115 protein-coding genes and 1 pseudogene are annotated in these 112,984 nt (G+C 45.3%); 55 read left to right on the top strand and 61 right to left on the bottom strand.

Annotated elements, in window-relative coordinates; all coding sequences use genetic code 11:
- Positions 1-344: 344 nt before the first annotated feature.
- Together H528_RS0103490 and H528_RS0103485 are read left to right on the top strand one after the other, a co-directional pair.
- Positions 345-2,984 carry a valine--tRNA ligase gene (locus tag H528_RS0103490; RefSeq protein WP_022852961.1) on the top strand — a complete coding sequence of 880 codons (2,640 nt, stop codon included), beginning with the start codon at positions 345-347 and terminating at the stop codon, positions 2,982-2,984.
- Positions 2,985-4,175: a methionine adenosyltransferase gene (locus H528_RS0103485; protein WP_022852960.1), complete on the top strand. Its 1,191-nt coding sequence runs from the start codon at positions 2,985-2,987 to the stop codon at positions 4,173-4,175. It abuts the gene before it with no gap.
- A gap of 32 nt (positions 4,176-4,207) precedes the next feature.
- Here the strand turns inward: H528_RS0103485 and H528_RS0103480 are convergent, their stop codons facing one another.
- From H528_RS0103480 to H528_RS0103465, 4 genes are all read right to left on the bottom strand, one after another.
- Positions 4,208-4,672 (bottom strand): FKBP-type peptidyl-prolyl cis-trans isomerase, encoded by a 465-nt coding sequence (locus H528_RS0103480; RefSeq protein ID WP_022852959.1) that lies wholly within the window; start codon positions 4,670-4,672, stop codon positions 4,208-4,210.
- A 112-nt stretch (positions 4,673-4,784) separates the two neighbouring features.
- Complete coding sequence (locus H528_RS12525) at positions 4,785-6,002, bottom strand: ATP-binding protein (RefSeq protein ID WP_022852958.1); 1,218 nt, start codon at positions 6,000-6,002, stop codon at positions 4,785-4,787.
- Between the two features lie 162 nt (positions 6,003-6,164).
- Positions 6,165-8,174 (bottom strand): excinuclease ABC subunit UvrB, encoded by a 2,010-nt coding sequence (gene uvrB / locus H528_RS0103470; protein ID WP_022852957.1) that lies wholly within the window; start codon positions 8,172-8,174, stop codon positions 6,165-6,167.
- Positions 8,175-8,407: 233 nt separating this feature from the next.
- Positions 8,408-9,916, bottom strand: a complete 1,509-nt coding sequence (locus tag H528_RS0103465) for an MBL fold metallo-hydrolase (RefSeq protein WP_022852956.1) — start codon at positions 9,914-9,916, stop codon at positions 8,408-8,410.
- 34 nt (positions 9,917-9,950) lie between these two features.
- On the opposite strand from H528_RS0103465, the gene H528_RS0103460 reads away from it, so the two are divergent.
- On the top strand, positions 9,951-10,580 hold the full coding sequence (locus H528_RS0103460; protein WP_022852955.1) for an L-threonylcarbamoyladenylate synthase: 630 nt from the start codon (positions 9,951-9,953) through the stop codon (positions 10,578-10,580).
- On the opposite strand, the gene H528_RS0103455 is transcribed toward H528_RS0103460, so the two are convergent.
- From H528_RS0103455 to H528_RS0103445, 3 genes are read right to left on the bottom strand one after another with little or no spacing between them, the layout of a single operon-like run.
- Positions 10,546-11,868: a TolC family protein gene (locus tag H528_RS0103455; protein ID WP_022852954.1), complete on the bottom strand. Its 1,323-nt coding sequence runs from the start codon at positions 11,866-11,868 to the stop codon at positions 10,546-10,548. The two genes, H528_RS0103460 and H528_RS0103455, sit on opposite strands and share 35 nt — an antisense overlap.
- Before the next feature lies 1 nt (position 11,869).
- Complete coding sequence (locus H528_RS0103450) at positions 11,870-13,414, bottom strand: DHA2 family efflux MFS transporter permease subunit (protein WP_022852953.1); 1,545 nt, start codon at positions 13,412-13,414, stop codon at positions 11,870-11,872.
- Positions 13,411-14,556, bottom strand: coding sequence for an HlyD family secretion protein (locus tag H528_RS0103445; protein WP_022852952.1), 1,146 nt, complete (start codon positions 14,554-14,556; stop codon positions 13,411-13,413). The genes H528_RS0103450 and H528_RS0103445 overlap by 4 nt, the downstream gene beginning before the upstream one ends.
- 36 nt (positions 14,557-14,592) lie before the next feature.
- Between H528_RS0103445 and ahbA the strand changes: the two genes are divergently transcribed.
- Both ahbA and H528_RS0103435 read left to right on the top strand, forming a co-directional pair.
- Positions 14,593-15,615 carry a siroheme decarboxylase subunit alpha gene (ahbA, locus tag H528_RS12520; protein ID WP_022852951.1) on the top strand — a complete coding sequence of 341 codons (1,023 nt, stop codon included), beginning with the start codon at positions 14,593-14,595 and terminating at the stop codon, positions 15,613-15,615.
- 138 nt (positions 15,616-15,753) lie between these two features.
- Complete coding sequence (locus H528_RS0103435) at positions 15,754-16,521, top strand: PEP-CTERM sorting domain-containing protein (protein WP_022852950.1); 768 nt, start codon at positions 15,754-15,756, stop codon at positions 16,519-16,521.
- A 24-nt stretch (positions 16,522-16,545) separates the two neighbouring features.
- On the opposite strand, the gene H528_RS0103430 is transcribed toward H528_RS0103435, so the two are convergent.
- Positions 16,546-17,076, bottom strand: coding sequence for a CDP-alcohol phosphatidyltransferase family protein (locus H528_RS0103430; RefSeq protein WP_022852949.1), 531 nt, complete (start codon positions 17,074-17,076; stop codon positions 16,546-16,548).
- Positions 17,077-17,155: 79 nt separating this feature from the next.
- On the opposite strand from H528_RS0103430, the gene trpE reads away from it, so the two are divergent.
- Genes trpE through H528_RS0103415 form a run of 3 tightly spaced genes read left to right on the top strand, consistent with a single transcriptional unit; the run spans position 17,156 to position 20,166 of the window.
- Positions 17,156-18,640, top strand: coding sequence for an anthranilate synthase component I (gene trpE, locus H528_RS0103425; protein ID WP_022852948.1), 1,485 nt, complete (start codon positions 17,156-17,158; stop codon positions 18,638-18,640).
- The gene (locus H528_RS0103420) at positions 18,641-19,309 is read left to right on the top strand and encodes an anthranilate synthase component II (RefSeq protein ID WP_022852947.1); all 669 of its coding nucleotides are present in this window, start codon (positions 18,641-18,643) and stop codon (positions 19,307-19,309) included. It abuts the gene before it with no gap.
- Positions 19,310-19,335: 26 nt separating this feature from the next.
- The gene (locus tag H528_RS0103415) at positions 19,336-20,166 is read left to right on the top strand and encodes a Wzz/FepE/Etk N-terminal domain-containing protein (protein ID WP_022852946.1); all 831 of its coding nucleotides are present in this window, start codon (positions 19,336-19,338) and stop codon (positions 20,164-20,166) included.
- 46 nt (positions 20,167-20,212) lie between these two features.
- Here H528_RS0103415 and H528_RS0103410 read toward each other — a convergent pair whose 3' ends face one another.
- The 9 genes from H528_RS0103410 to pstC all read right to left on the bottom strand — a co-directional run bounded on the left by H528_RS0103410 (position 20,213) and on the right by pstC (position 27,493).
- Positions 20,213-20,860: a 4Fe-4S binding protein gene (locus H528_RS0103410; protein ID WP_169352766.1), complete on the bottom strand. Its 648-nt coding sequence runs from the start codon at positions 20,858-20,860 to the stop codon at positions 20,213-20,215.
- Positions 20,861-20,873: 13 nt separating this feature from the next.
- The gene (locus H528_RS0103405; RefSeq protein WP_022852944.1) at positions 20,874-21,128 is read right to left on the bottom strand and encodes a metal-sensitive transcriptional regulator; all 255 of its coding nucleotides are present in this window, start codon (positions 21,126-21,128) and stop codon (positions 20,874-20,876) included.
- A 283-nt stretch (positions 21,129-21,411) separates the two neighbouring features.
- The gene (locus H528_RS0103400) at positions 21,412-22,113 is read right to left on the bottom strand and encodes a MotA/TolQ/ExbB proton channel family protein (protein ID WP_022852943.1); all 702 of its coding nucleotides are present in this window, start codon (positions 22,111-22,113) and stop codon (positions 21,412-21,414) included.
- Positions 22,113-22,961 (bottom strand): 1,4-dihydroxy-6-naphtoate synthase, encoded by an 849-nt coding sequence (locus tag H528_RS12515; protein WP_022852942.1) that lies wholly within the window; start codon positions 22,959-22,961, stop codon positions 22,113-22,115. Before H528_RS12515 ends, H528_RS0103400 begins: the two co-directional genes overlap by 1 nt.
- Positions 22,940-23,557 carry a futalosine hydrolase gene (gene mqnB, locus H528_RS12510; protein ID WP_022852941.1) on the bottom strand — a complete coding sequence of 206 codons (618 nt, stop codon included), beginning with the start codon at positions 23,555-23,557 and terminating at the stop codon, positions 22,940-22,942. The genes H528_RS12515 and mqnB overlap by 22 nt, the downstream gene beginning before the upstream one ends.
- Complete coding sequence (phoU, locus tag H528_RS13955) at positions 23,558-24,922, bottom strand: phosphate signaling complex protein PhoU (RefSeq protein WP_051132475.1); 1,365 nt, start codon at positions 24,920-24,922, stop codon at positions 23,558-23,560.
- 47 nt (positions 24,923-24,969) lie between these two features.
- The gene (gene pstB, locus H528_RS0103375) at positions 24,970-25,734 is read right to left on the bottom strand and encodes a phosphate ABC transporter ATP-binding protein PstB (protein ID WP_022852940.1); all 765 of its coding nucleotides are present in this window, start codon (positions 25,732-25,734) and stop codon (positions 24,970-24,972) included.
- A gap of 10 nt (positions 25,735-25,744) precedes the next feature.
- Positions 25,745-26,602, bottom strand: coding sequence for a phosphate ABC transporter permease PstA (gene pstA, locus H528_RS12495; RefSeq protein ID WP_022852939.1), 858 nt, complete (start codon positions 26,600-26,602; stop codon positions 25,745-25,747).
- A gap of 3 nt (positions 26,603-26,605) precedes the next feature.
- Complete coding sequence (pstC, locus tag H528_RS0103365) at positions 26,606-27,493, bottom strand: phosphate ABC transporter permease subunit PstC (RefSeq protein ID WP_022852938.1); 888 nt, start codon at positions 27,491-27,493, stop codon at positions 26,606-26,608.
- 65 nt (positions 27,494-27,558) lie between these two features.
- On the opposite strand from pstC, the gene H528_RS0103360 reads away from it, so the two are divergent.
- From H528_RS0103360 to H528_RS0103350, 3 genes are read left to right on the top strand one after another with little or no spacing between them, the layout of a single operon-like run.
- Entirely contained in the window at positions 27,559-28,671 is a 1,113-nt protein-coding gene (locus tag H528_RS0103360; protein WP_022852937.1) for a DUF362 domain-containing protein, read from the top strand.
- Complete coding sequence (locus H528_RS12490) at positions 28,668-29,147, top strand: Mut7-C RNAse domain-containing protein (protein ID WP_022852936.1); 480 nt, start codon at positions 28,668-28,670, stop codon at positions 29,145-29,147. The genes H528_RS0103360 and H528_RS12490 overlap by 4 nt, the downstream gene beginning before the upstream one ends.
- 5 nt (positions 29,148-29,152) lie before the next feature.
- Entirely contained in the window at positions 29,153-30,556 is a 1,404-nt protein-coding gene (locus H528_RS0103350; protein WP_157608090.1) for a flagellar assembly protein A, read from the top strand.
- Positions 30,557-30,766: 210 nt separating this feature from the next.
- Here H528_RS0103350 and H528_RS0103345 read toward each other — a convergent pair whose 3' ends face one another.
- Both H528_RS0103345 and H528_RS0103340 read right to left on the bottom strand, forming a co-directional pair.
- On the bottom strand, positions 30,767-32,134 hold the full coding sequence (locus H528_RS0103345; RefSeq protein WP_022852934.1) for an FAD-dependent oxidoreductase: 1,368 nt from the start codon (positions 32,132-32,134) through the stop codon (positions 30,767-30,769).
- Positions 32,135-32,212: 78 nt separating this feature from the next.
- Positions 32,213-33,253 carry a fibronectin type III domain-containing protein gene (locus H528_RS0103340; RefSeq protein WP_157608088.1) on the bottom strand — a complete coding sequence of 347 codons (1,041 nt, stop codon included), beginning with the start codon at positions 33,251-33,253 and terminating at the stop codon, positions 32,213-32,215.
- A 316-nt stretch (positions 33,254-33,569) separates the two neighbouring features.
- Between H528_RS0103340 and lysA the strand changes: the two genes are divergently transcribed.
- The 6 genes from lysA to H528_RS0103300 all read left to right on the top strand — a co-directional run bounded on the left by lysA (position 33,570) and on the right by H528_RS0103300 (position 38,908).
- Entirely contained in the window at positions 33,570-34,838 is a 1,269-nt protein-coding gene (gene lysA / locus H528_RS0103330) for a diaminopimelate decarboxylase (protein WP_022852931.1), read from the top strand.
- A gap of 33 nt (positions 34,839-34,871) precedes the next feature.
- Positions 34,872-35,723, top strand: coding sequence for a diaminopimelate epimerase (gene dapF, locus H528_RS0103325; RefSeq protein ID WP_084677634.1), 852 nt, complete (start codon positions 34,872-34,874; stop codon positions 35,721-35,723).
- An 18-nt stretch (positions 35,724-35,741) separates the two neighbouring features.
- Entirely contained in the window at positions 35,742-36,677 is a 936-nt protein-coding gene (gene dapA / locus H528_RS0103320; protein WP_022852929.1) for a 4-hydroxy-tetrahydrodipicolinate synthase, read from the top strand.
- A gap of 12 nt (positions 36,678-36,689) precedes the next feature.
- Positions 36,690-37,463, top strand: a complete 774-nt coding sequence (locus H528_RS0103315) for a DUF4412 domain-containing protein (protein ID WP_022852928.1) — start codon at positions 36,690-36,692, stop codon at positions 37,461-37,463.
- Positions 37,457-38,260 (top strand): 4-hydroxy-tetrahydrodipicolinate reductase, encoded by an 804-nt coding sequence (gene dapB / locus H528_RS0103310; protein ID WP_022852927.1) that lies wholly within the window; start codon positions 37,457-37,459, stop codon positions 38,258-38,260. The genes H528_RS0103315 and dapB overlap by 7 nt, the downstream gene beginning before the upstream one ends.
- A gap of 150 nt (positions 38,261-38,410) precedes the next feature.
- Complete coding sequence (locus H528_RS0103300; protein WP_022852925.1) at positions 38,411-38,908, top strand: hypothetical protein; 498 nt, start codon at positions 38,411-38,413, stop codon at positions 38,906-38,908.
- 28 nt (positions 38,909-38,936) lie between these two features.
- On the opposite strand, the gene thiC is transcribed toward H528_RS0103300, so the two are convergent.
- The 4 genes from thiC to cobO form a co-directional block, all read right to left on the bottom strand.
- The gene (thiC, locus tag H528_RS0103295) at positions 38,937-40,262 is read right to left on the bottom strand and encodes a phosphomethylpyrimidine synthase ThiC (RefSeq protein WP_245540423.1); all 1,326 of its coding nucleotides are present in this window, start codon (positions 40,260-40,262) and stop codon (positions 38,937-38,939) included.
- A gap of 47 nt (positions 40,263-40,309) precedes the next feature.
- The gene (locus H528_RS12485; protein ID WP_022852923.1) at positions 40,310-41,131 is read right to left on the bottom strand and encodes a biotin--[acetyl-CoA-carboxylase] ligase; all 822 of its coding nucleotides are present in this window, start codon (positions 41,129-41,131) and stop codon (positions 40,310-40,312) included.
- Complete coding sequence (pyrR, locus tag H528_RS0103285; protein ID WP_022852922.1) at positions 41,118-41,651, bottom strand: bifunctional pyr operon transcriptional regulator/uracil phosphoribosyltransferase PyrR; 534 nt, start codon at positions 41,649-41,651, stop codon at positions 41,118-41,120. The genes H528_RS12485 and pyrR overlap by 14 nt, the downstream gene beginning before the upstream one ends.
- A gap of 313 nt (positions 41,652-41,964) precedes the next feature.
- Positions 41,965-42,498, bottom strand: a complete 534-nt coding sequence (gene cobO, locus H528_RS0103280; RefSeq protein WP_022852921.1) for a cob(I)yrinic acid a,c-diamide adenosyltransferase — start codon at positions 42,496-42,498, stop codon at positions 41,965-41,967.
- 25 nt (positions 42,499-42,523) lie between these two features.
- Between cobO and H528_RS0103275 the strand changes: the two genes are divergently transcribed.
- Positions 42,524-43,171, top strand: a complete 648-nt coding sequence (locus H528_RS0103275) for a CAAX prenyl protease-related protein (RefSeq protein ID WP_022852920.1) — start codon at positions 42,524-42,526, stop codon at positions 43,169-43,171.
- On the opposite strand, the gene H528_RS0103270 is transcribed toward H528_RS0103275, so the two are convergent.
- From H528_RS0103270 to H528_RS0103210, 12 genes are all read right to left on the bottom strand, one after another.
- Positions 43,172-44,809: an NAD+ synthase gene (locus tag H528_RS0103270; RefSeq protein ID WP_022852919.1), complete on the bottom strand. Its 1,638-nt coding sequence runs from the start codon at positions 44,807-44,809 to the stop codon at positions 43,172-43,174. It abuts the gene before it with no gap.
- 70 nt (positions 44,810-44,879) lie between these two features.
- A complete protein-coding gene (locus tag H528_RS0103265) occupies positions 44,880-47,018 on the bottom strand; it encodes an LPS-assembly protein LptD (protein WP_169352765.1) in 2,139 nt (712 codons plus the stop codon).
- 114 nt (positions 47,019-47,132) lie between these two features.
- Positions 47,133-47,963: a heterodisulfide reductase-related iron-sulfur binding cluster gene (locus H528_RS0103260; protein WP_022852917.1), complete on the bottom strand. Its 831-nt coding sequence runs from the start codon at positions 47,961-47,963 to the stop codon at positions 47,133-47,135.
- Positions 47,951-48,451, bottom strand: coding sequence for a 4Fe-4S dicluster domain-containing protein (locus tag H528_RS12480; RefSeq protein WP_022852916.1), 501 nt, complete (start codon positions 48,449-48,451; stop codon positions 47,951-47,953). Before H528_RS12480 ends, H528_RS0103260 begins: the two co-directional genes overlap by 13 nt.
- A 45-nt stretch (positions 48,452-48,496) precedes the next feature.
- Entirely contained in the window at positions 48,497-49,678 is a 1,182-nt protein-coding gene (gene amrB, locus H528_RS0103250) for an AmmeMemoRadiSam system protein B (protein WP_169352764.1), read from the bottom strand.
- Positions 49,668-50,453: a ParB/RepB/Spo0J family partition protein gene (locus H528_RS0103245; protein ID WP_022852914.1), complete on the bottom strand. Its 786-nt coding sequence runs from the start codon at positions 50,451-50,453 to the stop codon at positions 49,668-49,670. Before H528_RS0103245 ends, amrB begins: the two co-directional genes overlap by 11 nt.
- A 61-nt stretch (positions 50,454-50,514) precedes the next feature.
- A complete protein-coding gene (locus H528_RS0103240; RefSeq protein ID WP_022852913.1) occupies positions 50,515-51,237 on the bottom strand; it encodes a hypothetical protein in 723 nt (240 codons plus the stop codon).
- On the bottom strand, positions 51,238-53,175 hold the full coding sequence (locus tag H528_RS0103235) for a DUF505 domain-containing protein (protein ID WP_022852912.1): 1,938 nt from the start codon (positions 53,173-53,175) through the stop codon (positions 51,238-51,240). It abuts the gene before it with no gap.
- A gap of 70 nt (positions 53,176-53,245) precedes the next feature.
- The gene (gene thiL / locus H528_RS0103230; RefSeq protein ID WP_022852911.1) at positions 53,246-54,193 is read right to left on the bottom strand and encodes a thiamine-phosphate kinase; all 948 of its coding nucleotides are present in this window, start codon (positions 54,191-54,193) and stop codon (positions 53,246-53,248) included.
- Positions 54,193-54,618, bottom strand: a complete 426-nt coding sequence (gene ndk, locus H528_RS0103225; RefSeq protein WP_022852910.1) for a nucleoside-diphosphate kinase — start codon at positions 54,616-54,618, stop codon at positions 54,193-54,195. The genes thiL and ndk overlap by 1 nt, the downstream gene beginning before the upstream one ends.
- A 56-nt stretch (positions 54,619-54,674) precedes the next feature.
- Positions 54,675-55,082 carry a CBS domain-containing protein gene (locus tag H528_RS0103220; protein WP_022852909.1) on the bottom strand — a complete coding sequence of 136 codons (408 nt, stop codon included), beginning with the start codon at positions 55,080-55,082 and terminating at the stop codon, positions 54,675-54,677.
- A 203-nt stretch (positions 55,083-55,285) separates the two neighbouring features.
- Positions 55,286-56,602: a TldD/PmbA family protein gene (locus H528_RS0103210; RefSeq protein WP_022852907.1), complete on the bottom strand. Its 1,317-nt coding sequence runs from the start codon at positions 56,600-56,602 to the stop codon at positions 55,286-55,288.
- A gap of 125 nt (positions 56,603-56,727) precedes the next feature.
- Between H528_RS0103210 and H528_RS0103205 the strand changes: the two genes are divergently transcribed.
- The 7 genes from H528_RS0103205 to H528_RS13950 all read left to right on the top strand — a co-directional run bounded on the left by H528_RS0103205 (position 56,728) and on the right by H528_RS13950 (position 62,028).
- Positions 56,728-58,023 carry an AICARFT/IMPCHase bienzyme formylation region gene (locus H528_RS0103205; protein WP_022852906.1) on the top strand — a complete coding sequence of 432 codons (1,296 nt, stop codon included), beginning with the start codon at positions 56,728-56,730 and terminating at the stop codon, positions 58,021-58,023.
- 72 nt (positions 58,024-58,095) lie between these two features.
- Positions 58,096-58,911, top strand: coding sequence for a hypothetical protein (locus tag H528_RS0103200; RefSeq protein ID WP_022852905.1), 816 nt, complete (start codon positions 58,096-58,098; stop codon positions 58,909-58,911).
- A 10-nt stretch (positions 58,912-58,921) separates the two neighbouring features.
- Positions 58,922-59,407, top strand: coding sequence for a hypothetical protein (locus H528_RS0103195; RefSeq protein WP_022852904.1), 486 nt, complete (start codon positions 58,922-58,924; stop codon positions 59,405-59,407).
- The gene (locus H528_RS0103190) at positions 59,386-60,153 is read left to right on the top strand and encodes an alpha/beta hydrolase (RefSeq protein ID WP_022852903.1); all 768 of its coding nucleotides are present in this window, start codon (positions 59,386-59,388) and stop codon (positions 60,151-60,153) included. The genes H528_RS0103195 and H528_RS0103190 overlap by 22 nt, the downstream gene beginning before the upstream one ends.
- Before the next feature lie 13 nt (positions 60,154-60,166).
- Positions 60,167-60,673, top strand: coding sequence for a BCAM0308 family protein (locus H528_RS0103185; protein ID WP_022852902.1), 507 nt, complete (start codon positions 60,167-60,169; stop codon positions 60,671-60,673).
- A gap of 9 nt (positions 60,674-60,682) precedes the next feature.
- Positions 60,683-61,078: a TraR/DksA family transcriptional regulator gene (locus H528_RS0103180; protein ID WP_022852901.1), complete on the top strand. Its 396-nt coding sequence runs from the start codon at positions 60,683-60,685 to the stop codon at positions 61,076-61,078.
- Positions 61,075-62,028 carry a CDP-alcohol phosphatidyltransferase family protein gene (locus tag H528_RS13950; RefSeq protein ID WP_022852900.1) on the top strand — a complete coding sequence of 318 codons (954 nt, stop codon included), beginning with the start codon at positions 61,075-61,077 and terminating at the stop codon, positions 62,026-62,028. The genes H528_RS0103180 and H528_RS13950 overlap by 4 nt, the downstream gene beginning before the upstream one ends.
- On the opposite strand, the gene H528_RS0103170 is transcribed toward H528_RS13950, so the two are convergent.
- From H528_RS0103170 to H528_RS12445, 11 genes are all read right to left on the bottom strand, one after another.
- Positions 62,025-62,492, bottom strand: coding sequence for an N-acetyltransferase (locus tag H528_RS0103170; protein ID WP_022852899.1), 468 nt, complete (start codon positions 62,490-62,492; stop codon positions 62,025-62,027). The genes H528_RS13950 and H528_RS0103170 overlap by 4 nt on opposite strands.
- Complete coding sequence (locus tag H528_RS0103165; protein WP_022852898.1) at positions 62,489-63,169, bottom strand: SPOR domain-containing protein; 681 nt, start codon at positions 63,167-63,169, stop codon at positions 62,489-62,491. The genes H528_RS0103170 and H528_RS0103165 overlap by 4 nt, the downstream gene beginning before the upstream one ends.
- Entirely contained in the window at positions 63,169-64,836 is a 1,668-nt protein-coding gene (gene argS / locus H528_RS0103160; RefSeq protein WP_022852897.1) for an arginine--tRNA ligase, read from the bottom strand. Before argS ends, H528_RS0103165 begins: the two co-directional genes overlap by 1 nt.
- Positions 64,833-65,171 (bottom strand): hypothetical protein, encoded by a 339-nt coding sequence (locus H528_RS12470; protein WP_157608086.1) that lies wholly within the window; start codon positions 65,169-65,171, stop codon positions 64,833-64,835. Before H528_RS12470 ends, argS begins: the two co-directional genes overlap by 4 nt.
- Positions 65,122-65,370 carry a CooT family nickel-binding protein gene (locus H528_RS0103150; RefSeq protein ID WP_022852895.1) on the bottom strand — a complete coding sequence of 83 codons (249 nt, stop codon included), beginning with the start codon at positions 65,368-65,370 and terminating at the stop codon, positions 65,122-65,124. Before H528_RS0103150 ends, H528_RS12470 begins: the two co-directional genes overlap by 50 nt.
- A 178-nt stretch (positions 65,371-65,548) precedes the next feature.
- On the bottom strand, positions 65,549-67,087 hold the full coding sequence (locus H528_RS0103140) for a methyl-accepting chemotaxis protein (RefSeq protein ID WP_022852894.1): 1,539 nt from the start codon (positions 67,085-67,087) through the stop codon (positions 65,549-65,551).
- Position 67,088: 1 nt separating this feature from the next.
- Positions 67,089-68,024, bottom strand: coding sequence for a hydrogenase small subunit (locus H528_RS12465; protein ID WP_022852893.1), 936 nt, complete (start codon positions 68,022-68,024; stop codon positions 67,089-67,091).
- A gap of 10 nt (positions 68,025-68,034) precedes the next feature.
- On the bottom strand, positions 68,035-69,417 hold the full coding sequence (locus tag H528_RS13945; protein ID WP_022852892.1) for a nickel-dependent hydrogenase large subunit: 1,383 nt from the start codon (positions 69,415-69,417) through the stop codon (positions 68,035-68,037).
- Positions 69,418-69,516: 99 nt separating this feature from the next.
- Positions 69,517-70,401 (bottom strand): SPASM domain-containing protein, encoded by an 885-nt coding sequence (locus H528_RS13785; RefSeq protein ID WP_051132474.1) that lies wholly within the window; start codon positions 70,399-70,401, stop codon positions 69,517-69,519.
- A 180-nt stretch (positions 70,402-70,581) separates the two neighbouring features.
- A complete protein-coding gene (locus H528_RS14430; protein ID WP_022852891.1) occupies positions 70,582-70,965 on the bottom strand; it encodes a DUF5320 domain-containing protein in 384 nt (127 codons plus the stop codon).
- A gap of 468 nt (positions 70,966-71,433) precedes the next feature.
- Positions 71,434-72,123, bottom strand: a complete 690-nt coding sequence (locus tag H528_RS12445; RefSeq protein ID WP_022852890.1) for an RluA family pseudouridine synthase — start codon at positions 72,121-72,123, stop codon at positions 71,434-71,436.
- 63 nt (positions 72,124-72,186) lie between these two features.
- Between H528_RS12445 and H528_RS12440 the strand changes: the two genes are divergently transcribed.
- From H528_RS12440 to H528_RS12430, 11 genes are read left to right on the top strand one after another with little or no spacing between them, the layout of a single operon-like run.
- Positions 72,187-72,489 (top strand): LapA family protein, encoded by a 303-nt coding sequence (locus H528_RS12440; RefSeq protein ID WP_022852889.1) that lies wholly within the window; start codon positions 72,187-72,189, stop codon positions 72,487-72,489.
- Positions 72,486-73,277 (top strand): YkgJ family cysteine cluster protein, encoded by a 792-nt coding sequence (locus H528_RS0103105; protein WP_022852888.1) that lies wholly within the window; start codon positions 72,486-72,488, stop codon positions 73,275-73,277. The genes H528_RS12440 and H528_RS0103105 overlap by 4 nt, the downstream gene beginning before the upstream one ends.
- A complete protein-coding gene (locus H528_RS0103100; protein ID WP_022852887.1) occupies positions 73,274-73,909 on the top strand; it encodes a histidine phosphatase family protein in 636 nt (211 codons plus the stop codon). The genes H528_RS0103105 and H528_RS0103100 overlap by 4 nt, the downstream gene beginning before the upstream one ends.
- A gap of 4 nt (positions 73,910-73,913) precedes the next feature.
- Entirely contained in the window at positions 73,914-74,396 is a 483-nt protein-coding gene (locus H528_RS13940) for a phosphate-starvation-inducible PsiE family protein (RefSeq protein ID WP_022852886.1), read from the top strand.
- Positions 74,397-74,413: 17 nt separating this feature from the next.
- Positions 74,414-75,448, top strand: a complete 1,035-nt coding sequence (gene hrcA, locus H528_RS0103090; RefSeq protein ID WP_022852885.1) for a heat-inducible transcriptional repressor HrcA — start codon at positions 74,414-74,416, stop codon at positions 75,446-75,448.
- Positions 75,449-75,487: 39 nt separating this feature from the next.
- Complete coding sequence (gene grpE, locus H528_RS0103085) at positions 75,488-76,126, top strand: nucleotide exchange factor GrpE (protein WP_022852884.1); 639 nt, start codon at positions 75,488-75,490, stop codon at positions 76,124-76,126.
- A gap of 25 nt (positions 76,127-76,151) precedes the next feature.
- On the top strand, positions 76,152-78,095 hold the full coding sequence (gene dnaK, locus H528_RS0103080; RefSeq protein WP_022852883.1) for a molecular chaperone DnaK: 1,944 nt from the start codon (positions 76,152-76,154) through the stop codon (positions 78,093-78,095).
- 57 nt (positions 78,096-78,152) lie between these two features.
- On the top strand, positions 78,153-78,689 hold the full coding sequence (gene rsmD, locus H528_RS0103075; protein ID WP_022852882.1) for a 16S rRNA (guanine(966)-N(2))-methyltransferase RsmD: 537 nt from the start codon (positions 78,153-78,155) through the stop codon (positions 78,687-78,689).
- A gap of 3 nt (positions 78,690-78,692) precedes the next feature.
- Positions 78,693-79,196 carry a pantetheine-phosphate adenylyltransferase gene (coaD, locus tag H528_RS0103070; RefSeq protein ID WP_022852881.1) on the top strand — a complete coding sequence of 168 codons (504 nt, stop codon included), beginning with the start codon at positions 78,693-78,695 and terminating at the stop codon, positions 79,194-79,196.
- Complete coding sequence (locus tag H528_RS0103065; RefSeq protein ID WP_022852880.1) at positions 79,171-79,896, top strand: DUF3108 domain-containing protein; 726 nt, start codon at positions 79,171-79,173, stop codon at positions 79,894-79,896. Before coaD ends, H528_RS0103065 begins: the two co-directional genes overlap by 26 nt.
- The gene (locus H528_RS12430) at positions 79,893-80,480 is read left to right on the top strand and encodes a class II aldolase/adducin family protein (protein WP_022852879.1); all 588 of its coding nucleotides are present in this window, start codon (positions 79,893-79,895) and stop codon (positions 80,478-80,480) included. The genes H528_RS0103065 and H528_RS12430 overlap by 4 nt, the downstream gene beginning before the upstream one ends.
- On the opposite strand, the gene H528_RS0103055 is transcribed toward H528_RS12430, so the two are convergent.
- Complete coding sequence (locus H528_RS0103055; RefSeq protein ID WP_157608084.1) at positions 80,458-80,916, bottom strand: hypothetical protein; 459 nt, start codon at positions 80,914-80,916, stop codon at positions 80,458-80,460. The two genes, H528_RS12430 and H528_RS0103055, sit on opposite strands and share 23 nt — an antisense overlap.
- 48 nt (positions 80,917-80,964) lie before the next feature.
- Complete coding sequence (locus H528_RS0103050; RefSeq protein WP_022852877.1) at positions 80,965-82,251, bottom strand: DUF1015 domain-containing protein; 1,287 nt, start codon at positions 82,249-82,251, stop codon at positions 80,965-80,967.
- Between the two features lie 120 nt (positions 82,252-82,371).
- Here H528_RS0103050 and H528_RS0103045 point away from each other — a divergent pair, with 120 nt between their 5' ends.
- Together H528_RS0103045 and H528_RS0103040 are read left to right on the top strand one after the other, a co-directional pair.
- Positions 82,372-83,022, top strand: a complete 651-nt coding sequence (locus H528_RS0103045; protein ID WP_022852876.1) for a DUF948 domain-containing protein — start codon at positions 82,372-82,374, stop codon at positions 83,020-83,022.
- On the top strand, positions 83,019-83,456 hold the full coding sequence (locus H528_RS0103040) for a YtxH domain-containing protein (RefSeq protein WP_022852875.1): 438 nt from the start codon (positions 83,019-83,021) through the stop codon (positions 83,454-83,456). The genes H528_RS0103045 and H528_RS0103040 overlap by 4 nt, the downstream gene beginning before the upstream one ends.
- Here H528_RS0103040 and H528_RS0103035 read toward each other — a convergent pair.
- Complete coding sequence (locus tag H528_RS0103035; RefSeq protein WP_022852874.1) at positions 83,453-84,253, bottom strand: NAD(+)/NADH kinase; 801 nt, start codon at positions 84,251-84,253, stop codon at positions 83,453-83,455. The two genes, H528_RS0103040 and H528_RS0103035, sit on opposite strands and share 4 nt — an antisense overlap.
- 103 nt (positions 84,254-84,356) lie before the next feature.
- Here H528_RS0103035 and H528_RS0103030 point away from each other — a divergent pair, with 103 nt between their 5' ends.
- From H528_RS0103030 to H528_RS12415, 8 genes are all read left to right on the top strand, one after another.
- Positions 84,357-85,478: a cysteine desulfurase family protein gene (locus tag H528_RS0103030; RefSeq protein WP_022852873.1), complete on the top strand. Its 1,122-nt coding sequence runs from the start codon at positions 84,357-84,359 to the stop codon at positions 85,476-85,478.
- Between the two features lie 9 nt (positions 85,479-85,487).
- A complete protein-coding gene (locus tag H528_RS12425; RefSeq protein ID WP_022852872.1) occupies positions 85,488-86,708 on the top strand; it encodes an MFS transporter in 1,221 nt (406 codons plus the stop codon).
- Between the two features lie 138 nt (positions 86,709-86,846).
- The gene (locus tag H528_RS13935) at positions 86,847-87,440 is read left to right on the top strand and encodes a phosphatase PAP2 family protein (RefSeq protein WP_022852871.1); all 594 of its coding nucleotides are present in this window, start codon (positions 86,847-86,849) and stop codon (positions 87,438-87,440) included.
- Positions 87,437-88,918 carry a glycosyltransferase family 39 protein gene (locus tag H528_RS0103015; RefSeq protein WP_022852870.1) on the top strand — a complete coding sequence of 494 codons (1,482 nt, stop codon included), beginning with the start codon at positions 87,437-87,439 and terminating at the stop codon, positions 88,916-88,918. The genes H528_RS13935 and H528_RS0103015 overlap by 4 nt, the downstream gene beginning before the upstream one ends.
- Positions 88,919-89,001: 83 nt before the next feature.
- Complete coding sequence (gene radA, locus H528_RS0103010; RefSeq protein WP_022852869.1) at positions 89,002-90,336, top strand: DNA repair protein RadA; 1,335 nt, start codon at positions 89,002-89,004, stop codon at positions 90,334-90,336.
- A 68-nt stretch (positions 90,337-90,404) separates the two neighbouring features.
- Positions 90,405-90,728, top strand: a complete 324-nt coding sequence (trxA, locus tag H528_RS0103005) for a thioredoxin (RefSeq protein ID WP_022852868.1) — start codon at positions 90,405-90,407, stop codon at positions 90,726-90,728.
- 12 nt (positions 90,729-90,740) lie between these two features.
- A complete protein-coding gene (gene trxB, locus H528_RS0103000) occupies positions 90,741-91,664 on the top strand; it encodes a thioredoxin-disulfide reductase (protein ID WP_022852867.1) in 924 nt (307 codons plus the stop codon).
- Positions 91,661-92,401, top strand: coding sequence for an outer membrane protein assembly factor BamD (locus tag H528_RS12415; protein WP_022852866.1), 741 nt, complete (start codon positions 91,661-91,663; stop codon positions 92,399-92,401). Before trxB ends, H528_RS12415 begins: the two co-directional genes overlap by 4 nt.
- On the opposite strand, the gene H528_RS0102990 is transcribed toward H528_RS12415, so the two are convergent.
- The gene (locus H528_RS0102990) at positions 92,398-92,976 is read right to left on the bottom strand and encodes a zinc ribbon domain-containing protein (protein ID WP_022852865.1); all 579 of its coding nucleotides are present in this window, start codon (positions 92,974-92,976) and stop codon (positions 92,398-92,400) included. The genes H528_RS12415 and H528_RS0102990 overlap by 4 nt on opposite strands.
- 55 nt (positions 92,977-93,031) lie before the next feature.
- On the opposite strand from H528_RS0102990, the gene H528_RS0102985 reads away from it, so the two are divergent.
- Genes H528_RS0102985 through H528_RS0102975 form a run of 3 tightly spaced genes read left to right on the top strand, consistent with a single transcriptional unit; the run spans position 93,032 to position 94,488 of the window.
- The gene (locus H528_RS0102985; RefSeq protein ID WP_022852864.1) at positions 93,032-93,370 is read left to right on the top strand and encodes an outer membrane protein assembly factor BamE; all 339 of its coding nucleotides are present in this window, start codon (positions 93,032-93,034) and stop codon (positions 93,368-93,370) included.
- 1 nt (position 93,371) lies between these two features.
- Entirely contained in the window at positions 93,372-94,025 is a 654-nt protein-coding gene (locus H528_RS0102980; protein WP_022852863.1) for a protein-L-isoaspartate(D-aspartate) O-methyltransferase, read from the top strand.
- Positions 94,009-94,488 (top strand): TIGR00725 family protein, encoded by a 480-nt coding sequence (locus H528_RS0102975; protein WP_022852862.1) that lies wholly within the window; start codon positions 94,009-94,011, stop codon positions 94,486-94,488. The genes H528_RS0102980 and H528_RS0102975 overlap by 17 nt, the downstream gene beginning before the upstream one ends.
- Here the strand turns inward: H528_RS0102975 and H528_RS0102970 are convergent.
- The gene (locus H528_RS0102970) at positions 94,485-95,795 is read right to left on the bottom strand and encodes an amidohydrolase (protein ID WP_022852861.1); all 1,311 of its coding nucleotides are present in this window, start codon (positions 95,793-95,795) and stop codon (positions 94,485-94,487) included. The genes H528_RS0102975 and H528_RS0102970 overlap by 4 nt on opposite strands.
- 48 nt (positions 95,796-95,843) lie before the next feature.
- Here H528_RS0102970 and H528_RS0102965 point away from each other — a divergent pair, with 48 nt between their 5' ends.
- Both H528_RS0102965 and H528_RS0102960 read left to right on the top strand, forming a co-directional pair.
- Positions 95,844-96,713 (top strand): DMT family transporter, encoded by an 870-nt coding sequence (locus H528_RS0102965; protein ID WP_022852860.1) that lies wholly within the window; start codon positions 95,844-95,846, stop codon positions 96,711-96,713.
- Entirely contained in the window at positions 96,710-97,357 is a 648-nt protein-coding gene (locus H528_RS0102960) for an endonuclease III domain-containing protein (RefSeq protein WP_022852859.1), read from the top strand. Before H528_RS0102965 ends, H528_RS0102960 begins: the two co-directional genes overlap by 4 nt.
- Here H528_RS0102960 and nhaA read toward each other — a convergent pair.
- Positions 97,351-98,742: a Na+/H+ antiporter NhaA gene (gene nhaA / locus H528_RS12410; protein WP_022852858.1), complete on the bottom strand. Its 1,392-nt coding sequence runs from the start codon at positions 98,740-98,742 to the stop codon at positions 97,351-97,353. The genes H528_RS0102960 and nhaA overlap by 7 nt on opposite strands.
- Positions 98,732-100,018 (bottom strand): mechanosensitive ion channel family protein, encoded by a 1,287-nt coding sequence (locus H528_RS12405; RefSeq protein ID WP_051132473.1) that lies wholly within the window; start codon positions 100,016-100,018, stop codon positions 98,732-98,734. Before H528_RS12405 ends, nhaA begins: the two co-directional genes overlap by 11 nt.
- Between H528_RS12405 and H528_RS0102945 the strand changes: the two genes are divergently transcribed.
- Genes H528_RS0102945 through H528_RS0102935 form a run of 3 tightly spaced genes read left to right on the top strand, consistent with a single transcriptional unit; the run spans position 100,012 to position 104,269 of the window.
- Positions 100,012-101,004, top strand: a complete 993-nt coding sequence (locus H528_RS0102945; RefSeq protein WP_022852856.1) for a two-component system sensor histidine kinase NtrB — start codon at positions 100,012-100,014, stop codon at positions 101,002-101,004. The two genes, H528_RS12405 and H528_RS0102945, sit on opposite strands and share 7 nt — an antisense overlap.
- A complete protein-coding gene (locus H528_RS0102940) occupies positions 100,997-102,340 on the top strand; it encodes a sigma-54-dependent transcriptional regulator (RefSeq protein WP_022852855.1) in 1,344 nt (447 codons plus the stop codon). Before H528_RS0102945 ends, H528_RS0102940 begins: the two co-directional genes overlap by 8 nt.
- Before the next feature lie 36 nt (positions 102,341-102,376).
- Entirely contained in the window at positions 102,377-104,269 is a 1,893-nt protein-coding gene (locus H528_RS0102935) for a sensor domain-containing diguanylate cyclase (protein WP_022852854.1), read from the top strand.
- Here H528_RS0102935 and H528_RS0102930 read toward each other — a convergent pair.
- The 8 genes from H528_RS0102930 to H528_RS14515 form a co-directional block, all read right to left on the bottom strand.
- Positions 104,258-105,667, bottom strand: coding sequence for a hypothetical protein (locus tag H528_RS0102930; protein ID WP_022852853.1), 1,410 nt, complete (start codon positions 105,665-105,667; stop codon positions 104,258-104,260). The two genes, H528_RS0102935 and H528_RS0102930, sit on opposite strands and share 12 nt — an antisense overlap.
- Positions 105,668-105,675: 8 nt before the next feature.
- Entirely contained in the window at positions 105,676-106,731 is a 1,056-nt protein-coding gene (locus tag H528_RS0102925) for an MlaD family protein (protein ID WP_022852852.1), read from the bottom strand.
- Positions 106,715-107,476 (bottom strand): ABC transporter ATP-binding protein, encoded by a 762-nt coding sequence (locus H528_RS12400; RefSeq protein WP_022852851.1) that lies wholly within the window; start codon positions 107,474-107,476, stop codon positions 106,715-106,717. Before H528_RS12400 ends, H528_RS0102925 begins: the two co-directional genes overlap by 17 nt.
- Positions 107,477-107,484: 8 nt before the next feature.
- On the bottom strand, positions 107,485-108,258 hold the full coding sequence (locus tag H528_RS0102915) for an MlaE family ABC transporter permease (protein ID WP_022852850.1): 774 nt from the start codon (positions 108,256-108,258) through the stop codon (positions 107,485-107,487).
- Between the two features lie 364 nt (positions 108,259-108,622).
- A complete protein-coding gene (gene mtaB / locus H528_RS0102910) occupies positions 108,623-109,930 on the bottom strand; it encodes a tRNA (N(6)-L-threonylcarbamoyladenosine(37)-C(2))-methylthiotransferase MtaB (RefSeq protein ID WP_022852849.1) in 1,308 nt (435 codons plus the stop codon).
- 7 nt (positions 109,931-109,937) lie between these two features.
- The gene (locus H528_RS0102905; RefSeq protein ID WP_022852848.1) at positions 109,938-110,972 is read right to left on the bottom strand and encodes a DUF933 domain-containing protein; all 1,035 of its coding nucleotides are present in this window, start codon (positions 110,970-110,972) and stop codon (positions 109,938-109,940) included.
- A 4-nt stretch (positions 110,973-110,976) separates the two neighbouring features.
- Positions 110,977-112,017, bottom strand: coding sequence for an anthranilate phosphoribosyltransferase (gene trpD, locus H528_RS0102900; protein WP_022852847.1), 1,041 nt, complete (start codon positions 112,015-112,017; stop codon positions 110,977-110,979).
- Positions 112,018-112,103: 86 nt separating this feature from the next.
- A complete protein-coding gene (locus H528_RS14515; RefSeq protein ID WP_022852846.1) occupies positions 112,104-112,577 on the bottom strand; it encodes a DUF2934 domain-containing protein in 474 nt (157 codons plus the stop codon).
- Positions 112,578-112,763: 186 nt separating this feature from the next.
- On the opposite strand from H528_RS14515, the pseudogene H528_RS12395 reads away from it, so the two are divergent.
- Positions 112,764-112,984: pseudogene (locus H528_RS12395) on the top strand (FAD-dependent oxidoreductase); the annotation flags it as partial.

Genomic DNA, 112,984 nt, shown 5'->3' with positions numbered 1-112,984 from the left:
ACGAAGAATACTTTTGAGAGCCAGCGGAAGAGGTGAAGTAAGTGGTCTTTTTCGGCAGGGCCTAAGACGTTATGGCCTGGAAGGGCAGTGCGAGAAATGATGTGATAAGCGGCCTCTGGGTTTTTGATGAACTTTCTAGGTATACGCGCCATGATTAGCCTCCTTTTAAAATTTGCCTGTCCCTTTTCTTTTAAATCGGTTGGACAGAAAGAAGGCTTAAAAAATTTTGCCTGTCCCCAGGCTACCCGGGTTAGATTCCCACCAAACTAGATTTTTAGATACTGGTCGGAAGTAAAATTTGGCGTTATAAAATCTTTTTACTTCATGTAAAGGGGAGGTTTTTTGTGAAAGAGCTGCCAAAGGCGTATGACTTCCGCGGGGTAGAAGAGAAGTGGTACAAGTTCTGGGAAGAAAAAGGTTATTTTAAGCCCAAACTTGATCCCAACCGTCCTCGTTTTTCTATGGTGATCCCTCCTCCCAACGTCACCGGAAGGCTACACGTAGGCCACGCCTTAAACACCACTCTTCAGGACGTCATGGCACGTTATAAACGCATGGATGGCTACGATACGCTGTGGGTGCCAGGCACTGACCATGCAGGTATTGCCACCCAAAACGTGGTTGAAAAGGCCTTGGCTAAAGAGGGGCTTACCCGCCATGATATCGGCCGTGAGGAATTTCTCAAACGAGTTTGGCAATGGAAGGAAGAATACGGCGGCGCCATTATTGAACAACTCAAGCGCCTAGGTTGCTCATGCGATTGGTCACGCTTGCGTTTCACCATGGACGAAGGTCTATCACGTGCGGTGCGCGAGGTCTTTGTTCGCCTCTATGAAGAAGGCCTTATCTATCGCGGTGACTACATTATCAACTGGTGCCCACGCTGCCACACCGCTCTTGCAGACATAGAAGTTGAACACGAACCAACCAAGGGCCATCTGTGGTATATCCGCTATCCCCTAGTTGATGGATCTGGTTACATCGTAGTGGCCACCACGCGCCCGGAAACGATGCTGGGAGATACTGCCGTAGCGGTTAACCCCGAAGATGAACGCTATCAAAGCCTAATCGGTAAAAAGATAAAGCTTCCCCTAATCGGGCGTGAAATTCCCATCATCGCCGACAAAGAAGTTGACCCCGAATTCGGAACAGGTGCTGTTAAGGTAACTCCGGCCCACGACTTTGCCGATTTCGAAATAGCCAGGCGGCATAACCTTCCTTTTGTAAAAGTCATGGACGAAGACGGCAAAATGACCTCTGAAGCAGGCCCTTATGCCGGGCTTGACCGTTTTGAAGCTCGCAAGAAAGTAGTAAACGACCTAAAAGAACAGGGACTCCTAGAAAAAATAGAAGACTACGAAGTAGTCCTTGGAAAATGCTACCGCTGTGATGACGTGGTAGAACCCCTTCTTTCCAAACAATGGTTTGTGAAGATGAAACCCCTTGCCACTCCGGCTATCGCTGCGGTAGAACGCGGATTCACCAAGCTCATCCCGGAGAACTGGAAAAACTTGTATTACGACTGGATGTACAATATCCGCGATTGGTGCATCTCTCGTCAAATATGGTGGGGGCACAGGCTCCCTGCCTGGACTTGTAAAGACTGTGGCAACCTAATAGTCTCGCGCAAAGACCCTGATGCCTGCGCTAACTGCGGCTCTACGGCTCTTTCCCAAGAAGAAGACGTGCTTGATACCTGGTTCTCCTCGGCACTTTGGCCCTTCTCCACCCTTGGCTGGCCTGAGGACACCCAGGAACTTAGGCTCTACTATCCAACCTCTCTTCTGGTGACAAGTTTCGATATTCTCTTTTTCTGGGTTGCGCGCATGCTTATGATGGGGCTTCATTTCATGGGGGCTATTCCCTTTCACCATGTTTACATCCACGCCCTTGTGCGCGATGAAAAGGGCCAGAAAATGAGCAAAAGCAAGGGCAATGTGATTGACCCCCTTGTCATGATTGAAAAATACGGCACGGATGCCTTTCGTTTCACCTTGGTAGCCCTGGCTGCCCAAGGCCGCGATATAAAACTTGCAGAATCCCGCATCGAAGGCTTTCGACATTTTGTAAACAAAATCTGGAACGCTGCCCGTTTCGTATTAATGAATCTTGAAGGCTATGAGAAAATTGACCTTGCCAAAGAAGACCTTCCCAAAGAGAGCCGCTGGATACTTTCGCGCCTTTCACGCACCGTAGCTAAAGTGCGCGCGGCCCTTGATGCTTATGAATTCGACCAGGCAGCACTCTCTGCTTATCACTTCTTCTGGCATGAATTCTGCGACTGGTACGTGGAAATGTCCAAGCGTTTCCTTGCTGAAGAAGGAAAAAGTCGCCTTCAGGCCCAAAACGTGCTTCTTGAGGTACTTGAAACAAGCTTAAGGCTCTTGCATCCCTTTATGCCCTTTGTCACCGAAGAAATATGGCAGGCAATCCCCCATGAGGGCGAATCCATTATGATTGCCCCCTATCCCACCCAAAACAAAGCCTTTGAAGACGAAACCCTGGAAAAAGAAATAGACAAAATAAAAGAAGCCATCGTGGCTATCAGGGCCATACGCGCCGATTATAATCTCCACCCTACTGCCGAGCTAAAAGTCATCGTGCGCACGGAAAAAGAAAACACACTGAAACTTTTTGAAGAATTCGCTTCCGTTATCAAACAACTTGCCAGGGTATCTGAATTAGAATTAACCAAAGAGGGTGAGCGTCCTAAAGGGGCTGCTTCGGCAGTGCTTACCGATGCCGAGATATTCGTTCCCCTTGAAGGCCTTGTTGACGTTTCTGCTGAAATCAAAAAACTTCGCAAAGAAGAAGAAAAAACCCTAAAAGAACTCTCCCGCGTGAAAGCAAGGCTTGAAAACGAGGGTTTTCTCAAAAAAGCGCCTAAAGACGTAGTAGAAAAAGAACGCAAAAGAGCAGAAGAACTTGAGGCCAAGCTTTCGAGAATCCGAGAAAATATTGCCCGGCTTGAGGAGCTTGGCTAAATGTTAGTAGTAGAGCCTTTATCAGACAAATCTGTTACGGAAGCCGGTTTAGAAGTCGTAGAACGCAAAGGCCTTGGGCACCCTGATACCATATGTGACGCTCTGGCAGAAGAGTTCTCGCGTGCGCTTTGTCGCTTTTATCTCGAAAAATTCGGCTTCATCCTTCATCACAACGTGGACAAAGGCCTTCTTTTTGCGGGAAGTGCCGAACCGGAATTTGGCGGTGGAAAAATCCTTGAACCTTTTGAACTTTATTTCGTGGGGCGTGCAACTTTAGCATATAAAGATGTTTCGGTTCCAGTAAAAGACCTGGCCCATGAAATAATAGATTCCTGGTTCAACCAACATTTTCACGTACTCCATCCACAACAGCACGTAAAAACCAAGGTTTTAGTAAGACCTGGTTCCCTTGAACTGGTAGAACTTTTTCGTAAGTTCCAAAAAACAGGCGTTCCGCTGGCCAATGATACCTCTGTTGGGGTAGGCTACGCCCCTTTAAGCCCTCTGGAAAAACTCGTACTTCACGTTGAGAAGTTTTTAAACGCGCCTTCTTTTCGTGAAAAATATCCTGCCGTTGGACAAGACATAAAAGTCATGGGCGTGCGCGAAGACTCACATTTTAAACTGACGATAGCCTGTGCTACTATCGGCCGCTATTTGAAAAACCTGGATGATTATCTTTCCTTAAAAAGAAACCTCTTACAGGAGCTAAAAACCAAGTTTTCGCAAGACTATCCCTCTCTTGAAATTCACGTAAACACGGCTGATGATATTGAAAAAGGAGATATTTACCTTACCGTCACAGGGACCTCAGCAGAAGCAGGAGATGATGGTGAAGTTGGCCGAGGAAACCGTGTAAATGGTCTTATTACCCCCTTCAGACCCATGAGCCTTGAAGCTGCGGCAGGCAAAAACCCTGTAAGCCACGTTGGGAAAATTTATAATCTCCTGACAAACGAGATAGCAGAAACTCTTGTCTCTGAGATACCAGAAATCAAAGAAGCTTACGTTACTTTAGTAAGCCGCATAGGAAGCCCTATTACTGAGCCTCAAACGCTTTCTTTGAAAATAAAAACCGAAGGTGACTTTGAAAAGATTTCCTCTAACGCCAAAGAAATTGCCTACGAAGAGCTCCAAAAAGCCCCAAAAATTTGGCAAAAAATAATCTCAGGAGAACTTGCTTGTTATTGATTTAATAAGGCCCCCAAGGGGGCCTTATTTAGCTAAGGTGTGATAAGGGGAGACTCACCATTTTGAATTTCTACGACTTTGATTTTAAAAATGACATTTTGCCCAGCAAGAGGCGGGTTGAGATCAAGGGTAATGTTTTCCGCATCAACATGGGTTACCGTAGCAGGAAGGGTTACCTCGCCCTGTTCGGTATTAAAAACAAGGTTTAGCATCATACCCACTTGGGGCTCAGTATCAAGAGAAAGGGCATCACGGGGAACAACTTTTACGAGCCTTTCGTCTCTTTCACCAAACGCTTTATCAGGAGTTAGTGTAACTTCTTTTTCTTCACCTTCTTCCATACCGATCACTGCTTCTGAAAGCCCAGGGATAATATCCGGCGAGCCAACCTGGAACTGAAAAGGTGGGCCACCTTCTGTGCTTTCAAAAACCTCGCCACTTTCCAAACGGCCTACACAATGAATGCTTACAACATCCCCTAACTTAACTTTACGCATACAAAAAACTCCTTAAAAGTTATTCGTGAAGGAAACCAAGGCAGGCCTCAGCATCCCTCTTAAGGGAAAAAGATAACATAAAAAATTTTTAATAGCCAAACAAAAATTGAACCTAAAGCCACCACCAGGGGATAACTTTTATCTGACCGGGAAGGGTTTGATATGCGTCTCCTGTATAAATGATGTTCAGGCTTTTGATTCCAGGCAGTATTTCGCGGATCTTAAGTAAAGGTTCTGAATCTTTTAGGGTGATTTTTGAAGCAAATTTAACTTCAAAAGCATGAAATGCTTTTCCGTGTTTAAGCAAAAAATCTATTTCTATCTCTTTCCCCCCCAAGGTACGGAAAAAGAAAATTTCCACACCTTCTTTAAGAGATCTTAAAGCCCACAGTTCCTGAAAGACAAAATTTTCAAAAAGCTTTCCCCAAAATTCCGGAGGGATTTCTTCAGGACTATGATAACCAGATAAAACTCTTGTTAAACCGCAATCAAAAAAGTAGAGCTTTGGGCGTTTGGTTAGTCGCTTGTTAATATTGGCAAAATAAGGTCTCAGCCTGGTTATCAATCCTCCCGTTTCTAAAAGATTTAGATAACGCGAAATGGTCGCAGGAGAAAGCCCAACATCTCTGGCTACATCTTGTTGATTCAAAAGGCTAGCCGTTCTGGAAGAAAGAACTTCCATAAAAATATGAAAATCAGAAAGATTTGCAACTTGTGAAAGATTTCTAAGGTCTCTTTCTAAATAGGTAGCAATATATCCCTTCCACCACAGATTAATGGAAAAAGAGTCTTCAAGAGTTGTAATGGGAGGAATCATTCCTCGAAATAATAACAACTCAAGGGAAAAGTCAGGCTTATCAGCTGGAGGAAATTCCTGTGTCTCTAAAAAAGTTAAAAGACTTGACTTTCTTTCCATTAGCTCATCAAGTGAAAAGGGACCAAGTTCTAAATATATCGCCCTGCCTGCAAGGCTTTCTGAAACTTGTCTCATTAAAAGAAGATTAGCAGAGCCTGAAAGGACATAACGACGGGAACGATCCTCATCTACAGCAAGTTTTATGTAGGGGAGTATTTTAGGTAAACGTTGTACTTCGTCTATAACAAGTCTTTTTTCCTGAAAGACTAACTCTTTAGGATGTTTCTCTAAAAAGCTTAAAACTTCGGGATCATCAAGGGAATATTTGGGCCAGGCAGCCACAGGAGGTTCGTTAGCAAGAAGAGTGCTTTTCCCCACCTGACGGGCCCCTGTAATGACAACGATTGGAGCGAAAGAAAGAGTCTTGCGCAAAACGTCTGCTAAAAACCTGGGTTTGTAGTGAAATTGTTTCATACTTTGAAATATTTTACATCAGGATGTGAAACATTTTCAATCAATTTTGCCCTCTCTTCGGAAACTCAAAACAGTTGACACTTTGAACTGAAATAGCCACCTTACCATTTTTCGTAACGAAAAATGGGAGCGATCCCAAAACAGGCCTAAGTCGAAATCGGTTTAAGCAGCTTTTAAGAATTTTTGGCGCAGGGCAAAAAGGCGGTCGCGTAAGGCCGCGGCTTTTTCAAATTCAAGGTTTTTGGCAGCCTCGCGCATTTCTTTTTCAGTCCTGCGGATAAGCTTGCGAAGCTCATCAACATCTTCGATGTCTATCTCTGCCAGTTCATCAAGCTCCACGTAGTCTGCCTCATAAAACTGAGCCAGGGCATCTTCAAATCCTTTTTTAATGGTCTTAGGCGTAATGCCATGGGTAAGGTTATATTCTTCTTGAATCTTGCGCCGTCTTTCTGTCTCTTCCATGGCCCTGCGCATGGATTCTGTCACGTTATCAGCATAAAGGATAACGGTCCCGTTAACGTTCCTTGCGGCCCGACCTGCAATCTGGATAAGAGAGCGCTCAGATCGCAAAAAACCTTCTTTATCAGCATCAAGAATAGCTACCAATGAAACTTCGGGGATATCCAAACCTTCACGTAAAAGGTTAATCCCTACCAGCACATCAAAAACACCCTTGCGGAGATCCCGAATAATTTTGGCACGCTCAAGGGTCTTGATATCTGAATGAAGATACTTGGCCTTAATCCCCAGGTCATTGAGATACTCAGTGAGTTCTTCGGCCATGCGTTTGGTAAGGGTGCAAACAAGGGTTTTTTCACCCTTCTTAAGGCGCTTTTTTATCTCAGCAACCAGGTCGTCTATCTGGAATTTGGCCGGTCGCACTTCTATTTTGGGATCCATAAGCCCTGTAGGGCGGATAATCTGTTCAACCACATAAGGGCCTGCTTTTTTGAGTTCGTATTCCCCTGGAGTGGCGGAGACGTAAATTACCTGATTCACACGTTGTTCAAATTCTTCAAACGTAAGCGGACGGTTATCAAGGGCTGAAGGAAGCCTGAAACCATATTCCACCAGGGTTTCTTTACGGGACCTATCACCACGATACATACCATGAAGCTGAGGGATGGTGATATGGCTTTCATCAATGAAAATCAAAAAATCATCCGGGAAATAATCAAGCAGGGTATAAGGGGGTTCACCTGGTGCCCGGCCATCGAGATAGCGGCTGTAATTTTCTATCCCATGGCAAAAGCCCATTTCCTCTAGCATTTCTAAATCAAAAAGGGTGCGTTTTAAAAGACGTTCAGCCTCAAGGAGCCGCCCCTGGCTTTTGAACCAGGCCACCCTTTCTTCAAGCTCTTTCTTTATTTCTTCAATGGCAAGGGCTAGCCTTTCTTCACTGGTAACGTAATGCGTCCCCGGGAAAATAGTTACCGCCTCAATCCGCCCAAGGACCTTTCCCCGAAAAGGATCTATGATCTTAATGCTTTCGATAGTGTCGCCGAAAAGTTCTATCCTTATCGCCTGTTTTTCTTCGTGAGCAGGAAAGATTTCGATAATATCGCCCCTTACCCGAAAAGTCCCGCGGGTTAGTTCAAAATTCTTGCGTTCGTAGTGCATGGTCACCAGGCGGCGGATAATTCGCTCCCGCGGCATATCTTTACCAACTTGGAGATAAAGATGCATACGAGAGTATTCCGTAGGAGAACCCAGACCGTAGATGCAGGAAACACTTGCCACTACAATAACATCACGCCGCGAAAGCACCGCTGCCGTGGCAGAGTGCCGCAGCCTGTCGATAAGCTCGTTGATAGAGGCGTCTTTTTCAATGTAGGTATCTGAGGCAGGGATGTAGGCCTCTGGCTGGTAATAATCGTAGTAAGACACAAAGTATTCCACGGCGTTGTAAGGGAATAGTTTTTTGAATTCGTTATAAAGCTGGGCTGCAAGGGTTTTATTGGGCGCGATGATAAGGGTTGGACGATTAAGGGTAGCAATAACATTGGCCATGGTAAAGGTCTTCCCTGAGCCCGTTACCCCCTTAAGCACCATGTGCTTTACGCCATCTTCCACCCATTTGCAAAGGGTGCTAATGGCCTTTGGTTGGTCTCCAGTAGGTTTTATTTCAGCGGTGAGTTTAAAGCTCCCTTCAGCAACAAATTCGTAAATCATGCCTTCATTTTAATCCAAAGGATTTTTGCACAAAGAGTTGCCGCAAAGCAAATCTTATCTGTAATGGGTACATTTTTTCTTTTCGACCAAATATCCGCCCACGTTACAGGAAACAGGTCATCCTAAGGCAGGCAAAACAACTTTTTTAGGGTCCGTTCGAGCAACCGTTCCCTTTTTCGTTCCGAAAATGGGAACGGATACCTTGCATTTCGGCAATTTGCAAAGTTTCCCAGCTAATTGAACCCGAAATGCTCTATCTTTCCTGTGGCTTCCAGTTCGCCACTTTTAAGGACAGAAACTGCCCCATGTCCGCCGCAGATAAGACAACGCCTGCCCTGAATTTTTAGCTTGGCATCTGTTTGCTCAGCAAGCTTAAGCAATGCCAAGCGTTCTTTGGTTGCGATTTCACTATCAACATTTACCGAAGTCATAAGGATTTTGGCGAGTTTTGCAAACTCTAAACGCTCTGGGGTGAAACTTTTTAAATTAAGCAGGCTGTCGCCAGTAAAAAGAAGGCCTGCTTTTTCGCAGAAGAAAAACACCTGACCATAAAGATGGCCCCCTAGACTTTCAAGCACTTCAAATTCATATCCAGCAAAATTAAAACGCATAATGACCGGAAAAATCTCCCGAAGTCCTAGAACTTCCTGCGGGAAGAGTTCTACCTTTTCAGGGGGTGTAAATCGCGAAAACAGGTTGATAAGTTTGGTATAAACTTCTTCCAAAATAGAACCTTCCACTCTTGAGCCGTAAGCCCTGTTGGCCTTTTGAATTATCTCTTTAGTGCCTTTGTGTAAATATGCTGGCACATTGAAAAAGCCCGCAGCCCCGGCATGGTCCGCATCGGCATGAGTGATAAAAATCTTGCTAAGACGATTCAAATCTCCTAGCCCGTAATGTTGAAACACTCGCAATAAATCCTCATGGTATAGCCCAAAACCTGTGTCAATCATTATTGTCTCGTCAGCGCTACTCAGAAGAAAAACGTTCCCACCATAAGGAAGCTGAAAACAGAAAAGCTCAAAGCCATCGAAAGAAAATTTTTGTACGTCTACATAGAAATTTGGCCCTGTAGTTTCTTTGAGACGTTGTCCTGTTTCAATGATACAACGAAAGACCTCATGGGGATCTTGCCTCAAATTGGTAAGTTCCTGAACAATGTGGTTTATGTCTGCCAGCAAACGCAAGAGAAATTCATCTTCGGCTTCGCCAATGATTTCGCGAAGCCTCTGGGCAAAACGGAGATAAAAAACCGTGTTATCAAGATAATCGCCTCGGGTATCATACTCTAGAATTTCAAGGCGATAGCGCGACTTAAGACGATTAAGAAGCTTGTCTATCAAGGCGCTTTTTTCCACCGTTAGGCTTACGGTAAGGCGGTCAGGATGTGGCCCTTGGTCGTCAAAGTCTAAAAAGGCAATATTTGCTCTTGCTTCGGTTATATAGTTGAGAAACTCAAATAAAGCCCCGGGCTTGTGGGGTAAATAAACATTAAACTTGAGAAATCCTATTGGTTCTAACGTCTCCTGGAGGTAGCCAAGGGCTTTTAGCCCTTGTTTTACCTTCTCGTATGCCTCACGGTTTGCTAACGTTACTTCGAAAAAGACCGTGTTAGGGTCGATACGTCGGTCATAATGAATGCGGTTTATGTTACCCTGAAAACGGCGAACTATTTCTGCGGCCCGGTGCAAAGCACCAGGTTCATCGGGCATGCGCGCAACGAAGTAAAATTTTTGACTCATAACCAAATTTTATACAAATATTTAGAAAAACAAAATGCCGAAAATAATCGCTGTTAACCCCGAAAAACCTGACCTAGAAACCCTTAAAAAAGCCACTGACGTCCTAAGAGAAGGTGGAGTGTGTGCTATTCCCACAGAGACTATCTATGGCCTTGCCGCAGACTACACCAATGAAAACGCCATAAAACGCATTTTTACTTTAAAAGGCCGCCCTGAAAAAAAGCCCATTTTGCTTTTACTAGGTGAGCTTGAACAACTCAAACTGGTAGTCAGGGAAATTCCTCCTGTTGCGGAAAAATTAATGGCCAGGTTTTGGCCAGGACCCTTGACTATTGTTATGCAGGCAAGGGCTGAGGTGTCTCCCCTTCTTACCGCGGGAACAGGAAAAATAGGCGTAAGGCTTTCTTCTCATCCCGTGCCTACCGGGATTGCCAGGTTGCTTGGCCGCCCTGTTACCGGCACCAGTGCCAATATTAGCGGAAAACCGTCTTGCACTTCGGCAGAAGAAGTTGCCAGAATAATGCCCCAGGTTGACCTAATCCTTGATGCTGGCAAAGCTAAAGAGGCCATCCCTTCTACAGTGGTAGATGTAACCGAAGAGGAAATTCGCATTATTCGAGAAGGAAAAATTAAGGCGTCTCAGCTTTTAAAGGCCCTTGGTTAATTCCGGCAGCGTATAGCAAGCGGGCGTAAGCGGTTTTCAAATCAGCAAGGGCCTCGATACGTCTTACCCTGGCTGAAGTTAAAAAAGCTTCGGCATCAAGCACATCGGTAGTGGTAGCAAGGCCCTCTTTAAAACGGGCTTCGTTTAGGCGAAAGTTTTCCTCAGCGCTCCTGAGGGCTCTTTCTGCCACTTTGAGCTTTTTTTGCGCAGCTTGCACATCCAAATATGCCGCACGCACCTCTAAAGAAATGCGGTTCTTAAGGTCCCGCAAAGAAGCCTCTTCTTCGAGCACCTTGGCCCTGGCTGCCGAGACTTTACTTTTACGTGCTCCCCAATCCCAGATAAGCCAGTTTATTTCAAACCCTACAAAAATGTTTTCCCGGTCCCCATAAGGGTTGCGCGAAGCAAGGAGATCAATGCCCTTTTTTTGATAGATAGCTTTTAAATCAACCCAGGGATAATATGCGGACTTGGCAAGGCGCACGTTTTGACGGGCCTTTTCAGTGGCAAGGAGTACTGCTTTTATCTCAGGGCGTCTGCTAAGAGCCTTTTCAAGATAGGTTTCAAAGGCCTCAAGCTTTGGCTTCTCAGAAAGAATGTCTTCCACGTCAATGGCAGCATTTACCGGACGATTTAGTAAAACGTTCAGTTTTCCCTTAGCAAGATCAAGGATATTTTGCGCCACAATCAAAGCATGCTCAGCCTGGGCGTATGCCACCTCACTTTCAAGCACCTGGTGCTTGGCAATAAGCCCCTGAGCATAATAGGCCTTGGCTGTTTCCAAGTGAGACTCAAGGCGCTTAAGAGACTTGCGTGCCTCAATTACCCCGCGCTTGGCCTTTAAAACGTCATAGTAGGCCTTGTTAACTTCAAAGATAAGCCGGGATACTGCACGCTCGTATTCAAAGCTTGCAAGCTCAACATCGAGCTTGCGGAGCTTTTCTTTAATACGCAAGGAAAAACCGTGAAAAACAGGAAAGTTAAACAAAAAATCAAACTCGATGTTTTCGTGGGAAGAAAGTGGAAAATCTTGACCCATAATAACTACTTTTTGCTGGTCCCGAAGGTGGAGATAGCTATAACGCGCTGCTAGAGTGGGCCATCTTTCCTGTTTAGCAGCCTGAGCCATAGACTCAGCCGCCTTGATGCGAGCCTTAAGCATCTCAAGATTAGGATTTTCGGAAAGGGCTTCTTTAAGACAGGCCTCAAGGGTTAACTTTTCTTGAGCCATGGCTAGGCCATGGCTTAATCCCCAACACAGGAGCAAAATAATTAAAAACTTTCTCACTTTAAGCCCTCCGCTTAAATCTTTGTTGATACATCAAGGCTGCAAGAAATATCCCACCTAACAGGGCATAAAGGGTGGTGTGGCGGAAGGTATCCTGAAAGGCAAGCGAGTAGGCCATAACCTCCTGCCATTTATAAAAAAGGGCCTTGGCTTTGGCCTCTGCTAAAGCATCAGGGAAAAAGGTTGAGAGTTTATGAGTTACCTTTTTGAGAAAAAGCGCCACGTAATTTATGTTTTGCAGGCTATCTGCTTCCTGAAAGTGAAATGTTGCTCGTTTTTCCAGGGTATTCGTGGCAATGGCCGTGCCAAACGAACCACCTATGAACCTTTGGTAATGCATAAGGGCCACCCCAAGTCCTGCTCTATTCCCTAAGCGCCGCAAGGCAAGGGCTGATAAAGGAGCAAAAAAAGTTCCCATGGCTATACCAAAAGGAATCGTAATAATGGCTGCATGTTTTGCTGGAAGCCAATAGTTTAGCTTTGGCAAAAGAAAATAACTACAAATACATAACAAAACAAAACTTACGAAAAGTATTTTTACAGGTGATATCTTATCGCTTAAGATACCTGAAATAATAGAAAAAATGCCAATAAAACCAGCAAAAGCCAGCATGTGAATACCTGTGTCAAGAGTTGTTAGGCCTTTTAAGTTCTCATAATAAAGAGGCAACAGATAAAAAATCTGATACATCACAAAGCCAAGTACAAAAAAATGAAAACCCATAGTCAGACCAAACTCAGGAATTTTATAAATACTAAAATCAATAAGCGGGTTTTTGCTCTTCATCTCAGACATGATATAAAGGCAAAAAGAAATAGCAGAGACAAAACCAAGCACCCCGATAAATGTTGATTGAAACCAGCCATATTGTTGGCCTTTAGAAAGCATTATTAAAAGAGAAACCGTTGCAATGCTTACCAGGACATAACTTCGAAAATTAAAGATGAGTTTTCCGGTACGAGGCAAAAGCTCTTTTAGAAAGAATATGGCAGCCAAGAAATTCAAAATACCGATAGGCACGTTGATATAAAAGATGTAGCGCCAGGAAAAGTGTTCTGTTAAAAAGCCGCCTGCGGTAGGCCCTAAGGCCGGGGCAAAGCTCACTCCCAGGGAAAATATACCCATGGCAAGGCCTTGGCGTTCAGGAGGGTAAGCAGCAAAAAGAATAGTTTGCGCTGCTCCCATGATAAAGGCCTCTCCCAGGCCTTGAAGCGACCGAAAAACTATCATCTCTGCCAGCGAGCTTGCTGAAGCACAAGCTGCACTTGAAATAGTAAAGAGAGCAATCCCCAGGGAAAAAACTTTAGAAAAACCGTAGGCCTGGGCCAAGGGAGTTATAAGAAGAAGGCCCACCGCCGCTGCCATCATATACGCGGTAATGACCCACTGGACGCCGTAAAGATCCGTGGACAAAGGGGCCATCATCTTGGGCACTACTACGTCCACAATGGTAGTATCTAAAATGGCAATAAAAGCCCCCACCATCACGATACAGGTAATGAGCACGCGCTCAAGTGTTGTTAAATCCTTATAAGATGGATTCATTTTCTCTTAATTTCTACCGAACCACCAAGGCCTACTCTCAAAAGCTCGATAGGGCCCTTGGTGATGCGGATTTTCACAGGCACACGCTGGGCCACCTTGGTAAATTCCCCTGCTGATACATCCCGTGGCACTAAAGCAAACTTGGCAGCTGTTGCTGGAAGAATTTCCGTGACTTCGCCCTCAAAGTCTTTATCAGGATAGGCATCTATCTTGATTTTTGCCGGGCAACCAACTTCTACCCCGTGAAGCTTGGTCTCCTCAAGAAGCACCAGGATATAAATCTTGGCAGGATCAACAATGGCGTATACCGGCTCCCCAGGACCCACCACATCTCCTGGGACATGAAATCTCTTGGCCACAACACCTGCAATTGGAGCACGAAGGGAAGTGTAATCAAGGTTAAGTTTGGCAGAAGCAACAGCCGCAGAGATAGCGTCTACCTTGGCTAGGAGGGCTTTTAGTTCTTTTTCTTTTTCAGCGATGACTTTCTTTTGGTTGTCAAGCAAAGCGAGGTTTTCCTGCGCTGCGCGAATTCCATGCTCAAGGGCCTTTAAATTGTGAGAAATGGCTTCTTTTTGTTTCAAGAGTTCTTTTAGTTTGGTTTCGATTTCTTCAAGCTGGCGCTCAGGAGCCAAATTGCGGGCAACAAGGCTTTGATAGCGCTTTTGGTCTTTTTCAAGCTGGGATATCTGCGCCAAAAGAGCGGCCCGCTTAGATTTTAAAGCTTCTTTTTCTGCCAAAAGCTGGGCTATTTTTTGCTTAGTTTGCTTTTTGCGAAGCTCTATGTCTTTTGAGACGCGGGCAATGTCAATGGATAAGGCTTCTTTTTTCTGAAAAAGGGCCTTGCGCTCAGCTTCTAACCTTTCAAGTGCCTTGCGATAAGGAGCATCGTCAAGCTTTGCAAGGGTTTCTCCTTTTTTAACCTTTTCACCTTCGTCTTTGGTAACTTTGATGATCTTGCCTGCCACCTGTGAAAAACTCACGTAAGAAAGTTCGTCTGTCTCTACAAAAACCGCATTGGTAACCGCATAACGCATTCGGTGGTGGATAAAAAGGAAAAGCCAAACCACCAACCCAACTAAGAGGACAATCAAGACGAGAAGGCCGATTTGTTGTCTTTTTGATTTGTTTGATCTGGACATGGCTTCATTATAAGTCCCTCTTAAAGTTTGTAAATTGTGAAAAATGGGACAAGTGCTTTACTTTTTGCCATCCCCTGGCAGTATTATGGCATGGACGCTTTGGATAAAAACTTGCTTACAGAAATACAAAAGCGTTTTCCCCTTGAGTCCACTCCTTACGCTTCTTTGGGAAAACGCCTTGGCCTTTCAGAGGAAGAAGTCCTCGCAAGGCTAAAAAATTTAAAAGAAAAAGGCATTTTGCGACAAATAGGCGCCATTTTTAATCCCCAGGCCTTGGGCTTCAAGACAAGCCTTGTGGCAGCAGCTGCCCCGAAGTACAACTTCAAAAAAGCCGCTGAAATTATCAACGCCTATCCTGGAGTTAGCCATAACTACCTGCGCGATCATTTCTTTAACCTGTGGTTTACCATTGCCGTCCCTCCTGGAGAAGACCTTAAAAGCGTTGTAGCGTCATTAATGGCAAGGGCTCAAGTTGAGCGCTATCTTCTTTTGCCTATTCTCAAAATCTTCCATATCGCGGTGGTTTACGACTTTGCTGAAGAAAACAACTCAGACGAAGTAACTTTTTCTTTACCTGAAGAAAAATTTTTCACCCCTGATGAGAAAACTATTTCCTTGGTGCGCCTTACCCAGGAAGACCTCCCCAGGGTTTCAAGACCTTTTAAAGAACTGGGGAAAAAAGTAGGACTTAGCGAAGAGGAAGTCATCTCCTGGCTCAAGAAAGGCCTTGAAACCGGCATGATAAGGCGTTTTGCCGGGCTTGTACGGCACAATCGCGCAGGCCTTCGTGGCAACGTCATGGTAGCCTGGCAGATCCCCCAGGAAAAATTAGACCAGGTGGGAAAATTTTTGGCTAAAGAGAAAAAAATTACCCACTGCTATGAAAGAAAAAGTTACCCTGACTGGCCTTATAATCTTTACACCATGATACACGCTAGAGAACTCGATGAAGCTATGTCTTACGTAAAGTCATTGGCTTCCCAAATAGACGCCCAAAAATACCTTCCCCTTATCACCTTAAAAGAACTCAAAAAAATTCGCCTCAAACTTTTTTGGTAGAAAAATTTTTCCACCGTTAATAGAAAAGGTTTTCCACTACCCGGGTATTATCTTCCCTGAAACCTAATATTTTTCTTGAATCAACAATTGGCACATAGATTGCTTATTAAAATAAAACAGTTATCACAGGAGGGAAAAATGAAAAAACTTTTTTTAACGCTAACCTTGGCAATTTTCTTTTGGGCCGCCAAGGGACAGGCTTTGACTATCAATGTTGACGGGAATCTTGCCGACTGGGGCTTAAACACCACAAACTTTGCAGAAAATGGTAACAATTGGGATCCTGGCATCCCTGAGGTCTTTGTCTGGCAAGAAGACGAAGTAGGCGCAAATGGCTATGTGGGCCCAGGTTATGGTGGGCAGGACTATGACGTAGAAGCCATGCTTGCCACTATTAGCAACGGATATCTATATCTTGCTATCTCAACCGGATTTCCTCAGAGTGGAACTTCTTCGTATGATGCCGGTGACATAAGCCTTGACCTAGGAAATGACGGCACCTGGGACTACGCTTTTATTATTTCAAACTATGTTGGCGGCCAGGAAAACCGCGGCCTTACGTTAGGCGGACTTTATAAAGTCACTTCCTGGCAGGATGTTGCTTACACTGCCCATGCCGTCTCCAATCCTTTCCGCATGGAAAACGGAACATACCTTGGGGCAGGAGAACTTGCGTACGAGGATGATCCAGAGCATAGTTTCTCTCGCTACTTTATCGAAGCAGCTATCCCTCTTAGTTTGTTAAATCTTAGCAACTACCATCAAATTAAGATCCACTGGACCATGGAATGCGGAAATGACTACGGCGAAGTGATGGCCCATACCCCTGAATCAGCATCTTACATGCTTTTAGGGGCGGGGTTATTTGCAGCTGGCATGCTCATAAGAAGAAAGCGCACTGACTAGTGTCGGGAGGGGCAAGGGGCAGGGCTAGCCCCCTGCCCTTTTATTTTTATGAAAGAAACGCACGCCTATCCACAAATAATGAACTCCAGAAAGAATCGTAAGAATCCCAGTAAAGTAAAAAAATATTTCCTGGAAGGAGAAGCCTGCCAGCGTGATAACGATTGTTGATACCTGGGCAACAGTTGTCCCTTTACTCAAGTAAGTAGGCCTTACTTCGAGTTTTTTGGTATAAAGGGTAAGAATTAAAAATCCTGTCAGGATAAAAACATCCCGGCCAACGACGATCCCGGCAAGCCAGGCAGGCAAAATTTTGAGATGCGCCCCTGCAAGGTAGATCGAATCAATCAGAGTTTTATCGGCAATGGGATCAAGAATGGCGCCGACCAGGGTTTTCTGATTTAAACGCCTGGCCAAAAAGCCATCAAGGGCATCACTTAACCCTGCTATGACAAAAAAAAGTAACGCTCTCTGGTAGTCGTGAGCCCAAAGACTTGCTAAAATAACCGGCACCAAAAATAAGCGCAAAAGGGTTATAAAATTTGGTATGGTTAACATGGCTGACCTTATAATTCTTCCTGGCTTCTCTGTCCACGTTAAACTTGACATGACACCTGCTTAAGGCTAAAAGCGACTCATGATTTTAGGGCAAACTATACCAGACAAAAAGACCTTTCTTGAGTTAGCCAAAGAAGCCAATCTTATCCCTGTTTACCAGGAAGTCCTGGTTGATATGGAAACCCCTATCTCACTTTTTTACAAAGTCCATGTGGGCCATTATGGATTTTTGCTCGAAAGTATCGAAGGTGGCGAAAAATGGGCCCGCTTTAGCTTTATAGGGGTAAATCCTTTTTTAATCTTTCGCTCCCGCGGACAAAATATCACCCTGATGGACCGCCATGGCGAAAGACGTTTTCAGGCACAAGACCCATTTGAAACCCTGCGCAAGTTAATTTCACAGTTCAAAGCAGCCACTATCCCGGGCCTCCCGCGTTTTTTTGGGGGAGCGGTGGGCTTTCTCTCTTATGACACCGTCCGTTTTATGGAAAGGCTCCCTGACACGCTTCCTGAAACCACGGGGTTTTCAGATATTCACCTTATGTTTCCTGAAATTCTTCTGGTTTATGACCGCTTAAAGCACACGCTTTTGGTGATTTATAACGCACGTATCAATGAAGGCGTTCACCCAGAGGCTGCTTACGAACGGGCACGCACTGAAATCGAAGCCATGGTGAGACGAGTGCGCGGGCCGCTAATTTATCCTCCAGCAAATCCAGTAGAAAAAGAAACCTCTTTAAAACCCGAAATCCCCCGAGAAAAATTCCACGAAATGGTGAGAAAGGCCAAGGAATATATTCAGGCTGGTGACGTTATCCAGGTAGTCCTTTCCCAGCGTTTTTCAGGTGAAAACCACATCAGGTGTTTTGACTTATATCGCGCCCTTCGCAAGATTAATCCTTCGCCTTATCTTTTTTACCTTCGCCTAGGGGATGAAACCCTTATCGGCTCATCTCCTGAGATATTGGTACGCCTTGAAGAAGGTATAATTGAAGTGCGCCCCATTGCAGGCACTAGACCCCGCGGGCGCACAGAAACCGAAGACCTGGCCCTGGCAGAAGACCTTTTGCACGATCAAAAAGAAAGGGCTGAACACTTAATGCTGGTTGACCTTGGCCGCAACGATGTCGGTCGTGTGGCCACCTACGGCAGCGTAGACGTGTACGAACTTATGGTTATTGAAAGGTACTCCCACGTAATGCATCTGGTCTCAGGGGTACGTGGCGAGCTTCTACCCGGGAAAGACATGTTTGACGTGCTTAAGGCCTCTTTCCCCGCGGGCACAGTTTCAGGAGCACCCAAAATACGGGCCATGGAAATAATCGAAGAGCTTGAACATGCCAAGCGTGGGCCATATGCCGGAGCGGTAGGATACTTTGGTTTTTCAGGGAATATGGATTTTTGTATTGCCATTAGAACGCTTTTCCAAAAAGGCACCCGTCTTTATCTCCAGGCAGGCGCTGGAATCGTGGCAGACTCTGATCCTGAGAAGGAATATCAGGAAACCATAAACAAAGCCCGTGGAATGATGAAAGCCATTGAATTAGCCCAGGGAGGGCTTTAAATGGGGATAAGACTTTTAGTGATAGACAATTACGATTCATTCACCTATAACCTAGTCCAGCTTCTGGGGGTAATGTGTGAAAAGCTGGCTAAAAAAAGCGAAGTCCTGGTATATCGCAACGACGCCATTTCCATTTCTGAAATAGAAAAGCTTTCCCCCACGCATCTTATTATTTCTCCTGGTCCTTGCACCCCTAAAGAAGCAGGGATCTCTGTCCCTGCTATCAAGCATTTTGCTGGAAAAATCCCTATTCTGGGGGTATGTCTTGGGCATCAAAGCATTGGCATGGCCTTTGGTGGCAATATTGTGCGCGCTAAACGCCTTATGCACGGCAAAACCTCCCAGATTGAACATGACGGCCAGGGTGTATTTCAAGGGCTTCCTTCACCCTTTGAGGCCATGCGCTACCATTCACTGGTGATCGAAGAAAAAACTTTGCCTGCTGAGCTAGTGGTTACGGCAAGGGACGAAGAAGGCGAAATAATGGGGGTACGGCACAAAGAATTTCCAGTAGAAGGGGTTCAGTTTCATCCAGAGTCCATTGGAACCTCTCTTTATGCCTGGAAACGCTTACACCGTCCGCCTAAAGACTGGGACTTTGAATCGGACGAATTGCCAGAAGGTGTGATCATCTTGCGCAATTTTCTGTTTCCGCTAAAATCCGCCTAAAATTTATTGGCACATCCTGGGGATTTATGGAAAAAGAACAAAAAGCACCGCCTCCCTACACGCCACCTTACTATGAAGAGGACGAGATAGACCTCTACGAGCTCTGGCTCACACTTAAGAAGAGAAAGGCTGTCATTTTTATAACAACCTTTATTTTTGTCATTTTTGCCTGCGTCTATCTTTTTGTGGCAAAAGATATTTACAAAATAAAGTTTGCATTACAGGCTCAAGAAGCATCAGTTTACGAGATAAGTCAGGGGATAGAAACAATTTCAACACTTATAAAAGAAGGACGCTATGATGAACTAAGAAAAGTCTTAAACATAAAAAATCCCAAGAATATTATTTCAATTTCAAGTCGAATTCCTAGAAACAATAAGGAAATAGTCGAAGTAACTTTAGAAAGCACTAACAACCAAGAACTTCTTCCACTTCAAAAACATATTGCAATCTATCTTGCCAAAATTCCGACTATTAAAAATAAAATTGAACTTAGGAGAGAAATCTTAACCAAAGAGATTAAAAATTTAGAAAGACAAATTAGAAACATCGAAGAATTGAAAAAAGAAATTTTGAAGAAAAGTAAATTGAGCGATAATGAAATAAAAGGAATAACCGAACTTGAGCTTTTATTGAAAGACTTGCAAAGTTCTTATCTCGAAAAATATAGCGAACTCCAAAATTTAAAGCCCTTCTTTCTAATTACAACTAACGTTGCCCCTACTAAGCCTTACAAGCCCAAGAAAAAACTCATTTTGGCAGTTTCTATAGTATCAGGCCTTTTTTTGGGAATGTTTCTTGCCTTCTTTTTAGAATGGCTTGAAAACGCTAAAAAAAGAAAGTCAGAAAATCCTTAAAATTTCGTCGCTTTGCGATAACACTTTGTCGGATAAAATTACTTCCCTACGAACTTCTCAGTTCAAGAATTCTCTTTGGGCAAGAATCTACGCATTCCAGGCATTGTAAGCAGTCTCGGTTCTTTATCTCGTTGTTATTAGCTTTGCTAGCAACCTTGAGGTTCAAGGGGCAAACGTTTTCGCAAAGTAAACAGCCCTTACATCTCTCCTCGTCAATCGCCAAAAATCTCTTGTGCCCTCCAACTAAGGCTGAAAAAGATCCTATAGGACAAAGATAACACCATGCCCTATAATGCCAGATAAAACCAAGCATTAAAGCTAATATGGTGGTAACAAAACAAATAAGCCAAAAGCTGAAACCCCAGTGCATGAGATTTTGCGGATCTTTCGAAATCTGTAAGGTAAGAATTCCTATCAAAAAAACAAACATAAATGCCCGCAAATATGGATGCCTTAAAAAAGCCGGTATGTCTTTTTTGGGACTTGCTTTGCTTAATATGCGATCAAGAAAGGCGCCCCGCGGGCAAAGGTTTCCGCAAACATAGCGCCCGCGTAAAAGGCCGCCAACCATCCCTACCAGCATGGCTATAGGCACCACAAAACCAAGCCAGTGGTACTTCCAGCCCAGGCTAAAAGCCACTACAAAAATAGGCAAGAGCAACCACTGACGCCGTGATCTTTTATTGTTTTTCATGGCCATAAAGCCCCTACAAATTTTGACAAATTATTTTTAGTATGGAGGCTAGATTTTTTTCGTCTTTTTGTGCCAGACAGTTTTTTAAAGAAATTTCTAAAAATTTGGCAAAAGCATTTTCAAGAGCCGCTTTAGTTGCCTTAAACTGGACCAGGGTCTTCTCACACGGAGCTTCATTTTCAATCATTTCCATAAGGGCTCTGAGCTGCCCCTGAGCTCTATTTAAACGATTGAGTAGTTCTTTTTTCTCTTTATCTTTATTTTTCATGCTTTAACAATATACCCCTATAGGTATTTGTCAAGTTGTTTGAACTAAATAAAAATTTGCTTTAATGACAAGGGGATGAATCTTCCTGAACCGAAGGTCTGAGCAGAATGTGAGTGGCAAGAGAAAGATCCGTTAATCGAACTGTGGTTTCTTATCAGATGAAAGTGATGGCAGTTTGGATTACCAAGATCAGAGTTTGCAAACATAGCCGCAGGAAAGTCCCATTTTTCGAAACGAAAAAATGGGAACGGTTGCTGGAAAGGGCCTTGAGAAAAAGCAGAAGTTAATCTTCAGAGGCTATTTCGTACATGAATTCTTTTTCAACGAGAAGGATGATGGTTTCCCCGAGTTCGTTTAGTTCGGTTTCTATGGCCTCAAGCCGCGCGGCAAAAAAGTTATAGGCCACGCTTGCAGGAATAGCGGCAAAAAGTCCCAGGGCAGTTGCGATTAGGGCCTCAGCAATGCCCGGGGCCACGGTAGCTAGGCTTGCTGAGCCTTTAAGACCAATTTGATGAAAAGCCGTCATAATGCCCCATACCGTACCAAAAAGCCCGATAAAAGGTGCGGCATTACCCGTTATAGCTAAAAAAGAAAGGCCTTCTTTCAATTGCAAGGCCTCGCGTTCTCTGGCCACATTTAGGTGGCGACCAAGGCGCTTAATAAACATCTCAAGCCACAAGGCAAAAAGCTCTTTTTCCTCAGGCAAGGTGTTTTCTTTTTTGAGACGGGCTACTTCCGCAAGGATATAGCGTGCCACCTGCCAGGCGGAAGACTTCCTGTGTTTGCGAAGCTTAGTGGCAAAGTCAGCACAAGTCTCGCTTCTTTCAACAGCAAGAATGAGATCCCGCAAGCCCGCCGTAGCTCTCCTAAATTGACGCCATTTAACAAAAATTACTGCCCAAGTGCCAATAGAAAGAAAAAGTAGAACCAAAAGGGTTAATTTGGCCACAGGGCTTGCATGGAGAAGGATCTGCCAGAGATTCACTAGCGCGCCTCCTCAGGTAAAAACAAAAAGTCGACAGGAATGTGCTCAAGCAGACCATTTTGACGACACTTTTCAAGGAAAAAAGAAACTGCTTGTCGGCCTTCTTCAGAAAGCCAAAAGGTAAATTCGTTTACAAAAGTATTTATGTGCTGGTTTATGATCTTTTCGTCCATCTCCTGGGCCAACCTGCAAATATAAGGCCATACTTTTTCTTTGTTTTTTTGGGCAAACCAAAGGCTTTTATTTATATCTTCGAGAACCAATTCTTTTATCTGGCTGTCAAGATCTTTTTTAATAAAAATCCCCCCAAGAGGTATGGGAAGGCCTGTTTCTTCTTCCCACCAGGCTCCCAGGTCGGCAATTTTCACAAGACCGTACTTGTCGAATACAAAGCGGGTTTCATGGATTAAGACCCCGACATCAACCTCTCCATTTAAAACGGCAGGCATTATCTGGTCATAACGCATGGGAATTATTTCTTGGGCTTGAGGAGCAAAAAATTTAAAGAGAAAATACGCCGTGGTATTGAATCCTGGAACAGCCACTTTTGCCAAACGAAAATCAAGCTTTTTTTCTTTAGCTACCACCACAGGACCACAACCAAAACCCAAAGCCCCCCCAACTGGGAGCAATTGATATTTTTGGATAACAGCAGGAAATACGCCAAAAGACAATTTCGACACCAAAAGTTCAGCAGAAAGGGCCTGTTGGTTAAGTTTTTCTACATCTTCTACAACAAGCTTATAGGAAAAATTGGCCTTGATCTGTCTTGTGGCCAAAGCCCCAAAGATAAAAGTATCGTTGGGGCAGGGGGAAAACCCAAGACTTATAACTTCTTTTTCAGACATACTAAGGCTTCTCCAAGTTTCTCCAGCGCTAATGCTACTTTCCAGCCTGCTTTGGGGTTCTCAATCAAGTTACTAACAGCTCTTATCTCTAGCAAGGGCTGGGAAAGTTTTTGCGCCACCAGTGCTACGGAGAAGCCTTCCATATTTTCGATAAGGGCATTTTGATGCCTTATAGCGAGAATCTCCCCGCGTTCGGTATCATACGTAGCGCAGCATACCGTAACAAAAGCCCCACATTCAGGAGAAAAGCCTTCTTCTTCAAGAAGAGCAAGGGCCTTCTCTAAAATGGGATGCCTAAGAGATACTTCCCTCTTGGCGGGAAGGTTGGCCGAAAAGGATCTAAAACCTGATGGATGACAAGTGCCAAGGTCTCCAAAAAACTCTACGCTTGCTAAAGCAATATCTCCGATCTTCAAATCTGAGCCAGGATAGGCCCCTCCAATACCCGCAAGAATAACTGGGCCTTCGATCTGGGTATTAAGTTTATCATACGCGGCAATAGCAGCCTCAACAGGCCCCATCCCGATTATTACTGGCTCAAGGCCAAATTTTTTAAGGACTTTTGCTTCTATCTCGGTTGGGACCAATAAAAGCATCTAAACTTTAGCAAGCATTGCCCGCATAAGATCTCCGGCATTTTCTGCATGGCCAGAAATCTGACAGATAAATTCGGTAATCCTTAAGAGATGAAAAACAGACAAAGCGTCAGCTTCCATATTAAAAATTTCTCGTTTAAGAGTAGTGGCAATCTCATCGCTTTCATGCTCACGTGCACGAATTTTCCGAATAACATCTTTGGCCTTTTCCCGGGCAATATTATCCGCTGAGCTTAAATAGGCTTTAGAAAATTCAAGCAAAGGAATGAGTAACTCCGCAGTCTCTAAATTGTGTTTGGTTAAAAGCATAATTTGAAAAGACAGATCTTCAGGAACTGTAGCCTCTCTAAAAGTAAGCCATTTGAGAATATCTTCAGCAGCATCAGCAACAGCATCTTGCTCTTTAAGGTACAGGAATAGTTCAAACTTATCCACCGGAAGGATGATGCCATGAGGCAAGTGTCCTCTAATATTTTTCTTAACGGTATCAGCTTCTCGTTCTACTTGAACAAGATCGGCATATATTTTGTGACAACTATCAAAATCTTTAGCAAAAAAGGATTCTAGAGCCTTTGGAATCATAGAAGCGCATTTAATAACTAGCCTTGCATGCTCTTCGAGATAACCAAACAAGTCTTTCCTTTCTTTGGGCGGTTTTTTTATACTGTCTATCGTTTCTTCTGGTTCAACTTCTGTAATATACGATTCACAAATTTCTTGATGTCTAACAATGCGTCCCTCAACTAGAAAGACCACTTCTTCCGCAATATTGGTAGCTAAATCAGCTACTCTTTCTAAATTGTTTACAATTATAATATAATCTATTCCAACACTTATGGTATTGGTATTTGCCTTCATACAATCTATAATTTTGTCAATCAAAACTTTCTGATACGCGTCAACTTTTTCGTCTTTGAGACAAATAGCACAGGCCTTTTCAGGATCCTGTGTAACAAAGGCTTCCAAAGCTCCATCTAGCATTCCCAAGGCCTCCCGGGCCATGTCACTCAAATCAACCGGACAGGTGAATATCCCTGCTTGAGTAATATTTTCAACACGTTCAGCAATGTTTACTGCCTGATCTCCCAAACGCTCTAAATCTCGAATCATACTCATAGCCGAAGTAATAAAACGCAAATCACGTGCTAAAGGGTGGTGTAAAGCGAGAATTTTTAAACAGAAAACCAGGATTTCATTCTCAATAGCGTCGATTTTGTTATCTTGCTTAACAACCAGTTTAGCCAACTCTGGGTCGCGATTTTCAAAGGCTTTGACAGCAGTTCGTACGGACTCAGATACCAAGCGGCACATTTCAAGCAGGTATCTCTTAAGATCCTGTAAGTCTTTTTGTAAGTGGATATTCATGAATTCCTCCAAAAAAATTCAGCTTCAAGAATAGATATTATTAAATCCTAACTAAATTTTCCAGTTAAATATTCTTCCGTACGCGGATCTTTGGGATTAGTAAACATTTCGGCAGTAGGACCAAACTCTACAAGCTCGCCAAGATAGAAAAAGGCTGAATAGTCTGACACACGCCCTGCCTGAGGCATATTATGGGTCACAATGATAATTGTTACGGTATTTTTTAGCTCCACAATAAGGTTTTCTATCTGAAGGGTAGCTTTAGGATCAAGGGCAGAGGTAGGCTCATCCATCAAAAGAACTTCAGGATTTACCGCAAGGGCCCTGGCAATACAAAGCCGTTGTTGCTGGCCACCAGAAAGATAAGTCCCCCGACGGTGCAAAATATCTTTTACCTCCTCCCAAAGTGCTGCCCTACGCAAGGCTTCTTCAACTATACGGTCTGCTTCATCCCTTTTTAGCCTGATACCAAGCAGCTTATAACCCGCAAGCACGTTGTCATAGATGGTCATGGTAGGGAAAGGATTAGGTTTTTGGAAAACCATGCCAACTTTGCGACGCACCAAAATAGGATCCATTTCAAGGATATCCTCATCGCGCAAAAATATTTTCCCCGTATAGCGTGCCCCTGGGGTTAACTCATGGAGCCTGTTAAGACATCTGATAAAAGTGGTTTTACCGCAACCAGAAGGGCCCATAAGAGCCGTGACTTTTTTTTCTGGGATGGAAACGGTCACGTGCTTTATTGCCATAAAATCGCCGTAATAAGCACAGAGGTCTTCTGTTCGGAAAATAGGCCTTTCAATGGACATTCTTCCTCCTCTATTTCTCTCCCGCGATGCGTCTGGCAAGGAGTCTTGATACGATATTTAAGCTTAACACCATAAAGATAAGCACAATAGAGGCACCCCAGGCCTGTTGCCACCAATCCTCATAAGGGCTCATGGAGTAATTAAAAATAAGAAGTGGCAAGGCGTTCATAGGCTCAAGGGGATCATAAGTCATGAAGGGATTGCCAAAGGCGGTAAAAAGAAGTGGGGCCGTTTCCCCTGCTATTCTTGCAACGGCAATCAAAACACCTGTGGCCACTCCCACCATGCCGGTAGGGAGGACTACTTTCAGTACCGTTCGCCAGTAGGGGACCCCTAAAGCCAAAGAGGCTTCACGCAAAATATCAGGAACTAGCCTTAAAACTTCTTCGGTGGTGCGCACCACTACCGGAATCATCATGATGGCCAAGGCCACCGAACCTGCGAGAGCAGAAAACTTGCCCATGGGCTTAACAACCCAGGCATAAGCAATAATGCCAATGACAATGGACGGGACCCCTTGGAAAATATCAGCACTCATGCGCACCGCATGGGCGAGCTTGGACTCTTTGCCGTATTCAGAAAGATAAATGCCTGCGAGAATTGAAAGAGGCACTCCCAAAAGTGAAGCAATGCCCACAATGATTATCGTGCCCACAATGGCATTTTTTATACCGCCGCCAGGTTCTCCCGGAGGGGCAGGAAGATTCAAGAAAAAATCTATACTAAGGCTTGAAATACCTTTTTGTATCAATTGGAAAAGAATAATAAAAAGGGGAAGGGCAGGAAGAATAGCAAGGACTGAAATTACCGCCAAGATTATTTGATTTTTGGTCTTACGCCATTTTTCTCGTGTGGGATAGTTATTCATCTTTTATACCCTGGTTTTGATGATAAAGATTCGGGCTATCAGGTTTACTATGACCGTGATTAGAAAAAGCAAAAAGCCGATCTCAACTAATACTGCCAAATGTATCCCCTGAGCTTCATTAAATTCGTTTGCAATAACACTGGCCATGGTATTCCCTAGGTCCCAAATGCTCGAGGGGACAACATTGCGATTACCAACTACCATAGTGACAGCCATGGTTTCCCCAAGGGCACGCCCCAGGGCAAGCACGATTCCTGCTACAATTCCTGACTTAGCGTAAGGGAGGATCACACCTTTTATGGTTTCCCAGCGAGTAGCCCCAAGGCCATAGGCTGCTTCTTTAAGATCTCGCGGACACAGTTTGATAACATCTCGGGCTACAGAAAGGGCGTATGGCAGAATCATAATAGCAAGCACCAAAGAGGCCGTAAAAATACCCATGCCATAGGGGGGAGCACCTATCTTGATCTCGAACGACCGCACAATGGGCACCAAAAAGAAAAGCGCCCAAAGACCGTAGATAACCGAGGGGATACCTGCCAAAAGCTCCATGATAAAAGACACCGGATCTGCTATGCTTTTCGGAGCAAGCTCTCCCAAGAAAATCGCCCCGGCAATGGCAAAGGGAGTGGCTATAGCAAGTGCCAAAAGAGAGGTAAGGAGTGTTCCCACAATGAAAGGCAGGGCGCCGTATTTTTGGGCAATGGGATCCCACTCGGTGCTCCATAAAAAACTTAAGCCGAACTCTTTGATAGCGGGCCAGGATTGGATCAGCAAAGTAATCAATGAAGCAAAAATTAAAAGAATAACCACAATCCCGGCACCTGTTGCCAGATAACGAAACAATTCATCAAACTTGGCCTGTGAAGTAAGTTTTTTATCTTCGCTCATGGCCACATATTATAAGGGATGGCAAGGATTTATTGTTACAAATTTTTGACAAATGGAGGTTATTTATGTCAAGCCCGGTATATTTTACCGACTTCCGCGTGGAAAAAAGAAAAAGCCTGCTGGATAAACTCCCAAAGCTCCTGGAGCCTTTTGATCTCCCAAAAAAGTTTCGCAAAGGCGCCCTTGTTGCCATAAAATTACATTTCGGGGAAAAAGGGAACATTGCTTTTTTACGCCCCCAGTGGGCGCAAAAAGTCGTTGAAACCTTACAAAAAAACGCGGTTAAACCCTTTCTTACCGACACCAATACCCTTTATAAAGGAAGCCGCTCTGATGCGGTAGTTCATCTTGAAACTGCCATCCGTCACGGGTTTGATTTCGCAGCGATAGGGGCCCCCATCGTCATTGCCGATGGCCTGCGGGGAAATTCATACGAAAAGCTCTCCTTAGACCTTCCTGTTTTGAAGGAATTTTATATTGCCAAGGAAATTTATCATGCCGATGGCCTCATCGCCTTAACCCATTTTAAAGGACACGAACTATCCGGTTTTGGCGGGGCTATTAAAAACCTTGGCATGGGATGCGCGGCAAGGAAAGGTAAACTCCAGCAGCACTCAACAATTGCTCCCAAAATAAACAAAAAACAGTGCATTGGTTGTGGCACCTGTCTTGAATTCTGCCCGGTGGAAGCGCCGGAATGGGTGGAAGGTGCTAAGAAAAAACGCATGCGCATTAACCCGGAAAAATGTATTGGCTGCGGTGAGTGTATTGCCGTGTGTCCTCAAGGGGCGATCAAAGTCCAGTGGAATGAACAAGGCGTATCCTTTATGAAGAAGATGGCGGAATACGCTTACGCTGCCCTTTACAACAAAAAAGAAAAAAGCATTTTCATCACTTTCGTTACAGACGTCTCACCGGCCTGTGACTGTTACCATTTTAACGATTATCCCATTGTCAGAAATATAGGGATACTGGCCTCAGAAGACCCGGTTGCCATTGACCAGGCAGCGGTGGATCTTGTAAATGCAGAACCCTCTCTTCCAGGGGCCAAAATAGCAGCAGATCCTGGGGAAGACAAATTTAGAGCTCTTTATCCCAAGGTTGATTGGGAAATTCAGCTTGTGCATGCTGAAAAAATAGGCCTTGGGAGCCGAGATTATAAAATCATCAGGGTATGAAAAAGCTTGCCGGAGACAAAACCGTGGGTCGTTTAATCAAGTGGCTCCGTATTTTTGGGCTTCCCTGCGAAATGAAAGAAATTAAAACGGCCTCTGAGATACCAGAAGATACTATTTTTTTAACCAGGGCACGAAGACTTGCCTCATCAAATACAATCATACTCATAAGCGATAAAATAGAAGACCAGCTAAAAGAACTCTTTGAACGACTACCAGTACTAGAACAAAAAGTTAAGCCTTTTACCCTTTGCATCCGCTGTAACACTTTGCTTGAAAATATTCCCAAAGAAGAAACTCTTGGGCTTGTGCCAGACTATATCTACGAAACCCATCACAGTTTTAAACGCTGCCCTGTATGCGGGCGCATCTATTGGCCTGGCACCCACCAGCAACGTATGAATCAAAAATTATTTGATTTTTTGCAGAAAACTCGTAATAAAGACTTCTCTTTTTTTACTAATTGGCCGAAAAAATAATAGATATGGCATTACAAAATGATTTTCCAAAAGAAGGTTTACCCGTGTTGGGAGATGACTTCCGGCTTTTTTTAAGCCCGGATAATCTTCTTGTGTATCTTGAACCAACTTTAGAAAAACGAGACATCACTCCTTCTGAATATGAGACCCTCATAGCAATTTTAAAGGAAAAAGGGGTTGTTTACGGTATTTTAAAAGAACCAGTCTGGGAAGGTGAAAAATTAATCCTTGCCAAAGGTAGGCTACCTGAGGATGGAAAAGATGCTCGCCTTAAATGGCTGGTTAATATCGAACAAATCAAAAAGCCCTTTGACGAAGACGCTGAACAAATAGACTTTCGCGAAAAGAAAAATTTCTTGTGCGTGCATTATGGCCAGGAAATTGCCGAGAAAATCCCCGCCACCGAGGGACTTCCAGGAGTAAACGTATTTGGCCAAGAACTCCCCGCCCGCTCTGGCAAAGATATCACCATCAAAACTAATGAACACGTTGGTTTTGACGAAAAAACCAATACTTTTTATGCCAAACAAAGTGGTGTTTTAAAAGTTCTTCCAGGGCGCATTGAGATCCATCCTGAGCTCACTATCCAAGGGGATGTTGATTGGGATGTTGGAAATATACGCTTTTATGGCGAAAAATTAACCATTACCGGTGATGTAAAACGAGGCTTTTCCGTTTTAGTAGAAGGAAATCTAGAAATATTAGGCAATGTAGAAGACGAAACTAAAGTACAAGTCTATGGAGACCTTTTGATAGAAGGACTCGTCATAGGAGAAAAGACTAAAATTTTCTGCACAGGGCAGGCCCGTCTAGGCGCTGTTGAATACGCCAACTTAGAAATACAAAAAGATCTGGTTATCACCGATTATCTCCTGGGAACACACACGATAGTAGGTGGAGATCTCATAGTTACCGAAGGAATCGGAGCCATTATTGGTGGCGAAACTTATGTCAAAGGAAAAATTATCGCACGTATCCTAGGAAGCAGGGCTCACGTAGAAACAAACATAAAAGCCGGCTACGATATATTGCTCTTTAAAGAAATGGAACGCGTTACCGAAGATTTACTGAATCTTGAAAAAGAAAAAATTCCCTTACTAGAAGGACTAAAAAAGGGCCTGGCCTTATTAAAGACAAAAAAATTGTCCCGTGAACAAATCAAAAAATTAGAGGCCTTGAAGAAAAGCTTGGAAACACTTTTAGAAAAAGAAGTCCCTTTAAAGAAAAAACAAGAAGAATTACGCTCAAAAATTAAAGACCTTGCCAAAAAAGCCGAGATTTCAGGCACAGAACAGGTGTTTGCTGGAGTCAAACTCTCCCTAGGAACCAAAAAATTAAGTATTAACGAAAACCAAAAAGGCGCAAAATTTTTACTAAAAGAGGGAAAAATCGTTGCTATTGACAAGTAAGAAACCTTTTGCAAAACACCTTTTCTTAAGGCCCTTTCCAGCAACCGTTCCTATTTTTCGTTCCGAAAAATAGGAACGGATCCCTTGCTGGTAGTGTGTCTAAAGTCCTTGAAGAGGTTAACATACCCCAAGAAGGTCAATGGTAAATTGTCTTTAAGAGCCTGGTATTGAGACCAGGCTCTGAGCCGCAGGATAAAGGTCAGCGAAGATTCAATATTCTTCACCTGGAATATTTTTGAGTTTTTCTACCGCGGCAAGTTCTGCAGCAACCGCAAGGGGATATCCCGCTGGCGAAGGTGTAAGCAAGGGATGAGTCCCCATCTGAAAAGCTGATATTTCCACCGCGGTCATACGATGAAGCAGACAAGCACTTAGCAAATTAACAAGCTCTGCTGCGCTTTCTCCACCTACTATCTGCCCACCCAGAAGCACTCCGGTATAGCCGTCAAAGACAAGCTTCACGTGCATATCTTTGGCTCCAGGGAGTACCGAAGGATGCCTGTTGGGTGCAGAGGCATCTCCCACCAAGACATCAAAGCCTTCGGCTTCTGCCACGCGCTCAATTAAACCAGCCGCGGCAAACACCTTTTCGCCTATTTTGGTAGAAAAGACACCGATTGTTCCGGGATTGATTCGTCTTCTGGCGTAAAGATTGGCCCCTGCAATGCGGGCCTCCATAGCCGCTACCGAGGCTAGGCGCACAGGCACAGGCCTTCCACTAAAGAAAGAAAACTTTTCCGTGCAGTCTCCACAGGCATATATGTAAGGATCAGAGGTGCGCATAGTACGGTCAACATCTAAAGAACCATCCGGCTTAATCGCAAGCCCGGCCTCTTTAGCCAGCTTAGCCTCTGGGATAGTTCCTGTTGAGATAAGGACCACATCCGCTGGCAAGACCTTTCCATCGGCCAAATGAACCTCCCGGACTTTGCCATCTACCCCCTTGAATTCCGCAACTTTTGATGCGGTATAAAGGTTGATTCCCATCTGCTGAAGCTCTCGCTCGGCTTCAAAGCAGAATTCTTCGTCGAAATAGCTATAAAGACAATAGGGAAGCATCTCTACCACGGAGACCTCGAGCTTATGATGGATACGAATTTGCTCGGCAAATTCAACACCGATAAAACCGCCACCTACTACCACCACGTGTTTGGCATCCTGAAGAGCCTTGAGAATTTTGAGGAGATAGGAAAAGTCTTTATTTATCACGAAGACGTTTTCAAGCTCACGCCCTGGAATAGGGGGAACAAAGGGCTCCGAGCCAGTAGCCCAGATAAGACGCTTATAACTAAGCTCTTTTCCTGAACGCAAGGAAAGCCTTCTTTCTTTGCAATCAATGTTTACCGCCTCGTCTATTACCAATTCGATTCCTCTGCTTTGAAGTACCCCATCGGGATTTATGTTCCGGGTAGGGTCTTTTAAAAGACCAAACATGTAAGGAATCCCACAGGGAACTAAAGATTTTTCAAGCTTGCGCACCAAAAGAATCTTTTTGTCAGGATAGTGGCGTCTGGCCGTAGTGGCAGCGGTAATGCCGGCAGGTCCGCCTCCTAAGACGATGATATCCCAGTCTTTCATAGTAACCTCCGTTTGCTTATGAAAAATGGAGTGGAAATTTTAACAAACATCCAGCATCCGCAAAGTCTCAAAAAAAATTCATTTTAGCTGGTATTTCACCGTGTCAACGTTTGAGGGGGCACTTTCATTTCGGCGTGGTGATGAGTCCACCGCGGTGACCCAATAATGGTAAATTCCAGGGCTTGGTGGTTTGTCAAAAAACTTGGGCGTAGAAACGGGGTGAGGCGTAAGAAGCACAGGTTCTTCCCCTTCTTTTTGCCGGTACACTTTATAGCCCAAAAGGTCAGGAGCCCCACTTAAGCGCCAGCGAAGAAGAACCCCATCTTTAAAAGGAAGGGCAACAAGCCCTTCTGGAGGGGGAGGAGGGGTTAGGTCAACAGGCGTGACACAAACTTCACCACTTTTGGGCCCTTCAATCAAACTTTCATAATAATTGAGCACCGCAGCCACCTGATAGCAGTAAGTAATCCCATTAATCACGTTGGTATCCTTGAAAGTGGTTGTAGACACCAACCGGGGTATGGCCCTTGCCAAGGCTTCATCTTTTTGGCGCTTATAAATGCGATACTCAAAAGAAAATCCTTCTGCCAAAGCGCCATTGATAAGGCTTGTTACTGGCTTCCAGGAAAGGGTTATACAGGAATCACCACCTTTGGCGCCAAGCCCATTTACCTTGGCAGGGGGAAAGTACCAGGCAAAAACAGAAGAACGGGCGGGATCACTTACCGAGCGCCAGCCACGAACAGCCCGAATAACATAAAAATAACGATATCCAGGCTTAAGATCACGGTCGTTAAAATGATAGCGGGTAAGTTTCTGAAACATTTCTCGCGTAATACTTATCCAGTATCTCCGGGTTGAGGTATCTTCAGGGTTGGTAATGCTTTTTTCGTAGCGAATTATTTCAAAACCTTCGATGCCATCTAAAGGGTCACCGTCTATTTTTTTGTGGGGGATATCAAAAGAAAGTTCCGCTCCCCAAAAGGTAAGTTTTACGCTGACATTGCCAGGAACTTCCGGACGCACCGCGTAAGGTGGCTTGGGAGGCGTTTTTTTGCCACACGCGCCAAGAAGCAAAATCAGCAGCAGAGGTATCAATATTCTTAAACCTTTAGTCATCTTGCTAAATAAACACTCAGAAAAAAAGCTCACCACTAGCCTAACCAAGATAAGCTTAGCTCAAAAGGGCTAGGTAGAAAATTTTGCTATTTTTAAGCCTTTTGCAAAAAGCCTTTTTAAGGTCGGTTTTGGGATCCGTTCCTATTTTTCGGGATAAAAAAGCGAAAGGATCGAAAATTGAAATAAAATATGCTAATTTTTCGCCCTTAAAAAGGAAGGCCCAAATACCGCCAGCCGGGTTGATGGGCGTATTCAAGGCGGAATAAAAATAGCCCGGCCCCGAAGCCATAAAGCCTTCGGGACAGAAAGGAAAAACATGCACCATTTCCAGTATCGCGATGGCGAACTTTATGCCGAAGATGTCCCTGTGCGAGAAATAGCTAAAAAGGTAGGCACTCCTTTTTATCTTTATTCCGCTGCTACCCTTAGGCGCCATTTTCGTGTTTTTGACAAAGCCTTTGATGGCATCCCACACCTTGTTTGCTACTCAGTCAAAGCCAACTCCAACCTTGCGGTCTTAAGCCTTTTCGCCAAAGAAGGCTCTGGGGCAGATATAGTTTCAGGAGGAGAGCTCTACCGCGCCTTAAAAGCCGGGATTCCCCCCAAAAAAATAGTCTTTTCCGGGGTGGGCAAAACCCCCAAGGAAATGCGTGAGGCTCTTCAAGCAGGCATTCTCATGTTCAACGTAGAAAGCCTTGGGGAGCTTAAAACCCTGGCAAAAGTGGCTAAACGCCTGGAAAAAATTGCCCCTGTTGCCATAAGAATAAACCCAGATGTTGACCCGAAAACTCATCCTTACATTTCCACAGGCTTAAAAAAGAACAAGTTCGGCCTTGATGCGGCAAATGCCCTTAAGGCTTATGAGTTTGCCAAAGAAAATCCTTATCTTGAAATTGTAGGCATTGATTGCCACATAGGCTCACAACTCACCCAAATAAGTCCATTTGTAGAAGCTTTAAGAAAAATAAAAGAATTTATCCTAGAACTGGAAGCCATTGATATCAAAATAAAATACATAGACCTTGGCGGTGGTCTAGGAATTGTTTACGGAAACGAAGCCCCTCCCCCACCTGCCGAATACGCCAAAGCCCTACAAGAGGAACTGGGAGACCTTGATGTTACCCTTATCCTGGAACCAGGACGGGTATTGGTGGGCAATGCCGGTATTTTGGTGACCAAAGCCCTCTACTACAAAGAAACTCCCACTAAAAACTTTGTCATCGTAGATGCCGGCATGAATGACCTTTTGCGCCCGGCATTTTACGATGCCTACCATGAAATCATCCCTGTCAAAGAAAAAGACGCGCCTAAAATTGTCGCCGACGTGGTTGGACCTATTTGTGAAACAGGAGACTTCTTTGCTAGAGATAGAGAACTTCCCTTGGTGCGTCCTGGAGAGCTTCTTGCCATCATGAGTGCCGGGGCTTACGGTTTTGTTATGGCCTCTAACTATAATTCAAGGCCAAGGCCGGCAGAGGTCATGGTAAACGGCAGCGACTTTTTCGTGGTAAGACGACGGGAAAATTACGCAAGGCTTGTCGCGGGAGAAAAAATTCCACCTTTTCTTTCCGAGCAAAATGGTTGAATAATAAAAAATTGATTGGTATTAAAAAAGTTTATGGACGGAGACATGGCCGCTTGCGAAGGCCTTCCTTTCACCAAAATGGTCGCCTCGGGTAATGATTTCATTCTTATCAACAATTTTGATAAAAAGGTCCCATCTGAACTTGGCCCTGAACTTGCCAAACGCTTGTGCCGCCGAGCCTTCTCCGTAGGGGCAGACGGCCTTATCCTGATAGAACCTCCAAAAACTAAAGAAGCTTGCTTTTCATGGCGTTTTTTTAATGCCGATGGTAGCGAAGCGGAAATGTGCGGCAATGGTGGCCGTTGTGCCGCAAGATTTGCCGTAGAAGAAGGCCTTTGCCCTGAAAAACTCGCCTTTGAAACCCTGGCAGGCTTAATCCAAGCAGAAGTAAACGGAAAAGAAGTAAAAATCAAACTTACCCCTCCCAAAGATTTGAAGCTTGATTTCCCCGTTTCTGTCAACGATAAAACGCTTTTAGTTTCTTTTGTTAATACGGGTGTTCCACATGTAGTGCTTATCCTTCCTGAAGAAGAGCTAAAAGACTTTCCTGTAAACGAGGTCGGAAAAAAAATCAGATTTCACCAGGCATTTGCCCCAGCTGGCACCAACGTTAATTTCGTAGCCCAAACAGGCCCTCAAAACCTACTGGTTCGTACTTATGAAAGAGGAGTAGAAGCTGAGACCTTTGCCTGTGGGACGGGAGCATGTGCCTCTGCCATCATAGCTATATCCAAAGGCCTGATTTCGTCTCCGGTAGAGGTAACAACAACCGGAGGAGAAATACTTCAAATTTTCTGGAATCCTGCAGAACCTGATGAAATTTTCTTAAAAGGTGAAGCCCGTTTCGTTTATCGGGCGCATCTTTCCAAAGAAGCCCTGGAATAAAATACAAAGGAGGAAATTATGCCCGCAAGAAAATGTGGCCGCAAAACTTGTAAAACAAAAGCTTCCAAAAAAAAGGCCTTAGAAGGAGCTATTGTTGCGCTGATAACTCCTTTTAAAGACGGAAAGCTTGACGAAGAATCCTACCGGGAGCTTGTAGAATGGCAGATAAAACAGGGGATTGACGGCTTGCTTACCGTTGGCACCACCGGAGAATCCCCAACCCTTAGCTTTGAAGAAAAAAAACGTCTATACGAACTCACCGTAGAAATTGCAGCTGGTCGCGTGCCTGTTATTGCAGGCACAGGCACTAACAACACCGCCCAGTCAATTGAGCTCACCAAACTTGCCGCAGACATCGGCGTTGATGCTGTTTTAATGGTAACCCCGTATTACAACAAGCCCACCCAGGAAGGTCTTTACCAGCATTACAAAGCTGTAGCCGAGGCAGTTAAGAAGATCCCCATTATTCTTTACAATGTCCCGAGCCGTACCAGTGTCTCCCTTGCGCCTGACACCGTGGCCCGCCTTGCCAAAATCAAAAACATCGTGGGCATTAAAGAAGCCACTGGTTGCATGAAACAGGCCACCGAAATTATTCGTCTTTGCGGGAACAAATTTCTCTTGCTCTCAGGAGATGATTTCACGTGCTTTACCAGCATGGTCCTTGGGGGCAAAGGTGTCATTTCAGCTGCGGCAAATGTGGCTCCCAAAGAAATGGCAGACATGATGAAGGCCGCCCTTAACGGAAACTGGGAAAAGGGCCGTAAGCTCCACCTCAAGCTCTTTCCGCTTTTTAAAGCCATGTTTCTTGAGACCAATCCGGTCCCGGCTAAAATGGCCCTTTATCTTATGGGGAAAATTGCCAGTCCTGAAGTGCGCTTGCCTTTAACCCAAATGAGTGAAGCAAACACAGCAAAACTAAAAGAAATACTTGCAGAATACAAATTCATCTAAAAGGAGCTAAACATGAAAAAATTTTTACTTAGCGTTTTTTTTCTTTTGGCCGGGGCCGATCTTCTTTTCGCAGGCGTTTTAATTGATGCCAAAACCTCTGATGGCGGATTTTACCGCTGGGCTTGCGAAGGCAAATACTTCCGGGTGGAAACTCCTCAATCTTATACCATTTTTGATACCGAAAAAGGCCTGATGTACATAGTAATGCCTGAACAAAAGGCCTATTACGTTACCACCGCGGAAGAAACCAGAAAACAAATGGAAGCCATGCAAAGCCAGATGGAAAAAATGCAGCAGTCACTAGGCAAATTTGCCAAAAAGTTCAACTTGTTTGGCAAAAAAGAAGAAAAGCCCGCGCCTAAAGAAGAACCCGTTAAAACAACGTTTCACAAAACTGGAAAAAAAGCAAAAATAGCTGGCTACAAAGCCTATCAAGTCATTATTAAAGAAAATGGCCAGCCCGTACGCGAAATATGGGCCTCGGAAAATGTTTTGCAAAAAATTAACAAAAAATGCGATTTCAAAAGCCTAAGCGCCATGAGTGAAAAGATGATGCCCAAAGGGGCTTCCAATATGCCCATGCAGCAGAACCAAGGGGCAGCCTGTATGTCAGCCACCAAGTATGAAAAGTTAGGCTTCCCTTTAAAAGAAATTTCCTATGCGGATAATTACGAAATAGAAGTTACCAAGATAGAAACATCAAAGCTCCCTGAGAGTTATTTCCGCGTTCCAGAAAGTTATCAAAAGCGCCAAATGCCTTCCATGCAAGGAGGTATGCCATGGTAAAGGCCATTGTCGCCGGCGCTGCCGGCCGTATGGGGACTCGCATAATCCATAACATCCTTGAAGCAGACGATATTACTTTGGTTGGCGCCTTTGAAAGGCCAGATAGCCCTGCCGTTGGCAAAGACGTGGGCGAGATCATCGGAAAACCCCCTCTAGGAGTAATTATCGAGGACTCCCTTGAAAAGGTAATTGAAAAAGGCGACGTTATCATTGATTTTACCTTCCATGAAGCTTCGCTTGCCAACGCCCGCACCAACGCCTCTTACGGCAAGGCCATGATTATTGGAACTACGGGATTTTCTAAAGAAGAGCTTGAAGAAATCCACGAGCTCGCACGCAAACACTTCCCGTTAGTCCAGGCCTATAACATGAGTCTTGGCATAAATTTGCTTTATAAACTGGTGGAAATGGCTACCAAAGTTTTGGGAGAGGACTTTGATATTGAAATAGTTGAAGCCCATCACCGCATGAAAAAAGATGCTCCCAGTGGCACAGCCATAGCCCTTGCCAATGTGATTGCCAAGACCCTTGGCTGGGATGAGTCAACTTTTCGCTTCTGCCGGGAAGGGATAATTGGCGAACGCCCTAAGAAAGAAATAGGCATCCAAACCATTCGTGCCGGGGAAATAGTAGGTGAACATACCATTTATTTTGCAGGTACTGGTGAGCGTATAGAACTCACCCACCGAGCCTCAAGCCGTGACACCTTCGCCAGGGGTGCGGTAAAAGCTGCTATCTGGGTAGTGGGCAAGGCCCCTGGGGTCTATGATATGCACGACGTGTTAGGCCTTAAATAAAAAAGAAGGCGGGCTTGCCGCCTTCTTTTTTATTTCTCCCTTTGCAAATTGCATTAATTGGATTAAAAAGGTTTTTCCTCTGGATTAAATTTGCAAAAAGTCCTGCTCAAGTTTAAGCTTTTAAGAGAAAATGCAAAAGAGGTGAATACTATGGGTGGTCGCTCAAGAAAATCAGCCTTACGGCAAAAGTTAGCCAAATATTACCGCGAAAGAGAAAACCCACTTGCCCTGGGGCAACTTCAGGAAGAGATTATAAAGCTTAACCGCGAGCGCATGGATATGCTCAACGAAAATATGCAGCTTCTTTCCGAACGCCAGCAGGACATCCCTAAGGAAGGCGAGGAAGAAGAAAATGTCTCGCGCTTAGTGATTCGCAAGTTTGGGAGTGAGCCTGACAAAAAATTTATAAATCGTGCTTTTTACGAAGCTCTTTATCCTATAACCCTTGAATATCAATGTATTCCGCTTCACGCTATTTTCATCTGGTATCTGCAAGCCCTTGAAATGGTCTATGGCGAAAAGCTAAATCAGGCCCATTTTAATCGCGTACAAAAATGGATAAGACGCTGGCTCACCAACATGACCGAAGAAGATAACATGAAACTTAAAAGCGAAATAATTACCTGGATACTAAACAAGTTTGCTTAGAAAAAGGCGCCTTACGGCGCCTTTTTTTTTATTCTGACCCTCTTACAAAAAATTTCTTCTTTCGCGCCCGCTCAAACACCTTGATAGCACAATACTCCCCACACATCGTACAGGCGCGCCCTTTAGAAACCCCGCCTTCTAAGCGATAACGCCGGGCTTTTTCAGGGTCAATAGAAAGCTTGATTTGCTCTTCCCAGTCAAGCTTGGCACGGGCTTTGGCCATAGCGATATCTTTTTCCATGGCACCTGGGATCCCTTTGGCAATGTCAGCGGCATGTGCTGCAATACGCGCAGCGATAACCCCTTCGCGCACGTCTTCAATAGTAGGTAAACGCAGATGCTCTGCTGGGGTGACATAACAAAGAAAATCCGCCCCAGCCGCAGCAGCAATAGCACCCCCGATAGCACAGCCAATGTGGTCATAACCGGGGGCGATATCAGTAACAAGGGGCCCTAAAACATAAAACGGGGCCCCGTGGCAAAGCTCTTTTTCAAGCTTTATATTGGCTTCGATCTGGTCAAGGGGCACATGCCCCGGACCTTCTATCATCACTTGAACCCCGGCATCCCAGGCTCGCAGGGTCAATTCTCCCAGGATGATAAGTTCCTGTATTTGAGGCCCATCGGTAGCATCAGCCAAACAGCCCGGTCTTATGCCGTCTCCCAAGGAAAGGGTAATTTCATATTCCCTGGCAATGGCTAAAAGGTCATCAAAATGCTCGTAAAAAGGATTTTCTTTGTTGTTGTAAACCATCCACTCCACCAGGAAAGAGCCTCCGCGGGAAACCACTCCTAATATGCGCTGAGAGTAGTTGAAACGCTCAAGCACCGTGCGCGTAACCCCACAGTGGATGGTCATAAAATCAACGCCATCTTCAGCATGTTTTTCAACGGCACGGAACATATCACGCACCGTCATCTCAACAATGGGTTTTTTATTTTCAACCGCCTCTACCGCGGCTTGATATATAGGGACGGTTCCCAATGGGACAGGGCAGTTTTCGCGAATTTTTTTTCTGATTTCATCGATGGGACCGCCGGTGGAAAGATCCATTATGGCATCAGCCCCAGCTTCAAGGGCTACTTTTAATTTTTCAAGCTCTGGCTCTACATCTGGAAGGTCCTTAGAGGTTCCAATGTTAGCGTTTACCTTGGTGCGCAATCCGGCCCCTACGGCGCAAGGCTTGGCAAGCTTAAATTTTTTATTGGCCGGAACAACTGCCCTCCCCTCAGCCACAAGCTTACAAAGTTTCTCTGGATCAATCCCTTCATTTTTGGCACATGTTTCAATCTCCGGGGTGATAATGCCCTTTTGAGCTTGTTCTTTAATGGTCATAAGCGGCCTCGATTTCATAGAATTTATCTATGGAAGTTTACTCTGAGGGAAGGATTTGAACAATATCAAGCCGCGCGTGGATTTTCCCAGCCGCTTATTTCCCACATGAGAATTTCACCTGAATAGACATGCATTAAACCTGTGCTGGTTTTAAGCAGCAAAGTTCCATCTGAGGCAGGGCCAAGGGCTAGGCCTTTTATTAATTGTTCTCCCCGTTTAAGGATCACTCTGCTTCCTGCGGCTACGTCCTTTGCGCGCCATAGGTCTTCAATAGCTGGGAATCCTTTTTGAAGGATTTTCTCGTAAAGAATTTCTAGCTCTTTTAAGACCGAACGCAAAATACGCGCCCGGCTAAGCCTTATGCCAGTCTCAAGATAAATAGAAGTGGCCTTTTTACGTAAATCAGGTGGAAAATCTTCTTTTTTAAAAGAAACGTTTATCCCAATGCCGATAATTAAGCTTTTTTCAAAACTTTCCAGCAAAATACCTGCAACTTTTTTACCACCAAGCAATACGTCATTAGGCCATTTAACAAAACAGGGCACATGTAAAATTTCTTCAAGAGCAGTTGCCACGCCAAGGGCAGTTGCCAGACCATAAAGCGGCAAAGGATGAGCCAGGGGCTCTTTTAACAAGACAGAAAAATAAAGACCAGCCCCTCTGGGTGATAACCAGCTACGGCTCAAACGCCCACGCCCCTTGGTCTGCCTGTCTGCCCAGATGACTAAACCAGAAGGCGCAGAAAAAATATGTTTTTTAGCTTCATCCTGGGTAGAGGCTAATTCGCGATGAAAAATGATTTGCTTGCCTAGCCACTTTGTTTGCAAACGTTTGGCAAAGGCAAGCCCTTTTGAAGGAAAAGAGGGCTTATCATCAATATCTTTCAAGGACGACCTCATCTTTGCCGGAAATTTCTTTTAAACGTACGGTAACGTGTTCGTTGGGAAGAGTTGAAATATTAAAGCCCGTATAAGTTGGCTCTATGGGAAGTTCTCTGTGGCCCCTGTCAACCAGAACCGCAAGCTCCACTTTACGGGGGCGCCCGAAATCTATCAGGGCGTCTAGGGCAGCCCGAATAGTCCGCCCGGTAAAAATAACATCATCCACCAGGACAACGACTTTATTGTCAATGGGAAAAGGGATGTCTGTTTTGCGGACAACAGGCTGAGGGGACGCAAGGCTCCAGTCATCGCGGTAAAGGGTGATATCAAGCACCCCCACAGGGACCTCTACACCTTCTATTTCTTTTATTTTGCGTTGTAAGCGCTCGGCAAGAGGCACACCACCTGTGCGAATACCAATTAAGACCAGGTCTTTGCACCCGTGGTTGCGCTCAAGAATCTGATGCGCAATGCGCGTCAAAGCTCGGTCTATTTCATTTTCACCCATAAGGAGTTTTTCTTCCATAATTTTTTTGTAACCTTTTTAAAAACAATAATCAAGAAAAACTGAACACCTCTCATCTTACTGGACAAAGCAATTAGCTCTTGTGACATCTACAATTGTTGACATCAGTGTTGCTCGCTCAACCACATGGGAATCCTGAAACGCCATGACACGCCTTTGGCTTGGCTCGTGCTGACAGGGCGCGTGCAGGAACTTTGTGCAGATTTCCTAACGTAATAGTACTTGCATAGCCTGAAACCTTTGGAAAATTACAACAATTAGAGATACAAGCACAATCGAGGAGGGGGCTTGGCAAAGGTCTTGAGCTCAATATTTATCTTTCAATGCCCTCACGGGCTTTAACTCCTTTGGCATAATAATGCTTGATTTCACGCATTTCAGTCACAAGATCTGCGGCCTCTATAAGGGCCTTGGGAGCATATCTTCCCGTTATCACTACTTCCACATGAGTGGGTTTTTTTCTTAGAAGATCCAAGACCTCTTCTTCAGGAAGAAGACCAAAATATAAAACCAGATTTAGTTCATCCATTATTACCAGATTAAACTCTCCAGAGGAAATCTTTTCCTGACAGACAAGAAAACCCTCTTGTGCCAGGCGGATATCTTCTTGAGAGGGCTTTCCTCTGACAAAACAACCCCGTCCAAATTGAGCCATTTCTATGGCAGGGGAAAATTTTTTAAGGGCTTTTATTTCGTTATATTCTCCAGATTTAAGAAATTGGCCTAAAAAAACTTTGAACCCAGCCCCCAGGGCACGAAGTGCTAAACCAAGGGCTGCGGTGGTTTTCCCCTTACCGTTTCCGGTATAAACCTGAACATACCCCTTAAAAGTTTTATTGTCTTTCATCACTTTTTCCGATTAGCATAATGTGATGGCCCAAACAAGGCATTACGTTATACCGTTTGCAGTTTTTCTTGGACTTACCTTTATAGGCTCAAAGCTCCCTTCTCATTTTGTTTTCCCTGTTTATATGCTCAAAACTTTTTTAGTAGGCGGGCTTTTATTTTGCTGGCGCAGGCACTATCAAGAGCTTTACACTAGGATTTCTTTAAAAGAAATTCTCCTTGCCTGTGTAACCGGCTTGGCTGTTTTAGTTGTCTGGGTTGGAGGTGAAGGCCTTTTCCCAAAAATAGGTACACCCTCTGACACCTCTCCTTTGGCCCAGGGGGCCTCTTCGCTGGTTGCTTTTTCCTGGATTGCGGCAAGGATTTTCGGGGCTGTGATTGTTGTTCCTATCATGGAGGAACTTTTTTGGCGTTCATTTTTAATGCGCTACCTCATAGACAAAGACTTCCAAAAAGTTCCCCTGGGGGCTTATACGCATTTTTCCTTCTGGGTTACCGCGCTTCTTTTTGCTCTAGAGCATTTTCGCGTTGTACCAGGTTTTTTTGCAGGGGTAGTTTATGGCGGGCTCCTTTGTTATACGCACAATCTTTGGGTACCCATTCTTTCTCACATGGTGACTAACCTAGGCCTTGCTATTTATGTTCTAATTACCCATCAGTGGCAATTCTGGTAACTAGCCTTCAAAGAGAAAGCCCTGGGCAATGGGGTAGCGCCAGCCATAGCCAAAAGCCCGTGGACTGACTCTTAAAGTAGGTGGAAGCTGCCAGCGCTTGTATTCTTCAACCCTGATACGCTTTAGAACTTCCTTAACAACCTCAGGGGGAAATCCCTGAGCAATTATCTCCTCAGCACTTTTCCCCTCTTCCACAAAGGCTTTGACAATGGGGTTCAGAATACGATAAGGAGGAAGATCGTCTTCGTCCTTTTGGTCAGGGCGAAGTTCAGCAGAAGGCGGCTTAATAAGCACCCTTTCAGGAATTATTTCTCCTTTACGGTTAATCTCACGTGCCAGGGCGTAAACATCGTTTTTTAAAACATCACCTAAAACAGAAATCGCCCCGCAGGTATCCCCATAAAGCGTACAATAACCTACTGCTATTTCACTTTTATTGCCGGTGTTAAGCACAAGACAACCGAACTCATTGGCAAGGGCCATAAGGATGTTCCCCCTAATACGTGCCTGGAGGTTTTCCTGGGTAAGGGTTTTTGGCTCACGACCAAAGGCCTTAGCAAGCTCGCCCCGAAGCGCCATAAAAGTATCAGTAATCGGGATAGTTATGGTTTTAATCCCGAGGTTTTGCGCTAAAGCCAGGGCGTCTTCGTTACTTTCCTGGCTGGTATAGGGAGAGGGCATAAGCACCCCTAAGACATTTTCTGCCCCAAGCGCAAACGTGGCAATAGCCGCTGTCACCGAGGAATCAATACCTCCAGAAAGACCAATCAGTGCGCCCTTAAAGCCTGTTTTGCGAAAATATTCCTTGACCCCAAAGACAAGGGCCTTAAGAAGGCTCTCTTCCCTGCGTGTTGAAACCTGATGCCCCACTGGGGTCGGATCTCCCAGGTCAATGAGAAGTAAATCTTCTTCAAAATCGCAGGCTTCACCTATGAGTTCCCCTTCAGGCGAAAACACAAGACTTTGCCCGTCAAAGATGAGATGATCATTTGCTCCCACCTGGTTGCAGTAAAAAACATAGCAGCCAAGGCGTCTTGCTTGCGCGGAAAGAAGCCTTTTGCGCACCTCGATTTTGCCAACGTAGTAAGGGCTTGCAGAAATGTTTATCAAGACCTCAATCCTTCCAGCAAGGCCCTCTAAGGGATCAAAGTCATAATCAAAGGCAAGAAAATCTCGATGATGCCAGATGTCTTCACAAACACTTAAGCCGATACTTCTGCCTTTTAATAAAAAGCAAGCTGTCTCATAACGAGGGCTAAAATAGCGGGGCTCATCAAAGATATCGTAAGGTGGCAGGAGATTTTTGGCATAATTAAGGACTTCTTCCCCATCGGCAATAACCACGGCTTGGTTTTCAAAAGGGGGGTGGGAAGATTTCTTTCGCGCCCGCGGAAGTCCAATAACAGCAGTTATCCCTTTTATTTGGGCCTTTATCTTTGAAAAAGCCTTTTCTGCGGCCTTTAGAAACTCCTGGCGCGTGAGGAGATCCCGCGGGGGATAACCACAGATAGAAAGCTCCGGAAAGACTACCAGGTCAGCCTGCTTTTCTTTGGCCTTTTCTATGAACTCCAAAATTTTTTGAGTATTTCCTTCAAAATCTCCTATCTTAGGGTTTGTTTGCGCTAGGGCTATCTTCATTTAAAGCTCCCTTTATTTCGGATAACACTTCACTGTAATTTGATTAGCGTATGGGCTTTAAGGACTCGCGTCAACGTCCCCAGCCACCTATGCCCACCAGATTGATATAAAAAGAATACCTGGTTTCGTGGGGATTATAGTAAAATTTGACATAGGCCCACCAGCACTTGGTACGATACTCAAAGTGCATTTCTGAAGAGGTAGCTTCTCCTTCCTTTAGGCTGTATTGCACCCGATAACCAAACCAGAACCCACGGAAAACGTTTTTGAGAAAGCGCATATTTATTTGTTTAATCTTGCGGAACTTATCCCAGCGGTAATCAAAACCAAAGGACTCTCCCCGGTCATTACGCAGGCTTGCCGAAAGATTAGCACTTGCCCATCCCAGGCCGTAAAAATTATACGAAGTGGTAGCGCGAAGATGGATTTTCTTTAGCAAGTTGGCTTCTCCTTCGGCATAAAGGTCTGACAAGGGTTTACGTTCGTCGTCAGGGGATTCCAAGTCTCGTGAGGCCTCACGAAAATCATAACTTTGGTGTATCCAGAGCCTTATCATATCAAAATAGCGAAAGCCGTCATTGGTCTTTTCTTTCGCAGTTACGAATTGCAAAAGGCCGTAGTCTATCCGGCTAACAGGGGGAAGATGGTCGTCCATGGTAAAAGCTGGAAGGTCGTCCTGGTTTACTTCGGGACGATAAAAAAAAGTAAGCTGTGGCCTGAGGGTATGCTTCAATCCTACGAGACCCAAACGATTTGTCCGAAAAACACGACTAAAATTCATCCCCGCACGGGCTTCAATCTCTGGCAAAGTACGAGAAAGAGTTTCTCCTTCCATACCATCCCGCCAATCAACCCAATAAAATGCTTGGCGCAGCCGGTAGGCAAAACGCAGGTCAAGGGGCTGCCAGAAATGAGGATTTATGCTTGCTTCTGGAATTATTTCCAAACGATGCCCTCGAAAGCCTTTTTCGCGCCACCAGCGAACGTAATCATTTTCCAGGGAAAAATTAAACAAACCCAACACCGGAGCCGTTAAGCGGGAAAAATAAACCCTTGGCAAGGGCTGCATAATATAGGGCTGGTCGCCAGGGATGACGCCATCGTAATAAGTAGCGCTTGTTTGAAAGAAGTAGTCGCCAAAGGCATGGGTAAGCCACAGACGATTGGTGCGGTAGAAGCTGTTTTTTTCGTCAAGCCCTCGACCGAAATAGTAAAGATAACTCTGGTTGCTCTGGTCAAAACCGAGATCCCCTCCCAAAAATTCATAGAGGAAATCCCGGTCAGAGAGGATGTCTAAATCAAGACGCAAAGGCCAGCCAGGCGCAAGCTCCTGGTCAAACTTCCCGGTTATCCAGTAGCGGTTTTGATTGGTGCGTATCAAGCCGTCCTGATTGTAATCGTTGTCTTTTAAGCGGTCTTTGATATAGCGGGCGCGAAAGGTGCCAAAGCTCTTTTCACTGAGCGCATAATTTCCTTCAACCCCTGCCATAAAGCCCCTTTTGCCCGTGTAAAAAGGATAAAAAGTAAGGTCAAAACTGTCGTTTATTGCCAGGAAATATGGCCATTCGATGCCAAAACCTTCGCTGGTTCCCTGGACAAGCCTTGGCATAAGGAATCCACTGTGCCTGCGTGTTTTCACTGCCAGGCTAAGATAAGGGGTGTAAAAAACCGGCAGGCGCTTGAGGTTAAAAGTAAGGTCCCTGGCCCTTGCTTTGCCATCGGGAGTGACTTTGAGATCACGGCATTTGAAACTCCAATCGGGCGAGCCGCATTTCTTTTCTAAGTAACAAACATCACAGGTGGTGATTAAGGCTTTTTTGGCCTGGTAAGTTTCGCGGCCAAGGATTTGAATGCGTTTGGCCAAAAGATGCACCCTGGTAGTGCCAAGGGCAAAGGCTTCGATCTTTCCAGGGCCAAGGCTTAGGTGAGCGTTTCTAATCTCCCCGCGAAAGGTCTCAAGGTTTATCCAGCCGTAAGTTCCATAAAGGTTATCGCCGTCTGCGTCTATGGTAATCGGACCAAAAAGAGTGGCTGTTTTGCTTTTTAGTTCGTATTCAAGCCTCGTGCACGAAATAGTCATGTTTTTGCTTTTGATTAAGACGTCTCCTTCGGCGATGAGGATTTTTTTTCCGGCAAGATAAGACATTTTTTGGGCGGTAATATGCCAAGGGGTGCGGGCAAGAGATTTACCAGCAAAAACAAAAAACAACAAAAAAGTTATGACACAAATTTTTTGGAACATCTTCGAAGACTTTGCTCTCGTTAAAAACTTTTGTCGCAAGTTTTAATAGTCTATTTTGGAACAGAATGAAAGCAAGAAATCTTAAGGCAGAAGACCTTTGCGCATAAGAAGAGGGAGGGGATCAATGAGATGTCTTTTGAACCAGGAGCTTTCCCCCTGCTTAAGAGCAAGGGCCAATATTTCGCTTAAGTGGAATATGGGAATAAAACTATCTTCCTTAGCACGCATTTCAAGGTTTAGCTGGCACATTACACAGGGCGTAACAAGGGCATCAATACCAAGCCTGTAAGCCTCGTCTGTCATTTTGGCAACGATTTCACTGACAAAGTCTGGCCTTACAATGGAAAGATAAGTGCCACAGCACTGTTTGGCATAGCGCCATGAAACTACCTGAGCCCCCAGGGAAGCTAGCATTTCTTCAAGCACCCCGTCTCGTATCTCCTGGGGAAGCTTTGCAGGCCCAAAAAGAAGACAGCCGTAATATGGTGCTAACCGTAGCCCCGCAAGAGGGCTGCCTTGAACTTTTTGCCAGTCTTTTTCGCCTAGCACTTCTACAAAATGCCTTACCCTCCAGGACGAATTGGGTTCTTTGCCAAAAAGAGCTAAAAATTCTTCTTTTCTTTCAAGGGCTTCGGCAAACCCAACCCTTAAGCGAGTGTAGCAACTTGGGCACATCGTAAGTATTTCAGTGGTGTCTTCGGGGCACAAGGCAAGGACCCGCCAGGCAAGCTTAAGGGCAAGATCATGGCAAATACTGTGGGCAGAAGAGCTTCCACAGCAGTTCCAGTCTGGGATTTCTTTCAAATTGATATTCCAATAGGCTGCCACGCGAAAAAAGGCCTCTTCAGCCTCGCGTGCCATGCCTTCCAAAGAACATCCAGGGTAATAAGCGTAAACTTTTAAAGTGGACATCTTTCAAAAAAGGGGCTTAGTTCTCGGGGATTTTTTATCCCTGAGGGCCAAATTTTTATTTTACGCTTAGCAAGCATTTTCATACCCAAACCAAAATCTTGAAGCCAGCGTTTTTCTTTGAATTTAAAGGCAAGGGAAAGCTCAAGCTCATTTACCCGCCCACGACGACGCAAAGCAAGAAGCATCTGGCGGTGGAACTCAAAAATATCCTTTTCAGCAACCACTCCACGCCTAAGGGCTTCTTCCCTTAAGGCGTCCATCACATCGGGAATTTCGATTTTCATGGGGCAGGCATAGGTGCAGGAATTGCATCCCACACATATCCAGATGGCCTGGCTTTTGATAGCAGTGTCTATATCGCCAAGCTGGATCAAACGCATTATTTGAAAAGGGAGATAATCCATAATAGGGCCACAAGGACAGCCGTTTCCACAGGTCTGACAGGTAAGGCAGCGAGAAAAATCAAGGTTTTCTAAAATCGCAGGCATAGCTTCATTTTAAATGTGCTTCGGTTTTTAATCAAAGAAAATTCTTTAACGGTCAAAAAAAGCCGCTGCAGCAAAGGAAACAATCGACCCTTGGCCAAAATCAACGGCATCTTGATATAGAATCGTGCCGGTAAGGTTTTTACCTGAAAGCGTACGGGCTAATACGTAAAGGGGGCCAAAGCCGCAAACTTTATAATAATTGTCTTTAGGCGCAAGGGTTTTGTAAAAGCCTTCGGCATCAAGGGAAAGAAGCTTTTTCAGAATTTCATGGTCAAACATCTTGGCCTCTTGTTTTTCGGGCTCCCCGGCAGGCTGCCTGTCTCCGTAACGTAGCCCTAAATGGCAAAAATCAACCCCTGTCACCAAAAACGTCTTTTCGTCAACAAGCCTTTTTAAGGCTTGGGCAAGTTTTTCAAGGGAATTTTTGCTCTCACCCTGTGGGCCTGAGACCAAAATGGGCACGATTTTAAAATCTCCCAGGAGATATTTCAGGAAAATGGCCTGAAATTCTAAAGAGTGTTCGTGCTTATGGGCCCATTCGTGCCCGCGAAGATCCATATTCAGTTCTTTTTCAAGGCGAGACACAAAGTCTTCATCATATGGGACGTGCCCTAAAGGGGTCTCAAAATGTTTATACGCCACAGAAAAAGCACTTTCCAGGAAATGTCCCGTGCCTATGAGGATGATTCTTGCTCCTCTGGGCCAGGAAAGACCCTGGTAAGCAGCGGCAAAAGCCCTGGCCCCTGCCCTTAAGTCAATATGCGGTGCAATAATAGCCCGCGGAAAATATTGGGAACGTACTGGCCAAAGCGCCAGGATATTTGCGAGAAACTGGCTAAGCTCTTTACCCTCAGCAGGGTAGCTTTGACCAGCATGTGTGGCTGGACGTGTCTTTTGCCTTCGAAATTCGTCTTCAAGTTTTTGACGCGTAGTTTCAAAATATTTAGTCTCAAGAAAGAGGTTTTTATCCAGGGTTGCCAAAAAATTTTCGATTTCTTCAAGCATTACCAGGCGACCAAGGGCACGGGCGGCGATTACCTGTAAATCGCGCAGCGAGTGATTCCCGTCAAGGGCTACAAGCAAAGGCGCCATTTCCTTAGCCACCGCAAGGGGAGAAGCTGCATACCCCAAAGGATCCCTGAGCAGAATAACCTCCTGGCCCCTCAAAGACACAGGGAAAGCGTCCACAGGGCGGAGCCTTGGTTTTTCTTCCGGGCTAAATTTCATGGCCCCCAAACTCATCAGGTTCTAATTTGGCGCAGGCCTCTTTTACCCTTTCAACGGCTTCGTAGAATTCGTCTTCTATTTTACGCACTCTGACTCCGTAAGCCAATTGCACCGCCTTGCGCACAATTTCGCCCTTAAGAAGGGCGTTGGTCAAGCCCAATTTAGCGTAAGTTTCATTGACCACCTGGTTAAGTTCAACAAGTTTTTGCGCGCGACGACGCCTTTCTTCCCTTGCTTCTTCTAACGGCTCATGCAAGAACTGATCAATCTTTGAAATAAAAGACTCGTAAAAACTTGCCGGGAATTTGGGCTCAAACTCCTCTAACACAAAGCCGAAGGTGATGAGCTCTGGCTGTTTGAAAAAGCTCAGCAAATCAATTTCAAGTGTTTGGGGATCCTTTTTGAGAAATTCCTGAAACAGGCGATAAGCCTGTTTGGCCTTTTCTTTCACGTTTGGTGGCTTTTCTGTATTGAATTCAAGGATATGAAGGGCAAGTTCCTTGGGGGCTATTATCCCGACGATTTCCTGATATCCCAGCTCTTTTAAGGCTTCAAGGCGATGCCTACCATCAACCACGTAGTAGCCCTTTTCGTTTTCTACTACGATGATGGGATGTAAAAAACCAAGCTTTTCAATGGCAAGCTCAAGGTTGCGTTTAAGGCCTTCTGACAAATCCCGCTGAAATGGCGGGATCAAGATTTCGTCTATGTTAAAAAGTGCCAGGCAAAGTTCGTGTTTTTTAACAGGATCCTGATAGCGACAAAGTTCCTGCATATAACGCCCTCCTTTGGACTTCTCAATGAAAAAATAAGTCCAAAGAAGGGCCTTTGCCAAATTAAATGCTTTCGGTGATTTCTACCCAGCCAAAGGTGGCCTTGTCTTTCGGAGAATAAAGAAGAGTTTCGGGTAAAGGGTCACGCTTGAAGCGCTTTTTGATAATGCTTCTTACGTCTTTTACACGCCAATATGCCAGAAGAAGCCCACCGAAGGGGTCTTCTGTCCAGTAGCCAGTGCGAAGTGGAATCTGAAAGCTTCTCAGACGGTTGGTCAGATCTTCGTAAAAAGGAACGAGTTTGGGCATTGTCTCCCGAAAATGGCGAAGCTCTGCTCGAGCAAGAGACTCACAGTAACTTAGCCCTGCATACTTCATAACACTGGGAATTTCTGCTTCAAAGGAAGCCACTCCGATAAATACCTGGTGTTCGCGTTTTTTAAGAATTTTTCCTGTAGAAACTTCTATAGTTTGAACCAAACGAGAGGAAATATCACCAAGCCATATCTTTTCTGGCAAGGAAATCTCTTCGAGCTCAAGGTATTTTCCCCTTAATATTGCGAGCAAAAAGTCTCTTACCGTGGCGATTTTTTCAAACTTACCTGCCAAAAGGAAAACCCGCACGAGTTCGGCAAAATCAGGATGTTTCCCAAGGGCGTAGAAAAAGAGGGTCTCCTCCATTGAGGCCCTTAAAAGACTCCCCGGGAAATAAGGCTTTTCCCCTTCGCGGGGAAAGCCCGCTTCCCCGGCAGCTAAAGGAGTGTGAGCCACCAAGAAATACTTCATCTAGCCTTCCTCCCCGGCATAAAAGGTTTTTACTTCCTCGTGCGGGTTCATCTTTTCAACGGCTTGCAAGACGAGATAGCCTGCCTCGGTAATGGTGTTTTTGCCCACGTAGCCAGCATGTCTTGCGGCCTTTAAGGCCTCGTCAAAGACATCCCGTGGAAGCCCGCTTTTCTTCACTGCTTCCTTGATGTTTTTGGGCAAGATGCGAATACGTCTTTCCTTTACGAAAAGGGTCCCTACCTCTGCCAAAGCCTTCAGCACACGGTAGATAAGAGGGTTAATGGGGTGGCCGAAATTTTTGGAAACCCCAGAGACAGCCCGGTCAAGGAGTTCTCCGGCCTCGGTTTCCATAATGTTTCCATCAGGCAAGACATTTATAAGATGGCGGGCTTCAAGTTTTTCAAGGGCCCATTTAAAGCGGCGCCTTTTGCCTTCGCCTATGATGTCAAACAGTTCCTCAACACTTATGCCACGGGCAGGAATGGTGGCAAGGATCTCAGCCTCATAGCGGGTAAGATGCGGCATTCTGGAGATAGACTCCGCAAGCTCAGCATACATAAAACCAGATTGCGTAGGCTCTCCTGTCCCCAAAAGACCAGCGTTTAAAGCCTCATCCACCCACTCAACATTCGGTGCTGAAAAAGAACGCCTGGTGATGGTGATGGCTTTAACCGCCGTTGAGGAGATCTCACGCGTCTTTATTTCCTGATCTTTTAAGACCTTTTTGCCAAACTTGGTGAGCGCAAATACTTCTCTGCCCTTGTGGTCTTCGGTGGTGTGAATCAGGTTAAAGGACTCAAGGCTGTACAGGCTTAAACGCAAGGTAAAATTGTCGTCATACCAGCGAGCCAGGTCTTTAGCCACCATAAACTGGCTTGCGATTTGCTGGTATTTTTCGGGCATTTCTTCGATTTTGCGGCCGTAGCGCGCAAGTATTTCTTTATATTGTTTGATCTTACGATCAATCATTTCCGCCCGCAGGTTGTCAAAGGTGGGGGTTTCTTCGGGATTGTTCTCGGCCTTTTGCCAAAGGTGTTCAATAGCCTGGAGGATTTCTACCTCTTCTTCCTCAAGGGCAATGGTCCAGGCGTCAGGGATAACGTCTCGTTTCCATAAGCGCAGGACTTCAAGGGCCCAGTATCCCGCAGGCAACAGCTCTTTTGCCTGGTCAATGTAGCCAAGGCTTTGAAGGATAGCTATGCTGGCCTCAGGGACTTCTTTTTCATCAGCAATATCAGCCAAGGCCCAGAGAATATCTCCGGTAAGAACATCGCCTTCTCCAAAACCGCCGTAAGTAAGTGTCTTTTTAACAGCCTGGCCCAGAGCAGTAAAAGCATAAACATCGGAAGTAGGCACACTATAAGCGATAAGCCCCATCGCCTCTAAAAGATGTTTGGTGTGGGTGTCGGTGGTGAGAAGCGAAGCCCTGGCCGGGCCTGCCGGGAGCTTACGAATTTCCTGGGCAAGGGCGGCAGAGATCTCAAGCTCGGGTTCAAGGGCCTGGTAAATCTCAAAGATGCGTTTTCCTGCCTCTGTTAAGCCAATGTATTCCTTGCCTGTTTCTTTGTCTTTGATCTCTTTAGCAAGCCCCCTCTCTTTAAGAGGCTCAACTGCCAAAGGACCCACCTGGCCAGACAATGCTGCTGCTTCAAGCATGGCAATTATTTCTGTACCAAGGAAACGAAAACCTTCTGGCCACTTTTCTGGAGCTGCTAAAGCCCCTTTTTCTATCAACTCTCGTATGGCTAAGGCTAACTCTTTGCCAAGGTAAGTAAGTTCACGCTTCAAAGGAGCTGACTCCCTTACCAGGGCCTGCATTTGGAGCTCAAGATAAAGGTCCTGGTCCGCCTCAAGGATATCCATCCCTTTGGTTTTGGTTTCTTCTTCAAAGGCGAGCAGCTTAAGCAACACTTCGGCATGTTCTTTTTTTATGATCATGGCTTCTCCTCCAGGATTGATTTTTTAAACACGAGAACCATAGGCACGAGAAAGCCCGTGTCAAGGCCTTTTAAGCGAAATGATCAAAGCCTTGCGGAGAGACTTCTTTTCTTTCTTTTTCTCCAATTAGAAATAGGCCTTTTTCGGAGATAAGTCGTCCAATACAAAAAAGCGTTCGTTTGCAAATATTCAATAGCTTTTCGCGCTGAGGTGGGACTGAAAACAAAAGTGCGAAGTCTTCTCCTCCTGAAAGGGCATAATGAAGGGGGTCTTTTTCAAGGGGTAAGTTTTCAAGCTCTTGAAAGACCGGAATTTTTGAGGCGTAAAGCTCAGCCCCGAGGTTATTGGCCTCACAAAGGCGGGCAAGGTCTAGAAGTAAGCCATCAGAGATATCCATCATCGCAGAAGCAAGCCCATTTCTTGCAAGCATTTTACCAAGTTCTATCTCAGGATCTGGGTCAACGTGGGCTTTTTTAAGAGAGGGAGGAGGCTCGATCCCTTTTTGAAAAAGTTCAAGCGCAGCCGCAGCTCCCCCAAGGGCACGGGACACGTAAAGCAAGTCTCCTTCTTTGGCCCCTTTGCGAAAAACAACTCCGCCCTTTGGGGCCTTACCCATTATAGTCAGGCTAAGGTGCCAGCCGCATTTGTTTCTGGTTATGTCTCCGCCAATAAGCTCGGCACCAAACTCCGCCAAACGTTCCTTAAGCCCCTGAAAGAATGATTCTATTTCAGGTCTTACCGCCCTGGGGAGACTCAAATTAAGAAGCGCGCAAAAGGGCTCGCCGCCCATGGCGGCGATATCACTTAGGTTTACCACAGCAAGCTTGCGACCAAGTTCATAGGGCGAAAAATAAGCAAAGTCAAAATGGACACCCTCAACCATGGTGTCTGTGGTTATAAGTTCCCAGAAGGAATCACTTTCAAGCACCGCGCAATCATCCCCCACACCGCAGATGACCTCGCGGTGTTGGGGGATAAGTTTTTGGCGTAACAGTCTGAGAATTTCTTCTTCGGTCATTAACGGGGGCAGATTTCAAGCTCGCTGAAAAAGAAGGCGATTTCGCGGGCGGCGGATTCTGGGCTATCTGAGCCGTGAACGGTGTTTTCGCCCTTGCTCAAAGCAAAGGTCTTGCGGATGGTGCCTTCTGCAGCTTCTGCGGGATCAGTAGCTCCCATGATTTCCCGACAACGAGAGATGGCATTTTCTCCTTCAAGCACAAGGGCTACAATCGGGCCTGAGGCCATGTATTCGGTAAGCTCCTGGTAAAAAGGTCTTTCTTTGTGCACAATGTAAAACTCTTCTGCCTGGGCCTTGGTAAGGTGAAGCATTTTCATGGCAACGACTTTAAGCCCACCCTTTTCAAAAAAGCTCAAAACTTCTCCGATCAGGTTACGTGAGACGCCATCAGGTTTGATAAGACTGAGCGTTCTTTCAAGAGCCATGTGATTCCTCCTAAAATAGGATTTTCTGCGAGGGATAGCGCAGGATTTAAAAAGCGTCAACAACTAGCAATAGCGCGAATGATGTCTGTGGCCGAAATGATACCCACTGGAAGCAGCTTTCCGGAATAAGATGAAAGCACCAAGAGACGATGGATCTTGTTTTTCGTCATGATAGCTGCAGCTTCTTTGAGATTAGCATTGGCGTCTATAGTAAAAGGTTTGGGGAACATTAAATCTTCAGCCTCAAGCTCAAAGACTTTTTCTTTGTGTTCATGAAGGGCATTGATAACATCTGTATGGCTTATAACCCCCATAAATTCACCACCGGGACCCACCACAATTAACGCGTGGACTTTGGCATCTACAAAGTTTTTGATTACTTCTTCAAAGGGCTCATCGATCCCTATGGTGACCAAAGATCTGCTCATAATGTCGCTAACTTTGATTTCACAGACGTCTTTCATAAAAGCCTCCCGCTTGATTTCTTTTCTTTTGTATATCAAAACGGCCAAGAGAAAAATTTCTCAAGGCTTATATAAGGACAATAAACCAGCCTTTCAAAGAAGTTAAGCAATTTTTTGGAGACCTTTGCAAAATGGCAGAGATCAGCGTTGCAAGGTATTTTGCAAAGGTCTCCAAAATTCTTCATCGTTCAAAAATATAGACTTTAGCCACCTGCCAGATCCAGCTTACCTGTTAAAATGCTTGGGCTTCCTATGTTGCCATAAAAAGTCAGATCACTGCCAAGGGCCTCTATTCCTTTGAAAAGGCTAAAAACATCTCCAGATAACGCCATACCGGAGACAGGAATTTTTTCACCTTTGCGGTGCAAAAGGCCCGACACCCCGATGGAAAATTCACCAGAGATGGGATCAGCAGTATGCATTCCCAGCACTTCAAGGACTTCAAAGACCTCGGGAAGCTTATCAAAAAATCTTTCCCTGGGTGTTTCGCCTGGCTCTAAGTAGAAATTTGTAAGGCCAACTGTTGGTGGATTTTTGAAGTTAGCACGCCTGGCATTTCCTGTAGAACCCTGCCCGGCCTTTCTTCCCCAATAAGAATCAAACAAAAAGCCTTCAAGGCACCCCTCGCGTACCAGGTAGGTTTCCCGCTGAGCCACACCCTCATCGTCAAAAGGTCTGGTTCCCAGGGCTCCTAGTAAAAGGCCATTATCAACAATGCTTACAAAAGAAGGGAAAAGGCTTTGGCCAAGCTTGCCTGCCAGGGCTGATTTGCCTTTAAGCACGTTGTCTCCAGAAAGGGCCTCTGAGATGAGCTCAAGAAATTCAACAGCAATATGCGGAGGCAGAAGAATATGAACTTTTTGCGACGCAAGAGGTTTGGCCCCTAAGCGTGAGACCGCACGAAAAGCAGCGTTCTGAGCGATTTCTTCTGGAGAGATTTCCTCAGGGGTTAGCGCCGTACGCCATTCCCAGCCCATCTGGGCTTCAGCACCTGTCATGGCAACAACTACGGCCACTAAAGAAAAACCGCCATAAAACCAGGAAGCTTCAACACCTTTGCTATTGGCCATAAAAAGCCTTCCCTGACGGTGACTTAGCCCAACTTCCTGGATGCGCTTCACACGGCTATCATAGGAAAAGGCGGCTTCTTCCATTTGCTCAAGCAACATTAAGGCTTTTTCACTTGAGATTAATTCTTTTCTTGTAGGTTCGATCCCTGGATATTCCTGGGGCTCAGGGAATTCGTAATCGTCTTTTGGCATGGAAAGCGCCATTTCATAAGCCCTTTCTGCGGTAAAGACGAGATCGTCTGGATCAAAAGAAGTGGTGAAAGAAAAACCCAAGGAATGATTTTTGATAAGTCTTATGGCAACGCCTTTTTCAAGATATGGCTGAAAGGTTTCAAGCTTGCGGTCTTTTTTTTCAACTTTAAGCCCCTTTTCTTCAAAGGCGTATATTTCAAGCCCTTCAAGTCCTTTTGTCTTTCCCCAAGCCCAAAGGACATCTTTTAAGTTTTCCATGGCTTACTCCTTCTATACCTGAATGCAAGGCATTATAAAACGATTTGCTCCATAAAAATAGCATTTGAGAAAATTTCTAGTTTGAGGTAGGCCTATGTTTAGAAAAAATTAAAAGGAGGGGTCCCGTGAGCGAAGATATCAAAAAAATGTATCGTACCATTGTTGGGGATCATTTCCCTTCAGAAATCAAGCTTATTTTTGGAGACCAAACCCTTACTTATCGCAAACGCACCTGGAAAATCGAAGTGGAACCTGGAGTGATTGAAGAACGAGGCCTACGTTACGGAGAAAACCCCGACCAGGAAGCAGCCTTATACGAGCTTGTTGGCGGCAATTTAGTACTAGGAGAGTGTGAATACATCGAACCTGGCTGGGGGCTTGTTTCTTCCCTTTCCGAAGAAGACATGCTCCAGTTTGGGAAGCATCCCAGCAAAACCAATCTCACAGACGTTGACAATTCTTTAAACGTTTTGCGTTATCTTGCACGCAAACCTGCCTGTGTCATCGTAAAACACAACAACCCCTGCGGGGTAGCTCATGGCGAAACCATTGAAGAAGCTTTCATAAGGGCTTTCCGGGCTGACCGCATCGCTGCTTTTGGCGGGGCCATTGCCCTTAATCGCCCGGTGGACAAGGCCTGTGCTGAAGCCATTAGTAAAGAATATTTCGAGGTAGTGGCAGCCCCTGAGTACGAGGAAGGTGCGGTAGAAATCCTTAAAAAACGCAAAAACTTACGCATTATTCGTATTAAACGCATTGATCGCCTTGAGGAATACTGGGGCAAAAAGGTGGTAGAATTCAAAAGCCTTATGGACGGAGGCATCATAGTTCAGCAGTCGCAGGTAAATAAAGTAAGAGGCCCTGAAGACTTAAAGCCCGCCGTGGCCAAAAAACCAAACGGGGAAGAAGTGCGTTGCAAAAGGGAGCCCACCCAACGCGAAATAGAAGACATGATTTTTGGCTGGGCCGTGGAAATAGGGGTTACGTCTAACTCGGTTCTTTTTGTAAAAGATCTCTGCACAGTGGCGATTGGCACAGGAGAGCAGGATCGCGTGGGAGTCACTGAGATAGCAATTTTTAAGGCCTACGTAAAATATGCAGATCTTTTGTGTTATGACCGCTACGGTATCCCTTACAAACAGCTTGAGCTTGAAATAAGAAAAGGGCTGCGTCCTGAAGCCCAAAAAATAGAAATCGACGAAGAAACCAAGGCCAAAAGAGCCGGGCTTCCGGGCTCTGTTATGGTCTCTGATGCCTTTTTCCCCTTCAGGGATGCCGTAGATGTAGCCATAAAAGAAGGGATTTCTGCCATTATTCAGCCAGGAGGATCAATAAGAGACTGGGAATCAATTGAGGCATGCAACGAAGCTGATCCCCCGGTGGCTATGGTGTTTACCGGACAACGTGTGTTCAAGCATTAATTAAAAAAAGCGGGAGGGGTTCCTCCCGCTTTTAATGGACACATTCACTTTTCCATAGGATAATTTAGAAATATGCCAGTAAGCGTTGCTTTTATAAAAGAATTAGAAAACGTAGATCCACAGCTAAGGCGTGTTCTCCTAAACCTGCTTGAAGAGTTCGAACGCCAGCGCGAAGAGTCTGTTACTAAAAAAGAATTCAACGAATTAAAAGAAATAGTCAGAGACCTTGGAAAGTCAATCAAAGAGCTCACCGAGGCTCAGAAGCATATTGAAAAAAGGCTTTTAGACTTTGAGAAAAGAAATAACGAAAATTTTGCCAGGGTCTGGCAGTCTATTCAGGAACTCACTGAGGCTCAGAAAAAATCAGAAGAACGTATCAGTGCACTTGAAATTGCCGTAAAAGAGCTCACCGAAGCCCAGAAGCGTACTGAGCAAGAGATTGCCCAGCTAGTAAGGCGCATGGATGCCTTTGAAGTGCGTCTTGAAAGGGTAGAAGATCGTCTGGAAGGGATTTCTAATTCTGTGGGATATAGCCTTGAAAATAAAACTTACAAAGAGCTTCCGCGCCTTCTTAAGGATAGATATGGACTCAAGGTAGAAGGTCGTCTTATAAGACGTTATTTCCGCATCGGGCGCAAAGACATCCAGATAAATATTTATGGCAAAGCCAAGAAAAACACTAAAGAAATCCTTATTTTAGGGGAATGTAAGGTCCGCCCATCACGTAAAGAGATTTCTCGCTTTGAAAAATATGCTTCAAAAATTACGGAAAAAGAGGGCTTTTCTGAATCTTTACTGGTTCTCGTGGCCCATGATTTTTTGCCATCAATAGAAGAACTTTTAAAAGAAAGAAATATCGCTTACTTTTGGTCATACGAATTAGAATAAAGGAGAGATTGTGCCGTACGAATGGTTTCCACCTTCTAAAAAACACGAGCCCCGTTGGCCTGGCAAACTGGTTGAAAAAATTTCTCTTTCCAATGGGTTAGTGCTTGAAATTTGGGATTATTCCCGCCGTCTGGCAGGAGATCGCTGGTTGATTGGTATGCTTGCTCAAATAGTAGTCGAAGCACCCCCTCAAGCTTTCTCACGCAGGGAGCTCTACGAAGTTTTTTTGGACGAAGAAGAAGGTAAGGTGTATTATCGTTACCGTAAAGAACGCACCTTTATCGACGAAAGGGAAAAAGAAGCCATCTTTTCCCAGCTTAAGGAAAGGTTCTTGGAGGCTGCCCTTAGTTATCTCTCACATCCTAGCTTTCGTGAGCGCTTAATAGCCGCAGAAGTCGCCCTTTTTGAGCGGCGTAAAGCCTGGGAAGAACAAGTACGTCAAAGAGAAGAAGAATTAGAACGCCTGGAAGAAGAATGGAAAGACAGACCAATTTAACAGATTTAATTCCAAAAACCCCCTTGGAATCTCCCCCTCAGGGAGCAGAAGACGTGGTTATCCCCTTGCAAGGAGGTTCTTTACCTGCGCGTTTGTTTTTAGGCTCAGAAAAATCTCCGATTCTCTTTTTCTTTGTAGCGGAAAATGACGCGCTAGACCATTATCACGACTTTGCCGCGAATATCTTAGCTCACGATATCTCTTTGGTACTTATTGGCTACCGTGGGGCTCATGGATGTAGCGGAGAAGTCTCTTTTGAAAACATTTTTTCAGACGCCAAAGAGGCCTTTTTTGCACTTAGGGAGGCCCTTGCAAAGCGAGGACGAAAAGGCCCTGTTTCTCTTCTGGGAAGGTCTTTAGGAGCAGGGGTTGCCCTTTACCTTGCGGCTGAGATCCCTCATGAAATAACTGCCCTTATCCTTGATAGCCCTATCATTGATGGAAAAATGTGGCTTGCCAAGAGAAACTTAAATACTGAAAGCGACCCTTTCAAAATCCTTGAAAATTTAAAAAAATGGCGCAAACCTCTGCTTATTTTTCAGGCCCAACTAGATGAAGAAACCACCTTACCAGAGGCAGAAAAACTGCTTATCTTTTGTCCTGGGAGGAACAAAAGGCTTTTGATTATGCCGGGCTTTAAAAGGGAAGAAACCATTGAAAAAGGCGGCCCACTTTATGCAGAAACCATTGCAGAACTATTAAATCGCCTGGCAAGTCGTTTTGGACGCCGCCGCAAACTACATTAACGAGGAGGTCTCTATGAGCAGAAAAGGTAAAAAATGGATCACAGAGACCCAGGAATTTCAAACCACTGATGATCCCTATCTCCCTAAGAAATATCCTTCGGGAGAAGCCATATGTCCGCGCTGTCACGCCGTTTTTCGTGATAAACGCTGGCTAATTGACGAAGAATTTTACCAAGAGTTCAAAGACAGTGACCTTGTGCCAAAATATTTGTGCCCTGGTTGCCGCAAAGCCGTTGACCGTTATCCCATGGGGTATCTCTATCTTTCTGGTGAATTCTTTAATAAACATCGCGATGAGATCCTGAGGGTAATAAACAACGAATACGAAAGGGCCCGTAAAAATAACCCCTTGCAGCAAATTATCTCCATGTACGAAGAAGACGGAAGAACCGTTATTGAAACCACTACCGAAAATTTGGCCCAACGCTTAGGACGCGCTGTTTATCGCGCTTACAAAGGCGACCTAACCTTCAAGTGGTCAGAAGGCAACAAACTAGTGCGTGTTTACTGGCAACGTTAGGAGGATTTCATGGGTAAGCCCGAAAGACGTCCCCTTACCGAAGACGAAATCGAATACTTTAAAGAAAAATTGCTCAAGCGCAAAAAAGAACTCTGGCGGGAAGTGATAGAAACTCTGGAAAGAGAAGCAGCAGAAGAATATCAAGACTTAATACGTACGGTTAAAGAAGAAGAGGACCTTGCTTTGCTCAACTTACAGGAAGAAACCCTTTTGGGGTTGCTTGAGCCCAAAATACGTGAGCTTGAGGAGATAGACCAGGCCCTTTTGCGCATTGAGCTAGGGGAGTATGGCCGCTGTGTGGACTGTGGCAAATGGCTTCGCATCAAACGTTTAGAGATAATGCCATGGGCGGCACGCTGCCGAGAATGCCAGGAAAAATGGGAAAAGCTAAAAGCCATTGAATGAGAATTACTGCTAATCACCTTACTTTTTTGCGCATACTCCTTTTGCCTGTGCCTTGTTTGCTTCTCTATGGAGGGCCGGAAGCCAAAATCGCGGCTCTGGGGATAGGTTCTTTCTTGGGGCTTACTGACTACCTTGACGGAAAGCTTGCCCGCCGCCACGGAACCACTTCCCTTGGGGCCTTCCTGGACCCCATTGCAGACAAAATCTTCATCGTGACCCTCTACATTTTTCTTGCTCACCTTGGCTATCTCCCACTTTGGTTGGTAGGGGGCATAATCATTAGGGAAATTTTGCTCTCTTCCCTGCGGCGTAAAGTTTCCGGAGCGCTTCCGGTAAGCTGGCTTGGCAAAATTAAGACTACCATTCAGATGTTTGTAGCTGCATTGGTAGTGGCAGTTACTACCTTTCCTGCCTATGCCTTCTGGTTTCTTTTGACCTCTAGTGCCCTTCTACTTTTAGGGGCCTATTTTTCGCGCCTAAGGGGCTTACGTCTGGTCTTTGTGCTAGGAATGGCCTTTTCTCTTCCCTTTTTGGCGTACTTGGGCATCAGCCATTTGGTCCTGTTGCTAGGCATGGCAGCGCTTTTTATTACGTGGTTTTCTGGCTTTGATTATCTTAAAGCCGCAGCTCCCAAGCTCTCAAGAAGTGCTATTATAACCATCCTTCCAAGCCTATTTTTGCCAATATTGGTGTTGGCTCTTGCGCCCAAAGCAGGCGCATATTGGCCGCTTATCCCTATCATCATCACACTTCTTTTCGTACGCGAAGGATTCCTCACCCTTTACCCGGAAAAAGACGCTGAAAAAGCTTCCTGGGGGTATCTTGTCCTTACGCTACCAGGGCTTATCTCGGGAAAAATAGTCCCGGAAGTGCTTGCCTTTTTGTCAGTATGTTTGTTTTTTGAAGGTGGGTATCTCTTCTTGCGCGTACGCAAAAGGCTTTTCGGTTAGTCTTTTCCGTTCACCTGAATGACAAGCGCCTCTTCGTCGCATTCTGGAAACTTAGGGCATTTAACACAATCTGCCCAGACTTTATGGGGAAGCTCGCTCTTTTCAATATCCTCAAAACCAAGCTTGTGAAAAAATTCAGGGACGTTGGTAAGTACGAAGACTTTCGGGATCCCAAGCTTTTTGGCTTCTTCAAGACAGGCTTCTACCAACCTGACTCCTACTCCTTCGCCTTGATATTCTTCGCTTACTACCAAAGAACGAATCTCTGCCAGGTCTTCCCAGCAAATATGCAAGGCACAAGCCCCTGCAATGAGATCTTTCCCCTCAGGGGCAAAGACAAAAAACTCCCTGATGTTTTCATAGATTTCTGCAAGAGGGCGGGGGATTACCCGACCTGTCTTGGCAAAGTGGGTAATCAAGCGGTGGATGTCTCTTGCGTCGTGAATTCTTGCTTTGCGAATCATGGAACGGTTATCTTCTGGATGTAAAAGGCCTTTAGTTTCTCGCGCGCTTTTAATTTTTCTCCAAAAGCGCGCGCTTCTGCAAGGCTCTTGAATCTGCCTACGTAAACTCGATACCAGGTCCCCTTCTGCGGGAGAGTAACCCTTTTAACCAAAGCATCATAGCCTCGGTCTCTTAGGTAGCGCGCATATTTTTCTGCGTCTTTTTCGCTGCGAAGCGAAGCAACCTGAACCGCATAAAAGGTTTCAGGTTGCTTGGGCTTTTTGGAATCTTGAGGTCTTTCTTTTTTGGTAGCTGTTTTGGTTAGCTGTTTTTTAGGAGCAGGCTTAGTTGCCAGGGGACTAGTTTCTACTTTAGCAGTTTTTTCTTCTGGCTTAGTTTCTTCTTCCTGTTCGGGAAGAGTCTCTTTCGGTGTTTTTTCAGGGGCCAGCTCTTTTACCAGTGGAGGTGGTTTTACCTCTTCGTAAACCGGAGGTGGCTCTATTTTTTTCTCAGAAAGGGCTTTTTGGCTAACCGGAGATTCCATCGAAGCAATACGGCTTCCCATCATTTTTTGGCCAAAGTAAAACCCCAGCACAAACATCCAGAGAAAAAGGCATATCAGGAGCCCGAAAGTAAAAATAAGCCCGGGCCAACCAAGCTGAAACTGGAAGCGTTTTGTCTTAGTTTTTTTAGCCATTACATTTTCTCCGGAGCTGAGACTCCAAGCAAATTAAGGCCTGTTTTTATAACCTGTTTTACCCCTTTAGCAAGCACCAGCCGCGCTTTGGAAAGCGCTAAATCTTCACTTAAAAAGCGGTGCTTAGTGTAGTAATCGTGAAGGGCGGTAGCCAGGTCAAGCAAATAAAAGGTAAGAAGATGGGGCTCAAACTTTGCCGCCGCGGCTTCGATGGTATCAGGGAAATAATCAAGTAGCTTAAGAAGCGTAAAATCTTCGGGTTCTTTAAGCAGGGAAAGCTCTGCGTCTTCAGGTTTAGGCGGAGTTATATTTTCTTCATGGGCCTTGCGGAAAAGGCTTGCCAGGCGCGCATGGGCATATTGCACGTAATAGACCGGATTTTCCCGACTCTGTTTTTTGGCAAGCTCTACATCAAAATCAAGGGGGCTATCAGCGCGTCTGGTAAGAAAAATAAACCTGGTGGCGTCTTTTCCCACTTCGTCTATTAACTCCCGCAGGGTTACGAACTCCCCGGCCCTGGTAGACATGCTCTTAAGCTTGCCGCCTTCTAAAAGGTTTACCATCTGGATGAGAATGACCTTTAGGCGGTTTTCATCAAGGCCAAAGGCCTTGATAACAGCTTTGAGCCTTGGAATATAGCCGTGGTGATCAGCGCCCCAAATATCAACCACTTCATCAAAACCACGGGTAAAAAACTTGTTAAAGTGATAGGCGATATCTGAGGCAAAGTAGGTAGGCTCTCCTGTAGCCCTTATTACCACGCGGTCTTTTTCATCCCCGAACTCAGAAGCCTTAAACCACACAGCCCCTTCTTTTTCATAAAGGAGCCCTTTTTCTTTAAGAAGTTTAAGGGCCTTATCAACCTGGCTTGAATCGTAAAGAGTTTTTTCTGAAAACCACTCGTCGTAACGAACGCCAAAGTCTTCGAGGTCTTTTTTGATTCCATTAAGGATTTCCCTGACTGCAAATTCTCTGGCAAGAGAAATTGCCTTTTCTTCAGGAAGATTTAAAAGGCCTGGTTCTTTTTCAAGGAGTTTGCGGGCAATGTCTTTTATGTACTCTCCCCGGTAGTGATCTTCAGGGAATTCGATCTTTTCGCCACTTATTTCTTTGGCCCGCAAATAAACTGAGCGGCCAAGGATCTGCATTTGACGACCAACGTCGTTTATGTAGTATTCCTTGACCACTTGAAACCCCGCAAAGGAAAGGATACGGCTCAAAGTATCCCCCACCGCAGCTCCCCGGCCGTGGCCAATGTGTAAAGGCCCCGTAGGGTTTGCAGAGACAAACTCAACCTGAATTTTGCGCCCTTCCCCCAAGGGCACCCGGCCATAGTTTTCACCGTGTTTTTCGATAACCTTGGGAACCTGTTGCCAGTATTCCGGGGCAATAAAAAAGTTAATGAAACCAGGGCCTGCGACTTCTATCTTGGCAAAGAGATCTTTTTTAGGGGAAAGCCTTTCTACAAACCAGGAGGCAAGCTCACGAGGGTTGCGTTTAGCTTGCCCTGCAAGGCTCAAGGCGATGTTAGTGGCATAATCGCCATGGGCTTCTATTTTTGGGGGTTCAACCTGAAAGCGCAGCTTTATCCCTTCGGGCAATACCCCGGCATCCTGGGCCTCTTTGGCTATCTTTTTTAATTCTTGGGCGATGATTTTGGCTATCATGACTTAAGCGTAACGTCTCTGGTGAAGTCTGGACAGCGAAAGGGGCTTCCTGTGTCCCTGGTAAAGCGTTTTTGACAAGTTTCACGCCAAGCACACACCGCACATAAAGCCAACTCTTCGGCCAAAGAACCGGATTCTTCGATAACTTTGGCCTCAGCTATTTTTAGCCTGGCACTCCCTACGAGAAGGGACGCTTCTTTTAGTTTGGCAGCAAGTTTGGGTTTCCCTTCTTCTTTTAAACGCTCAGCTAAGCTTTCCATTTCTGAGGCCTGTTTCGCTAAGGCCTCATCCCATGCAGGTAGTAGCTTTTGAAGTTTCTGCTCTGTTTCGCTCATTTGGGCTTCCGCCTTTTGGTTTTATGGTGACTTTGCTTTTCAAGAAATCAATGGAAACAATTTCGCCTTTGATTGTTTTTGGTTCTGCAAAAAAAGACTTTAACACAATTTCGTCTTCCTTGATGTCGATTTCTACCACGTCTTTCATTATTTCTTTTTCCTGGCCGTTTTCCAGGAGAAAGATCTTTGCCTGGCACATAAGCACCTCCTTTGGCTAAAAAAATGCGCCTGAAAGCGGTTGTCAAGGGGAAAAACCTTAGATGTCCAGAATTCTCGAAAAAATGGCAAGAAATCTTTTCAAATTTCCCAGAGGGGGTCCGTTCCCATTTTTCTGACCGAAAAATAGGAACGGATCCACACAAGGCTCGATAGAAAAATCAGCCTCTCAATTTCTCGCTTTCTTTTACCAGCTGAGAAAGACGTGCCACAGCTACTTCTAAAGAGGCAGCGATTTCCTCAAGGCTTGCCACGACTTTTTTATTCTCCTGGGCAGCGACATAAATTTCGTCCAGGTCTTTTTGGGCAAAACTTCCCACCTCACGGCTTAACTCACCCATACGGCGGACAGCTTCGTCAATAAAACGAACCTCTTCCGCCAACCTGTAAAAGAACTCTTCGATTTCAGAGGCTAGTTTGCGACCGGTTTCTGCCTCTTTAACGCTTTCTTCCATGGTGGAAACCGCAGTATCTACCTCACCACTTATAGACGAAAGGATTTTGTCTATTTCTTCTGTAGCTTTACGGGTATTCCGGGCAAGTTCTTTTACTTCATTGGCCACCACCACAAAACCCTTGCCGGCTTCTCCTGCACGTACGGCCTCTATGGTGGCATTTAAAGCAAGTAAATTGGTTTTGTCGGTGATGTCCTGGATCATGGCAAGAATACGGGAAATTTCGCCGGAAAAACCAGCAAGTTTTTCAAGATTCTGGGAAACATTTTCCACTGCCCCGGAAAGATTCGAAATACCCTTTTCTACCCGATGAATGACTTCTTTGCCCTGTTCCACGGTCTCTACCACCCGGGATACCGCGCCTTCTACTTCTTGTGAGGTATTGACCACTTGGCCAATATCTTTAGCCATTTCTTTGGCTTTGAGCGCTTTTTCTTCCTGTATAGCAGCAGTTTCTACGATAAAAGCTGTCTTATCTACCACTTCTTGGGTGCGTAAGGCCACTTCCTGCCCTGAAGAAGTCATGTTTTTCAAAAGATTCGCTAAGTCTTTTACCAAACGATTCAAGTAGCGCCCCATCTGGCTTATTTCGTCCTGGCCCTTTTCGTGAAAACGATGAGAGAGATTGCCAGAAGAGATGGCTTCTACCCCTTTGCGAAATCGAAGAAGGGGTCTATCCACCGAAAAAATAAAAACCAGTGAAGAAATCACAAAGGTAACGACAAAGACCAAGACAGCCACAAAGAGGCCTTTTTCTTTAAGGGATCGAGCGGCATAAAGTGTGCCTTTATCGTAAGAGAGGAGAAACTTTGAATTTATTTCTCCTTCCTTCCATCCTGGATGGCATACCGTGCAATATGCCGTGGTCTTAACTGGAATAACTTTCACAAAATATTTGCTTTCAAGACTGGCTAATTGAGAAGGGGTATATACCTTGCCAAGGTTTTCTTCTTTTGATGAATAAAGGACTTTCCCTTCAGGAGAAAGTAGCGAAAATTCATGGATATCTTTATCTTTGGCGACTTCCTTAAGAATATGGGCAAAAGTTTCCATATTGCCTTTACGCAAGGCATCCACCGCACCCACCGTGCTCATATATGTCATTTCTTTTACCATTTGCGTCATGCCGCTTTCGTAAAGGGCTGCAATTTTTTGGTTGGCTACCCAGTAAATAGCCAGGAATACCGCGGCGTTTAGTAAGAATAACCCCAGTATCCTTTGCTTTATGCTAAGGTTTAAAACCATTTTACGCCTCCTCCCCGAACACTGTTTTGGGCTGTAAACGTTTTGGATTTTGATAGATACCCTTTTGCGGGTCCCAGGGAAAACCAGGGTGGGCGCAACCGATACATGGCGTATAGGCGTTCACACACCACCTGGCCCCACCATTCCACGGCCGAAGAGGACAGTCCGCATAAGTACGCGGACCACGGCAACCAAACCGAAAAAGGCACTTCCCTGGCTCAGAAAGCTTAAGCGTGTATTTATCCTCATTAAAGAACCGAAAATACTGGCAGTGTTCGTGGTTATAGCGTGCATAATAAGCCTTTGGTCTTTTTTTCTCATCAAGGGGTGGAAGTTTGCCAGTGGCGGCAAAATAGGCCACCGTGCCCATAAAACGCCAGGGAGGCAACGGGCAGCCGGGAAGGCGCACGTAATCTTTCAAAAGCCCTTTTCTCCCTGCAAATTCTATCACCGAGACCGCACCTGTTTCTGGCGAAGCCGCAGACACCCCTCCAAAAGCCGCACATGTACCACAGGCAATAAGTAGTTTGGCCCTTGGCAAAAGCTCTTCTAAAACCTGGTTCATGGTGCGTTCACCAACGCGGCAGGCCTCTGGCATCCCTTGAGGCACAGCGCCTTCAAAGCAAAGCACAAACTCTCCCTGAGCTGCCACTTCTGCAATAATCTCTTCGTAGGCCTTGCCCTGTGCGGTGGAAAGAAGGGGATGGCTCATAAGGTCCAGAAAAGCTCTTGAAAAATCAAGAAACAGGGGATCCTCGGAGAAAAAAAGACTTATACTTTCGCCGCTGCAGCCAAGCCCGGAAAGCCATATCACCCTTAACTTGCCTTGTTTTAAAAGTTCAAAACCCCGGGCAATAGCGCTGGTAAATCTTGTGGAACCAAAAAGCCCAATAGAAATAGATGCGCAATAGCGCAAAAATTCTCTTCTGGTAGGCATAACGTCCTCCTTAATGCACACTGCAAGCCATACAGGGATCAAAGCTTCGCACCACCCGGCCAACTTCCCGTAAATCCGAAGAAACTTTAAGGCCAATCAAAGCCTGCTCCACAGGCCCCGGGATCCCTGAAGCATCTCGAGGCGAAAAATTCCAGGTGGTGGGAGTAATCACGTTGTATTGTGACACACGTCCCTGCGAAACTTTGATACGGTGCAGGAGGTCTCCACGGGCAGCCTGCGAAAAAGCGGTGTTTTCCCCCGAGATGTCAGCCTCTGGATCAACGTCAACCATATTGGGAGCATCAGGGTCTATTCTTTCCAGGCACGCAAGGGCGTGCTTTAAAAGGACTTCGGCTTCAAGGGCCCGGGCAAGGTGTCTTCCCATTACGGAAAAGGCTGCTTCTTCTGGCTGGCCAAGGCCTTTTAATTCTGCTATCAGGCGTTCTTTAAGCCCTGGCGTAAGCCAGAGGCGCCCAAGGGGCGTAAGCTCCATGGGTCTTCCACCGTATCGAGGGGCCTTAACCCAAGAATAGCCTTCTTCTTTTTTGGGAAAGGGACGATCGTCCCGATAGTAAGAGTATTTTGTGTCTTCAAAGATGTTTTTGGGATCAAAGGGCTCTTTTTGGCCGTTTAAATAAACACCCGGCGCAAAAACAGGCTTTGAAAGGGCCTTAAGGCCACCAAAGGCCAGGAGATTTCCTGGCCCTTTGCCCACAGAAAAATAAGCTGGAAAACTTCTGGCGAGCCTTTTTACGTCAGGAAGATAAACTTCCTTTACGAAGTTGAGTAAAAGTGCGGTATTTTCACGGGCGCTAAAAATCTCCTCCGCAGTAGGCCTGGTGGTGAAGCCTCCTGGGAAAATACTGTGCCCGAAAGGGACTTTTCCGGTAAAAACAGCCATGGCCCGTCCGCCTCGAGCTACCATCTCAAGAGAACGAGAGTAGCTTTCAAGGTAGTGCCTGACTTCCTGGCTGGATTTTATGGAGTCTGGAAAGCAGCCATTCTGTAGAAAGAAGGGGGCATCTTTTGCGAGAGAAAAATCCACGTAATCAGGAAGTGTCATCTGGTAAAAGTGTATCAGGTGGTCACAGGTGAGATGGAGACCAAGCACCGCATCAAACATGTAACGGGCATTTGGAGGTGGCTCCACCCGATAGATTGGGGCGAGAGCTCTCGCCGCAGCAATGCCATGGGCCTCGTGACACACGCCACAAAGGCGTTGCACAATACGCACGGCATCAAGTGGTCTTCGCCCGCAGAGAATCTTTTCAATTCCCCGATAAGTTTCTCCTATTGCGCGAGCGTCTTTGACCCTTCCGCCATCAAGAACAACATCTACCTTAAGATGCCCTTCTATACGCGTTAATGGCGCAATGGTACTCTTGTGTAGCATCTGCCCTCCTGCCCTAATTTAAGAATTTTCTGCTTTAGAATTTTTTATCGACGAATAGATTTTTTCCTTGAGTAGACGTTTGTTACAAAAGTATTTCGCCTAAACTCCAAAGGCCTTGTAGCAGGTGCGGCAGGGGGAAGGTAATTCCGGGATTTCAAGCACCAGGGATTGATAAAGCGCCTGTTCTCGTCGTTCAAAAGTCAGGCGAAAATCCCGATAAACCTTTTTATGCCAAATTTTTTCAAAAGGCTCGTCCTTTAAGGAACCAAAATATACCTTGGGGACTAAAAGTTCATTGCCGTTAAAAAAGCGAGGGATATGGCTTTCTTTGGTGGGTAAGTGAAGATAGACACAGGGGCTTATTTTTCCCTCTACCGTGACAAAACATGAATTGGTAGGATTTTCCGCGCAAACAAGGACCTCTTCTGGCTTGCAATTTTTGACTACCAATTTAACGCCTGTTTTTTGAGCCGTCTCTTGGGCCTTTTCGACGAATTTTGAGTATTTAGTATTTGTTTCCCGGAGAAAAACGGCTTTTTCGGCGAGCTCACGGGAAGGAATATAATCAAGATTGTTGGCAATTACCTCATCAACCCCGCATTCCTGCGCCAGAAGGACTAAATCCGGGAGTTCTTCTATGGTGTCGGTAAGCATAATAGTAGCAAACACAAGCTTTGGCCGCGAAGACTTCTGGGCAATGAGCTTTACCTGGGCAAGAATATCCTTAAGGCTAGTCTTTCGAAGACGCTTGTGTTTTTCCTCTTTGGCACTGGCAACAGAGATGGCAAGATAATCAAGGCTTTCAAGGCACGGGATGAGTTTTTCTAGCAATATCCCGTTAGTGGTAAGTCCTACACGCGTAAAATGTGCCGCATAAGAAATAAAATCAAGGACTTTGGGATGGAGCAAAGGTTCTCCCCATCCCTGTAAATGAACAAAATCAAAGGCAGAGAAAGGTATCCTTTGAAAAAGGGTAAAATCCATGTGTGTGTTGCCACTGATCAAAAAATAGATGATGAGGACACATGAAACACCTGAGTTGGCAAAAAGTCGAAATCTCTATCTGAGCGGAACGTAATTTGGGACGGACAACGCGTCCTAAAAGGCGCTTTATAAAGCTATACATGAGAGAAAGCGGAAGGCCCTTCAGGCCTTCCGCAAAGCTTATTCTTCTTTTCCTTCACTAGTAAGTTCTTCTTCGATCTCTTTTAAGCGTTCCCGGTAAAAGGCTGCTTCTTCCTCAAGAAAGGCCTTTTTTTCTTCGGGGCTTAAGCTGGCAAGCCAGCGCCGAAAGCCCCAACCTGGGCCGAAGCCACCAAAGAAACGCCAACACCAGCCTCGCTCCCATCCTCTACCCCAACCACGGCCCCATCCACGACCGCGGCCACGACCAAATCCTCCTCGCCAACCAAAACCCCAGCGAAAGCCCCTTCCAAAACCCGGGCCAAAAGACTCAAGAAGCCTGCGGCCTTCTGGGGTGCACCTGCCTAAACCCCTTCCTGTCATGGGACCTTCTCCCAAAGGTCCAGTTCTGTCTAGTCCTGGCATGGCCAACCTCCTCACGGTGGATTCGCAAATAAGTTAACCTTCATGCAACTCAGTGTCAATAACAATTGATTTTTAGGGACTGGCCATTTTTATGAAAAGAGACCTTTGCAAGGATCCGTTCTCATTTTTCGGGAGAAAAGCGGGAACGGATCCGGTAGTTGTGCTTGCAACACTGCTCGTAGCAATTTTGCAAAGATTTCGAAAAATTTTATCTGTGAAGCCTTCGCTTGCCCCTCATTACTTAGGATCAAGATGACAACTTATGAACTTGCATGCTGGAGAAGCGTTAGCGACCAAAGCATCCACACCCCCACCTTGTCGTGCTGAGGGCCCGTTGGGCCCGAAGCATCTAAGGTTCGATTAGTGTATCCCTTCGCCTGTAGCTCAGGGCAGGTTCTTCGCCTACGGATCAGAAGATTAGGTTTAGAGCCTCCTAATAGCAGGTGTTAACGAAAGAATTGCTGGCTATTACTCGCTTTTTGGCCATGGAATTCCTTGAGGAGGTAAAAACTCCCTGGGCCAATAAAAAGGAAGCCCTGCCTCAAACTTCATGATTTCATCCCTGGTAGGATGTGGGAAAACAATACGCCAGGCATGCAACAAAATGGCCCTTCCGAAATAGACACGCTCTTTTGAACCGTACTTGATATCTCCTACAATGGGATGTTTGCGCGCGGCAAGCTGGACCCGTATTTGGTGTTTGCGTCCGGTAAGGGGCTGAACCAACAAAAGAGACTTCTTCCCTTTTTTGAGAAGCCTGAGAAAAGCAAGGCTTGCCTCCTTGCCCTTGGAAGAGACATAGGCTCGCCTCTTTTTTTCGTCCCAGGCAAGACGGTCCTGAAACACGCCTTTTTCAGGAGGGATACCATGCACCACGGCAAGATAGTGCTTTTTGACTTTCTTTTCGCGAAAGGCCTTGGAAAGCCGCTCAGCAGCCTTTGATGTTTTGGCAAAAACCACCACCCCTGAGGTCACCCGGTCTAGCCGATGCACCAGGCCAAGATAGACGTTTCCGGGCTTTTGGTATTCTTCTTTCAGGTATTTTTTGACCATGGCAAAAAGAGACATGTCTCCTGTTTGGTCTCCCTGAACCAGGAGCCCCCCAGGCTTTTCCACCACCAACAAATGATTATCTTCGTAAATAATTAAATCCTTCATAGGAAAGCTTTTTCATATTAGAATCTTTTGCAAAATTTTAGAAGCCCAAACAGGAGACTAACCATGGAAATTTACCTTATTTTGGCTGCGGTCCTGGGAATCTTTATTGCAGTTTTTGCCATCCAAAACGCAGCGCCTGTAACGGTAAAGTTCCTTGTCTGGCAGTTTGAAAGTTCGCTGGCTGTTTTGATAATCATTGCCATATTGGCCGGTATGTTACTGGTACTCCTTATCTCCATCCCTGGAAGGATTAAAAGGCGTAAAGAGCTTTTTGATAAACAGCGAAAAATCCGCGAACTCGAAAAAAAACTAAAAGAACTTGAAAAGGCCCAGACAAACCAATCCACCCAGGAGGCCGCTAAGTGATCGGTTTAATGCCTGTTAAACTAGACGTAGCCCTTGAAGAAAAAAAGCTCCTCTTAAAAGGACTTTACGAAGTTTTTGAAGAAGAGGCCGGTAAATTTTCTTTTGTTTGTGAGCCAGGGTGTGCAGATTGTTGCACGGTAAATGTTCTCGCCACCGGCATAGAAGCCCTTAACCTATTAGACTCGCTTTCTTCAGAAGAAAAAAAGCGCTGGCAGGATAGGCTTAAGCCTTATCAGGGAAAGGAACGTTTGCGCCCGAAGGTAACCCCCAATGAAATGGCTGCCCTTTATATGGCTGGCAAGGAGCCTCCACTTGATGAAGGCTTTTGCTTTGAGCCCTGTCCCTTTCTTGATACCAAAGGCCTTTGCCAAATTTATGAAATGAGGCCGCTTTCTTGTCGTACTTTTTTTTCGCTTAAACGCTGTCGCGAAGAAGGTGAGGCCGTGGTGCCCCCGGAGTTTTTTTCTCTTACCATGGTATTTATGCAGCTTCTTGAAGAAATAGACCTTGCCGGCCTCTACGGCAATTATATCGACCTCTTGCTCTTTTTCTTCGAAAAAGAAGGTAAAAACCCTGAAGAACTCGTTATCCCCCCGGAGCTTTTGGCTAATCGCGAAGCACCGGATTTTGCCATCCCGCCCCAACACGAAGATTACCTCAGGCCTATTTTGGGGAGGCTTTATCGCCACCCTGTAAAGGACAAGACCTTCAAAGACTTGCTTGATGAAGTGAAAGAAAAAATTAAGCCTAAAGAGGCCTTGAGTTTCCTTGGAGAAGCTTTTTCATGAAGCCTACACGGCTTATCTTGATACGCCACGGAAAAGTTAGCGGCCGCCCAGGGGTCCTTTACAGCCAGCATGATATTCCGCTTGCCCCTGAAGGCATAAGGCAAAGCGAATTACTTGTAAAAAACCTGGAAAAGTTGCCCCTTGCTGCGGTTTACGCAAGTGACCTCTCACGGGCCAAATACCCCGCCGAACTGCTGGCCCAGAAAAAAGACCTTCCCCTAATTGTCCGTAAAGAGCTACGCGAAATTGATTTTGGAGCCTGGTCAGGCAAGTCTTACGATGAGCTTTTAAAGATTCCAGCTTTTCAAGAAAGGCTTAAGGACCCAAGCAAGATAAAACCTCCTCAAGGTGAAACTTTAAAAGACTTAAGGGAAAGGGCCCTTTCAGTGATTAAAGAGGCATGCGAGAAGTTTTCCGGTGAAAACGTTGTTTTTTTTACCCACGGCGGCCTGCTACGGGTGGTAATCCTTTGGGCGCTTGGGGCTTCCCTTAAAAATTTCTTCCGTCTTCAGATTGACTACGGCGCCATCAATCTTATTGATTTTTATACGGAAGATCCTCTGGTTCGTCTGGTCAATGCCCCTTACGATCTAGACCCTGAAAAATTAAATAGTAATTCCTGGCTGGTCTAAGGCCATGAAAACGACAAAAAAGAAATCAGTTCTATTTGATTTTTACGATCGTATCGAAATAGGGCTTTATACCCTTCTTATTCTTTCGCTGGTTTTAGCGGTTATTTTTATCTTTTTTGAGATTTTTACCTCATGGTGGCACTATTTAAAGGAAGGGCACCCCATCTACTTTGTTTTTTTCGTATTGGATAGAGCCCTTTTGGCCTTGATGCTCCTTGAAATACTTCACACCATCAAAATTACCCTTAAAGGCTCGATTAAACTTGCCATAGAACCTTTCTTGATGATCGGTATCATTGCTTCTGTGCGGAGAATATTGGTTCTTTCGGTAGAAATCGCCCATCCACCAGAAGGAAAAGTTGTAACAGAGACTATTTTTAAACATTATATGCTTGAGACGGCTCTTCTTATTGTTTTGATTCTTTCTTTTGTGGCGGGTATTATTATTCTGAGACGCTGCTTTAGTACAGGCACTGGAGTAAAATAGCAGCAATTGGGGCTAAAATGTTTGAAGCATTCGAACTGTCAGAAAGATACCGCCAGGTCCTTACCATTGTGGTGGAAGACTACATCCGCCACGCTGAGCCTGTGGGCTCGCGCACGGTCTCAAAGCGCCTTAGGCCTCCTCTTTCGCCGGCCACCGTACGCAACATCATGGCGGATCTCGAAGAACTGGGCTTCTTAACCCAGCCCCATGTCTCTGCCGGGCGCATCCCCACAGAAGAAGGCTTTCGCTACTACGTAGAAAACTTGCTTGAAGCCGAGCCCTTGCCTGAAAACATCCGCGAACGCATCGAATTAGCCTTTGCAAGCGAAGAAATCGAAGATTTATCAGAATTATTGCGTCTGGCCTCAAAACTTCTCACCCAGATGACGGGTTTTCCTTCAGTGGTTTCTGCCCCCAAAATCGGGACCGAACGGCTCCTCAAGATTGACTTTGTCTTCCTGGGCAGAGGCCTTGTGCTGGTGGTGGCAGTGACCGAAGGTGGCATTGTGGTTAACCGCCTGCTCAAGGTACCGCGAAGTGTCACGCAAAAATCTCTTGAGCGTCTAGCTGAATACCTGAACTACAAGTTGCCCAGGCTCACCCTTGAAGAAGCAAGGGACGAACTCCTAAAAGAAATCGAAGCTGAGCGCAAGTTCTTAGAGAAGCTATTTGCCGAACTCGAAGAAGAAGAGAAAGAAAAAACAGAACCTATTGTCGAGGGGCTTTCAAAACTCCTTGATATTCCTGAGTTCAAAGACGTAAACCGCCTGAAAGAATTGCTAGCTGCCTTTGAAGAAAAAAATATTTTCCTCAAAGTTATTGAACGTTGCCTGGGCAGCCACGGAGTACAGGTGCTTATTGGCTCTGAAACAGGGCTTGGCAGCCCCCGCAACTTAAGCGCCGTGGCCTCTCCTTATGGGAAAAATCACCCCATGGGTGGCCTTGCAGTTATCGGCCCTATCCGTATGGATTACTCCAAAGTGGTCCCGGTTGTTGACTATACTTCAAAGATTGTCTCCCACCTTCTGGACAAGTTTATCCCGCGTACTTAATTTTTCGTTCGAGGAAAAAACGATAGAGGAGTAAGCCTTATGGAAGGGAAGGTTTACCACCTCTATCGTGGTGGTGTGCCAGCGAAAAAAACCGAGGAGGGAACTATAGATATGGAAGCAGAAAAACAGGAAAAGGCTCAGGAAGCTTACCCTGAAAGCCGTGAAGAACTAATCGAACTCATCAAAAAGAAAGAACAAGAAGCCAAAGAATACAAGGAAATGATGCTGCGTTACGCAGCAGAGGTAGAAAACCTTAAAAAAAGCTTTAAGCGCGAGAAAGAAGAATACTTCAAATATGCCCTGGAAACTTTCATGAAAGAACTTTTGCCCTTTGTGGATAACTTAGAAAGGGCCCTTGAGGCCGCAAAACAAAGCCAAGATGTAAAGGCCCTTATAGAGGGTATTGAACTGACCCTTAAAGGGCTTTTGCAAACCCTTGAAAAATTCGGTCTAAAACAATTCGAAGTTGCTATTGGTGAGGCTTTTCAGCCTGAGATCCATGAGGCCTTAACCGTGGAAGAAACCCATGAACACCCTGAAGGTGCGGTAGTTCGCACCTTCCAGAAGGGTTATACCCTTCATGAAAGGGTGATTCGCCCGGCTTTAGTGGCAGTGGCCAAAAAGCCGGCAGATAAACAAACTAACGAAAACAAAACGCCAGGTAGCGGCGAAAACTAAAAAATTATGAATGGAGGGAGAGACTATGAGTGAAAAAAACACAAAACCTTTTGGTATTGACCTGGGAACCACCAACTCCTGCATGGCTATTTATGAAGCAGGAGAACCCAAAGTTATTCCTAACCAGGAAGGTACACGCACTACGCCTTCGGTGGTAGCGTTTCTTGAAGACGGGCAAATTCTCGTGGGCCAGCTTGCCAAACGCCAGGCCATCACCAACGCAGAAAACACCATTTTTGGCATCAAGCGTCTGATGGGGCGCAAGTTCAAAGATCCTGTGGTTCAGGAGTGGGCTAAACGCGTGCCTTATAAAATTGTCGAAGCTCCCAATGGAGACGCCCACGTTGAAGTGCGCGGTAAACGTTACAGCCCCCCTGAGATCTCTGCCATGATTCTGCGCAAGCTCAAAGAAGACGCCAAGGAATATCTTGGCTCTGATGTAACCGAAGCCGTTATTACAGTACCGGCTTATTTTGACGATTCTCAGCGCCAGGCTACCAAAGACGCTGGCCGCATTGCTGGCCTAAACGTGCAGCGCATTATCAATGAACCCACGGCAGCTTGCTTAGCCTACGGGCTTGACAAGAAAAAAGAAGGCACCGTAGCGGTCTTTGACCTTGGTGGTGGAACTTTCGACATCTCTATTCTTGAAATCGGCGAAGGTGTTTTTGAGGTTAAGGCCACCTCTGGTGACACCTTCCTTGGTGGCGAAGACTTTGACATGCGCCTGGTAGATTACATTGCCGAAGAATTCAAAAAAGAACACGGCATTGACCTTCGCCAGGACCGTATGGCGCTTCAGCGTCTGAAAGAAGCTGCGGAAAAGGCTAAGATCGAACTTTCTACCGTACAGGAAACCGAAATCAACCTGCCTTTTATTACCGCAGATGCCAGCGGTCCGAAGCACTTAGTGATGAAAATCACCCGCGCCAAGCTTGAAAGCCTGGTGCAAGACCTTCTTGACCGTTTAGAAGAACCCTGCCGGGTTGCCATGAAAGATGCAGGCATCACCCCGCAAGATATCGACGAAGTTCTTTTGGTTGGTGGCATGACCCGTATGCCTGCGGTGCAACGCAAGGTTAAAGAAATCTTCGGCAAAGAACCTGTAAAAGGAGTCAACCCTGACGAAGTCGTAGCTATGGGGGCGGCCATCCAGGCAGGAGTGCTTAAGGGCGAAGTAAAAGACGTGTTGCTGCTTGACGTAACCCCACTTTCCCTTGGTATCGAAACCCTAGGTGGTGTATTTACCCCTATTATTCCGCGTGGGACCACTATTCCTACGCGCAAGAGCCAGATCTTTACCACGGCTGCGGATAACCAGACCTCGGTTACCATCCACGTGCTTCAGGGTGAGCGCCCCATGGCCAAAGACAACAAGAGCATTGCGCGCTTTGAGCTTGTAGGGATTCCTCCGGCACCGCGTGGGGTACCCCAGATCGAAGTTACCTTTGACATCGACGCCGACGGCATCCTGCACGTAACTGCCAAAGACCTCGCTACCGGGAAAGAACAATCTGTGGTGGTGAAGCCGTCTTCTGGTCTCACTGAAGAAGAAATCGAAAGGATGATCAAAGAAGCTGAAATGCACGCAGAAGAAGACCGCCGTCGTAAAGAACTTATCGAAGCGCGCAACCAGGCCGACAGCATTATCTACTCGGTTGAAAAGTCCCTTTCTGAACTCGGCGATAAAGTGCCTGAGGACTTAAAGAAAGAGATTCAGGACAAGATTGCCAACCTCCGTCAGGTAATGGAAGGAGAAGATATCGACGCTATCCGCAAGGCCACCGAAGAACTCACCCAAGCCTCCTACCGCCTGGCAGAAATGGCTTACAAACAGGCTCAGGCTGGCCAGGCTGGAGCTGGCGGAGCAGGCACTACCGGAGGAACTAGCAGTGCTTCTGGATCCTCTGGTGAGGGCAAATCCGGTGGCGATGACGTAATTGATGCTGATTTTGAAGAGATGAAGTAAGCCAACACATATAAACCAAAAAAGCGGGGCCTAGGCCCCGCTTTTTTGTATGTGAAGATGCGTATAACTTCTGGGAAATATCGCGGCCGTATCCTTAAGGCCCCCAAGACCAGAAACATCCGCCCCATGATGGATAAGGTACGTAAGGCCCTTTTTGACTCTTTGGGGCCTTCTGTACAGGAGGCAAAAGTGCTTGACCTTTTTTGTGGCACAGGAGCCCTGGGAATAGAAGCCCTCTCACGTGGAGCCAAAAACGTTGTTTTTGTCGACAAAAGTGGAGAATCACTTGCCCTTACCAAAGAAAACCTTGCTCGTTTGGGTGAAACTCGTGCTGAGATTTACCGCCTAAATCTCCCCAAAGACCTGGATAAATTAACCCACCTTGCTCCCTTTGATCTGATTTTCATCACGCCCCCTTATGGCACAGGACTTGCTCTGAAAACATTGCAGAAAATAGAACCGCTTTTGGCAAAACACGGAAAAGTGGTAGTGGAAGACGAAATAGGAGTTGATTTTCCCGAAGAAATGGGTTCTTTAACCAAGCACAGGGAAAAATGCTACGGACAGACCAAGCTAGCTTTTTACGGGAGGTAATGAATGGAAAAGCCATCGCTTGCTATTTATCCGGGCGCGTTTGACCCCATCACTTACGGCCACATTGACCTGGTAAAAAGGGCTTTGCGCATCTTTGACCGCTTAATCGTAGCCATCGGAGAAAACCCTGCGAAAAAACCTCTTTTTTCCGTGGAAGAACGCCTGGAAATGATCAGGGAAGCCCTGGATGATTATGAGTTTTGCGACAGGGTTGAGGTGGCAAGCTTTCCTGGTCTTTTGGTGGATTTTGCCAGAGAAAAAGGGGCCTCGGTTATCGTAAGGGGGCTTCGTGCGGTCTCTGATTTTGAATATGAATTCCAGCTGGCCCTGATGAACCGTAAGCTGAACCGCCAGATAGATACCATCTTTCTTATGCCTGGTTTCAGGTGGTTTTATATCAGTTCTACCATCGTCAAGGAAGCAGCGCGTTTTGGCGGAGACGTATCTGATCTTGTTCCTCCAAACGTAAAGGAGAAACTGCGTGAGAAATTTAACGCTACTCTTTAGTTTTCTTTTGTTTTTTATTCTGTGTGCTTCGTTTTCCTGGGCAGAAAGCAAAGTCTTTAACTATGACGTTTCCTGGCTGGGAATCCCCGCAGGTAAAATTAAAATAACTGTCAAGCAAAGAGACGGGCGCACCAAACTCATTGCCAAGGCCAGGACCATAGGTTTAGTAAGGGTATTGCTCCCTTTTGAATCAACCTGGACCACCTGGCTGGATAAAAATGGCTATCCGCGAAGGAGTCGTATTTTACGGATAGAACGTGGCAAAAAGACCCTGAAAGAATACATTTACGACCAACAAAACGGTGTGGTAGAAAAATACCGCAACGGCAAACATGAAAAGACCATCAAGCTAAAAAAATATCCGGTGCATGACGAGCTTTCGGCGTTTTACGCCTCCATGGGGCTTTGTTTTAAGGCCCCTGGAGAAGAAAAAAGTCTTTTGATTTTTGCCAAAAACAAGGCCAATGAAGCGCGGCTCAAATATTTAAAAGACGAAAAAGAAAAAACCCCATGTGGCAGGCTAAAGGCAAAAAAGATAGCCGTTACCTTTGGTTTTCAAAGTGAGCTTATCGAACGCTCTAAAAAAGCCTTGCTCTGGGTGGCTCAAAATATGGTAGTAAAAGGAGAAGGCAAACTAACCCTTGGCCATATCACGGCCAAGCTTTCGAATTGTCCATCAAAGGAGGAGAAAAGCAAATGAGGTTCCCACGCACCGCCGTAGCTGAATTTGCCCGTAAGGCCTGCGAGGCAGGACTAATGGTAGGCTCAGAAGGCAATATCTCGGTAAGGGTAAAAGATCGTGTCTATGTCACGCCTTCTGGAGTATTGAAAAATGAACTCAAGCCAGAAAATATCGTGGTGGTTGACCTTGAAGGGAACATCCTTGAGGGACGCAAGCCCACCACAGAGTTAAAGATGCACCTTGCCCTTTACGCCAAAAGGCAAGATATCTCCGCGATCATACATGCCCATCCTGTTTACACCCTTGCCCTTGATATGGCAGGGGAAGACTTCTCCAAGCCATATCTAGCTGAAATGCCGCTACTTCTTGGCGAAATAGGCCATATTCCTTATGTCCCGCCTGGCACCCCAGCCGTGGGAGAAGCCCTTTCTCAAGAGTCCGAAGGTAAAAACGTTTTTGTACTCAAGAGACATGGTGCGGTAACCCTTGGCAAAAACCTTGAGGAAGCCTTAAACCTCATGCTGGTTCTTGAAAAAGTCGCCAAGGTGATCTTTTTGGCCAAAAATCTTGCTCAAGATATCAAGCCGCTTGAGAAGTTTTAGACAAAAGAGCTTTTACCCTTTGAGTTAACTTAAAAAGGATTACCGCTTCCTCATCGAGGCTTTGCTGGATTTGGATAGTATTAGCAAGCCCGATGGCATTTTTTAGATCCTGACACAGAAAGTTACGACAAATAAGGGGCCTTAGTTTTAAAATGCAGCCGGTCTCTGAGAGAAAAAAACAACCAAGAGGAAACTTGCGCTTTTGCGGAAGCCTAACCCCGGCAAGCAAATTCAAAACCAGCAAAATATCATCGCAATCAAGCTCCATCCCGTTACCGCAGCAGGAAAGCCCGGCTCTGCCACACTCAGCACAGAACTCAAAGGCCCCGGTTTTTTTCATCTCTTCCTGAACGCGCTCAAAGGCCTTTTCGTAAAGGCAGAGAAGTTCATTAAGTTCCTGGTCTTCTAAAAGAGCTACTCTATGAGTTTCAAACATTGAACTGGCGGTTTTGATTTTTTGGGCAATTATTTCGTCTGTTTTCACTTAACAGGGCGGGCCCTTATCAGGTGAGATTTCAAAAAAGACCATGCCGGTAAGGATTTTGGGGTGAAAATAAGTTGATTTGTGCGGCATTACCGTGCCAGCATTGGCGACTTTTTCAAGGGCTAAAACAGGTGTTGGCGCCAAAAGGAAGCCAAATTTCCCACCAGAGGCGTTTTCTATAATACGGGAAGTCCAGGGCATAAAAAATGCCTTCCCCTGGGTTTTAAGCGCGGCTTCGTCAACTCCTAAGGCTTCTTTCATCACCCACGTGAAAATAGCAACCGGAAGACTTGCTACTTCTTTTGGAAATACCTGGGAAAGTTTTTCCCTTAAATTTGGGGCCAGGGTAAAAAGCAAAAGGCGGTCCTCATAAACCAGGATAAATTGATAAGGCTTAAGGTCTTCTAAATAAGCACTTAATTTTTCTTGAGCAATGGAGACTTCCTCCAAATCTCCCCATGAGGAAAGCTTTTGAGCAATCTCTTCAAAGCTAAACGGCAAATTAAGCAAGCGGTGTGTTGGAAGCACCAAAAGCCCGGGCTCTTCAAAAGGGCAAAGATACATCATCATGTAGTGGAAACACCGGGGCGGAGTGGAGCCATAAATTTTTTCCATTTCGCGCATAAAGCGAAGCGCCGTGGTATAGCGATGATGGCCATCGGCAATATAAAGCGGCCCCTTGCCGATGACTTCCTGCACGCAGGCAATTACCTCAGGGTCAGATACTTGCAAAAGTTCATGGGTAAATCCATCGGGGTCTTTAACCTGTAAAAGAGGAGAAGCCTTGCTTTCAAGGGCAGAGATACTTTCTAGCTTTTGGTCGTGATAAAGACAAAAAATCTGGCTAAACTGGGCACAAGTAGCACGCAAAAGCTTAAGCCTGTCTTCGGTGACTTTGTCAAAGGTTTTTTCATGGGGAAGGATCTTTTTCTCCTCCCAGGGCGCTAAGCGCACAAGACTGATAAAACCTTTGCGGACAAAAACCTTCCCTTCCCAGGAAAACTTAAGGCGATAAAGATATACCGAAGGGCTTTTCTCACGGACAAGGACATTTTCTTTGCGCCATTTATCCCATAGGGCTTTGGCCCTGGTATAGCGGTTTTCGTCTTCATTGTCAGAGGCCAAAATTTCTCCAAGCTCCAGATGAAAGACGTTGTAAGGATTTTTCTGGAGATAGGCCCTGTGTTCTTCTGGAGAGACCACGTCGTAAGGAGGGGCAAGGACCTCCTCAAGTGGGACCTTTTTGCTATTGTAACGCCAGCCATAAAATGGTTTTATCTCATTCATGACGGCTGCTTAGCTACTATAGCTTTTGCCATACGTCAACTTTTCCTTGCGTTATCTTGGAGATGACCTTAATTTAAAACAAACTCCACAGGGAAACTATCCCCAGGACAGGAGGAAGAAATGGACTGGCATGAGGGCCTTTATCTCGCCGGAATTGTAGCCGCGGCCTTTTTTGTAGTACTTGTGATTTTTTTGTTAAGCTTTATCGGACGCCTCAAGCAAACCTTAGATAACCTTGATCGTAGTTTATCTGACACTCTTGCCATCTTGAGAGACTTAGAGCTTGAGGTCAAGCCTGTGCTTTCCTCGGCCAATCAAACCCTTGACAATGCAAGTGCCCTTGCCAAACGAATCGATTCTCTGGCAGAAGAAGTTTCTGTTTTACCGCCTGCGGTTAAAGAAATTTTAAAGACATTTAACGAAATTTTCACAGACCTTTCGGACGAACTAAGGGAAACCCTTAAAAAGGTAAATGCGTTGCTTGACGAGACCACCGGGCGCATGCAAAGGGAAGTGCCCGAGGTCCTTGAAGAAGTGGACAAGCTTATTCAACAACTCAACGGCATCGTAGAAGATATTAAGGCCAAGATTGACAAAACCGAACAGTTATTTGAGGCGGTTGAAGAAACTGGCCGTGCTACGAAAGTTATCGCTGAGGTAATATCTAAAAACGTAGCCGAGGCTGCCATTGAAGTAGCCGCAGTGGCTAAAGGGCTCCAGGTAGCCCTTAAAACCTTTAAGAAAAGATTACCAGGAGGTGAAATAGCATGATAGGAGAAAAAAAGTTTTCGTGTTCTGCTTTAGCAGCGTCTTTTTTGTTAGGAGGCATAGTAGGGGCAGGGTTAGCCTTGTTTTTTGCCCCTAAGCCAGGCCGCGAAATAAGAGAAGAACTCTTGGAAACCACTGAAGAATTACGCGAAAAGGCACGCATGGCCGCTGAGGAAGCCCGCCTTAAACTAATTACCACCAAAGATGAACTAGAAGAAAAAGCCGAGGAAGTTAAAAGCCTTTTGGAAGAAAAGACCGAAGAGATCAAAGATGAGCTAAAAGAAAAGGCCGAAGAAGTGGTTTATAAAGGAAAAGAAGTCCTTGAAGAGAAAACCGCCACGTTGCGCGAGGCCATAGAGGCGGGCAAAGAGGCCATGGAAAAAGAAAAAGAACGCCTTTTGGCCAAAATCAAAAAAGAAGAAGGCGAAATCGCCTAGACTTTTACTTCGGCCCAGCCGAGTTTTACACGCAAGATTTCAAAGTAATCCCGCGTCGGGGAGCGTACGATTTTAAGGGCCCTCGGCGCCTTTTTTATTTTTATTTCTTCACCGGGATTGAGGGTAAAATTCAAATGCCCGTCTATGAGGAGGTGAACCTCCTCAGCCTTGTAGAGTAACTTGGCGCAAAGTTCAGCAGCAGCTGGGATCACAATAGGCCTGGCACTTAGCATAAAAGGACAAATCGGAGTTAGAATTACACTTTCACACAAGGGGTGAACAATCGGGCCACCAGCAGAAAGATTGTACGCGGTTGATCCTGTGGGTGTTGAGATAATAAGTCCGTCACCATGATAAACACTTATAAGCTTTTCGTTGTAAGTTACTTCTATATGAATCATGCGCCCTAAGGGACCCTTGATGATAGCGGCTTCGTTTAATGCGATGTAGCCATTTTCGCGAAAATACACTTCGAGCAGAAAACGCTCTTCTAGCTCAAAAGTTCCTTCCCTAAGGGACCTAAAGGCCTGTTCTGCTTCTTCTAACGTGACTTCGGTTAAAAAACCCAGACGGCCGAGGTTTATACCCAGCAGGGGGACATCAAGCCGATAAGCAAGGGGAGCGGCACGCAAAAAAGTGCCGTCTCCGCCCAAGACAATAATAGCTAAGACACGTTTGGACTGGGAAAACTTCTCGATAATTTCAATGCCTTTTTTCAAGAACTGTCTTTCAAGGGCGGCTTTGATAGGAGAAGGGATGGTCGCGCCTTTTTTGACAAAGAGAAGTATCTGTGCCATTGGCCTTTAAATAGCATTTTTTCAAAGAGAAACAAAGAAAAAACTCCCTTGCGAAGAACAACAAAACTTTATACAGACTAACAAAAAATGGGGACAGGCAAAAATGAAAAAGATTTACCTGGACTACAATGCTACTTCTCCGGTGCTTCCTGAAGTACGAGACGTTATTGACTATTACCTTACCGAAGCCTTTGGCAACCCTTCATGTGGCCACCAAATAGGACGCCTGGCCAAAGAGGGGCTTGAAGAAGCACGAAGCAAAGTCGCCTCTTTGATTCAGGCTTCTCGCGAAGAAATAATCTTTGTGTCAGGTGGTACCGAGGCCAATAATCTGGCTTTAATAGGTTCAGCGCTTGCCCAAACCCGAAAAAAACATATTATCACCACGCGTATTGAACATCCTTCAGTGCTGAACCCTCTTATCAAACTCCTTGAAATGGGCTTTGACGTAAGCTTTCTTCCCGTAGATGGCAAGGGCTATGTTGACCCTTCTGACGTGGCTAAAGCCATACGGCCTGATACCTTTCTCGTATCAGTTATGCTTGCAAACAACGAAACAGGGGCGATTCAACCGGTAGCTGAAATAGGAAAAATATGCCGAGAAAAAGAAATCATATTCCACACCGATGCTGCCCAGGCCGTAGGAAAAATTCCTGTTTCCGTCAAGGAAATAAATTGTGATTTGTTGACCATCGCCGGGCACAAAATGTATGCTCCCAAAGGCATTGGAGCGCTATATGTTCGTAAGGGTCTCAGCCTTAGCCCTATAATTTTTGGCGCAGGCCAAGAAAAAGGCCTAAGGCCTGGCACAGAGCCTGTAGCCCTTGCCTGTGGCCTGGGCAAGGCTGCTGAAATAGCCCAAAAAGACCTTCCTGCCGAGGCCAAGCGTCAAAAAGAATTACGGGAAAAACTCTTTGAAGGGCTTAAGAGTCTTTATCCTGCCCTTGTCCGCCACGCAGACCCTGAATTAACCTTACCTAACACCTTAAGCGTTTCTTTTCCTGGCAAACTCGGCTCAGAGATACTTGCAGCCATTCCAGCAATCTGTGCCTCTACCGGAGCCGCCTGTCATGACCGCGGCGAAACGATTTCTCATGTTTTACACGCTATGGGAGTTTCAAAAGAAGTTGCCCTGGGGACTATTCGCTTAAGCCTCGGAAGACACACTTCGTATCAAGACATAGAAACAGCCCTTCATCTTTTCCGTTCTTATTTTGCAGGGTAAAAAGGCTTCATGCCTTTCTTTGACGAGATAGCTTACAGCCTGCTTTTGCCATTTCGTTCACGAAATTTTCGTATTTTTTTCCTTGGGCAAAGTATTTCCCTTATCGGAACCTGGATACACACTACTGCCCAGCGCTGGCTAGTTTACGAACTGACTAACTCTGCCTTTGTTCTGGGAGTCTTGGGAGGAATTGGAAGCCTTCCTATTCTTCTTTTTTCACTTCCTGCCGGCTATCTGGCAGACCATCTCCCTAAGCGCAACCTGCTTCTTGTCTCGCAAAGCATTGCAGCTACCCAGGCAGGCATTCTTACTTTCCTGGTAATGACAAATCAGGTAGAAGTCTGGCATGTTTTGGCTCTCGCCTTTGTCTTAGGGTGTACGGTTGCTTTGGAATTCCCTGTAAGGCATTCGTTTATTTACGAGCTTGTGGGGGAAGAAGCCCTGGTAACAGCGCTTTCTCTTCATTCTACCGCCTTTAACCTGGCGCGCTTTACAGGTCCTGCTATTGCAGGTTTTTTAATGGCCCATTTTGGCCTGGGAGCATGTTTTTTGGCAAACACCTTATCTTATATTCCCATTATCACGGCTCTCGCCTTAATTCCCCTTTCTTCAAACCATAAAAAACCGGTTAAAAAGCCCTGGCAGGGGCTTAAAGAGGGGTTCTCTTTCGCTTGCAAAAACAGACACATCAGGCGCACTCTTATTCTGATTGCAACCACGAGCATTTTTGTTCTTCCTTACGCCATCCTTTTACCAGTGCTGGTGAAAGAAAATTTTGGCGGAGGGGGAAAAGAATTTAGCGCCTTAATGGCGGCTAATGGTTTGGGCACTCTTTGCGGGGCGCTGTGCATGGCCACCTTTGGTCGAGACCTTCCTAAAGAAAAATTTATCCCTGTTAATCTTTTTATTCTTTCAATCTTTTTGGGTTCAATGACCTTGACCACCAAGTTCTATCTTGCCTTTTTATTGCTGATACTTTCTGGTTTTCACATGGTTTGCATGTTTACGTCTGCTAACGCCCACTTGCAACTGAACAGCCCTGACGAACTACGAGGGCGCATTTTGAGTTTGTTCAGCCTGAGTTTTTTAGGCCTTTTTCCGGTGGGAAGTTTTATAGCAGGGACACTTGCGCAATATTTTGGAGCCAAAATGGTACTTTTGGGAGGATGTATAGTTGCTTCTTTAGGAGCCATTTTCTTCGGTATTTTGCCTGCTTTTCGGAAAAAATAATTTTCGATCGGGGATCGTTCCATTTTTCGGGCTGAAAAAATAGGAACGGATCCTTGAGCGGGCCTTAAGAAAAAGTGTTTCGCAAAGATCTCTTAGAATGCTTTTAGTGTTAAATGTTTTGGGTTAAAGTCGGAGATTATGGCTACACCACAGGTGGATTTTCTAAAACTATTTGCTGAGCTTGATAAAGACGTCTTTTTTTACCTTAACCACCACCGCCATAAAATCCTTGACCTTGCTCTGCCCTACTTTAGCGACGAAAAAATTATTTATGCCTTTTTCTTATTCTTCGGGGCTATTCTGGTTTCTCTTTATAAATGGCGGGGACTGATAGTAGCTCTTTTGACCTGGCTTTGTGTACTGGGCACTGACTTTACCTGTGGGCAGATTCTTAAGCCCTATTTTGCCAGGCAACGCCCCCTTGCCGTTTACGAAGGTGTTTACTGTTACAACTACCAAAAAAAAGAATGGTATCAAACCACCAACCCTACCAAAAGCAAAAGTTATTCTTTACCCTCGTGTCATGCGGCTAATGTTGCCTGTGCGGCAACAATCTTGGCCGCATTGCTCCCTCGCTTTTCACTTCTTTTTTGGGCCTTTGCCCTCACGGTAGCCTACTCGCGTATTTATCTCGGAGTTCATTATCCTTTTGATGTTTGCTTCGGGTTTGTTTTGGGATATTTAATTGGTCTTCTGGGAAGAATGATTACTTTGCGCGTGCTAGAAGAATGAAAAACTTTTTTTCCTGGCTTTTTAGTGCGGGAGGGCTGGTCTTACTTGTTTTGCTTGGAGGAAAAATCACCTTTCTCCAGCAAATCTGGCTCAACCTCTCTCCTGATGAAGCTTACTATTGGGATTGGTCACGCGTACTAGACTGGGGGTATTACAGCAAGCCCCCCATGGTGGCCTGGATAATCCATCTCTCAAGCCATGTCATCGGCCATTCGGAATACGGCGTAAGGGTTCCCGCAGCTTTTTTAAACGCGGCCTTTTTAGCCTTTGTCTATTACCTGGGCAGACGGCTTTTTGACGAAAAAGTAGGCTTTTGGGCCATGATTGCCGCAGCAGCAAGCCCCATTGCGGCGGTATATGGTTTTGTGATGACAATTGACCCACCGCTTTTTGCTATCTGGGCCTTGGCCTTATGTCTTGCCTGGAATGCCGTGGAAACTCAAAAGACTCAAGATTTTATAATCCTTGGAGTGGTAATTGGCCTAGGGCTTCTTACCAAACAAACCATGGTTGCTTTTTTGTTTTGCTTTTTCCTTTGGCTTTGGCTTACCCAAAAGTCTCTTTTTTATACGATAAAGCCATATCTTGCGGCACTAATAGCTTTTATCATCTATCTTCCTAATCTCATCTGGAATGCCAAACACGGCTGGATAACCTTTTTACACACCAGTCATCACTTTGAAGAACAGCGTTTTAATCTAGAAGGCCCCTTGCGCTTTTTGGTAGAGCAAGCCGTGGTGATAACCCCTATCACTCTTTTTCTTATACTTTTTGTTTTTTCTCTTTTCGTAAAAAGAGAAAAACTTCGTCAAAACGAAAAAATATCTTTTCTTTTTGTGTTTTCAGCGGTGCCACTGGGACTGGTTCTCCCCCTTTCGTTCATACGCGAAGTAAATGCCAACTGGCCTTACCCTTTTTATATTGCAGCCTTTGTCATGCTTTCGGCACTTATCTTGCGCGGTGCCTGGAAGCCTGCTCAAAAACGCCTAATGCGCGGGCTTTTCTTTGCGGGAATTTTTCTAGGTATGGTGGTAATGCTTGCCACTTATCAACTAGCCCGCACCCCAGAAAAGTTCCCACCAAAAATACAGATGCTCCTTTACAAGTTTAGTGGCTGGAGTGCCTTTGCTAAAGAAGTTCAAAGCTTACGCCAGGATGGCGAAATTATTATCACCGTAAGGCGCGATTTTGCCTCAGAAATGGCCTTTTACCTTCCAGATCACCCCCGAACTTTTACCTTTTGGCAGGGATACATTAAAAGTCAATATGACCTCTGGGATGGGCTCCCTTCACAAATAGGAAAAAACGCGATCCTGTTGCTAAACAACAAAGAAGAAGGGAAAAAATTCGCTGCCTGTTTCGAAAACATAGAATTCCTAAACACTTTTGAACAAAACAACTTTGGCCGTAAAAGAAAGGTCGCTATTTTTAGAGGCTATAGCTTAAAGGCTTGTCCCTATCTTGCCCGCCCAAAGTAACATAAATGAACTAAATTTTTGATGCCCCGCCTTGGAACAAAAGTTTTTTGCCTGTCCCCGTAATTTCGGGTTAAAATTTTTTGATGGCCAAGTTTTATTGTCAGCAATGTGGGTATCAAAGTTTTAAATGGCTTGGGCGTTGCCCGGGATGCGGAAGCTGGGGGACTTTAGTCGAAGAAAACGCTACCCCTTCTAAGAAAGCTAAAAAACCCGCCAAATTTTTTAGCATTACTGAAATTTCGCATCTTGAAGAACCTCGTGTAAAAACTCACCTCTCCGAACTGGACCAGGTTCTTGGTGGCGGCCTGGTGCCAGGCTCCCTTATCCTCCTTGGCGGGGACCCTGGCATTGGCAAATCAACACTTCTTCTTCAGGTGTTAAAAAACCTCGCCACTAAAGGCCACAAAGTAATCTATCTTTCTGGGGAAGAATCACCCCAGCAAATTAAGCTGCGTGCCGAACGACTAAACGCAAACCACGAAAATATCCTTATCATGCCTGAGACTGACCTTTCTTCAGCCCTTGAGGCCACCTTGGCTGAAAAGCCCGTGCTCCTTGCGGTTGATTCCATCCAGACCGTGTTCACCCCTGAGATTTCTTCTGCCCCAGGAAGTGTCTCCCAGGTCAGGGAATGCACCAATAAACTCCTTGAATTCGCAAAAACCCAGGGGGTAACGGTCATCCTGGTGGGCCACGTTACCAAAGAAGGCGCCTTGGCAGGGCCCAGGGTATTAGAACACCTAGTTGATACTGTACTCTACTTCGAAGGAGAAAGAACTGCTCATTTTCGCATTTTAAGGGCGGTAAAAAATCGTTTTGGTTCTACCAACGAAATAGGCGTGTTTGAAATGACGGCTAAAGGGCTCGTGCCAGTAGGTAATCCCTCGGCTTATTTTCTCTCAAACACCGAAAAAACCGCCCCTGGTGCGGTGGTATGTGCCACCATGGAAGGGACAAGGCCCCTTTTAGTAGAGGTCCAGGCCCTTGTCTCAAAAACTCCCCTGGCCACACCCAGACGCACCAGTGTTGGCTTTGATCCCCAGCGACTTTCCATGATAGCTGCCATCCTTGAAAAAAAAGTGGGCCTGAGTTTCTACGACCAGGATATTTATCTGAACGTGGTAGGCGGCATAAAACTAACCGAACCTGGAGCAGACCTTGCCGTGGCCATGGCCCTTGCTTCAAGCAGGCTTGAAAGAACACTTCCTCCAAAGCTTTTTCTTTTTGGTGAAGTTGGTCTTACCGGAGAAGTTCGGCCGGTAGCTTATGCAGAACTTCGCGTAAAAGAAGGTCTCAAGCTGGGATTTGAAGCGCTTTGTGCTCCTAAAGAAAATTTCAAAAACTTGAAAGACAAGCCTCTTGTCAAGACTTTTTGTGTTTCTAATTTACAAGAAGCACTTGAAACACTCATTTTATAGCTTTTCTGTGCTTGCATGCCCTTGAGTTGGCAATTATCATGCATAGAAGACTTCATTAGGAGGAAGAGATGGCTGTTTGTCACGTAACTGACCAAAATTTCGAAGAGGAAGTGCTTAAGTCCGAAATTCCTGTATTAGTTGATTTTTGGGCAGCATGGTGCGGCCCTTGCCGGGCTATTGCTCCGGTTATTGAAGAACTCGCCGAAGAATATGCCGGGCAACTAAAAGTCTGCAAAATGAACGTAGATGAAAACCCGATCACTCCTGGCAAATTTGGTATCCGTGCTATTCCGACCCTGATTTTCTTCAAGGACGGCCAGGCTGTTGATCAAATAACAGGTGCCGTTGCCAAAACCACCATTGAAAGCGTTATTAAAAAACTCATCGGCTAATTTTTCTGTTTCATGTCAGAAGTTTTTGATCTTGCCATTGTGGGAAGTGGCCCGGCGGGCTTAACGGCATACCTTTACGCTGCCCGGGCCCGTTTAAAAGTTGTCTTGCTTGAGCGCCTCTCCCCTGGAGGGCAGGTCCTCATTACCGATTTTGTAGAAAACTACCCTGGCTTCCCTGAAGGTATAGCTGGCTGGGAATTAATCGACCGCTTCGTAGCCCAGGTAAAAAAGCTGGGCTTTGAGCCTTTGCGCGAAGAGGTCACCAAAATCGAAGACCTCGGCCAGTACAAAAAATTGCACCTAGCCGGGGGCAAAGAACTTCTCGCCAAAACGGTAATTATTGCCACGGGAGCAAGACCCAACACTTTAAATGTCCCCGGGGAAAAAGAACTAACCGGCCGTGGGGTTTCTTACTGTGCCACCTGTGATGGTCCCTTTTTCAGGGACCAGGTAGTCGCGGTGGTAGGAGGCGGAAACACCGCGGTCCAAGAAGCCATCTTCTTAACCCGCTTTGCCAAAAAAGTATTTCTTATCCACCGGCGGGATGAACTGCGCGCCCAAAAAATACTCCAGGAACGCGCCCTTTCTAATGAAAAAATTCACCCTATCTGGAATACCGTAGTAGAAGAAATCCTGGGTGACGAAAAAGTAAAGGCGCTAAAACTCAAGAACCACAAGACTGGCGAAGTATCTGAGCTACCTGTTGACGGTGTTTTTATTTTCATCGGCACATCACCCCAGTCAGAATTCGTAAAGGATCTGCTTGAGTGTGATGAACGCGGTTTCATAATCACCGATGCTGAAATGCGCACTAATGTCCCTGGGATTTTTGCAGCCGGAGACGTGCGGGCCAAGGCCTGCCGCCAGATTATCACTGCCTGTGGTGATGGTGCCACTGCGGCCTTTATGGCTGAACACTACCTAGCTGAACTATGAGACACCTCGCTATTCTTTTCTTATGCCTGTTTATTACAGCATGTGGTGGAGGGCCGGGAAAAGGCGGGCTTCTTTCCTGGTTCAAAAAAGAAAATACCGTTGAAACCGCAGATGAGGAGTTGAATCAACTTGTAAAAAAGGCACTTCACTATTATCAGAAGGGTCTGTGGGAACAGGCTGAAGAGGCCTTTCGTGCTATCAGAGACCGCTATCCCGATACCCCTTATGCCCTCTGGGCTGAACTTAAACTGGCTGATGCAAAATTCTTTGCAGGAAACTACGAAGAAGCCATTGTGCTTTACGAGGAATTTGAAAAGCTCCATCCCACTAACGAAGCCATTCCGTACGTAATCTATCAGATTGGAACCTGCTATTATAAATTAAAACTTCCACCTGATCGGGACCAGTCTTTCACCAAAAAAGCCATTGAAAATTACGAACGCTTAGTTAAACGCTTTCCAGACTCCCCCTATACCCTGGAAGCCCAAAAACGTATTGAAGAATGTCGTGCAACCCTTGGGGCGCATGAGCTTTACGTAGCGAAATTTTACTATCGTACCAAGCGTTATCGTGCGGCCTATTATCGTCTGCTTTATTTGCTTGAAACTTATCCTGAAACCAAACCTGCAGCCAAGGCACGCACTATGGTAGCCAAGTATTACCGCAAGGCCCTCGAAGAAACAAAGGCCCTTGCTGAGGGAACCCTTAAAGATTTCTGGGGAAGACCTTACCCTTAAGTTTTTCTCTCGCTTTCTGAGTCTTCGGAAATTATCTCTTCAAGGCCTTCGATTTCTTCAAAAAGTTCCAGGGAAAGCTCTTCCTCGTCTTTGTCTTTGCTCTCAAGCTCTTCTATGGGACTGCCCTCTAAATCCTGAGCATCAAGCTCTATTTCGGGAAGTTCTTCTATGAGGTCTCTTTCTTCAGGGATAGGGATTTCTTCTAAAACTTCCTCGTCAAGGGCTGAAGCCTCAAGAGAAGAAGTATCAAGCTCTTCAAGCAGGTCTTCGGAAGAATCTTCTTCCGGAAATACCAAGTCTTCTAGAGATGCTGCTGAAGACGCTTCAGAAGAGACCTCGTGAAGGATGTCATCTCTCTCAAGAAGGGCTTCGGCGCCTTCAATGGCAACGGTAGTTTCTTCTCCTGTCACATCTTCAAAGGGTTCTTCTAAAACCTGGAAAAGTTCATCCCACCAGTTTGCTGAAATTTCAGGAAAAGGACCAAAAAGCTCGGCAAGGTCTGAGACATCTTTGCCGCATTCCGGACACGTTTTGAAAAACTCAGCAATGATAAATTTACATTGAGGGCAGCGCATTTTTGCCTCCACTTATTTTTTGCAATAACCTACACAAAAATTTATAATACGTTGTATGAAAAAGGTCCTATATTTTATTATCGCCATTTTAGCGCTGAGCTTGACAAGTTGCGCCTCTGTGCCAGAAAGAAATCTCGCCTCTGATGCTTCCTTGGTAAGGAAGGGCTTTTCCACCAAAGAAGAAGTCTATCAACTCCTTGGCAAACCAGACAAAATCATCCACAAAGACTCTGAAACAGAAGAATGGTATTATTACCAAGTGAACGAAAACATATGGAAAAAAATCCCCCTTTTGAGCGCCAAGTTTGGTAAGGAAGAGATCGAAGTTTTAAAGATAACCTTCCACGGAGACAGAGTTTTTGACTGCATTTACTACGTAACCGAAAGACACTGATATGCCAGAGCCTGATATTTACCGAAAAGCGCGCGAGCGCATGGTGCAGACCCAAATTGCCGCCCGTGGCATTAAAGACCCGCGGGTACTGGCAGCTATGTTAAAAGTTCCCCGCCATCTCTTTGTGGAGGAAGCCTTAAAAGACCAGGCTTACGGAGACTATCCCTTACCCATTGGCGAAGGGCAAACCATCTCTCAACCTTATATCGTAGCCTTGATGACCGAGGCCCTTGAATTAAAAGGCCCAGAAAAGGTCCTGGAGGTTGGCACTGGCTCGGGATACCAGGCTGCCATCCTGGCAGAGCTTGCCCGCTGGGTTTATTCCATTGAGCGCTATCCAAGTCTTGCCCACCGGGCCAAAAGAATCCTCGAAAAACTCGGCTACAACAACGTCATTATCAAAGTGGGCGATGGCACCAAAGGCTGGCCAGAAGCAGCCCCTTTTGACGCTATCATCGTTACCGCAGCAGGGCCCAAGATCCCAGAACCCCTCATCGAACAGCTAAAAGACGGCGGACGTTTAGTTATGCCCGTGGGAGACGAATGGTCCCAATATCTCATCAAGGTAATCAAAAAAGACGGCCAACTCATCAAAGAAAATTTAGGCGCAGTTAGATTCGTAAAGCTAGTGGGAGAATATGGATTTAAAGAATAGAAGGCGTATTGCTATTTTTGGCGCCGGCATTTGCGATGAAGAAATCTACAACCTTGCCTATGAAGTAGGCAAGCTCCTTGCCCCCAAGGCTATTGTCTATACCGGTGGCCTTGGAGGAGTCATGGAAGCTGCAAGCCGCGGGGCCTTTGAAGCGGGCGGCATAACGGTAGGCATACTCCCAGGAAATCGCGCCGAGGATGCCAACCCCTATGTCTTGGTCCCCGTAGTTACAGACATAGGGCATGCCAGAAACGTGGTGCTGGTGCGCACTGCCGAAGCAGCTATTGCCATCTCAGGGGGCTACGGGACTTTATCAGAGATAGCCCTGGCCTTAAAAACCTGGAAACCCGTGATTGGCCTTCGTACCTGGGCAGGCATTGACGGCGTAACTTACGTTGATACCCCCGAAGAAGCGGTAGCCAAAGTTTTTGAAGCCCTTGCCGCCAAACGCGAAGAACTTTAATTCCTTTGCGCTAGGATATCTCTTACCTCTTGAGATATTTTCTTTACCTGTTCTTTGGCTTCGCGCACGTCAAAAGTCAAAATCTCACCCCTGCGCATAACAAACTCCCCTGCCACCATGACGTCGGTTACGTCTCCTGCCCTGGCACTATAAACCAGGAGCGAAAAAGGCTCATAGCAAGGCACCAGGTTTTCTTTGTCAAGGGAGACTACGCAAAGGTCTGCCTGGTAGCCTTCTTTCAAGGCACCCAAAATATCCCAGCCCAAAGCTTTTGCCCCTAAAGAAGTTGCCATTTCAAAGACTTTTTGCGCAGGAAGCCTGGTAGGGTCAAAAGTGAGGCCCTTTTGAATTAAGGCTGCGGTGCGCATCTCTCCCAAAAGGTCAAGGTCGTTATTACTTGCTGGCCCATCAGTGCCAATTCCCACACAAACACCAGCTTCAAGAAGCGCTGGCACTGGCGCTATCCCTGAACCAAGCTTTAAATTACTCTCAGGGCAATGAGCAACTTTTACTTTTTTTTGAGCCAAAAGTTCTATTTCTTCATCGGTAAGCTGCACTGCGTGGGCCACTAAAAGTCTTTCATGAAGCAGCCCCAAGGAATCAAGATGTGCCGGTGGATTTTGGCCATAACGGGCCTTGATAAGAGAGACTTCTTCTCGAGTTTCAGAAAGATGGATATGAATTAACGCCCCGTAACGATCGGCGATAGCAGCCGCTCTCTTAAGGGTGTCTGGCGAGCAGGTATAAGTAGCATGGGGGCAGACCATGATCTTTATGCGAGGGTGATTGGCAAATTCCTTGAGCAATTCTTCGGTAAGGGCAAGGCCTTTTTCAAGGGGGCCGTAGCTTGGCGAGGGAAAATCAAAGAGCCCCTCTCCTAAAGTAGCCCGCACCCCTGTTTCTTCAACGGCTCTTATGACTTCCTTTTCAAAGAGATACATGTCTGCAAAAAGGGTAACGCCTGAACGCAGCATTTCAGCAATGGCAAGCTTGGTTCCCCAATACACCCAATACGCACGCAAATGCTTTTCCACAGGGAAGATATAATTTTCAAGCCAGGTCATAAGAGGAAGGTCGTCTGCCAAGCCACGAAAGATGGTCATGGGAGCATGGGTATGAGCATTCACAAGTCCCGGGAAAACAATGCTTTCGCCAAAGTCGATTATCTCGGCCTGAGGGAATTTGTCTTTGATATCGCTTACAGGGCCAAGCGCTTTTATCTGAGACCCTTCAACTACCAAGGCGTGGTCTTTTTTGGGTTCTTCGGTTGCTGACGTAATAACATATTTGGCACAAAGTATTTTCATCTTGCCCCCTTACTTGACGCTCAAATTATTTTGCCTTATCAGGCCTTTATGCTCTGGTTTTTACTGGCATTAAATACCGCACTTTTTACCGCCTGTGGAGATGCCTTAAGCAAACATTATTTGCGACACCTGGGGACCCCTAGCATGGTTATGGCCCGTATTTTAGGGCCAAGCGTTATTTTTCTCCCGGTATTGCTTTTCTGGCCCTGGCCTGAGCTTTCTCAGTCTTTCTGGAAAACTATCGCCATTTTATATCCCCTTGAGACCATTGCCATTCTTTGCTACATGGAGGCAATTCGGATCTCTCCTCTTTCTTTGACAGTGCCTTACCTTGCCTTTACTCCTGCCTTTATCATCCTCACAGGCTACGTTATTTTAGGCGAAAAATTGAGCACCGCAGGCACTTTCGGCATTTTTTTGATTGTTTGCGGAAGCTACTTTCTTAATCTTTCCCTTGCGCGCTATGGCTTCTGGCATCCCTTAAAAGCCATTTTTAAAGAACGTGGTTCGGTTTTGATGCTGCTGGTAGCTTTTATTTACGCCTTTACTTCGGTGCTTTTGAAAGTAGCTATTAAACACTCTGAACGCTTTTTCTTTGCGATTTTTTATTACGGTTTCTTGGGCATATTCGTGGCCTTAGCCCTTACGCTCTTTTGCCGCCAAACACCTTGGACGGTTTTTAAAAATGCCCCAAAAGGGGCAAGTCTTGTGTCTATCTCTCAAGCCGTAGCAGCGGTTTGTCATGTGTGGGCCATAAGCCTTGCACCTGCAGCCTATATGATCGCGGTTAAAAGACTAAGTGTGCTTTTTGGGGTGGTCATCGGTGGTATCTTCTTCGGAGAAAAAGCCTTTGGCGAGCGTTTATTTGGGGCTATTTTAATGCTTGCAGGTGTATTTTTAATTGCCCTTTCAGGATGAGCGAAAACATCTTTGTAGAAATTTATGAAAGGCTTTTCAGGCATTTTGGCCCCCAGCATTGGTGGCCAGGGGAGAGCCCTTTTGAAGTTTGCGTAGGGGCCATTTTGACGCAGAATACCAACTGGCAAAACGTGGAAAGGGCCATAAAAAACCTGAAAGACCACGAACTGCTTTCGCCGCACGCTCTTTATGATGCTCCCCCAGAAGTAGTAGCAAACCTGATAAAACCCGCAGGGTATTTCAGGGTTAAAACCAAACGCCTAAAAAATTTCATCAAAATGCTTGTGGAAGAATTCGAAGGGGACCTTGACCTGCTTTTTGAGCTTGGCGTTCAGGCTGCCAGAGAAAAACTTCTTTCAGTCTCCGGAATCGGACCAGAAACCGCAGATTCTATCCTCCTTTATGCCGGGAACCTTCCCATCTTTGTAATCGATGCTTATACCCGCAGGATTTTGCTGCGCCACGGGCTTGCCACCGAAGAAATGGATTATCACGAACTTCAAAAACTTTTTATGGACAATCTCCCGGAAGACGTAAGCCTTTTTAACGAGTACCACGCCCTTTTAGTTGCCACAGGGAAAAACTACTGCCGCCCTAAAAAACCTATCTGCTCAAAGTGCCCTTTAGAAGGTGTTTCCTATTGAGCTTTAGCCTTTTGCCAGGCTTTACACGGAGCCACCCTAGAGACAAAACGAAGCCAGAGATACCCCGAAACTCCTGCAAGGAAAGACGCCATAATAATGGCTGCTTTAGCCTGTTCAATAAAGGCCGCATTTCCCTTAAACGCAAGCTCTGAGATAAAAATAGACATGGTAAAACCTATTCCTGCCAAAAGCCCCACGCCCCAATAGTGGCACAAGCGTACCCCGTCGGGGAAAGAAACTATGCCAAACCTGCGCCCTAAAAAGGCCATAGTGGTTATGCCAAGGGGTTTTCCTAAAAGCAAACCAAGCATAACTCCCAGAGAAAGGGGCTTTTGCCAGACGGACTTGACCACCGAAAGATCAAGATGAACCCCTGCATTAGCCAGGGCAAAAAGAGGTATAACAATTAAAGCCACAGGCAAATGAAGAGCATGCTCCATACGATAAAGAGGAGACCTTACTTCTACGGCTATTTTTTCCACGGCACTGGCCATGATACGTTGCTCTTCGGTAAGCACCCTTGGGTCTGGGTGGTATTTACATCTTCTCTGGAGGAGCATCTGAAGGGCATCAATAAAATGCGCCGGGCTGATTTTGGGTTTAGAAGGAATGGTAAAAGCAGTAAGCACCCCAGCCACCGTAGCATGAACCCCTGAAACCAACATAGCAGCCCAGACAAAAATCCCCCCTAAAAGATAGGGTATAACGTGATGGATACCAGCACGATTGCATATCCATAAGGCAAGTAAAATGGCCCCTGCAACTCCTAACGCCCAAAAATTGATGCTCTTGGTATAAAAAAGGGCAATTACTAAAACAGCTCCCAGGTCATCTACAATGGCAAGGGCTACCAAGAAAGTCAGCAAAGAAGGGGGAATCTTGCGCCCTAACATCACCAATACACTGATAGCAAAAGCAATATCAGTGGCCATGGGAATTCCCCATCCACTGATTGTTGGTTTCCCCATGTTAACCATGACAAAAACAAGGGCAGGAAAAAGCATCCCGCCAATGGCTCCCAATACTGGCAAAAGGGCTGCCCTTAGGTCAGAAAGCTCTCCTACCAGGATTTCTCGTTTTATTTCAAGGCCTATGATGAAAAAGAAAAAAGTCATCAAACCTTCGTTTATCCAGTGGTGCAGGGAATAACTAAGACATTTATCTCCAATACAAATAGAAAGAGGAGTTTCAAAAATGTGATGATATGCCTCGCTTAAGGGAGAATTAGCAAGAATTAGCGCGATAGCTGTAGTCAGCATCAAAGAAAGGGCTGTGGCTGTTTGAGATTTAATAAACCTTTCAAGCGGCGTCAGGAACTTGTCGGTAGCCCTTTCCCAGGGGGCAAAAATTCTGTAAATATCAGGAATTGGGACCTTATCCTCCATGACTTTCTCCCTGGTAATTTTTAGGTATCAAAGCTGCCAAGCCTTCTCTGAGATCAGCGCCGGTAGGCATTTGATAAACACGCAAATCAAATTCTCCTGCGGTTGAAAGAATATGGTCAAAGATATCTGCCTGGACTTTTTCGTAAGGAATCCAACGGGTATCTGCCACAAAACAGTAAACTTCAAGCGGAATCCCCTGAGGCGTTGGGGCAAGCTGTCTTACCATTAAGGTCATGTCTTTGCGGATTTTGGGATGATTTTTCAGGTATTCCTCGATATAAATACGAAAAGTGCCAAGATTAGTAAGTCTTCGCCCGTTTAAAGGAGAGGCTTCAGTATCAATACCTTTTTTTCGGTTGTAAGCCTCTATTTCGACTAGTTTCTGGCTAAGATAATCCTTTAACAAATGGACTTTTTGTAGGCGGGATAAGAGCTCGTCATCAAGAAGTTTAACAGTTGCCTGGTCAACCAGAATGGCCCTTTTGATACGGCGGCCACCAGCAAGCTCCATCCCTCGCCAATTCTTGAAAGACTCCTCTAAGAATTTAAAAGTAGGAATAACTACGATAGTTTTATCCCAGTTCTGCACTTTTACCGTATGAAGGGCAATATCTATGACTTCACCGTCTGCTCCGAATTTGGGCATTTCAATCCAATCACCAAGCCGGAATAAATCCTGAGAAACAATCTGAAAGCTTGCCACAAAGGAAAGGAGCGTGTGACGAAAAATAATCAATAAGACCGCACTTAAGGCGCCTAAACCTGACAGAAAGACCCAGGGAGACTTATTCAAAAGGGTAGCCAGACCGATAATTACCCCTGCCGCGTAAACAAAAAGCTTTACTATCTGGATGTAGCCCTTGATGGGGTGCTCTTTGGCAATGGGATGCGTCTCGTAAATGGCTGCTCCAACAGAAAGCATCCTGTCAATAAAAAGAACCGCCAAAACCACCCAGCCTACCTCTGCCAGGCGCTCAAGATACGGTGCCCAGGAAGGAATCAAATTTGCCACATAAAAAAGAATAATAAGCGCAATAGCATAGGCTGCGAGATCATAAACCCTGAAACGCGAAAGATAATCGTCCCAGCGATTAGGCGAACGCCTGGACAAACGATGCGCGGTCTCAACGACCACTTTGCGAGAGATCACATAAGAGGCAAAAGCGAGGATGATAACTACGGCTAGACGTAACAGGGGGTTTCCAAGAATTTTCTGAAAAATAATGGTAAAATTTTCCACGCAAGCAAATATACCATTGAGGTGGGAGTTTGACATTTCCTTTTGGAGCCTTTTCTCACGTAAAAGACGCCCTGGCAATTTTTGATGCTGATTTTCGTTTGCTTTTTGCTAACAAAGAATTCTTGCGCCTTTTTAAAAAGAATAAACTTCCAGCATTTATCACAGATCAGTTTGAATCTTTCCCTGAAGGCTTTGGACTTTTTGAGGTCGTAGGGATAAAAGCAAATGGGAAGACATTTCCCGCTGAAGTCGTAATCCTTCCTTACGAAAAATCATTAAGACAAATACTGGTGCGGGATATTAGTGAGCGGCGTGCAACAGAAGAGATGTGGCTCCAGGCGGAACGCCTCACGGCCATGGGAAAATTAGCCGGCGAAATCGCCCATGAAATCAATAATCCTTTAGGAGGAATTCTCCTTTACGCAAACCTCCTAAAAGAAGACCTTGAACAAGAAGGTAGGCTTTGGGAATATACAGACAAAATCATAAAACTGGCCACCAAGTGCCGTATTATTGCCAAGGCCCTTCTAAATTTTGGGCGTCCAGACACCAGCTTGAATGACTGGATTGACATAAACAGGCTTTTAATCGATATGTTTGCCTTAATCGAAGACCACCGACTTTTCCGCGAGGTTGATATTGTCTGGGAATTAGAAAAGCAAATTCCTCTGGTTCAGGGAAATCGCAGCCAGCTTGAACAACTCACCCTAAATCTTATCATAAATGCCGGAGAAGCATTAAATGGCAAAGGTCGCATCATATTTCGCACCTATTTCTCCACTGAAGAAGAAATGGTTGTTATGGAGGTTGAAGATAACGGGCCAGGAATCCCACAAGAGATATTACCCCGCATTTTTGAACCTTTTTTTACTACTAAAAAAGGCGGAAAAGGTACAGGTTTGGGGCTTTCCATTTGTCACGGTATAGTTAAGCGCCACGAAGGAAAGATCGAAGTAAAAAGCAAACCAGGGCAAACAATCTTTAAAGTAAAGCTTCCAAGGATACATTTCGAACATGATTAAAGGCAAAATTCTCATAATTGACGATGATCCTGGCATAAGAGACGCCTGCTTTCACGTGCTCACCCGCAGCGGCTACGAAGTAGAGATGGCTGCCGAGGCCTATGAAGGGCTCCAAATTCTCGAACAATATGATTTTGATATCGTTTTGCTTGACTTGAAAATGCCCGGGGTAAACGGACTCGAGATCCTTGAAAAGATAAAAGAAACAGACCCTCTTACAGAAGTAATCATCATTACGGCATACGGCTCTATAGAAACCGTAGTGGAAGCGATGAGAAAGGGAGCCAGTGATTTCTTACAAAAACCTTTCAATCCCGACGAACTAAAAATATCTGTGGAAAAGGCTTTTCGCCGCAGAAAGCTTGCCCTTGAAAATATTTACCTAAAAAACACCCTGGCTGAAAAAGAAGGCAAAAACATCATTGTCGGTATAAGCCAGACGATAAAGCAAATAATAAACATGGCCCGTCTGGTGGCCCAAACGGACTCAACAGTTTTAATAACAGGAGAGTCTGGCACAGGGAAAGGCCTTCTTGCCCGCAAGATTCACGAAATGAGCCCAAGGGCAAGCGGCCCTTTTGTGGCTGTAGATTGTGGGACCCTTGTCCCCACTCTTTTTGAATCAGAACTCTTCGGCCATGTTAAAGGCGCCTTTACCGGAGCCACGGAACACAAAATAGGCAAATTTGAACTGGCAAACGGCGGAACTATCTTTTTTGACGAAATAGGCAATATTTCTATAGAAATCCAGGCCAAACTACTTAAAGCCGTAGAAGACAAAGAAATATCTCCTGTGGGAGGGCACCGAGTCTCTAAAGTAGATGTGAGGATTGTCGCGGCTACTAACAAAGATCTTGAAGAAGAGATTAAAAAGGGCGGCTTTCGGCAAGATCTTTTCTACCGCTTAAACGTTGTTTCTATCCATATTCCACCTTTGCGCGAACGCCGTGAAGACATACCTGTTCTTGCCCGTTACTTCCTTAAAAAATTTGCCAAAAAGTACCGTAAAAAAATCTTAGATTTCGAAGAAGAAGTATTGAAAACCCTTTCGCAATATGCCTGGCCAGGAAATGTAAGGGAACTAGAGAACACCATTGAAAGACTAGTTATTTTCGCTAACGACGCCCTGATTACACTCTCTGATTTACACCTTGCAGGCTTTAAGCCCAAGAAAGAAAGTTTCTTCCCAGATGACCTGCCTTTAGAAGAAATAGAAAAACGATACATCCTGCATATATTTCAAAAATACGGAGGAAATAAAACCAAAACAGCCCAAATTCTTCGCATTGACCGCAAGACCCTTCGCGAAAAACTCCGCCGCTGGGGTTTGGCTTAAAAAATTTTCCATAGATTGCCGATACCCTCATACAAGATGTTTGCGTTTTTTTACCATCTCCCCATTCGCTGGCGCATTCTGCTGCCATTTGGCAGTCTCCTGTTCGTAGCTTTTTTGATAGGAAGCTGGCTTGGCACAACAGAAATAAAAAATTTCGAGAAATTTCTGCTACAAGAAGAAGAAAAGTTTGCCCATAACGATATACTCTTATTTGAAAATCAGGCTAAAAACCTTGCCCTTTTAGCCAAAGTAATCGACCCAAATTTTGTCAAAGGAAAAGAAATAGCCGGATATAAAGTCACTTTTTATCCTACCACACAAAAACCAAACTTTGATGAATATTGGGAGCTAACTCTAGAAGACAAGCCAATCATAAAAGGTATAGCATATCAGAAAGAAAAAAACATAACCGTTAAAATAACTGCCCCTTTAAAGGAATTTGCAAAACTAATAGAAAAAGAGAATCAGATCAGAAATGGCATATACTATATCCACAAAGGAAAAATAATTGCAGACAAAAAAATAATACCTGAGAAAATATTAAACGGATTACCCAAAGAATTTCCATCAAACTTGACCTTTAAAGGGAAAAACTTTATTGCTATTCCTTTTAAAAATAGAGAAGGCCAAACCTGGGGGTTTTATGTTAGGGAAACAGAAATATCTCTCTTGAAGGGACTAGCACAAAAATTAATAAAACAAAACGCAATAACTGCCTTTTTATTTATAATTATTGCTCTAAGCATAGTATCTTTTGTCACCAAACAATTTGTATGCATCCCACTAGAAAATCTTAAAAAGCAAGTAGAAAATATTTCAAGAGGAATTGAAAAACGACTTAGAACAGAAATACAAGAATCTTTCCTAAAGATTACTGGCAAAGATGAAATCTCTCTGCTGGCAAAAAGTATTAATGACCTTGTAAAAGAACTAGATGAACTTGCATCATTTAGGCAAACAATAGAAACAGACGAAACCGCTCACGAAGTATATCAACGACTTGCCGATGTTTTTGAAAAAAAATTCAACCTTAAAAATTTTACAATACTTGAAGTACACCAAAACAATAAACAAAAAATGGCAACAAAGATCAACAAGCTAAATAAAAACAATTACTACAACTGCTTAAAAAGCATAAATGAAAATCCAAAACTATGCAGAGTATTTCGCAGTGCACTAATGGCAAGTTCTCTCCATTTTACCTATTATTGCAATTATTTCAAAAATCAAGAGAAAGATTACATTTGTTTACCGATGAAAGAAGGCAGAAAAGTTATTGGAGTAGTCCATTTTCAACTAGAGAAAAATGAAAGATCGAAAAAAGAAATCGAAATAATCAATGAAAAAGTAACTGCCTACCTCCAAGAGGCTGCTCCTATAATTGAGGCCAAAAGATTTGCAGAAAAATTAAAAGAAATGTCTTTAAAAGACAGCTTGACCGGACTATATAATAAACGCCTACTCGAAGAGCTTATCCCTCAGATTTCAGCAGGCATAATAAGAAGAAAAAGCAACATAGGTGTTATCATGTTTGACATAGACCACTTCAAAGACATAAACGACAACTACGGACACTTATTTGGAGATTTTGTTTTAGCCAAGATCGCTAACATTTTATCTTCTTGTTTACGAAAAAGCGATTTTGCCATTCGCTACGGAGGAGAAGAATTTTTAGTTCTACTAGTAGATGCCAATCCTGACACCACATTACAAGTAGCAGAGAGAATAAGAAAACAAATTCAAAAAACCAATTTTTCGCACGAAGGAAAAGTCACCACTATAACTATCTCTGGTGGGATCGCAGAGTTTCCCGAAGACGATGATGATTTATGGCAAGTAATTAACTTTGCCGATATCGCTCTTTACGAAGCAAAAAGAAGAGGCAGGAATAGAATTGTCAGGTTTGAAAAAAGTTTTCTAAAAAATTGAAAGAAAAAGCAATTTTAAATGCCAATCATTATGACGCTTTCCAAAACCAAAAAGGCCGTTTAGAAGTTGAAAATTAAACCCGTCTTTTCTTGTTTCGTAACTTAATAAAAAAGCAAGTTCCAGGATCTTTTTATCTTTGGTGCAATCATGACGATAAAAACCCCAAAGGGCCTTTGAGCGCGTAGTACCGTCAGGGAACCGAATGTATTCGTAAAGCTTAAGCAAAGGAGCTATGGTACGGTCAATACCCTCATGGTGAAAAGGAATTATCGCCGGGATAAAAAACACCTTTGAGCCATCTTCGCGGCGCATATGTTCCGCTAAAGGCCAGAGACGGCCGAATTCGTAATAAATTTTCCCATTTTCGTCTTTTATGCGGGTAAAACGACTAAAAAGCAACACCCGGCTTTCATTTTGATAAATTTTTTTGGGGCATAGGCATAAGATGTCACGATAAAAAAGAAAAAAGGGCCAGAGAAAAAAGTGATAATCGCTATCTTCTATTTTGCGGTGTCCCAAAAGAGGCCAAAATTTTCTTTCATGATAAGGGGGATTTTTCCCTTCGCCAAAGGTGAAAAACGGCCTTGGTAAATCCAAGCGGGTGGTATCGGTTTTTTCGTTACGATAATACCTGAATAAAGGCCACAATAACGTATAACGCCTAAAATTAGGCGATTTTTCCTGAATCCAGAAAGGGAAAAACATTTTTCTCTCGGCAAAGCTGTCTTCTCCTTCACGCCACTTGAGATAACCAAAAAAGGGCCACAGGAAAAATTTGCGCTCGTAAAAATCTTTTTTTATGCGCACCCCGTAAATTGGCCAGAACTTGCGCTGATAAAGAGTTGGGCCATCGGTGCGGTTATAAAATGGCCAAAAATAAGTACGAGAAATGTTTTCATCTATGCGTGAACGGATGTAAACCGGCCACATGTAAAACTTGATCTCATCTTTGCCAAAAAAATCATAAAGCGTCCCGTAAAAAGGGAAAAAACCCCAATATTTTTGGCCTTGTGGCGATTCTCCCCAAAAATAGAGTAAAAAGCTACGGAAGTGTTTCTTCTTGGAATGATTGTCATCTACTGAAATAAAAGGAATGAACCTTAAGCGAGAGTAATCTTTCCCCCGCTGATAATGCCCAAGCGGGCTAAGAAAATAGAAATCATATTGATCTGGCCCCTTTACCTCTGCCCAAAAGGGCCTAAAAGCCGTGGCGCTTTCTTTGGGTGTTCTATAGGAATAAATTAACGGGCCAAATAATTCCAGCTCACGAGCACTTTTGTCGCTTGATTCCTGGTAAAAGAAAAGGGGCCACCAGTTTCTGCGCACACCCGCTTCTGCCAGGCCAGCAAAGAGAAAAAAACTTGCTATCAATAAAAACAGGGCCAAGTTTTTTTTCACGGCTGCTCCTATTGAAGCACCATGCCACCAACAGTACCCAAGATGGTAATGGGCATCTGCTCCTGAAGACCCACGGCTGCCTGGTTTACGTTGCGCAATGTCTTTTTAAGTTCCAGATAAAGGGTATCATCGGTAAGAAGCTTACCCAGCGTGCCTTCACCTGATTCAAGACGCTGGGCAACATTGTTAAGCGATTTAACTGTTTCATTCAGTTGATTGTAAAGCTCGTCATCAGAGATAAGTTTTCCAAGGGTTCCTTCGCCTGATTCAAGCTTTTGAGCAACCTGCTTTAAAGTGCGAGAAGTTTCGTTAAGATCTGCAATAGTTTGTTCTATCTCTTTATAAAGGGTGTCGTCATTTAGTAATTTGCCAAGGGTGCCTTCTCCTTGATTAATTTTTATAGCTGCTTGATTTAGATTATCAGCGATAGACTCGAGTTTATAATAAAGCTTATCATCAGCTATTAACTTACCTAAAGTTCCTTCTCCTTTGGCTAACTTTTCGTTAATCTCGCGAAAGGCCTTGGCTGCTTCACGCACGTCTATAGACATTTGTTTAAAATTGGCTCTAACTTCCTCTGAGAGCAATACTTCCTTGATACCCGCGGTTATTTCACGGATGTCTTTAAAAGCAGGGCCTATTTCGGTGAGAATCTGGTCAAGGTCCATGGGAGTTACTGTTTTGGCGATCATCTCCCCTGGGGCAAGAAATTCTTTGGCGTTTCCTTGTTTAATTTCAACGTACCGATCACCTAAAACCCCTTTGGTGCGTATAGCAGCGGTAGCATCTTTAGCGATTTTGATCCCATCCTGGATACGCATAATGACAAGAGCCCTGCCATCAGCTAAGCCAATGCTTGCCACTCGACCTATCTCCACACCTGCCATCTCTACGCGGGCCCCTGGGACCAGGCCCGAAACATTTTCAAACACCGCTTTAAGCGGATACCCCTTTTTGGCAAAAATCTTTTCTTCGCCCAGCTGAAGACTCATATATCCCAAGGCTAGCAAGGTAATGAGTACAAAAATGCCTACTTTTATTTCGGTGTTACTGTTCTTGTTCATCGCGTGCCTCCTTAAAACCTGTAGGCAAAGCCCTAATAAACTTTTGTACAAAGGGATGTTTAGAGTGTTTTATTTTTTCAGGGCTCCCTTCTTCAATAACTTTGCCTTCGTAAAGAAAGGCGATTTTATCTGCAATAGCAAAGGCTATAGGAACATCATGGCTAATCACCACACAGGTAAGATTAAGACGCTGCTGGGTTTCCTTGATGAGATTAGAAATACTTTCTTGCATAATAGGATCAAGGCCGGTAGTTGGTTCGTCAAAAAGTACGATTTCAGGGTCAAGGGCCAGGGCGCGCGCCAAAGCAACCCTTTTTTTCATTCCCCCAGAGAGCTCTGAAGGCATTTTGTCAATGGCCTTTAGAAGCCCTACCTGGGAAAGTTTCGTTTCTACCCTTGCCCTAATTTCGCGTTCAGAAAGCTTGGTGTGCTCCCGCAACGGAAAGGCTACGTTTTCGCCAACGGTAAGGGAATCAAAAAGGGCCCCTTCCTGAAAAAGCATCCCAAAACGCTTGCGGATCTCCATAAGCTCTGGCTCAGAGAGCCTGGTTATGTCTTTTCCGTCTATTAAGATTTGCCCTTTATCCGGACTAATAAGGCCGATGATATGTTTTAAAAGAACACTTTTTCCCGTACCGCTTGCTCCCATTATAAAAGTTATCTTCCCTTCAGGGATTTCTAGATTTACCCCTTGAAGGACTTTTTGCGGCCCAAAAGCCTTATGTAAGTCGATGATCTTTATCATGGTGTCCTCTAGTCAAACAAAAGCGAGGTAAGAATGTAGTCCGCAATGAGGATGCTTATCGAAGAAATAACCACCGCCTGTGTAGTAGCCCTACCAACACCTTCAGCCCCACCACGAGCATGATAACCTTTAAAACACCCAACCACCGCAAGGATAGCACCAAACACAAAAGCCTTATAAAGGCCATTGGCAATATCAGAAAGCTCGACCAATTCTTTCATTTTTGCAATATAAATGCCAGCATCTATATGCAAGAGAATTACCCCTACGAAATATCCCCCTGCAATGCCCACTACGTCGGCAAGCACCGTAAGAAGGGGAACCATCAAGATAGCAGCCCAAAGCCGGGGTACGACAAGATAATGAATAGGGTTAACAGCCATGACTTCAAGGGCGTCTATTTGTTCGGTAACCCGCATGGTGCCTATCTCAGCAGCCATAGCCGAACCCGCACGCGCGGTAACCATAAGCCCTGTTAACACAGGCCCAAGCTCACGCAAAAGAGAAAGGGCTACAGTGGCCCCTAAAAGGGTTTCGCCACCAAATTTGCGAAAGCCATAATATCCCTGGAGGGCGAGGACCATTCCAGAAAAAAGACCGGTTAGCACCACCACCAAAGTGGACTTAACCCCAACGAATTCCATCTGTTTAAGTAAGAGGCGAACTCTAAAAGGAGGGCGAAAAGTAAGCATCATGGCCTTAAAAAACATAAGGGCCATGCCGCCCATTTCCTGTATCATTACTATGGAAAAATGCCCCAACGCCCTTAAGGGGTTATACACTTGTGCCTCCCGGTTCAAGATGATTCTCTATTCTTGGCAGAAAAAATATGACACGTCAAACCAGATAAAAAATTGATTTTGATCAAACTACTTTTTATTTCGGTCAAAATATGTTCTTTCATCACTACCAGGAAATAGAACAGATTTAACCCACATGAATGATTGCTCACAACGAAAATGTGAAAAACGTCACAGGAAAGTGCCCGTGGCCTGTCCCCTTAAGATGTCCCCTTAAGATATTTTCATTTTCACAGGAATAGGATTCGTTCCCATTTTTCGAAACGAAAAAAATGGGAACAGATCCCGAGAGGCAGTGTTGATAAAGCTCATTGTGCGGGCAAGTACGTGCACCTTCATGGTAACGCTAATTTCTAACGATCTCTCCGTAAAGGAAGGAATCAACCGCCCTTTCAATTTTGACTCTGGCAATCTCACCAAGAAGAGAAGAATCAGCCTCAAAAAACACCGAAACATAATTGCGCGTAAGCCCCTCATACAAGCCTTGCTCTTTTACGTAGCGTAAGACCAGGACCTCGCGTTCACTTCCCAACTGTTCTCGCAAAAAGGCTTTGCGCTTGGCCTTTGAAAGCTCCTGTAATTTTTTGGCCCTGGCGGCTATTTTGTCTGGCGGAACCTGTGGCCAGCTAGCTGCCTTGGTGCCTGGCCTTGGCGAATAGGGAAACACATGAAGGTACGAAATGGGAAGGCTTTCAAGAAGCACAAAGGTCTTTGCAAAGTCTTCTTCCCTCTCTCCGGGAAATCCTGCGATCACGTCTGCGCCAATAGCAGCCTCAGGAAAAATTTTCTTAATTTTTTCCACCAGGGTCTTGAAATCAGCCGCCTGATAACGCCGCCCCATCTTTTTCAAAACCTCATCACTTCCACTTTGAAGAGAAATATGAAAATGAGGACAAAAACCTTTGGCCCGGGCAAGCAAATCCAAAAGTTCGTCTGAAATCTCAAGAGGCTCTAAAGAACTAAGCCGAAAACGCGGAACTTTTAATTTTTCGAGCAAAAGAACAATATCAAGAAGGCTTCTGGAGGGGCTTAGATCCCGGCCGTAAAGACCCAGATGGACGCCTGTGACCACTATTTCTTTGTATCCTGAGGCCAAATAGCGGCGCACCTGAGAACGTATTTCTTCTAAAGGAAGGCTTCGTGAAGGACCTCTAGCATAAGGAACGATACAATAGCTGCAAAACACGCTGCAGCCATCCTGAACTCGTAAAAAGGCCCTACGATGACCTAAAAAGCGACTAAGGGGGTAAGGCTCACATACACGGAGGTCCCTTGTGTCACTTACGCTGATAATAGTTTTTTCAAGGGGCAAAGAAAGAGATTCGATAATTTCAAGAAGTTTTGCCTTTTCTTGTTGCCCAAGGATAAGAACGGGCTCTTTGACAAGGTCTTTTAGTTCCTTTCCCGCCACCTGGGCATAACAACCACAGGCAACCACTAAAAGTGGCTTTTTTTTCAAAGCCCTTCGGATCAGTTGGCGGCTCTCATAGGCCGCCCGTGCCGTTACCGCACAGGTGTTTACAATGTAAATGTCTGCTTTTTCTTTGAAGGAGACTAACTTGTGGCCCTTTCTTTCAAAGGCTTCGCCTAAAGAAGCACTTTCAACCTGATTGACCTTGCATCCCAGAGTAGCAATAGCGACCCGAAACCTCATGAAAAAATTATACGCTAAAGCGGAAGATGATTACATCGCCATCTTTTACGATGTAATCTTTGCCTTCAAGGCGCACTTTGCCCAATTTTTGCGCGGCTTGATAAGAGCCCGCCCGAACTAAATCGTCGTAAGCTACTACTTCGGCCCTGATGAAACCGCGTTCCATATCAGAATGGATTGTTCCTGCGGCTTTTTGGGCAGTGGTACCCCTTGGAATAGGCCAGGCCCTTGATTCTTTTTCACCACCGGTGAAAAAGCAGATCAAATCAAGTATTTCAAAACTTTTGCGGATAAGAAGCGGAAGAGCTGGTTCTTCTAAACCGTACTCCTCCCGGAAGACCTCGGCTTCTTCAGGAGAAAGCTCTGCAAGGTCCGCTTCAAGACGCCCTTTGATGTGAATAGCATCTGCTCCTTCAGGAAGCTTAAGCTCCACTTCGGCGTTTTCTTCTCCAGTGTTAATTACCACTAATAACGGCTTTATGGAAAGGAACCCATAGCCCCTCATTATGGGGCTTTTTTGAAGAGCTTTAGAGACCCTTAAAGGCCTGCCTTCTTCTAGGAGTTTTTTGGCCTCACGAAGTTCTGTTAACTCCTCCTGAGAAACTCCAGCGCCTTTTTTGGCCTCCTTTTCCAGGCGTTCAAGGCGTCTTTCTACAATGGCAAGGTCCGAAAGAATGAGTTCTTCGTGAAGAATATCAAGATCCGCTTGTGGCTCAGGGGAAAGGCCGGCTAGCTCAAAATTACGCACCACCATGATCAAGGCGTCTGCAGGCTTAAGCTCATGAAGCATACGCTCAAGCTCTTTTCCTCTTCCTTCCCTTTCTCGCAAATCAAAAGACAAATCAAGGTATTGCACGGTAGCAGGGGTAATCTTTGCAGAAGAAAAAATATCGCTAAGAACTTTGAGTCTCGCGTCAGGAACTTTTACCACTGCCCGGGCAATCCCGCCTTTTTCTTCAACCTGCCCGGCAGCCTCACCAGCTGCTGCCCGAAAAATAGTAGTTTTACCGCTTTGAGGAAGTCCTATAATGCCTATCTTCATAGCGCTATTGGGTATGGCGCTGGCTGAAAGCCACCAGCTCTTCAAGCTTGTCTATGGCCTTGCCAGCCGACAGTATCTCCAAGGCCTTTTTAACACCAGCCTTAAGGTCTATAACTGCTTCAGCCGCATAAATAGCTGCCCCTGCATTAAGCGCCACCATGTCGCGCTTTGGGCCAGTTTCTTTTCCTAAAAGAATCTCTCTAATAATGCGAGCGTTTTCTTCAGCGTCCCCGCCAAGCAGTTCCTCTGGTTCTTCACAAAGCTCAAGGCCAACATCAGGTGGATCAACATAGTAAGTGGTGATACGGCCTTCTCTTAGCTCAGAAACTTTGGTTGAACCTGTGACCACGAACTCGTCGTAGCCGCCCTCACCAAAAACAACCAAAGCCCTTTTAGAACCAAGGGCATCCAAGGCAAAAGCCATTTTTTCCGTAAGGCGAAAGTCAGACACCCCAAGCACCTGGGTATTTGCTCCCGCAGGATTAAGAAGCGGCCCCACGAGATTAAAAATAGTACGCAAAGAAAGGGCCTTACGCACCGGGGCCACGTTTTTCATCGCCGGGTGATAAAGAGGCGCAAAAAGAAAACATATCCCGCAGGAGGAAAGACACTCTGCCGCCATTTCAGGGGGCATGTCAATCTTGACTCCCAGGGCCTCTAAGACATCGGCACTGCCGCATTTGCTGGAAACAGAACGATTACCGTGTTTGGCAACTTTGATGCCCGCAGCTGCAACCACAAAAGCCGCTGCTGTGGAGACATTGAACGTGCCCTTACGGTCTCCTCCTGTGCCGCAGGTGTCAACCAGGGGTTCTTCTGGAGGAACGTTGTGCGGCACTTTAAGGGCTGCCTTACGAAGTGTACGGGCAACTGCTGCAATCTCTTCCCAGGTTTCGCCTTTTACCTTAAGCCCCACCAAGAGCCCAGCAAGGACTCTTTCGTCAAAATCTCCCGTAACAATCTCTGCAAAAGCGGCTTCGGTCTCGTTAGGGCTTAGGTCTTTTCCTTCAGAAACTTTGATAAGTGCTTCTTTTAATTTGGACATAACGCTAGACCTTTTGCATGAAAAAATTAAGCGCCCCTTAGGGCGCTATTATCCATAACGCTTTTTCTAAAAACTGAAAAGAGGGCCTAAATATACATTTTGGAAGCCTTTTCTACAATGCGTTCGGCTTCAAGCCAGTCGTCTAAGGCTTTACCAGGTTCTTTGCCTCGCCTGAGATAAAGCTCATAAGCAATTTTTTCGATAAGTTCTTTTTTCATACGTTGTGCTTCTTCTGGAGGACCGATAAACTCAACCACGAGATTATCTTCTTTGGCTGATTGAACCTCTATGCCCTTTACTTCACCATTTTCGCGCAGGACGTATATCGCCCTGGGAGAGCGTAAAGTATGAACAAGATGTTCGGTATGTTCAACATCAACACCGCCAACGATTACTTCAACGTCTTTTTTCTTGGCTTCGTAAACCAGGCCAAGAAAAGGCATATCGCGACATACCTCATGGCCACCCACCAACACGCAAACAGGTCGAAATTGATGCTCGGCGTTAAACTTTTTTAAGAATTCCGGCCAGTCTTTCTTGAGGATTCTTTCTTTTTTCATTTTCACCACCCTCCTGCAGGGAAAATTAGAAAATTTCTTTCACTTTAAAAGATAAACAGATTTTAAAACATTTCCGCTATTTCAGGATATTTTTTATCAAAAAAAATCCTAATTTTTTAACAAAAAAACTTGCGCTAAAGGTATTGTGTTGCTACTTCGAAAAACAAATCCCTTTGGAGGGCAATCATGGCGGAAAGAATAGTCGTTATCGGAGCCGTGGCCGCAGGGCCTCGTGCAGCCTGCCGGGCCAAGCGCCTTAACCCTCAAGCCGAAGTGATCATGATAGACAAAGACGATCTCATTTCTTACGGCGGCTGCGGTATCCCTTATTACGTCTCAGGAGATATCCCCGACGAAAAAGAATTACGCCTTACGGCTTTTAAGATGCTTCGTGACGAAAAGTTTTT

This window comes from Thermodesulfatator atlanticus DSM 21156 (assembly GCF_000421585.1).
Classification (GTDB): Bacteria; Desulfobacterota; Thermodesulfobacteria; order Thermodesulfobacteriales; family Thermodesulfatatoraceae; genus Thermodesulfatator; species Thermodesulfatator atlanticus.
This window is presented reverse-complemented; position numbering and strand designations above follow the sequence as displayed.

Excerpts from the sequence above, each read along its gene's own strand:
- H528_RS0103485 (WP_022852960.1), top strand. The coding sequence starts at position 2,985 with ATGTTAGTAGTAGAGCCTTTATCAGACAAATCTGTTACGGAAGCCGGT.
- H528_RS0103480 (WP_022852959.1), bottom strand. The coding sequence starts at position 4,672 with ATGCGTAAAGTTAAGTTAGGGGATGTTGTAAGCATTCATTGTGTAGGC.
- H528_RS12525 (WP_022852958.1), bottom strand. The coding sequence starts at position 6,002 with ATGAAACAATTTCACTACAAACCCAGGTTTTTAGCAGACGTTTTGCGC.
- uvrB (WP_022852957.1), bottom strand. The coding sequence starts at position 8,174 with ATGATTTACGAATTTGTTGCTGAAGGGAGCTTTAAACTCACCGCTGAA.
- H528_RS0103465 (WP_022852956.1), bottom strand. The coding sequence starts at position 9,916 with ATGAGTCAAAAATTTTACTTCGTTGCGCGCATGCCCGATGAACCTGGT.
- H528_RS0103460 (WP_022852955.1), top strand. The coding sequence starts at position 9,951 with ATGCCGAAAATAATCGCTGTTAACCCCGAAAAACCTGACCTAGAAACC.
- H528_RS0103450 (WP_022852953.1), bottom strand. The coding sequence starts at position 13,414 with ATGAATCCATCTTATAAGGATTTAACAACACTTGAGCGCGTGCTCATT.
- H528_RS0103445 (WP_022852952.1), bottom strand. The coding sequence starts at position 14,556 with ATGTCCAGATCAAACAAATCAAAAAGACAACAAATCGGCCTTCTCGTC.
- H528_RS0103435 (WP_022852950.1), top strand. The coding sequence starts at position 15,754 with ATGAAAAAACTTTTTTTAACGCTAACCTTGGCAATTTTCTTTTGGGCC.
- H528_RS0103430 (WP_022852949.1), bottom strand. The coding sequence starts at position 17,076 with ATGTTAACCATACCAAATTTTATAACCCTTTTGCGCTTATTTTTGGTG.
- trpE (WP_022852948.1), top strand. The coding sequence starts at position 17,156 with ATGATTTTAGGGCAAACTATACCAGACAAAAAGACCTTTCTTGAGTTA.
- H528_RS0103420 (WP_022852947.1), top strand. The coding sequence starts at position 18,641 with ATGGGGATAAGACTTTTAGTGATAGACAATTACGATTCATTCACCTAT.
- H528_RS0103415 (WP_022852946.1), top strand. The coding sequence starts at position 19,336 with ATGGAAAAAGAACAAAAAGCACCGCCTCCCTACACGCCACCTTACTAT.
- H528_RS0103410 (WP_169352766.1), bottom strand. The coding sequence starts at position 20,860 with ATGAAAAACAATAAAAGATCACGGCGTCAGTGGTTGCTCTTGCCTATT.
- H528_RS0103405 (WP_022852944.1), bottom strand. The coding sequence starts at position 21,128 with ATGAAAAATAAAGATAAAGAGAAAAAAGAACTACTCAATCGTTTAAAT.
- H528_RS12515 (WP_022852942.1), bottom strand. The coding sequence starts at position 22,961 with ATGTCTGAAAAAGAAGTTATAAGTCTTGGGTTTTCCCCCTGCCCCAAC.
- mqnB (WP_022852941.1), bottom strand. The coding sequence starts at position 23,557 with ATGCTTTTATTGGTCCCAACCGAGATAGAAGCAAAAGTCCTTAAAAAA.
- phoU (WP_051132475.1), bottom strand. The coding sequence starts at position 24,922 with ATGAATATCCACTTACAAAAAGACTTACAGGATCTTAAGAGATACCTG.
- pstB (WP_022852940.1), bottom strand. The coding sequence starts at position 25,734 with ATGTCCATTGAAAGGCCTATTTTCCGAACAGAAGACCTCTGTGCTTAT.
- pstA (WP_022852939.1), bottom strand. The coding sequence starts at position 26,602 with ATGAATAACTATCCCACACGAGAAAAATGGCGTAAGACCAAAAATCAA.
- pstC (WP_022852938.1), bottom strand. The coding sequence starts at position 27,493 with ATGAGCGAAGATAAAAAACTTACTTCACAGGCCAAGTTTGATGAATTG.
- H528_RS0103360 (WP_022852937.1), top strand. The coding sequence starts at position 27,559 with ATGTCAAGCCCGGTATATTTTACCGACTTCCGCGTGGAAAAAAGAAAA.
- H528_RS12490 (WP_022852936.1), top strand. The coding sequence starts at position 28,668 with ATGAAAAAGCTTGCCGGAGACAAAACCGTGGGTCGTTTAATCAAGTGG.
- H528_RS0103350 (WP_157608090.1), top strand. The coding sequence starts at position 29,153 with ATGGCATTACAAAATGATTTTCCAAAAGAAGGTTTACCCGTGTTGGGA.
- H528_RS0103345 (WP_022852934.1), bottom strand. The coding sequence starts at position 32,134 with ATGAAAGACTGGGATATCATCGTCTTAGGAGGCGGACCTGCCGGCATT.
- H528_RS0103340 (WP_157608088.1), bottom strand. The coding sequence starts at position 33,253 with ATGACTAAAGGTTTAAGAATATTGATACCTCTGCTGCTGATTTTGCTT.
- lysA (WP_022852931.1), top strand. The coding sequence starts at position 33,570 with ATGCACCATTTCCAGTATCGCGATGGCGAACTTTATGCCGAAGATGTC.
- dapF (WP_084677634.1), top strand. The coding sequence starts at position 34,872 with ATGGACGGAGACATGGCCGCTTGCGAAGGCCTTCCTTTCACCAAAATG.
- dapA (WP_022852929.1), top strand. The coding sequence starts at position 35,742 with ATGCCCGCAAGAAAATGTGGCCGCAAAACTTGTAAAACAAAAGCTTCC.
- H528_RS0103315 (WP_022852928.1), top strand. The coding sequence starts at position 36,690 with ATGAAAAAATTTTTACTTAGCGTTTTTTTTCTTTTGGCCGGGGCCGAT.
- dapB (WP_022852927.1), top strand. The coding sequence starts at position 37,457 with ATGGTAAAGGCCATTGTCGCCGGCGCTGCCGGCCGTATGGGGACTCGC.
- H528_RS0103300 (WP_022852925.1), top strand. The coding sequence starts at position 38,411 with ATGGGTGGTCGCTCAAGAAAATCAGCCTTACGGCAAAAGTTAGCCAAA.
- thiC (WP_245540423.1), bottom strand. The coding sequence starts at position 40,262 with ATGAAATCGAGGCCGCTTATGACCATTAAAGAACAAGCTCAAAAGGGC.
- pyrR (WP_022852922.1), bottom strand. The coding sequence starts at position 41,651 with ATGGAAGAAAAACTCCTTATGGGTGAAAATGAAATAGACCGAGCTTTG.
- cobO (WP_022852921.1), bottom strand. The coding sequence starts at position 42,498 with ATGAAAGACAATAAAACTTTTAAGGGGTATGTTCAGGTTTATACCGGA.
- H528_RS0103275 (WP_022852920.1), top strand. The coding sequence starts at position 42,524 with ATGGCCCAAACAAGGCATTACGTTATACCGTTTGCAGTTTTTCTTGGA.
- H528_RS0103270 (WP_022852919.1), bottom strand. The coding sequence starts at position 44,809 with ATGAAGATAGCCCTAGCGCAAACAAACCCTAAGATAGGAGATTTTGAA.
- H528_RS0103260 (WP_022852917.1), bottom strand. The coding sequence starts at position 47,963 with ATGTCCACTTTAAAAGTTTACGCTTATTACCCTGGATGTTCTTTGGAA.
- H528_RS12480 (WP_022852916.1), bottom strand. The coding sequence starts at position 48,451 with ATGCCTGCGATTTTAGAAAACCTTGATTTTTCTCGCTGCCTTACCTGT.
- amrB (WP_169352764.1), bottom strand. The coding sequence starts at position 49,678 with ATGAAATTTAGCCCGGAAGAAAAACCAAGGCTCCGCCCTGTGGACGCT.
- H528_RS0103245 (WP_022852914.1), bottom strand. The coding sequence starts at position 50,453 with ATGCAGGAACTTTGTCGCTATCAGGATCCTGTTAAAAAACACGAACTT.
- H528_RS0103240 (WP_022852913.1), bottom strand. The coding sequence starts at position 51,237 with ATGAAGTATTTCTTGGTGGCTCACACTCCTTTAGCTGCCGGGGAAGCG.
- H528_RS0103235 (WP_022852912.1), bottom strand. The coding sequence starts at position 53,175 with ATGATCATAAAAAAAGAACATGCCGAAGTGTTGCTTAAGCTGCTCGCC.
- thiL (WP_022852911.1), bottom strand. The coding sequence starts at position 54,193 with ATGACCGAAGAAGAAATTCTCAGACTGTTACGCCAAAAACTTATCCCC.
- ndk (WP_022852910.1), bottom strand. The coding sequence starts at position 54,618 with ATGGCTCTTGAAAGAACGCTCAGTCTTATCAAACCTGATGGCGTCTCA.
- H528_RS0103220 (WP_022852909.1), bottom strand. The coding sequence starts at position 55,082 with ATGAAAGACGTCTGTGAAATCAAAGTTAGCGACATTATGAGCAGATCT.
- H528_RS0103210 (WP_022852907.1), bottom strand. The coding sequence starts at position 56,602 with ATGGAAAACTTAAAAGATGTCCTTTGGGCTTGGGGAAAGACAAAAGGA.
- H528_RS0103200 (WP_022852905.1), top strand. The coding sequence starts at position 58,096 with ATGCCAGTAAGCGTTGCTTTTATAAAAGAATTAGAAAACGTAGATCCA.
- H528_RS0103190 (WP_022852903.1), top strand. The coding sequence starts at position 59,386 with ATGGAAAGACAGACCAATTTAACAGATTTAATTCCAAAAACCCCCTTG.
- H528_RS0103185 (WP_022852902.1), top strand. The coding sequence starts at position 60,167 with ATGAGCAGAAAAGGTAAAAAATGGATCACAGAGACCCAGGAATTTCAA.
- H528_RS0103180 (WP_022852901.1), top strand. The coding sequence starts at position 60,683 with ATGGGTAAGCCCGAAAGACGTCCCCTTACCGAAGACGAAATCGAATAC.
- H528_RS13950 (WP_022852900.1), top strand. The coding sequence starts at position 61,075 with ATGAGAATTACTGCTAATCACCTTACTTTTTTGCGCATACTCCTTTTG.
- H528_RS0103170 (WP_022852899.1), bottom strand. The coding sequence starts at position 62,492 with ATGATTCGCAAAGCAAGAATTCACGACGCAAGAGACATCCACCGCTTG.
- H528_RS0103165 (WP_022852898.1), bottom strand. The coding sequence starts at position 63,169 with ATGGCTAAAAAAACTAAGACAAAACGCTTCCAGTTTCAGCTTGGTTGG.
- argS (WP_022852897.1), bottom strand. The coding sequence starts at position 64,836 with ATGATAGCCAAAATCATCGCCCAAGAATTAAAAAAGATAGCCAAAGAG.
- H528_RS12470 (WP_157608086.1), bottom strand. The coding sequence starts at position 65,171 with ATGAGCGAAACAGAGCAGAAACTTCAAAAGCTACTACCTGCATGGGAT.
- H528_RS0103150 (WP_022852895.1), bottom strand. The coding sequence starts at position 65,370 with ATGTGCCAGGCAAAGATCTTTCTCCTGGAAAACGGCCAGGAAAAAGAA.
- H528_RS0103140 (WP_022852894.1), bottom strand. The coding sequence starts at position 67,087 with ATGGTTTTAAACCTTAGCATAAAGCAAAGGATACTGGGGTTATTCTTA.
- H528_RS12465 (WP_022852893.1), bottom strand. The coding sequence starts at position 68,024 with ATGCCTACCAGAAGAGAATTTTTGCGCTATTGCGCATCTATTTCTATT.
- H528_RS13945 (WP_022852892.1), bottom strand. The coding sequence starts at position 69,417 with ATGCTACACAAGAGTACCATTGCGCCATTAACGCGTATAGAAGGGCAT.
- H528_RS13785 (WP_051132474.1), bottom strand. The coding sequence starts at position 70,401 with ATGGATTTTACCCTTTTTCAAAGGATACCTTTCTCTGCCTTTGATTTT.
- H528_RS14430 (WP_022852891.1), bottom strand. The coding sequence starts at position 70,965 with ATGCCAGGACTAGACAGAACTGGACCTTTGGGAGAAGGTCCCATGACA.
- H528_RS12445 (WP_022852890.1), bottom strand. The coding sequence starts at position 72,123 with ATGAAGGATTTAATTATTTACGAAGATAATCATTTGTTGGTGGTGGAA.
- H528_RS12440 (WP_022852889.1), top strand. The coding sequence starts at position 72,187 with ATGGAAATTTACCTTATTTTGGCTGCGGTCCTGGGAATCTTTATTGCA.
- H528_RS0103100 (WP_022852887.1), top strand. The coding sequence starts at position 73,274 with ATGAAGCCTACACGGCTTATCTTGATACGCCACGGAAAAGTTAGCGGC.
- H528_RS13940 (WP_022852886.1), top strand. The coding sequence starts at position 73,914 with ATGAAAACGACAAAAAAGAAATCAGTTCTATTTGATTTTTACGATCGT.
- hrcA (WP_022852885.1), top strand. The coding sequence starts at position 74,414 with ATGTTTGAAGCATTCGAACTGTCAGAAAGATACCGCCAGGTCCTTACC.
- grpE (WP_022852884.1), top strand. The coding sequence starts at position 75,488 with ATGGAAGGGAAGGTTTACCACCTCTATCGTGGTGGTGTGCCAGCGAAA.
- dnaK (WP_022852883.1), top strand. The coding sequence starts at position 76,152 with ATGAGTGAAAAAAACACAAAACCTTTTGGTATTGACCTGGGAACCACC.
- rsmD (WP_022852882.1), top strand. The coding sequence starts at position 78,153 with ATGCGTATAACTTCTGGGAAATATCGCGGCCGTATCCTTAAGGCCCCC.
- coaD (WP_022852881.1), top strand. The coding sequence starts at position 78,693 with ATGGAAAAGCCATCGCTTGCTATTTATCCGGGCGCGTTTGACCCCATC.
- H528_RS12430 (WP_022852879.1), top strand. The coding sequence starts at position 79,893 with ATGAGGTTCCCACGCACCGCCGTAGCTGAATTTGCCCGTAAGGCCTGC.
- H528_RS0103055 (WP_157608084.1), bottom strand. The coding sequence starts at position 80,916 with ATGTTTGAAACTCATAGAGTAGCTCTTTTAGAAGACCAGGAACTTAAT.
- H528_RS0103050 (WP_022852877.1), bottom strand. The coding sequence starts at position 82,251 with ATGAATGAGATAAAACCATTTTATGGCTGGCGTTACAATAGCAAAAAG.
- H528_RS0103045 (WP_022852876.1), top strand. The coding sequence starts at position 82,372 with ATGGACTGGCATGAGGGCCTTTATCTCGCCGGAATTGTAGCCGCGGCC.
- H528_RS0103040 (WP_022852875.1), top strand. The coding sequence starts at position 83,019 with ATGATAGGAGAAAAAAAGTTTTCGTGTTCTGCTTTAGCAGCGTCTTTT.
- H528_RS0103035 (WP_022852874.1), bottom strand. The coding sequence starts at position 84,253 with ATGGCACAGATACTTCTCTTTGTCAAAAAAGGCGCGACCATCCCTTCT.
- H528_RS0103030 (WP_022852873.1), top strand. The coding sequence starts at position 84,357 with ATGAAAAAGATTTACCTGGACTACAATGCTACTTCTCCGGTGCTTCCT.
- H528_RS12425 (WP_022852872.1), top strand. The coding sequence starts at position 85,488 with ATGCCTTTCTTTGACGAGATAGCTTACAGCCTGCTTTTGCCATTTCGT.
- H528_RS13935 (WP_022852871.1), top strand. The coding sequence starts at position 86,847 with ATGGCTACACCACAGGTGGATTTTCTAAAACTATTTGCTGAGCTTGAT.
- H528_RS0103015 (WP_022852870.1), top strand. The coding sequence starts at position 87,437 with ATGAAAAACTTTTTTTCCTGGCTTTTTAGTGCGGGAGGGCTGGTCTTA.
- radA (WP_022852869.1), top strand. The coding sequence starts at position 89,002 with ATGGCCAAGTTTTATTGTCAGCAATGTGGGTATCAAAGTTTTAAATGG.
- trxA (WP_022852868.1), top strand. The coding sequence starts at position 90,405 with ATGGCTGTTTGTCACGTAACTGACCAAAATTTCGAAGAGGAAGTGCTT.
- trxB (WP_022852867.1), top strand. The coding sequence starts at position 90,741 with ATGTCAGAAGTTTTTGATCTTGCCATTGTGGGAAGTGGCCCGGCGGGC.
- H528_RS12415 (WP_022852866.1), top strand. The coding sequence starts at position 91,661 with ATGAGACACCTCGCTATTCTTTTCTTATGCCTGTTTATTACAGCATGT.
- H528_RS0102990 (WP_022852865.1), bottom strand. The coding sequence starts at position 92,976 with ATGCGCTGCCCTCAATGTAAATTTATCATTGCTGAGTTTTTCAAAACG.
- H528_RS0102985 (WP_022852864.1), top strand. The coding sequence starts at position 93,032 with ATGAAAAAGGTCCTATATTTTATTATCGCCATTTTAGCGCTGAGCTTG.
- H528_RS0102980 (WP_022852863.1), top strand. The coding sequence starts at position 93,372 with ATGCCAGAGCCTGATATTTACCGAAAAGCGCGCGAGCGCATGGTGCAG.
- H528_RS0102975 (WP_022852862.1), top strand. The coding sequence starts at position 94,009 with ATGGATTTAAAGAATAGAAGGCGTATTGCTATTTTTGGCGCCGGCATT.
- H528_RS0102970 (WP_022852861.1), bottom strand. The coding sequence starts at position 95,795 with ATGAAAATACTTTGTGCCAAATATGTTATTACGTCAGCAACCGAAGAA.
- H528_RS0102965 (WP_022852860.1), top strand. The coding sequence starts at position 95,844 with ATGCTCTGGTTTTTACTGGCATTAAATACCGCACTTTTTACCGCCTGT.
- H528_RS0102960 (WP_022852859.1), top strand. The coding sequence starts at position 96,710 with ATGAGCGAAAACATCTTTGTAGAAATTTATGAAAGGCTTTTCAGGCAT.
- nhaA (WP_022852858.1), bottom strand. The coding sequence starts at position 98,742 with ATGGAGGATAAGGTCCCAATTCCTGATATTTACAGAATTTTTGCCCCC.
- H528_RS12405 (WP_051132473.1), bottom strand. The coding sequence starts at position 100,018 with ATGTCAAACTCCCACCTCAATGGTATATTTGCTTGCGTGGAAAATTTT.
- H528_RS0102940 (WP_022852855.1), top strand. The coding sequence starts at position 100,997 with ATGATTAAAGGCAAAATTCTCATAATTGACGATGATCCTGGCATAAGA.
- H528_RS0102935 (WP_022852854.1), top strand. The coding sequence starts at position 102,377 with ATGTTTGCGTTTTTTTACCATCTCCCCATTCGCTGGCGCATTCTGCTG.
- H528_RS0102925 (WP_022852852.1), bottom strand. The coding sequence starts at position 106,731 with ATGAACAAGAACAGTAACACCGAAATAAAAGTAGGCATTTTTGTACTC.
- H528_RS12400 (WP_022852851.1), bottom strand. The coding sequence starts at position 107,476 with ATGATAAAGATCATCGACTTACATAAGGCTTTTGGGCCGCAAAAAGTC.
- mtaB (WP_022852849.1), bottom strand. The coding sequence starts at position 109,930 with ATGAGGTTTCGGGTCGCTATTGCTACTCTGGGATGCAAGGTCAATCAG.
- H528_RS0102905 (WP_022852848.1), bottom strand. The coding sequence starts at position 110,972 with ATGAAGATAGGCATTATAGGACTTCCTCAAAGCGGTAAAACTACTATT.
- trpD (WP_022852847.1), bottom strand. The coding sequence starts at position 112,017 with ATGTCCAAATTAAAAGAAGCACTTATCAAAGTTTCTGAAGGAAAAGAC.
- H528_RS14515 (WP_022852846.1), bottom strand. The coding sequence starts at position 112,577 with ATGAAAAAAGAAAGAATCCTCAAGAAAGACTGGCCGGAATTCTTAAAA.